The sequence below is a fragment of the Rhizobium anhuiense bv. trifolii genome, assembly GCF_024346605.1.
In the GTDB taxonomy this organism is placed as follows: Bacteria; Pseudomonadota; Alphaproteobacteria; order Rhizobiales; family Rhizobiaceae; genus Rhizobium; species Rhizobium anhuiense.
On record NZ_CP098803.1, the window covers coordinates 3,011,835 to 3,126,117 of the forward strand.

Consider the following 114,283-nt stretch of genomic DNA (forward strand, 5'->3'; position numbering starts at 1 on the left):
GGTTCCGTCGCCGGATTCTTATTTCAATCCGACGACGTGTTTCTTCCGCTCCCGCCTGCCCGGTGGTGATCACGTCCCCTGGCAGGATAAGTTGGGCTGCCGACAACGGCAGGATCGTCGCCCCCTTCAGCTTACCTTCTGATTTGAGAGCATTGGCGACGGACACCGCTCGGGCAAGTCCCAGCCCAGCATTGTCGGCGGGAACAACGCCCGCGATTGACTTCTTGCCGTCGAGCACGTCCATTACCGTTTGGTCGAGGTTAGAACCCCTCCGGGAGATCGGTTGCTCGTCGGTATGACCGACCACCTCAATCACATCCACCTGATACCTCTGCAAGGCGTCGGCGATCTGGTCCGAGACGGCCCCACGAAGTTTTGCGTCGAACGCTGCCTCAAGTTCTGCGCTCCCAGAACGGAAGTAATTGCCATCAGCCTCGCTCAGATTGATGATCGGCGGCCATTCATGGGGTTTAGAGGCTGCGAGCGACGTTTCGGCCGCCCTCAGTTCCTTAAGCCGCGCCGAAAGAGCGGCCGCATCTTCAGGAAGTTGGTTCTCCTTCAGCACCACCAAAGTTTTCTGGAACTCCTCGACCTTTTCGGCGGTGACCCCTGAGTCTTTCAATTTCTGCAGTTCTTGCTTGGCAAGTTGGAGATCACGCCATTCCTTCTCGAACTTCTCACGGTCAACCGAGGCAAGCGTCAGAGCCTGCAACTCCTCGTGAGCCTGCTTCAGCTTGTCTTCTGCGGTCTGCAGTTTCTGGCGAAGGTCCTCGCGCTCCAGCTTGGCGGCTGCAAGCTCTTGTTGAGCTGCGACGACCTGCTGTTGCAAGGATTTTTGGTCACTAAGAGCCTTCGTCCGCTCATTGTTGATGATGGCAGCCGCGACGAGAAGCAGACAAAATACAAGCAACAGCATGGACTCGGCCATCGTCAGGCCGAGAATGAGGCCTCGGTTGTAGCCTTTATGTTCAAGGTGGTTTGATGGCTCAGCGGTTACTGCCATCTCCGCCACCATTTTTGCTCAGTGTTTTGCGCATGCTCTTCCCCGACAGCCGCTGCGACAGGTTCGCTGAGAACTGGCTTCGAGAGCGAACTATCTGGGATCGCCAGGTCCGAAAGCACACTGCCGAGTTCGATCCTGTCCTCACCATTCGGCAGGATCATGTTCGGCAGTGTGGTTGTGTGAGTGGACATCTGCTGCTCCTCGGCAACGGGCTGCAATACTGCCGCGCCGTAGATCGGCAGCGCCCTCGCGCTCTCGTCGACCCGCCTGACGACTTCCTCAAGCGTCTCCGTGTTGTGGTCGAGCCTTCCGGCTGCCTTGGCGCTCTCATCGACTTGTCTGACCGCTACTTGGAGAGAGCCGACGCTTTGGTCGATCTTTTCAGCAGTTTTCGCCAGGGGCTTCAGAGCCTTTTCGATTGTGGAACCAAGGCTGTCTACCGCTTTCATGCTGGTATCAAAGCGGCTCGGGAGATCGTTCAGCGGTCGGAACGCGTGCTCAAGGTTTGCTGCCAAATTGTTCAGCGGTCGAAACGAACCTTCAATTCGATCCGGTATGTCAAGCAGCGGCGCAAGCGCTTCCTTCAAACGCTCTGCCTGGACAGCATTGTGACTGGCTGCCTCCTCTAATCGTCTCGCCTGTACTTGGACAAGGTCGGTGACAGCGGCCAATACGGGCTGCAATTCGAGCTTGATAACCTCTTCTGGAAGCCGCATTCCAGTCAACCGTTGGCCAGTGGTCTCTACCTGGCTGCCAAACGCCGTGACGATCTCTGCCAAGCGGTTTGCAGTCGCATCAAGTCTTGCAAGCGCGGCGTCCGCCATGTCGACATTTGCCTTGGCTCGCTCTTCGACCATCCGGTTGTTTGTTTCAACAATCGCGGACAGCCGCTCAGCCGCTTCCTGGATTGGGCGTATGGCGTCCTTCGTCATGGCCTCGATGGATTTGAGGACCGCCTCACCATTGCGCTCTGCCTGACGAGCAATTTCCTCGAACCCCTCGGTCAACATCTGATTGCTGATGCGCCGGTAACTCGAAAACTCGCGAGCCGACGAGTTCAGCTCGGTCTTGACCCGTCGGGTCATTTCGGTCAACTCATGGCGGACCGTTCGGTCGACGTCCAGCGGGTCCCGACGCATCTGGTTGAAAAAGATGCGCAAGGTGACGCCGACAATCGTGGAGCTGACGGCGACCCCGAAATTCTGAACAATATCATCGACAGAAGCACCGGCCGAAAAGCGGAAGAGCGAGGCACCAAGGCTCGTCAGGGTAAATAAAAACCCCATGTAATAGAGATTGTCGCCAGCTTGCTCGTTGTGAAGCCGCAATCCCTTCAGTATCCCGACGCAAGCCGCGAAGTAGGTTGCCATCAATATGATTGGCACCAGCGTGACGATCCAACTATTCCATTCCAGCGTCTTGGCCGTCATGATGAATATCATTCCGCCAATGGTAAGTGTGCCGTATAACCCTAACGGCAGCCTTTCCCGCCACTTCGTGCGCCATTCTGCCATTAGCGGATTCCTTCCAACCGTGTGAACCTGTCCAGCTTCCCATCATTCGACATGATCCACTTCGTCCAGAACTCGGCAAGTTGGAGGCTGTCGAACTTCATGCCGGGCCGCTGGAACTCCAGAAGGCGTACCGACGCACCATTTAGCGCTGTCCTGAACTGGTCAGGCGCACCGCTTTTCTGAAATTTCGAATAGTCGACGCCATCCGAGTACATCGAGTAGGTGGACGTGTGTTCGATCATGTCGGAGGCAACAACAAGATGCTTCGGGATATCCTTGTACTTGATTGCGGCGAACGCCTCGACATTGATCCTCTGGATGCCAGCCAGAATCGGCGACTGCTTGCCAGCGACCCCTTCACTCATGCGGCCCGCGATCTCATCCAGCGGCTTTTGAAAGCCCTTTTCCCAGCGTTCCTTCACAAGTCGAGGGTTGCCCGTCCAGTTGTCGACGGTCGAGGCATCGCCCGGGTTGCATCCGCTGAAGCTCAGTCCGAGCTGACTTGGATTTTCGGTGAGCGTGTAGACCTGGATCAATCCACCCGCCGGGACAGCAGCCACGACCTCCTGAAACTGGTTGCGCAAGTCGGTGGCGGTCAGGTCCGATATAGGATCGGTTACATCGAGCAGGACGGCGGTGATCTCCTTCGGCCCATCAAGCGGGCAAAGGGTCGCCTTGTCCAATATGGGCTTCGCCTGCGCCTGCTTGTTAAGGACCCACACACCAACGCCGATAGCCGCCGTTGCCAGAACCAGAGCTACACCCCCGATGATGGTCCCCAGGTTACTATCTGACTTACGCCGCCTGCGCCGGGACATGGCCGCCCTCCGAAATAATGGTATCGAGGTTACGGTAACGGGCCACCGCCTCTCCAAACGCAGCACCAATCCTGTCCATCTGATCGCTGAGGCTGGATTGGGCTTCCTTGATGCTGTTCGCGACCTCGTTGTCGTTGAACTCTACGGTGAACTGGTGAACCGCGTTCAGCCGTTCCATCTTGTAGGGCGTCAGAAAATACTTCGGTTCGGGCGTCGTTCGTGCCTTCCGATTTGCTTCCCGATAGACTGTGAGCAGCGAATTAGCGGTGCGTTCAAGCAGATTCTGGTGTTCGGCGAAGAGGGCTGCCAGTCGCGTCCGACCGGCTATAATCGCCTGCGCTTCTTGCCGCCGATCACTTAAATCGCGGACAATGTCCTCGACCTTCTTGTTGTGATCGTCGCGGGTATCCCTCAGGAGATCGATTAGTTCCTGCTTTCGCGCGATGTAGCGTTCCCGAGCGGTGTTGACCCGCCGCTGTAAGTTGGCGAAACCGTGGTAGGGGTCGCTCATGGAAGCAGCGTCGAGAAACGCCGCAAATGAGAACATCAGTCCAAGACCGAGCAGAACCCAGGATTTCATCTCGGTAAGGCCGAACGTATCGTTGATCATTCGCCGGACGACTTCCGTCTGCGCAGCGTCCCAGCTAACGGCCGCCGTCTCACGGAAATGGGCGAGACCAAGGTTGATGACCCCAGCGATGGCCCCATACGCGCCAAGCAAACAAACGCCGAATACTCTCGAAACCAAAAATCTGTGCACCAGAAAGCGCACCGTAATGAACGCCATCAGGACTGCCCATCCGATGTTCAACGCTGCGAAAATCAACGCTTCAAGAGTTCCGCCTACCCATCCCTGCTCACTTCCTTCCGCGAGAAAGTTGCCATTCAAGAGCATCTCGACCGCGATCAAGAAAACGAGGAACGCGATCCTAAAAAACCACGATGCTCCACTGGCTACTTTTGCGGTCCGGTCCAGCTTATGCTTTTTCTTGAACTGGGCCGCTTCATTTTCGAGCGCGACCAGATCGCGCCGAAGACCGTGCAGCTCGTCTTCCCCGGTCGAGACATCGGCGGTGAAGTCAGACAGGGTTACAGCGTTGGACTTCCGGATGAGCAAAAATTGCCCCGCAAAGTCGAGACCCTGTAGGCGCTCAGAATATCGTCCCATCTCGTCTTCGAGAATTTGATGTGACTTCTTCTTTTCTTCCTCGACTGTCGCAACGATCCGCTGTTCGACTTCATCGAGTGCTTTTGCAGTCGTCACTGGCAGATTGTCCGCGCCGTTCCTGGTGCCGCGCTCTGCCAACTCAAGGGTGCGACTGACACTTTCTGGATCAAGAATTGGAAAGACGTCAGCGGTTGCGCGAAAATCATGGTTCGATTGTCGAACCGTCTCCCACAAGCGATTTAACGCCTCAAATCGTCCAGCCATTTTCTCTCACCCGCGTAGATCGTCAATGCTGCCTAAACAACTTTAATTTGCTATCTCAACAACCTCGGACGGTCCAGATCGCTTTCAACTAAATTGAGAGTTAAGCTTAAGATGAGTGAGACTTTGGCTCAGCTCTTTCTACGGGCACCCGATTAGAATTCAGCCGCATTAATTCGACCTGGCCCCGGCTACCGACAACAAATTGTTGCGAGTTGGCTTTCGGATATTGAGCATGACGCACATGCCATTCCTGTAATAGTTAAAGCCTTGGCAGCTCTGCGTGATGACACATTGATCTTGACAGGCCGCGAGCGACGAACCGGAAAACTTAGCAAATGGCTTGCCCACTATTTCCACATCCTTGCTCGTGCGGAAATCGAGCGACGGGCCGAAGTCATGCCCGACGCGTGAGATGTCGGCCGCATCGCCCTTATAGCCAGACACGGCCCCACTGAACTGGAGCGCATCAGTCGCCATACCTTTCAGAAAGCACACATTGTGAGCCTCATTGAACGTGAACGCGTGGCACCGATCATTGCCATCGCACTCCATTTTGCAATCTTCGACAGTGAATAGCTTCAGTGGCATGTCTGGTAGGTCGTAGCCGGGGAGATCAGTGTGCTCGAATATTCGCCACGAGGGTGCTTGCGGCTGAGCGGGAGGCGTGACGGTGACAGTCGTGGGGGCATAACTGGCCGCTGCATCTCCTCCGAAAGGGACAGGTGCTGAAGCTTGTGCAGGTGCATCGCCCGCCAAAAGATCAATATCTAATCCGATCTGTTTCGCGTCAGCTGCAGTCAGCCACTGCATGGAGGCTGGCGCGGCATCGGTAACATAGACAATGACGTTTGCGCTAAGGCCGAGTTGCTGAAGATACGATCCGACGAGAGCATTCCCTGCGCTGCTGACGGTTTGTTGCCCTGACGTGTCACTGAAGACGGCGTGGAAACCGACTTTGGAGGTCGGCGTAATGAACCGGTGCTTCCCCGCCAGCCAAACCAGCCCGCACGAAGAGGCGCATATCGTGTTTTCGGCTACGGCGGTCGAGAAGCCCTTGATCGAAATTGTGCGGCCGATTTCCATTCCGACCCCTGCCAATCCACCGGGGCTGTCCAAGAAGACGACTGCCTTGTTGGTCGAAATGGCGAGGTTCTTAAAGCGATTGTCATCGCCCTCCTTGAACTCGCCTACCACAGAAATAATGTAGATATCATCCTTCAGCTGGTCGATCTGGACATCTGCGGCTCTGGCTTGAAACGCACAGATCAGAACCACAATAGCAGAAAGAAATACGCGCACACTCACAACCAAACCCCTTACCACCTCACCGCGAGTAAGCGACTTCTGACTAAGAAAGTCAAAGTAGAAGTTAGACGGAGGTTAACGGCCATAGTGCCGCCACAGAATTCCGCCCGATCAGGCCTAATAACTAGTGGATGGCGAAAGAATGAGATTGCTGGTTCTCCTTGCTGCGGCGCTCTTGCTGACGGTCTTTCAGGCCCAAGCCCAGGTTTACGCGCCGTATGATGGATACGATGAATACGACGGCTATGGCTATGATGACCCCTACAGCCCCTATCCCCCTCCTCCCTACTACGAGCCAGAACCTGGCTATGGGGAACCTTTGCCAGAACGTCGAGAACCGTCGACACGAAGCGCGAGAGGAACCATCATCATCGCTACGCGCGAACATACACTTATTTACACCACGTCGTGGGGTGAGCAGTTCGCTTATCCCATTGCAGTCGGCCGTGAAGGGAAACAATGGTACGGGACGACGCGGGTGGTGTCGAAACGATTGCATCCCGAGTGGCGGCCGACAGCCAGCATGCGCCAGAAGAACCCAAGGCTTCCGGAAGTTGTGAAACCCGGCCCCGCAAATCCGCTTGGAACCCGCGCACTCTACCTTGCCGACGGATTGCTCCGCATCCACGGCACCAACGACCCCTCCTCCATCGGCACCAATGCTTCGAGCGGATGCTTTCGGATGTACCGTCAAGACGTCGAGGAGCTTTACGAGATGGTCCAGCCGGGGACCCAGGTGATCGTCCAGCGGTAATCGAATATCGCTGGACAGAACTGTCGCCACAGCTTCGCTAGAGCGGAGATCGTGGAGCGTCGATTCGAATCGCTCGATTGCGCCGTCTGATGACAATGCTCTGTCAAAAGCTCTGGGACCAGACGGCGACCGGACCAAGGGTGGTGCAAAGTTGCGTTTCCCCGTGTCCTGGCTCACGTTGATCACCGGCGTACTAAATTGAAAGGCGAAAGTCTTGGATTATGTCGGTTAGTATTTTTGTCGGATCACCTTGTGCGGCCTTGGCTAACAGCATTCGCTCCAAATCATGGCTGGTCACGAAGATTACGAGCTTACCGTATATAAGCCATTGCTCCCGCGCGGTAATTGCCGCTCCTTTGTCCGGCCCATTGCGGCAGGCAATTACTCCAAACTTTCCGACCCCTGCCCCTTTCAAGTAATTCGCAAGTTGGCTGACGTGGTCTTTCTTTACTCTTTTGGAATGGTTTTTCGCGTCGACAACAATGTAGTCGGCCGAATACCGGTGCCGAAGAAATTGCCAAAATTTATCATCAGCGTAGTTTGGGAAGATAAAGTCTCGCCTATTTACCTTTGTGGCATCAGAGTGCTCAACAAGGGGCTCCATTAGGGGTGGGGAGAACAGATGCTTGAGGATAACACCAATTAAATTTTGATATTCTATCCAGTTATCAGCCCCCGCTGGGCAGTTCTCCAATCGCCTGATTAGACGCTGCTCAATTGAAACACGGTCACGGATTTCAAGAAATACTTTTTGAAATGTTGGATCAGATAAGTCAGCTATTTGGACTTCGAATGTATCGAAAATGCGTAACGCATCCCAAACCTCGATGTTGGCTTCTTTAAAAAGCGTGCTGGAACTGTCATCAAGCATTCCGGGGAAGGCCAAGACCAACTGCACGTCGTCGCCGACCGCTTCGAAGAGCCTAAGTTGATCGAGAGTAGTTCTCACTCTTGAGGGTGTGAATTCTGCAAAGCTCTTACATTTAATAATAAGTCTCTTTTGAGCCCGCTTCCTTCCTCTGAACGTCGCGATATCGGCTCGATACCGAACGTCGTCCCCAACTAGACCGTCGTTTTCGATATCGTGAAACTCCGGATGCCGTTCCATCAGGGCGGACAGGTATCTAATGAATTGAATGTCCCGAGGGACCAAACTGTTACACTCGGCGCATGCGAAGAGTAAATTTCCAGGTTCGGGTTCAGCGAAGGATCGCATACTTTCGGGAACAAGATGTTCAATGGCGGCGCTGCCAATATTGATGGGGCGGTTGCAATAGGCGCATACCGTCGGCTCGTCATTTTTAAGGCGGTTTTGCCGGTAATTCATCATACAACCTATGCGAAATTTATCTTGAAATCATTTCTCGCACGCGCACTATTTCGACTCGATTAAACTTGCCGCGTCTCACCGGCTTTTGGCTTAAAGCATATGGCCGAGACAAATTCCTACCCCGTGAGCTGCTAAAAGCCAGCTATGGACCTGCAATGTTCAAAATCTACTCACAGGCTTTCGACGGCAGCATTGTCGATGAGACCGGCAAGACGATCTTCTTTTCGTTCGAGAAATTTCAGGATGAAATTTGCAAGAAAGGTCATTGCTTTGTTTGTGGCGCGAAACCCGATAGGACCTTCAACGATGAGCATGTGATACCAAATTGGCTCCAAAGGCACTGTGGAATCCAGAGATTAACGCTCGATCTTCCGAATGGCCAAAAGGCGACGTACGGTACCTATAAAATTGCCTGCTGTAGCGGCTGCAATTCCTTACTCGGTGACATCTACGAAACGCCCATCAGCGAAGCCGTAAAGGGCGGCGAAAAAGCCCTTATCGAGTTCGTCCAGAACGGTGGGGCGTCGTTGTTAAGTGCATGGCTTACCTTGATTTTCCTTAAAGTACACCTGCGGGATTTCAGGAATCGCGTCTCCCCGGACAATCGAGCCCCCGCCGAAATGATTGGCGACAGCTACGAACTCCATCACCTGCATCATGTCCACGCCGTTGCACGCGCGATCACCGCCGGTGTGGAAATTGAACCGAATGTCTTCGGTACCTTGCACATACTTGGCATCGTTTCCACGGGCGATCTTTTCGACTATTGCGACAACCTAGAGGGAAGAACGCTACTTCTACAGGCCAACAACATCGCCTTCGTCTACGTGATAGATGACTGTGGAGCGACATCTGACATGCTGGTCAACCAATTGAGGATGCTTCCCCGCTCGCTCAACAGGGTTCAACTGCGTGAGGTTTATGCGCGGCACCTCGCCGCCAATTTGCATATCGTTGAAAGCCCGACGTTCGGCACGATAATCTCAAGGGAGACAGGGAGACCCGTGATCAAGGTCGAATTTCCGGAGTACAAAATCCACGACTACGACCCGAAGGTTTTCGGCGAAGTGTTTCGTAGCGCCTTGGGTAACCTGGCGTCGGATGTTGAAGTCGATGGCACGCGAGGAGCTTGCGGTTGAGATCATCGCAACCGGGCGAGTATCATCGCTTTTCGACGATCAGGGAAATCCGCGAAATTCGACCTGCCCGCCGCCGGTACTTCCTCGATCTCGATGACTTCAAGTCGCTGAGGTAGTTGGCCGTCGCTTGTATTGATCGCTTTGCCGATTGTCGACACACGCTTGTTACTGAATCGGTGACATATCTCTTCGCCGCTGCCCCGTTCGACAATGCATTCGATTCGAGCGTTTCCGCCGGGAATGATCCGCGTTCCCTTCCACGTCCGACCGAGATACTCGATCTTGCCGAGCACGCCGTTCACGCGCCAATCGCGCTTCTCACAAAATTCAGTTCCGCTTCAACCGTCTTGCGTTGATTGCGGTGTCGCTGGAGGCCTCTGACAGGTTGGGGCCATGTGCCTAAGGTTTCGATTGGCTGGGGTTTAATAGTACCGACAGTTTTGCGCCTGACGAAAGGTCAGCGTCGACGCTCGCATCTGCTCAGATGGGCAATACCCTGCGTACCGCGCTACCAAGATCGATTGCCCCAGGAGCCGATTTCCAGCTGTCCCAGCTGATGTGTGCCAGCCCGTTGGCCTGCTTGCGGGCCTGGTATAGCGGGAGGACGGCGGTTTTGGGCAGCATATAGGCCGCATGGAACTGGAAATCGCGGGTCCAGCGAATGCCGACGAAGCAATCTGCCTTTTCCAGATTATGCGTCTTCAGCGAGACACGCGGAAACGGTCCGTCGGTGCCCAGAATGCGGGATTTCACTTCGATCTTGCCGTGCTTGGCCGACAGCACATCGCTGCCTCGGTTGTTCCCGCCAACCACTTCGCCTTCTGTGGCGATAGCAACGAGCAGCTCGCTCAGAAGCTGATGGCTTATTTCCTGATAGCGTTTCAGGCATTCTGTCCGGCGTAGGACGTTGAACATCTCTGATGCATCGGCGACTGCGAATTCGTTCTTCAAAATGACCTCACTGTTGCGAATGAATGAGCTGGTGAGGCGTCTCCGAGCCCTCCTCGCCGTCTTCAATTACTGCGCAAGTATCTGATTTGTGGAGATAAATCACTGTATTTGAAACAGTTTCTCCGCATACCAGATGGGATAATGTCGGTGCTGCCATACCTGTTGCGGCCTACCGCTATTGCACATACCTTCACGCCATGACCCTTGGTCACGCAGTTGTCCTGCAAGGCCCGATTTATGACAGCGACGTCCTGGCTGCGCTGGTTGAGCGATGCCTGTCTGATGGTGTGGGCTCATCGCTATATCCGGTCGGAAGGCTTTCAAGCTGGAGGCCGAGGTCGACTGGCTGATAATCGGGGATGGAAGCGATCCGGCTCGATTCATCTGCACGTCGACACATTGCGATGACGACGATCAAATTGGGATCGAGGAAGCCCTATGTATCGCATCGTCTTTCGAACGACTAAAGGCGCAGTCAACCGCGCTTTCCTTCTTGGGAGGACGTGGATGAAGTGTCGGTCACCGCCATCATCGAGAGCTTATTGAGATCGATTGCAACCAGATACACTGGGCGGTTCCACCCCTAGTATCTTAAAGCAGCGAATATAATATCGCGTAAGTTTAACGACGCTGATTCGGATCACACTTGTTCACCGCCACGGCAGACACGATAGACGGCCTGCTGCGCCAGGTATTTCAGCAGCTTCTTTCGAACGACAGCCGAAACCGGCGAGTCGAGTCTCGCAAAGGTTTTAGTACAGAGACATTCGCAGCCTTACTTCAACTGACAAACCCCAGAGCACGCATCAGCCGTTCAATCGGCCGTTCCAAAATTACGAGCGCCCTGGGCGAGATGTCCTGGTATCTCATGGGCAGTGATGCCCTGCCCTTCATCAAACACTATCTCGACCGGTACGATGAATTCTCGGAGAACAAGGAAACGCTCAACGGAGCGTATGGGAAGCGAATCTTCGGCATCCGAAGAAAATACAAGGTCGGCGACAGAGTAAGGATCGGCACCGAGTGGCAGCGGATGATCGAGACGCTCAAGGAACGCCCCGGTTCGCGAAACGCCACGATCCAGCTGTTTTCGAATTCTGATGTGCGTCGCGATAGCCTCGATATTCCTTGCACCTGTAGCCTTCAGTTTGTGGTGCGGGACGGACTACTGGACTTGCAGGCTCACATGCGCTCCAACGACGCCTTCCTGGGTCTCCCCCACGATGTGTTCTCGTTCACGATGTTCCAGGAAATCGCAGCCCGGCAACTCGGCTACGAGGTCGGTCGCTACTTTCATTCGGTCGGCAGCCTCCACCTTTACGACGACACTGACGACCTGAAGCCCCGGAAAATGGCTCAGAGTTACATCGATGAGCACTATCTCGACGATGTCCCGATGACCGCCATGCCTACTGGTAATCCGTGGCCGAGCATCCGAGAGTTCCTCAAGGTAGAGGAAGCCTTGCGTCTCGGGCAGTTGGATGCGGAAATTCCCGGCTCGCTGGGGCCATATTGGCGAGAGCTTGCGGTGATGCTGAAAATCCACGCCAATTTGAAGGCTTCCGACGCAGCGGCCGTCATCAAGCACCATCTCGATGACCTCTCCCCCGCCTTCAAAACCCTTGCTATCGACAGATTGAAAAAGGTCCTGGGTGACGACCAGAGCGCCAAGCAGTATTTGAGAGGAAAATAGATTTTGATACGCGCGCACTACAATCGGCGGACACAGCTCGACGCGGCGATCACGGCGTACGAGCAAGCCCACGGCAAACTTGCAGGTCTCTCGACTGCGACACGAAAGAACACATGGCTTGATCAACTGATTTCCAGCCTCCGTCGTATCGAATACATGACAAGGCTGACGACAACCAAAATCGATCCGGCAAGGGAAAATCCGCACAATCCGCTATTCGACCCGATTAGGGCGGCGGCTCGGTTGGGAAAGCTCGGTAAACGCGATGAGGCCGTATGGATGGCTTTTGTCGCGACCCATTTCGGCAAGCACATTACCGACGAATGGAAGTTGGCAGCCAACGTGTTTGGCTCCTTTGGAGCTGGACCCGTCTGGGACGTCGCGACCTATGGAAAAAACAGGGCTGCTTTCGATAGCACGCTTGTTAAAAACCAGGCAGCTCTTGCCGACGCCAATCAATCTGGCCGCTTCTCGAACCACAGACAATATCAGTCAAAGAAGCCGAACATTATCACGTCGGTTTTCAGCAGCTACTACGATTGGCAGTTCAGCGCAGGCGGCTTCGCGCAGCTGATACAAAACACACACCAGCGCGTTGGCCAAAATCCAACCGAAGTGTTCGACGCACTGTACCGCTCTTTGAATGCGGTATTCGGCTTCGGACGCCTTGGAAAGTTCGATTTCCTGACCATGCTTTCGAAACTCGATCTCGCTCCGATTGATGCTGGAAGCGCCTACATCGTGGGAGCGACAGGACCGTTGTCCGGCGCGAAGCTGTTGTTCTACAACTCCACAGGCCATGCCGTCTCAGCGGGTCAGCTGTCGCCTCGCGTCGACGCGCTGGACAACTACCTCCAGACGGGCAAGCAAGTCATCGAGGACAGCCTCTGCAACTGGCAGAAGTCGCCGGACAAGTACGTGTACTTTAGGGGATAGGCGTCAGGCGGATTCTGGAACTAAAGCATCGTCAGCCCATCTATAGCGATGTTTCATGCGGGACAGCCGCCCCGGCGGAAGAGCCTGGGCTTTCTCCAGCTGGCCAACTATGATGCCTGCTGTCACGCCAAGATGGCGAGCCGCCGCCAATATCCTCTTGGGCACAGGGTTTCTCTTCAAGTCGTCCAGTGCCTCCGGCGATATCAGAAGCTGCTGAGCAAACTCATCAGCCTCGTCTTCTTTCACCGAACTCGTCTGAAGCGACGGATCGCCACCATCGACGTCAATGTGCTCTTCTCCATGCAGAACGACGTGGGCGGCTTCATGGAAGAATGTGAACCAGAAATGATCTTCAGAGAGATGGCGGAAGCTTAAGTGAATGACCGGGTGCCTGGAGCTTAGTAGCCAAGATGCTCCACTTGCCCGGCATCCTTCAGGAGCACGCGCCGTGGTGACGGCAACACCCACGGCCCGACACCCTTCGACCAATCGAGGGAGAAACGTCTTCGGATGCTTGAACGCAGATAGCCGTCGCAAACGGGGCAAAAGATCGGTGAACGCCTGCCTGTCGTAGTCCGGCAGATCGAATCGGTGAGCCTGGCGTTCCCCTGCCCTTAACCACACAAGGGTCGCCATCTCATTTGCCTCGAACGCAAATGAGGTCCGAAACGCGACTGCGCCAACACCCGATGAATACTTGGCATTCCAGGAAAGAAGGTCGTCACACCCGAAGAAGCTCAGCACGGACGACTTGATGGCCTCCTCACCACGGCTCGCGTCAACCCACCCGAACTTTCTCATTGAACGGATCGGCAGCGACTTGATCCAGTGGGATACGTCACCACTCTGGGGGGCCAGTCGGGACAATTCCTCGACATAGGTCTTGTCGCGGGCAAGCCAGAAGCGTGGCGTCGAGCCCAGATTTTCCGAGAGCGCGGAAGCGAGCTGTCCGTCGATCCGGCTTCGACCGTCGATCAGAGCCTGTAGCTGGTTCTCGGAAATGCCCAGACCAGACGCCATCTCATCGAAGGGTATCTCCTTCGCATCCATCAGGCGCACAATCGTTGCCCCAGGTGCAGAAGCCCAATTTGGCTCAAAGCTCATACGACGACCTCTTGATCGCGATTTATGTTCCGCAGCAAAACCCGATGAGCGCTTTGCCAGTCATTCCCTAACGGTTGAACCATCAAGGCAGTTCGATCCCCGATATCGAAGGAAACGAGAAGTCCCTCACTCGTATCGTGAACAATCGGCACGCCAGGCACCTCTCCGAGAAAGTCGGCTTCTCGAAGGTCGGCAATCAAGCCTTGAAAGCTGGTCGCACGTTGCGGGCCGAGTAGCCGCCGCGCGACCTCTCTGTCCAGTGTTACTTGCTGAATGCCTGGGGATAGATAAGAAAACTGCAAATCGATCTGGCCCGAATGTCACTGATCACACCCCCCAAGCGATTTTTTGCGACGACCATCGAGTTGAACAAAGGGAATCAGTTTTGTACCGGATCATGGTTACACTTCAGTTAACCATGATCAACCGTAAGTTCATTGGAATTCGCGCCGATCTAAATTGTTGTAGAGTGCAGGGAGTCGCGGAATCTCTGGGCTGGCGGTTACGGCGCTATTTAGTGACGAACCACGCGCTGCACATCACCCTGCCGCAAGATGAGCAATTCGGCTCTCGAAATCTGGCATCTGAAAGATTTCCCGTTAGGGAGATGCAAACCTCGGCTCGGTCCCTAATTCAGCTTTTTCAGCGCGAGGCAATCGAGCGCTTCATTTCTGCTCCAAACCGTTATTCCCTGTCCTTTAATATGAGGTACTCCGGCGGACACCAGTTTATCGTGCACCCGTTCGCCTGATTGGCCATGAAGCCTTTGCAGGCACTCAAGCTCAAAGCTGAACACGGAACTATTTCTGGCTTCCGAGAAGCTCGAAACCGTGAGCCGATTGCTCATGTGAAGTGATTTGATTCCCATGGTTGCAACGCCTCGCGACTTACCCATGAACATCGCCACGTCTAGAACGGTTAGCGAAACGCTTTCCAAACCTAGATTCCTCGCAGACCGACCAACAACAGCACACAGGCTCTCTAAGTTCTCGACGAAAATATCATACATAAATCCTCGGGTAGACGCAGGCCCCAGGGAAACGACAATTTCCTCGGCGAGAATGGCTTTGACTATGTCCGAAAACCTAGCAGATAGAGTTTGGTCGAAGGTGAAACGCGCGGTTGAAAGCCGCGTCCCACCGTGTGACCTGGCTTTGATACCAGCTAACAACCTTGCCAAATCGACCTTTCGCGAAGGACATCGCGGCACTATGCCAAGAGATTGAAGGTCCGGCGCGAGATCATCCAGAAATCCATCCAAATGCAAATCTATCACATCGGTCACAGACAAACCTAGCGTCTGCGCTCGTTGCCGGATTGATTTAATGGTTCTTGCGAGTTGTATGACGACCTCGGGGCTACACCCAAATTCACTCCTTGGTTCCGATATCGGTGTGGCCCCGAGTTCGGAAGCGTGGAACCGTTGTAGGTCATCTGTATTAAGACCAGATCGATGACCGGATGGTGAGAAAATTGCTGAGCGACGATCACGAACACGTAGGAAATCCTGTAGTCTTAGACGGGTGGCACGCGTTAGCTGAGCATCTTTGCAGAGATTTCGCAGAGCGTCGGATTGATCGTTTTGAAGACCATCCATCAAATCTGTAAAACCTGCGGGCCAGTTTAGAACGGCCCGTCCAGCGCTTTCCAAATGTTCATTCTCAACCGATGTTATCGCTCCCCGTTGCCCCTTCTGGAACCTCTGGCACTCCATCGCGAGCCTTACAATGAACTCAAAAATCTCGCCTCTGGTGCTCGCCGGGTAAATCGTCGGCCATTTTTGAGCAAACTCAGGTTCCGAGACCACCGGGTTGACGGTGTCGGTGAAGAATTTTAGCGCCTCTTCATCTTGTGTATTGACCTTTGATTGTGGAAAATCGCGTAGGTCAGCCTTGCAGTGCTCGCAACGTGACACCCCGAACGATATTGCCCAGCCAAGGGGACGTGTGCAGACCGGGCAATGGTCCAGAAGTGCTTCCATGGTTTCGGTGTCAAACGATATCCATCGGACGGCCCAGATTGCCCGCTGATACTCATTTATCCTTAATGCCAGAGGCGAAACGCGGCGACGGCGCGTAAAATAAGATCGACGGATGGTCTGTCCAAAGAATGACACATAAATCCGCGAGCCCGTCTGCGGTTGCGACAGCATGCGTTTCAAGTCTTCGGAATCTCTCCGTATTCCTAGCACGTCAACGAGGCTGTCGATCTCTTGTGATGCCGCGATTGACGTTAACGCCGACAGGCTTCGAAAGGATCGCGCTTTCGTTAGCTCGACGGCAACTTTAGTGTACGCGTGGCCGTTGATCGATATACCTCGGAGGGTAGCGTCCCTCAGATGTTCCCCAGGGTTCAACTCTATCGGAACGGCCAGAACGCTGCCAAGTTTTCGGATACGACGATTGTAATAATCGCTATCAACGGCCCAGCCTTCAGGCCACTCGCTCACTACGGGCCTCTTTTTTTCGCTTAAATGGATTAAAACCGATGAAATCATCTTCGGGTACGGAAGATAGGCGAGGCATCTTACTGATGTAATCGTCAACAGCCTGCGAAAGATGATCCGCCCCTACACGGGGTGACTTTGCTTTGGACGCGATGATTGCAGCGTCTCGAATTAAGTTAGACAACACGCCGTATCGGCCCCGACACGCCAGGAAGAGATGCTGACTGAAGTCAGTCAGATCGCATCGGTCGTCAAAGACGCCGTTTTCCGCCAGAAGAACATCAAGGGCTTCCAAATACTCTTGAAACTCTTCGATATCTTCGGGGTCTTCGAGCCGTGGGAACTCGATTTCATCACTCCGATGTGCAAGCTGTTCCTCGTTGAGAATAGAAGTACGCGCGGATGGGACGCCGACAAAAAGCATGGGCATGCCCCGCTCCAACATAAGTCGAATTGTCGCTTGCGTTCGACTTGCCTCTCGCGCGGCCTTGGCGTCCTCTCGTTTCGACAAATTGTCGAAACTATCCAGAACTAAAAGCTCGGTTTGCAGAGCATGCATTTGTTCCTCTGCTTTCTCGATGCGGTCATCGACACTGCCCCTTGCTGGCAGAGGATCGCCCGTTGCTTTCAGTAGAGCCGAGGCAAAAGCGCCAAGGTACTCTGACTTAATTTTCACGTATATGACCTTTTTCTGTAAGCGTATAATGGCCTCGTCGCTGACCTCTGGAGCGAACACGCTAGTTCTTCGAAACTCCGGTATTAAATAGCTGTGCAAGTAGTTGTGGTATACCGCATGTGTTTTCCCAGATTGGGAAGGAGCCAGCAGGTGACCGGCACGAGCTTCGAAGCCAAACCCTAAGATGCGTTTCTGTTCCCTAAGCTGTTCCATTGCCTTCATCGCCGTTTCCGCCCGTGAATGTGGTATGATCCACTTCTTGAACATAACGATGATTTGGGCTTGCGATCTTCTACCGGTCACGCCTTCCTCCTGTTCATGCTACCGATCTAGATTCAGCTTCTGACGCACTCTCGCTAGCAGAGCCGCTTTGTCTTTGACCTGAAAACGGTCAGGTGATCCGGAAAGATTCGCTACCACCTCGTTCTTATCAAACATCTCCGCTTCCGTGTTTTGGGGGTCGTTTAGTTTGTTACTTTGTCGCAAAAGCTTCTGAGCTTCTGCGTTTTTCGCCTTCGCCTTATTTGCCTTGCGTGCCGCAGAGCCGCGCTGAACGCCTTTTCGAGCGATCATCGGGGTTTTCGCAGAGTGAATGGCGAGGCGTTGGGGAGAATCCCGCCCTTCCCGCTCGATGGCGGCCACAAGCGGGTGCGGAGCGATTTTTTGAAGCAGCTTTCCACGGTTGATATCGACCTGGGCACTCGGGAAGAATTCTTCATTCGCGGCGTTGTTTTCGATCCGCCCCACATGTTCCTGTGCGAATGACCCGATCTTCGTTTCATCGAAGTTCGGGAGGGGGTCATAAGTTTTGCGAGCGTAATTATAAATCTGTATTTCGGTGACCGGGTCCCGTTCATCGACTGCCCGTATTCTGACGGGGATCGATACTGACTGGTTTTTCCTGTAGCCAGTGAGCGGCTTCTCGTTCAGGTAGTAGAGATCGCTGATCAGTCTGCTCGTAATCAGCGGATGATGAAATCTCTGGTTTCCGACGCGAATTCCGGAACGCGTCAGGCGACGCTCGACGGTTTTATTGAACGCCTCATCAATTTGCTGCATGTCGTCAATCAGCGGACGGCGGAAAAATTCGTACGCTTCCATCCACTTTCGAGCGGGAGCCATCTCGATACCATCGTGAACCTCTACGTGGTAGACATTCACGATATAGTCCCAGAGAATCTCCTGAGCCTCATCGAGTGTGAATCGCGCAAACTCGCGTGGGTCTTCGCTCCGCAGACGACCTGGTCGCCCTCGAACTCCACCGTGCGCTTGGTGCCAAACCTGAGTATTCAAGGTACCGAAGGCGCGTTCAACGATGGACTTGGTCTCTGGATTTTTGACAGCAGCAAAAGATACCGTCAAACCGACAGAAAACGCGGTCATTCTCATCGACTGCCCCACGTTGGCCAAGTCGTTATCGACGAGCATACGACGAAACTTGCCAAAACCGTCGCATGCGAATGCCAGTGACGGGTTTGTGGCCAAATGGCTGAGAAAACGTTTCGGTTTGACCGTTTGCTTGAGGCCCTCCATCAGCGTGTACAACGACGGACTTTCCCAAGTCAGATTTGCGGCCAAGATCATACGGCTATAGACGTCCACAACGAGAACAAGCCACGGCCGAAGCGTACTCTCGCTGACCTCACCATATTCGTCGAGAACAACGACATGGAGATCGATCTGCGTGTGGTCCATCACAACGCATTCGAGTGGCCTCTTCGCGCTCAGGTGGTGAACGACACCACCCGACTGGCGGTTTGCAACGGTGCGCCCTTCTTTGCGGGCAATACTTTCGGGCGTTGCCGCCATTCGCAGCCAACGCAAGATCGTAGAGCGAGGCGGTATTTCAAGCACCCCTTCATGTGAAGATTCCCGTCTCTTGCTCTCTTTGGCTATCTCCGCTCTGAACCAACCGATTGCAAAGGGCTCGGTCACGATGGGATCGCTAAAGCTGTAGTAAAGCTCAATCAGCTGAGCTTTCTTCTCCAGGATGAATTGATCCCAAAGGTTTGACCTGCGGTCACCACCAGCACCGTTCAAAAAAAGGTGCAACGGCCTATAACCGGAGAAACCGATTTCACGACAGAGCGCAATAAGAGTGCTCGCACCTGGAGCCTTTGAGAGCCCGAGTTTCCGGTGCTCTTCAGCATGCGCCTTTATGAATAAACGGATTTTATCAATTGACCGACTGATCCCAAGATCGTCAATGCACGTCACATAATACTTTTGAGTCACAGCCTTCAGATATTTGCGCTTCCGCGCCGCAACCGTTTTGCTGTCCCCCACGGCGGGCGGGTCGAAGGCGTCGGGCTCGATTGCGGGTCTATGAGCTTCCGCCGCTTTGAACCGCACCGCCTTTCCGTTACCGCGCATCAACAAAAAGTCAGCCCGGGAAACAACGTATCGCGAGGCCGTGTCCCGCCTTTTGAAAACGATGTTGCCGTCCGACTTCGATTTTACGAAAGTTGCCACGAACTTATCCCGCGCAACTGTGAAGGAATAACTCTCCCCCGGGTCAATATCGAGCTGGCTAAGAGCTAACATCAGGGCTCTAAGCCTCAACCCGGTCGACGATGTTTCGCTGTATCGTCCGATCCACGCGTTCCATGGAAGAAAACGCCGCGCGTTTTCCTGTGTAAAGTCCGTCGCCCGTCTCCACGGGCGAAAATTCACATGGGTGGATATCAAGCTGCGCAGCCATCTCTCACTCCTGTTGCGCGAACCGCGCCATTGCCTGACGTTGAGGTCCTAGCAGAGGAGGCATTGCGACTGTCGTCAGATGCTCACGCATCAGCGGGTCGCTTGAAAAATCGGCCCAGATGAGACCTTTGATATGGAGGTAGTTGGTAATTTCTCGACCTAAGGGCCCGCCCCCGACCGCCTCCATCATGGCCGCGTATGTGGTAAAGCCGCCGTTTTGTTCGAGATGCTGCAGGGCGAGACGGATAGCGCTGTGGTCAACAATAGCCGATTCATCCATCAAGATACTAGGCAGATGATCGCAGTTTATGTCCGCACTCAAGCAATCGTCTAATATGAAATAATAGTATCCATACCGATAATATAGATCACTCGCCTCTTCTAATTTCTCAATATATTCTTGCGACTCATTGCCTCGGCCGTTTTTGCATTCGAGCACGACGGTGATCAACGGATCGTCAACTGCCCGTCTAGCAGCCATTTTCAAAGCAGTCTTAACGAAGGGTACGCCGTCAAGAAGCTGTTCGACGAACCACAATGGAACCACCGCCTCGATATCCGGCGTGTATTCACGCTTTTTACCGTTCACCCTGAACTCTAAGAGATGGGGCTGAGCCATGTAAGTCAGCACCGAAATCGAGATGTCCAGTAAGAACATGGTCGCCAGCTCTGAATTCGACTCGGCTGGCAGGATCATATTTCCCGCCTTAGGTGCCGGATGCAGGTGCGTGGTATTGCTCTTTAATCCAGTAACCGGGAACCTGGTCGGACCTCCATCCGCAGCTCTGAACATTCGAACATCAGGACCAAGCTGAACGCAAACCGAGGAAATGCCTCTTTTAAGCCCCATTGCCGTTCCTCCGAAATGACATCAAGCGGACTTTCGTTTAAAATCGCCCAAAGGCTGATTTAACAGGTACGAATCGATCCCGTTAATCAGTAGCAGACATACCGATACGAGTCACGGCAAGCCGGTTAAGAATTTGGATAACCCATATGATGCAGACGGCCAGGTTCATCAACGCAGACGACAGCGCTCCGCGCTCTGAGCGAATTCGAGAGATAGAATTGGATACGTCCACCAGAGAGGCGCTACGAGAAGCGATACGGATTAATGCCGCAGAAATGGACCGCTTGCGACGGGCGTTGAAGGAGCGAGAAGTGCGAGCAGCTCACCTCCGACAGGCCGCAGAAGCCATGGAAGAGGCTATCGAGCGAGAAATTGCCGCTCCGGAACCGAAAGTGACTGTTCCTGCAGATTTTTGTCAACGCCAACGCGAAAGGCGTGGCAGCGTTGCTTGGGCTGCACGACGTGAGAGTTATTTGATCCTGAAGCGTGTGGGACGCCCAATGACGCGCAACGAGCTATTTAAAGAGTTAACGGATGTTGGCCTGAAATTTAATTCGAAGGACCCTCTTCAAACGATCACCAAAATTCTCTCAGGTGCTAAAGACGAATTTCTGTCGACAGGTGATGGCTACTGGCTGCAACGCGAACCACGCATAGACGTTGAGGCCTGACGATCCGGGTTCCTCAAGGCATTGTTTTGCATAAGTTGTTCGTCACATGATGCCGCTTCGTGAAGCGAGGGACGCAATCATAATGTTGACATACCATTAAACTCTATGGCTGTCCTCTTATGAACTTTCATTTCCTTTTAAATGCCCTTTGGAAGGCAGGTTCAGAAAGGAATCATCCCACTTAGAAGCTCCCTTTTCGAGAACATCTCCTTAAACGGGGTCAGTCGATAAGGACCGCCACAAGGTCCAGCCGCATCACATTTCCTTGCCTAGAACACCCATAAACTGCTCGCTTCTTGTCGAGAAATGCGGCCACACCTGAAGAGAGTTTCGTGAAAACCTTTGTTCCGACGTCGTGCGGGTCCAAGAATGTGCTCGAACTCACTCATACGGTATCTCACGGCCGCGCCTGCATTGCTTCAGAGACCCTCCACCAGCCGTGGTCAGCAAGCGGCCGAGCCGAGAATGATCTCTCACAAACAGGCTTTTGCTGCCCCAGACTGCTCTACAAAAAGCCGTCTGATGTTGCTGATCGATAGCTTAACCTCCCCCAATACGAAGAACATACCCCTGTTTATCCGGAGCCCGGGGTCGGCAGCTGGCGTCTAGAAAATGGCGTGGTTTGTACTAGCGGAAACTTCGATTCAGTCCGTGAATCCATGGCATCTTCAACCGTGGAAATGGGGTCATACAGCTTCGCACTGCCAAAATGCACACCAGATAGGGCGTCCAGAACCACGAGGTAACAATACCATTTCTTGATTCATTACAGTTAGTTGATCAAAGACAATGGATGTTTGTACTTAAATTTTCCCGTGTTTGTACCCAATTTGAATGGACTGGATAGATGTCGAGGCCAGCTTAAGGCCGCCGGGCACGCTCCGATCATTCAATATCTCTGATGTTATCCATAAGCCCTATTCGTTTGAATGATGAGTTGTCTGGGGCCATATTGGCATTACGGACATGGACGAACCTCCCATCGATCCCCATGTCCTTGACCTAAGAAAGGAACCGGAAAATGACCACGCTCACCTATCGGGGTGGTGGCAAGACCCTCACCTCCAGCGACAGCCGCTTCGATCTGGCACATTATGCCCGCAAGCTCGTGCTCGCCTGGACACGCTGGCAGACGGCCCGCGAAATCGAAGCTATGCCTTTCGACATCCGCAAGGACATCGGCTGGCCGAGCACGGACGACAGCAAACACCGGACCATTTAATGAATGCGACATTCTTCCCAAGATAGGGGCGGCGTCTGCTTCGCGCAACGCCGCCTTTTTCGTCTTCCGAATTCCCGAATCTGCTTGTCGATTGTCGTTCGCCTTGCCGGCATTGGATGGCCCCGCAACTGCATATCAGGCGCAAACGCGCTGAGGCAGCTGGGAGCCCGCATCATACTTTCCCAATTACTCCCACCGGCTAATTCTATCGGTTTTCCTTGTAAACGCGGAAGCGAATGACTTCGCGCGGAATTGGAGCAGTTTCAGGCGACCCTGGACACTGCGCGTGTAAACAAGTTCCGAATAACCGACGTAACGATTCCAGTGCTGGGCGAAATATATGGCATCCTCCCTTTTCCGACCGATGATCGACGGGACTGCATGATAATCCACCCGGTTCAGCCGCCAGAATTTTGACGACCTGACGAGAATGTAGCGGGGATTCTGTGGGGGAACGAGGACTTCCCGTAGAGCGTCGAGAAAGCGGGACCGCTCAATTGTCGTGGCGCCCTCAAGCCGGCAGTAAATTATGCCGTTTTGGTCGAGCGTCGCCTCGACACTCACATTTCCCAACTCTGTCGTTATGACGCCCATATGATGCAGCGTCTCCAGAACGGTTATTCCCACTTGCTTCATGCTCCCTTCCAGGGAGCCGTTCCGCAGCAACAACAGACTGGCTTTGAGTGCGCCCGGCAAGCAGAAGATGGCCAGTAATGCGAACATAACGAACAGGACCAACTCCAGTTGTTGGAGCGATCGGATGTGCGTGACGCGAAAGCTGTGCAAGAATCCGTTCAAGATCATGCCGGCGAGTGCGGCGCTGTGCGCAAACAGAAACTTTGTCGTATTCCAGTTAACTAGCCCCTTGGGGGCATAGTTGCTCTCCAATGTTTCTTGCATCCTCGCAACGGCGCGTTTGCTGTGCAGCGCACTATGCCAGCGGGATCTCAGTGATTTGCGGTCTGCAGCCCTCCGTTCCATCATTTTGTTGATGTCATCAACACCGCGCGCATTCCATTTGGCAGTACCCAGCATCAATCGTTGAAAACCGCTTTGGATCACCGGAGGCTCGCCAAAGGACAAAGCCTCAAACGCGTAAAATCGGCGTTTCAGCGCATCGACGTCGCTGCCCAAGTCTATTGTCATCGTGTCATAGGGATCGGGCGCTTTTCTATCGGTCGATTTCCTCCCGAAGCGCAGCGGTATTCTCTGCTCGAGCTTTTCAGGGTCGATGACCGCCAGATGCCAGACGTTCGCAGCCTTCTGAGGGCTTCGAGGATCAATGCGAATGGCACGACCGCGCATCTGATTGGAGAGTACGTATGATCCCACCGTACTTGCCAGGATCAAAGTGTTTACGGACGGTGCGTCCCATCCTTCACCCAGCAAAGCCTGGGTGCCGACCAGGGCCGTGATCCCGCCGCGACTGAACAGTTCGGTGATTATATGGACGATATTGCGGCTCGGCTCGCCGCAGAGTTCAACGCTCAGAAAGCCAGCATCGAATGCCGCCTGCTGATAACGGATGTGTTCGGCAGCGATGCCAAGACGGTCTGCGATCTCGTCAAGAATCCCTTTTGATTCCGCCGGAATGACAACCAGGCTCCCCGTCAGAATTCCTACCTTGAGATCAAGTTCTGACCGCCGCAGCGTCTCGAAGATTGGCACGACGCCCATTCTCTCGATGGGCTGAAGGTCCGTGGGGGCAGTGGGCAGCGCATCCTTCCTTATATAGTCGGAGAGGATAACCATACGGAGTTCGTCACGCATCGACGCGCTTTCGAGCCGGGCAATATCGACGATCGCGTTGAGCTTGCTCACGCTTGATACCAGCAGCTTCTGAACCGATCGTGGATCAGTCAGTCGCACTCTGGCGTGCTCCACTGCCCTAATTTCCCTCAGCCTGTCTTGCTGGCAGCGGATTGCCTGTTCAGCTTCTTCGAAATCACTGCGATAGGTGTAGATAGCGCCGTTCAGCAATACCTCTATCCATTCAAGCGTCAAATCCGGTACTTCACGCGCCTTGACGCCGAGAATGTCGAGAGTCGACTGCGGCATGTCGACATATTGTGATTTCAGGAAGATCAGCATGCTGGAGAAAAAGCGTGCATCGTCCAGTATATGCTCCACATTCTCGATCGGCTGCGTAATCCATGGATGGCGCAGAATTGCCTCCTTGAATTCTGCACTCTCAAGCAGCGTTTCGATGAAGTCTCCGATCTGCGCACGAAACTCGGCCAGCTTCTGTGCTTCCAGCGCACTCGGCAGGCTGAAGTGGACATAATCCTGATGCGGGCAAAGATCGCCTTGCAACACAAGTTCCGGCACGGAAATTTCACCGTCGATCGGCCCGCAAAGCGCCTGATAGCGGTCCCATTCCTGAGGATCTACATCATAAGGAGGCGTCGCTGTCAGCGCGACGACTGTGGGCTGACCTAGTGCTTCCTTGAGCATCGTCAGGGCCTTCCACCACTCGTTTCTAAGATGGTGCGCTTCATCGAGCACAAGGGTGCGAACCTTCTCCTCGCGCAGCTTCGCGATGATTTTCTTACTCGCCTTCTCCGTTTCCTGCTTGCCTGGTTCACCGACTTGCGCCCCGTCGCTGCCCTCCTCTTCACCGTCGGGAATTTCTTCTTCGGACGGATGGCCCGAGAACGCCGCATGCAGAGCTTGATAGGTGATGATCGTGACGGTTCCGGGCGCTCTCACATCGTGGGAAATCCATTCCGGTTCGGCAAGGTCGGCGGGCAGGAACATCGTGCGCAGCCGATGCGCCCATTGGTCCCGGATGGTCTTGCTCGGAGCCAGAATCAAAGTCGCCTCACCGAGCCTGCACATCACTTCAAGACCTAAAACCGTTTTACCGGAGCCGGGTGCCGCGACAATATGCAATCCGTCATCGCCTAAGAGATTTGCAAGATCATCAAGTATCTTCTGCTGATATGCTCGCCACGTGCCCTGAAAAGCGAGGTCCTTCATTTAATGCTGCCTTTTGGATTAAATGCGACGAGTCGTTGTGGAACCTGCGACTAAAATACTCTTCGGGAAACACAGCACCATCTTGGCGTGGGTCATGCAGCGCCAGTTATGCTTCCGCATGCCTTTTGGCTAAATTTCAACGACAGCGCAATGACATCAGCTGGCTGTAATGAATGCGACATTCTTCCCAAGATAGGGGCGGCGTCTGCTTTGCGCAACGCCGCCTTTTTCGCGGCCTGACTGTCCATTCCCAAGCCCTTTTCAGTCTTGAGTTTCAGTCTCCCGTGAATCTGTCATCTGCGCTGTCCCCGGCCATCCCGATAGTTTGACCGGCCCAAACGTGGGCTATGTCGCATATTTGCTCTTCCCGGCCGCATTTTTCCATGCCAGTGTCGCTTTCAGGACATCGGCGCGACGCATTCCGCGCAACGAATGTGTCATCGCCCCTCGAGCATGGATTTCGCTATGAATAGGATGCAGATCAAGAAGCGTTCACTGGTCTTCTTTATGGTACCGCAATTCACCATGCTGCCCTTTTCGGCGGCCGTGGACACGTTGCGCATCGCCAATCGCATGCTCGGCTATCAGGCCTATACCTGGCGGCTGACCTCTGTCGACGGGGAAAAGGTCTATTCTTCCTGCGGCATCGGCGTCGAGGCCAATTCCTCGCTTGCCGAGGAACGTCGCCATCTCGGCGGCGAAAACCGGCCGGGCATGGTGCTCGTCTGTTCCGGCATCGATGTCGAGCAGTTCAACAACAAGTCGGTCAATGCCTGGCTGCGTGAATGCTACAATCGCGGCGTTGCCGTCGGCAGCCTCTGTACGGGCGCGCATGTGCTTGCCCAGGCCGGTCTCCTGAACGGCAAGCGCTGTGCCATCCACTGGGAAAACCTGCCGGGCTTTTCGGAAGCCTTCCCGCAGGCGGAGGTCTATGCCGATCTCTACGAGATCGACGGCAATCTCTATACTTGCGCCGGCGGCACCGCCTCGCTCGACATGATGCTGAACCTTGTCGGCGAGGATTTCGGCGAAAGCCTCGTCAACCGCATCTGCGAGCAGCACCTGACCGACCGCGTGCGCAACCCGCACGATCGCCAGCGACTGCCGCTGCGCGCCCGCCTCGGCGTGCAGAACGCCAAGGTGCTGTCGATCATCGAGCTGATGGAAGGCAATCTCGCCGAGCCGCTGTCGCTGATCGAGATCGCCGATGGTGCCGGCCTCTCCCGCCGCCAGATCGAGCGGCTGTTCCGCCAGGAGATGGGCCGCTCGCCGGCCCGCTACTATCTGGAAATCCGCCTTGACCGCGCCCGCCACCTGCTGGTGCAGTCCTCGATGCCGGTCGTCGAGGTCGCCGTCGCCTGCGGCTTCGTCTCGGCCTCGCATTTCTCCAAGTGTTATCGCGAACTCTACCATCGCTCGCCGCAGCAGGAGCGCGCCGAGCGCAAGATGACCATGGCGACCGCACGGCAGGCAGTTGCCGCCTGAGGCTATAAGAAGGCCGTCGCCGCTTGAGACGTTGGGAAAAACCTGTCGCCGTCTGATGTGAAAGGCGGCGGCTTCACCCCCGCGCTGGGATGGCGTTATTGCGCCGCCTCTTCCGTCATTCTGGCGTCGGAATAGACCTGGTTTCGGCCGCGGTGTTTGGCCATGTAGAGGAACTGGTCGGCGGCGTTGAGGTAATTCTCGAAAGTCTCGTAACCGCCGATTTCGGCAATGCCGATCGAAATCGTAACACCGAGTTCCTCGTCGTCGGCCGTAACCTTCAGCCGCGAAATGTCCGAGCGGATCTCGTCGCAGAGCTTGGTCGCAGCAGCGGAATCCATCTGCGGAAAGAGGATGGCGAATTCCTCGCCCCCGAGGCGCGAGAGAAGATTTTCGCTGCCTTCGAAGATCGTAAACAGCCTGTTTGCGACAGCCTTCAGCACCTTGTCGCCGATCTCGTGGCCATAGGTATCGTTCAGCCGCTTGAAATGGTCGATATCGAGAATGGCCACGGAACTCGGCACCTTCAGCCGCAGGCACTCGTTCACCAGCTTCGGGCCGTTGTCGTAGAAATAGCGGCGGTTATAGAGGCCTGTGAGATAGTCGCAGGCCGCCGCCGCCCGCAGCTGCCGCATCTGCGCCAGCGTCTCGGCATTGTTGGCGATGCGGCATTGCAGTTCCTCGGCGACAAAGGGCCGGTAGACGAAATCGCTGGCGCCGGCCTTGAGGAAACTCGCCGAAAGCATGCGGTCGTTGGAGGCGGAAACGCCGATGACACGCAGCCTGTCCGAACCGAAGCGATGGCGGATGCGCCGCGTCAGCTCGTAGCCGCTCATATCGGGCATGTGGTGGTCGGTGACGACGAGTTCGATATCGCTGTAGGCCTCGAGCGCTGCCAGCGCCTCGAGCCCCGAACTTGCCTCGACGACGAGATATTGCTGCGCCTTCAGCAGGTCGACGAGCACCTGGCGCGCCGAGGCGACATCGTCGACGACGAGCACCCGCGTCTTGCGGTTGGAGATCGCCCGCCGGACGGTGGCGACCAGATTGTCGAGCGCGAATTCATTGTCCTTCAGCACGTAATCGATGACATTGCGCTCCATGATCTTGTTGCGCGTGTTGAGATCGAATGTCGCGGTAAAGACGATCGCCGGGATATCGTGCTCGATCGTGCAGTCGAGCGCCTCGCCATAGGGCGAATCCGGCAGGTTGAGATCGACGACGGCCATGGTGTAGCCGTGACCGTCCTCGGCAAGTTCTTTGCGAAGAGCCTTCAGTGACGGGCAGGATTTGACGGCAAGGCCGAGCTCGGTCTGGAACCGGTGACAGAGCACGGCAGAAAACATCCGGGAATCTTCAACCAGAAGTATTTTTAGCCCGCCGGAGCGGAGCCCAATGCCATCTCGCTGAAAATCCGCTTGAAACGCCACAGCCGCTATTCCCCCATACGTCCGACGGGCTCGACTCGGCCCTCTCCCCGGGGCGGACGATAGCCGAGAGGCTTATGCGCGTGAAGGGGACAAATGAAAGCGACATTACCTCTAATTGCAAAAATTCGACGACTGTCCCCGACAGTCGCCTCCGCCCCCCTGCCGATACCGATGCCGGAAGAGCCGTCAGGCAACCGCCCGCTCCTTGCGCATCGATTGAATTTGCAGCAGCGTATCGAGGTTCTGGTTGACGCGGCAGTAGAACTCCTCGTCGATGAAGGGGCGCAACATGAAATCATTGCCGCCGGCCTTCAGGAATCGTGCCGAAAGCAGCCGGTTCGACGAAGAGGAAACGCCGATGATGCGCAACTCATGCGAGCCGATATTGGAGCGGATGCGCCGCGTCAGCTCGAAGCCGTCGATGTCGGGCATGTTGTAATCGGTAATCATCAGGCCGATATCGCGATTGGCCTTCAGGATCTCCAGCGCCTTGCCGCCGTTCTCGGCGACGCTCACACGGAAATTGTAACGCTTCAGCCGGCTCGACAGCAGGGCGCGCGCCGTCGCACTATCGTCGACGATCAGCACATGGTGGCGATGATTGGTCAGGAACCGGCAGATCGATTCCGCCAGAAGGTCGACGGCGAAGATATTGTCCTTGAGGATATAATCGACGATGTCCTTGGCCATCAGCTTGTCGCGCATGCCTTCGTGGAAGGTGCCGGTAAAGACGATGGTCGGGATGGAAAGATCGACCAGATACTCGAGCGCTTCGCCGTTTTCGGCGCCGGGCAGGTTGATGTTCGAGATCGCCAGCGTGATCGGATCGGAAGACTTGTCGTAGGAAAACTGCAGATCCTCGAAGCTGCGGCAAATCTCGACATCAATGTCGAACAGCTCCTTGAGGCGTTTGCTGATCATCGAGGTGAATACGTTAGAATCTTCCGCGACAATAATGCGCGCGCCAGCAAACATTTCCCCGGAATATTGCATCCCCGAAATACCTAGAAACGCCATAGCAAACCTTTGATGTAAAATCTGTCCCCGGATCAAATCGATACATCAATTGATTTGAATAATTATTAATCAGCGCGCCGGGATATGAAGCGAAGAAGCGGCCCGATGGGATCGCCCCCGATTTCCTGCAGATATGCTTAAGAAATCAGCCGCGAAGCACCGCACTCTCGGCATCGAACGGGCTTTGCCGACAACGTCACATTACGAGGATCGCCATGCCGCAGCTTGTTCCCCTCATAATATAGCCTTAGAGGGGCTGGACGGACTTGCGACAGGATTTCCGCCTTGCTTTCCAAAGCGTCTTCGTTGCCTCGTGCAGATCTCAGCAATGGAGCCCAGGCTATTCAACACGACCTGACCGGGTGGACGCCTGATCTGGCAAGGGCCCTCCGGGGTCATCCCTGGATGCCCAGCGCTTAATCCATACCTGACGGCAAGCCAAGCGAGCGCAGGAAATGCGCCTCGATCGCGCGCAGCAATTGGGCGCGGGCAGCCGGCGTCTCGCCGATGCCGGGCTGATTGACCACACCGTGCAGGGCATTGAACAGGAACACCGCCGTGAAGCCGGGATCGTCGACCGACCAGGCATTCTCGCCAGCGCCAGCGGCAAGCAGTTCGTTCAGATGGTCGATCAGGATGTTGCGCGAAAGTCCTTCCTTCGTTGCGGGGGGTGCCGCCACGAAGGCGAGATGATGCAGCCCGGCCGCGTCGAGATAACCGGTGGCGCATGCCGTCGACCAGGCCGCCAGCTTGCCGTGCCAATCCTCCTGCCCTCGTCCTTCGATCGCCGCGACGATGCCATCCAGCACGCTTTGCACGAAACGGGCGCGCAGCGCCTGGAGAACATCGGCCTTCGAGGAGAAGTGCAGGTAGAACGTGCCCTTGGCGACCCCGGCCCCCGTCGTGATCTCCTCGATCGTCGTCTGCTCCAGGCCCTTTTCCAGAAAAAGCCGCTCGGCCGCGATCATCAACTCGTCGCGCCGCTCTTCGGCGGGCTTGGTTCTCGGTTTTGAAACAGGATCGGCCGGCATCGACGGGACTGCTCCACTCTCATTGACGGCGCGCGGGATCGGTCCTGTGCAGGTAGCCGGTAAACACGTCGCGCATTGCGGTGCTCTCGATATCAGGCAGCAGGCGACCGACTTCACCGCGATGATAACCGCCATGCGTCACCACATGGGCGAGCATCTCTTCGCGGGACATGCGCCCGCGTCCGCCATCGGTGAAGGTGAAGTCGACGACCTCCTCCATTTCCTGAAGGCTGATCCGCGAGGTGTAATCGATATACCAACGGTCGGTATCCCGGATATCGGCCGACAGCTGCGCCAAAGGCGGCGTTTCGCTGCTCCAGCTCGCCGCGTAGGTATGACCCAGCCCCTGAAGATTGGCAACGAAGATGCGATCGACGAGATGAGCGTGGTTGAGCACGCGAAGCGCCGACCGAAACGCGTCGGAAGGCGCGTCAGCTTCGAGCGCGTTCAAAGCATCGAGAAGCTCATCGTCGACGCTGGCTTTGTATTGGAACAGAGAGTTCAACAGGGTCTGCGCGCTCATTGCGATCTCCGGGCGTGAAATGGATGCCGCCTGTAGTAGCCGACAGTCTCGATTTATATGACTGACTGGTGGTCAGTCAATATTTTTTCAATTTCACTGCTACCTCTGCTCTGCCGCGATCTCATGAGTTTTACGCGCAGCAGCCGCTCTTTGCCGCGGCCGGACCGCAGCAGGCGGCTGCCCTGCTGCTTTCCTCCGCCAGCCAGCGGTCGCGCGGCTTGCAGCTTGCCGGCCGCGGCGATAGCTCGACATGCATGGCGCCGGCGCTGAGAATCGGTCTCGCGGCGCAATAGAGCTGCATCGGCCGCACGCCGTCACTGACCTCGAAGGTGAGCTTGGCCGAACCGTCGAGCTGCACATGCTCCGTCACCTTGCGGATGATGGAATGGAACTTGCCGGCCGGCATATGTGCGCGGTCGCCTTCCTCGATGTCCCAGAGCTGGATGAAGATCTCCGCCCATGCCTCGGGATTGGCGCCGCAGTCGAGGCCTGAGAATTGGCCCGCCTTGACCTCGGTGACATGATAGCCGGGCTTTACCGGCTTGCCGTCGTAATAAAAAATCAGCGGAGAATCCTTGGCGCCGCCAAGCATCTCGAGCAGCAGGCCGAGATCGATGTCGTTCTCTTGAATTTTGCTGTTGTCGATGATCTTCATATCAGTTAATCCTTGCTTCAACAGTTCAAGGATTATTGAAATATGGATCAACGTCAAGCCCTCATAGCGTTCGGCGCGCTGTCGCAGGAAACCCGCCTGCACATCGTCCGTATGCTCGTGGTTTCGGGTCCCGGCGGTATGGCGGCGGGCGCGATCGCGGAGAAGGCGGAGGTCTCGCCGTCCAATATCTCCTTCCATCTGAAGGAACTCGAACGGTCCGGGCTGATCGCGCAGCAGCGTGAATCCCGGTCGATCATTTATACCGCGAACTACGAGGCGCTAGGTGGCCTGGTTCGCTTCTTGATGGAAGATTGCTGCTCCGGGCATCCGGAAATCTGTGCCCCTGCCGCGGAGGTCGCGGCCTGCTGTGCGCCAAAAGGGAAGGAGAAACTGCAATGACCACTGATCGCGTTTACAATGTGCTCTTTCTCTGCACGGGCAATTCTGCCCGCTCGATCCTGGCGGAATCGATCCTGCAGACCGAAGGCAAGGGTCGATTCAAGGCCTATTCGGCCGGCAGCCAGCCGAAGGGTGAGGTCAATCCCCATGCGCTGAAGGAGCTTGCGGCGCAGGGTTACCCCACGACCGGCTTCCGCTCGAAGAGCTGGGACGAGTTCGCCGGGCCTGGCGCTCCGGAGATGGACTTCATCTTTACAGTCTGCGACAACGCCCACGGCGAAGCCTGCCCGGTTTGGATCGGCCACCCGATGACCGCCCATTGGGGCGTCGAGGATCCCGCTGCCGTCGAGGGCAGCGAAGTCGACAAGGGCCGCGCCTTCGTGCAGGCCGCCGGCTTCCTCAAAAACCGGATCAGCGCCTTTTTGAGCCTGCCTCTTTCCTCGATCGACAAGCTCGCGCTTCAATCGCACCTGCATCAGATCGGCGCCATGGAAGGCACGACAGCAAAACCGTCCAAGGCCGGCTGATGGGTTTCGATTTGAACCAGCAGGCCTTGGAAGGGCCCGATGACAAACTTCGTGCCGTCCTCGCAGCCGCCGGGCTTCCGGTCGATGACCTCACAGAGCCTGGCCGAAGCTTCTACCGGTTTTCGCGTGGCGGCCAGACGGTCGGCTTCGGCGGGCTGGAACTCTATGGCGAGGCCGCACTCCTGCGTTCCATTGTCGTGCTGCCCGATCAGCAAGGCTTTGGCTTCGGCCATGCTATTACCCTTGCCTTGCTCGATCAGGCCCATAAGAAAGGTGCGGCTGCTGCCTATGTGCTGACTGAAACGGCCGCCCCCTTCTTTCAATCGCTCGGTTTTCTTCCGATCGCCCGCGATGATGCGCCCGCCGCCATCCTGACGACGCGGCAGGCCGCAAGCCTGTGCCCGGCATCCGCCGCCTTGATGGTCCGGAGCCTGCCGGCATGAGCGCGCCAGTGTTTCCGCTGTCTCGACGACTTGCCGCCGAAGCCCTGGGCACGCTGTTGCTGGTGGCAACCGTCGTCGGATCGGGAATCATGGCGGACAGCCTGACGAACGATACGGCGCTTGCGCTGCTCGGCAACACGCTGGCAACAGGGGCGGTGCTTGTCGTCCTCGTCACCATCCTGGGCCCGATTTCCGGCGCACATTTCAATCCGGTGGTGTCGCTGGTTTTTGCGCTCCGGCGCGAGCTGCCCGCCTCTACCCTTCCGGCCTACATCGCCGCGCAGATCGTCGGCGGCATTGCCGGAACGATGCTCGCCCATGCCATGTTCGCTCTTCCCCTGCTGCAGGCCTCGGAAACCGTGCGCACCGGCGGCGCACAATGGCTCTCCGAATTGACGGCAACCTTCGGCCTCGTCTTCGTCATCTTCGCCGGTGTTCGCTTTCGCGCCGATGCCGTGGCATGGCTGGTTGGCCTTTATATCACCGCCGCCTACTGGTTTACCGCTTCCACGTCGTTTGCCAATCCCGCGGTCGCGATTGCCCGATCACTGACGCACACATTTTCCGGCATCCGCCCGATCGATCTACCGGGTTTTCTCGTTGCTGAAATCCTCGGCGCATTGCTGGCGCTGATGTTCGCGGGATGGCTGTTGATGGAATCCCGCAATCCTGAAACCCTGACCAAGACGGAATCTGCCTGATGACTATCGATGTGACGATCTATCACAACCCGGAATGCGGCACCTCGCGCAACACGCTGGCGATGATCCAGAACACCGGCATTGAGCCCAATGTGATCGAATATCTGAAAAACCCGCCGTCGCGCGAACAACTGATCAAGATGATTGCGGATGCAGGATTGAGTGTTCGCGAGGCGATCCGCGAAAAGGGCACGCCCTTTGCGGAGCTCGGCCTCGACAACCCCGACCTTACCGACGACCAGCTTCTCGACGCCATGCTGAAAGATCCGATCCTGATTAACCGCCCCTTCGTCGTCACGCCGCTCGGCACACGCCTGTCGCGGCCGTCGGAACTTGTCCTCGAAATCCTCCCGGAAACGCATAAGGGCGCCTTCACCAAAGAGGACGGCGAGAAGGTGCTCGATGCCGAAGGCAAGCGCATTGTCTGATCTGCCCGCAGCATCTCGGATGCATCTGCATCAGCCGAATATGGATGCACTCAGGCCGACGTTCTCGACGCACAAGCCTCGCATCCTGATCCTTTATGGCTCCCTGCGAACAGTGTCCTACAGCCGCCTCCTCGCACAGGAGGCCGCACGGCTGCTCGAATATTTCGGCTGCGAGGTACGGATCTTCAATCCCGAAGGTCTGCCGCTGCCTGACGAGGAACCGGCGAGCCACCCAAAAGTTCAGGAACTGCGCGAATTGTCGGCATGGTCGGAAGGCCAGGTCTGGGTCAGTCCTGAACGTCATGGCGCAATGAGCGGTATCATGAAAGCGCAGATCGACTGGATTCCGTTGTCGGTTGGCTCGGTGCGGCCGACACAAGGCAAGACGCTGGCGGTGATGCAGGTCTCCGGCGGTTCCCAGTCCTTCAACGCGGTCGGCCAACTGCGCATCCTTGGCCGCTGGATGCGGATGATCACGATCCCCAATCAGTCCTCCGTCGCCAAGGCTTTCCAGGAATTCGACGCGAACGGCCGTATGAAACCCTCATCCTATTACGACCGCGTCGTCGACGTCTGCGAGGAACTGGTGAAGTTCACACTGCTGACCCGTGATGCCTCGAACTATCTGACCGACCGCTACAGCGAACGGAAAGAGGAAGCCGAAAAGCTCGAACAGCGCGTCAGCCTCAGGTCCCTATGACAATCAGCGCCGAACGACCGCCGTTAGCCGCCATCGCCGCACTCGGGCTCACGCAGATCATCTGCTATGGCAGCCTCTATTACAGCTTCAGCATCCTCGCCCCTGACATGGCCCGTGATCTCAACTGGTCATCGGAATGGATCTTCGGCGCCCTCTCCGCGGCGCTTCTGATCGGCGGCCTGGCCGCACCGCTTATGGGCACATGGATCGATCGCTTCGGCGCGGGCAGGATCATGACATCAGGCTCGGCGATTGCCGCAGCCGCCCTTATCGCCTGCGCCTTCGCACCGGGAAAGATCGCTTTTATCGCAGCATTGATCGGCATCGAGGTCGCCTCGAACCTGGTGCAATATGGCGCCGCCTTCGCCTTGCTCGTGCAGATCAGGCCACGGGTTGCTCAGCGCAGCATCACCTACCTGACGCTGATCGCCGGCTTTGCCTCGACCATCTTCTGGCCGATCACCACGGCGCTGCACGCGCATCTGTCATGGCAGAATGTCTATCTGATCTTCGCCGCGCTTCATCTCGCCATCTGCCTTCCCCTTCACGCCTGGCTCTCCCGTGGCGTCAGCGAGACCAGGAAACGGACCGGAGAGGCGGCCGCAAAACACGTCGAGCCGAGCCTTCAGCCGTCGGTGCGCCGGCCGGCCTTTATCCTGATGGTGACGGGCTTTGCTTTGGAGAGCTTCGTGAACGCGGCACTTCTGGTTCACATGGTGCCTGTGATGTCGGCACTTGGCCTCGGCGCCATGGCAGTGGTGGTCGGAACGCTCTTCGGCCCGTCACAGGTGCTCAGTCGCCTCATCAACATGGTCTTTGGTGAGAGCTTGTCGCAAGTGATGCTGGCGATCATCTGCGCCGTCCTGCTGCCGGCAGCCCTTGTCATCCTCATCGCCACCGCACCCTCGGTGCCCGGCGCGCTGGTCTTTGCAGTCGTCTTCGGCCTCGGTTCGGGCCTTAACAGCATCGTCTACGGAACCTTGCCGCTCGCGCTCTTCGGAAGCGATGGCTACGGCCGGCGGCAAGGACAAATCATGTCGGTCCGTCTCGTCGTCGCCTCGATGGCGCCGTTCGCACTCGCCTTCCTGATGGGCAGTCTCGGCGTATCATGGTCACTGTCTATCGCAGCATTGCTCAGCACCGTCGCCGTCGCCGCATTCTTCGCCATTCTGCGGCTGACGCGCCCGATTGCCCGGTCGGAAGCGGTTCCCAATCCCGGAGAAGCTTGAGCGCAACAATCAGTGCAGCCGCTACTTGACGACGGCCGAGCCCTTGACGATGTCGATCGTCTCGCCGCCGTCGAGTCCGATGCGGTCGCCGTCGGGCGTCGTCATGAAGCAACCGGAGGGGCAGAGGCTTTCCGAAGCGCCGGCATCGACCACAACCTCGACGCGCTGGCCGCTCTCGGTGATGACGAGCACGACGGCCGCCGGATCGGTGTTGGTAACGGATGCCGCATAAGCCGCGGGCGCGGCAAGCAGCGGGACAAGCAGAACGGCGGCAAATCTTGCCATCATGTGCGGCGGCGCTGGCGCGCCCTCCCCTCGAACGATCGGTGCTGCCCCCGGCAGCGATCCCGATGGAAGGGATCATGCACGCACACCCGTGAATGATGGCTGAATGACCCGTTCAGCTCTTGAGATTGCCGTCCGCCGTCCGGCTGCGCAATTGCCGCACCGGCCGCTCTTCCTCCTCCATGGGCTTATCCCCCGGATTTTCTTGGTCGCCCTTCCGATCCCTGCCCGCATCGACAAGGACGGGAGGAGCCTCTCGATGGATGGTGAGATCGCTCTGCGGCAACGGGATCTCGATCCCCTCGGCCTTGAAGCGCTGGAGGATCTCGATCCTCAAATTGTTGCGCACCGTCATGCCGTCGCCCATGTCGGCGAGGAAGAAGCGCAGCTCGAAATCCAGCGAATAGGGACCGAAACGCAAAAATTCGACATGCGGCTCGGGATTGCGCATGACGAGCGGAATCTTGGCGGTCAGTTCCAGCAGGATATCCATCACCTTCTGCGGATCGGCGTTGTAGCTGACGGATACGGGGATTTCCGAACGGCCGATCTTGTTGCGATGCGTCCAGTTGCCGACGAGCCCGTTGATCAGCTCCGAATTCGGCACAATGATCGACTGCTTGCGGAAGGTCTCGATCTCGGTGGCGCGCACCGAGATACGCTTGACAATGCCTTCGGCCGTGCCTGATACAACATGGTCTCCGACCTTGAACGGCCGCTCGACGAGCAGGATCAAGCCGGAGACGAAGTTGGAAACGATGTTCTGCAAGCCGAAACCGATGCCGACCGAAAGTGCTGAGGCGACGAGCGCGAAGCTCGAAAGATCGATGCCGGCCGCCGAAACGCCGATGATCGCCGCGATGCCGACGCCGAGATAGCCGATGCCTGTTTTGACCGAATTGCGCACGCCGAGATCGACATGGCTTCTTGCCATCACATTGCCGTCGAGCCAGCGCTGCAGCCAGCGTGTCAGCAGGTAGACGCCGGCAAACAGCAGAATGCCGGTGCAGATGCCGAGCAGCGAGATGCTGATGCCGCCGAGCCTGACCTCGGTGAACAGCCGGTAGGCGATCAACTGCAGATCCTGCACATGGAAGCCCCAGAGCAGCAGGATCAGCGGGATGCCGACGAGAAGCGCCACGGCATAGATGGCAAGGCCGACGAGCAAGCCGGCCTGGTCGATCGCCACCGGCCCAAGCTTGAAGCGGCGCGTCAGGAAGCTTGCAAAGAAGGTGTCGCCGAAGCTTTCCTGCTTTGATATCGCCTTGCCGGAGAGCAGGCCGACATACATGGTGGCAACGACCGCGCCGGTGATGATGAGCTGCGTGGCGACGAAGCGCGCCAGCCCGACATAACCGGTCAGCGCGGTGAGGATGAGACCGGCGCCAACGACGCGCAGGATGATCCCCATGCCGCGCGGCCAATGCCGGCCCGGCGCATCGGGATCGCCGTTCTTCGCCAGCATCGGTTTGCCGAACGAGGCCGCGATCAGGATCAGCCCGATGATCAGCGCGGCAATCAGGCTCCTGACCACGGTCAGCACCAGCGGCGAGCCCATCGCCTCGCCGATCGTCCCGAACAGATAATCGAGCGCGTTGACGATCGCCATCGCCAGCAGGCAATAGCCGATCGAGCGTGCGCCGAGATTGGAAAGCCGGACGAGCCGCCAGCGAGGTTCGTCCGGTGCGAAGATGGCGTTGACGAAACGGCCGACGAAATAGACGAGCCCGATCGCCGCAAACAGGGCGCCGATGACAGGTGCGATGTCGGGCCGCAGAACATTGAAACTATTGAGGAAGAAGAACGAGGTGACGAGCAGTACCGAAAGCGCCAGGGTGCGGATCAGCGTCGACCAGAAGGCGATCGACAGCCGGCCGATATAGGACGGGCTCTCGATCGCCTCGTCCCGGCGCAGATACGAGCCAAACAGCCGATAGCTGCCGGATAGCAGAATGAGCGCCGAAGCAAGCGACAGGAAGATCGCGGCAAACAGCGGGAACCGCTTGAACTTCCAGACGAAAGAGGCCCAGCTCGACAAAGCCTGCGAGAATTCGCTGGCCTCGTGCACGAAGGCGCTCACGGCATCGTCGAGCACCGAGACGGAGATCTCGGTGCGCCTGAAAAGCGTGTCGGCGAAAAGCCGCCGCCGCATTTCGATGATTTCGTTGAGGAGCTTCGTCACCGCGATCGACAGGTTTTCGGCGTCACCGGTCACCGCGTTGATCTGCGCACGCTCGGCAGTCAGCGCATTGCGCTCGTCCGTGACAATCTTCGCCTCGGGCGGCTGCCCGTCCTTCGGCGGATCGCCGATCTCGGCAAGCCGGTTCTTGATCTGGTCGAAACGCGGCCGGAGATTGACCGATATGGTAATGACGGCGCGGCTGAGCTCGTCGGCCTTGGTGGCGAGCCCGACCAGGGCATCGTCATTGTCGGCATTCTGCTTGGCGCCGTCCTGCAGTGCCGTCAGCTGGACCTTCGCCTTTTCGATCTCCTTCGCCGCCTGGTCGAGTGGCGTATCGGTAAGCGGTGCCTCCTGCGCGGCAGCCGGTGCCTGCGGCTCCTGGGCGAAGGCCGCAGCACCCTTGAAATGCGCGCCCGCGACCGCCAGCGTCAGCAGAAGAATGGTGCGAAGCAGGATCGGTCTCAGCCGCAAAAGCGCCTCCGGAAGGGTTGTCGTCAGGATAGAATGCCTGCTTGTCATAGCAAAGAAAGGCGACAGAAAGGCGGAATATCCCAGGAAAGCCTCAGAAACCGGCATCGGGCCTGGAGAGATAGTCGCGCTCCGCCGCCGTCGACTCCCGCCCGAGCATGGCATTGCGGTGCGGAAAACGGCCATAGGCGGCGATCACGTCGCGGTGGCGGATCGCATAATCGCGATATTCCTCATCGCCAAGCGCGGTGAACAACGCCACCGAACGTTCCTGCTCGTCAAGGTCTTCGGCATGTTCGAAGGGCATGTAGAAAAAGGTGCGGCATGCCGCTTCAACCGCCTGGTCGGCGCCTGCTGCGAGCGCGAGCTTGGCTTCCCGAAGCGCCAGCCCGTCGGTCGCGACGGCAAGCGGGGTGCCGCGATAGATATTGCGGGGAAACTGGTCGAGCACGATGACGGCCGCCAGCCGGCTTTCCGGGTCGGCCCGCCATTCGTCCCGGACGCCCGCGGCAAGCGCCAGATGGGTATCGCGGAAGCCTTCGCGGATCTCGGCGTCAAGCTCCGGCGTCGCACGGAACCACAGCTCCCGGCCGCATCTGACGAACCAGAAATCATAGACTTCCCCAGGCCTGCGGATCGTCGTCATGCTTCCTTCCCTAGCGTGAATGGATTCAATTCAATCAATTAAATTATTGTAAATATTAGAAATTTTTATAAAATCAACCTCTTATTCGGCTTCCGGCACCTCTCCCCGTAAACGGGGTGAAGAGGATATGCCGCGACCTCTCCATCCCCGCCCCGTCTCGTTTGGCTCGTCCCTCGTCCCGTCAGAACACTAAGGGATTACACATCTCGCAAGGCCCAACCTGCGGCACATGCTTTGAAGTATTGTAGGCCATTGAAGAAGGTGATGGGGCCCGGCAGCTTGGAGGAGGCAGCCGCTCCAGCCTCAGAGCTTGGCGATGATCCAAGCTTCGCCCTATTGCACAGACAGGCCAGCGGCTTCAATTCCCGAAATAAAACGCTTTTGATCTTCGGTCCGCGCCAGCCGCCTGGCGACCTCCTGCCTGATGTTCGGGATCAATGCGGGTGACTCGCGCCTGATCCACTCAAGCTGTTCCTCTGCTTGCTGTTTTTTTCCAAGCGTGCCGAGAATGGAGAGCAATACGAGACGATGCATCGGATTGTAATTGAGGTCCGACATACGCGACCATAGTTCCGCAGCCTGCGTATCGCCCCGCATGAAGGCACAGAGCGCCATTCCGACCTCGTAATATCCGCGTGGTCCGGCATTCTTGCCGACTGCCTCCGAAATCAGCGTGCAGCCTCTATCCCATTCCCCCGACATCGACAGGCGCAGGCCGTATTCACCTGCCACCTCGGTATCGTTCGGATTGCTGGCATAGGCGGCAGCGCCGGCGCTGAGGGCTCCGGCCGGATCATTGCCGAAAAAGTTGGCAAGCATCAGTGCCTGAAGAGCGCGTGCATTCTTTGGGTCGAGCCGCACGGCCTGCTCGGCAAGTTCCTTCGCGAGGTCGAGCGTGGCAGCCGTCGATTTCGTGTGAAGTTGGTATGAAAAGCGGAACTCGTCGAGATGAATCAACGAAAGAAGGGCGAAGATATTGGAATCGGACGGCACTTTTTCCACGGCCTGCTGCAGGCAGGATTTTGCCAACTCGTGCGCCTGCACGGTCATTTCGCTGCGGTAGCTATAGTAGGATAGAACGCATGAAAAAACGTCCGTGCTTCCGGCGATGGTCGCGGTATCGGTCTGGAACATGACGCCGAACGGACGCGCGACCGCCGTCGCGATATCCCCGGCAAGGCTCGCTTGCGTTTGCGGGATGCCTTGCACCTTCATGTCGGCATCATAATTACTTGCCCAGATGACGGCGGCATCCGTCCGCCGCACGAGTCTGGCTGTCGAGCGCAGCTTGCTGCCTTCGAGCCGCACACTTCCTTGGAGGGCATAAAGCGGCTGCGACAAAACTTCGCCGGTTCTATTCCGCGGCATGGCGGTGACGACAACGATATCATTGAAGCGGACCAGCTTCTCGATGATGTCGTCGGTGATGCCGCGAGAGATGTCGGAGGCAAGGCTCCCGTCGGACGCGCTTTCGAAACGCTCGACGATAATGGTAGGGCGATTATCAGCTCCTGATATCGTTTCACGTTCCGTGCTCGGCGACCCGACCTGCCGAAGGAGAGCCGCCGCCGAGGCCAGGACAATCACCGCGCCCGCCGCAAGAAGCCAATATCGGCCCGGCGATAAGCGCCGGTCCGCCTGGTCCCGGCTGATCGTATCCGTGGCCGCAATGATCTGGCCGTTATCGCCGCCTGACGAGCTTGGCCGATCGGACCGCTCGAGCGGCGAGATATCATTGGGTTCAGCGCTGCTGACGACATCGAAGACCGGCGCGTAGCCGCCCTTGGGGATGGTGATGATGATCCGGTCCGCGTCGCCGGCCGTCAGGTAGTAGTGTTCCAGTTCCCGTCTCAGCCGACCGGCTTCGATGCGAACGCAGGGATCCTGTTGGGCATCGAAGTTCGCGTCTCTGCCAAAAACGGCCTGTGCGATGGTAAAGGCCTTCAGGTAGTCGCGACGGCCTGCAAGCGTTTCCGTGACCACGAATTCAAGGAAACGCCTTGCCCGTTCGGGAAGGCGGAATTCCCGGCTGGAAAGAATGCGCTCAAGTTGCTGCTGCACCTCCTCCTGTGAGGCGGTGACCCTGTTTATGCCTGCACTCGTCATCGGTTCCCCCAGACTCCGATTGCGAACAACCAGCAGCACGCAGTCCTAAACAATAGTCCCCGTCAGACGTGACGGCAATGCCGCCCAGCCGAATAACCTAACCAATGCTGACCGAATCCCATGAATAGCCAAATGACGGACGTAAGTCACAGTTTACGAAATGCCCGCGTAGGATACCGTATTCTACCGGCACCGACATGTATTTTACTGCCTTAGGCTCCAGGCGCGCTCTATCATCGCCATGTATTCTCTGGAGGAGCCTGCGATGACATCACCTGAGACCTCTACACCTCATCCCATGACAAGCGCAGAGGAACTGCGCAAACGCGCTCTGGAGCTTCAGCTTGTCGAGATGGAGCGCAGCGAAAAGATCAAGGCGCGTGAAGCAAAGAAACACGCGGAGTTCGTCGAGGATTTTTTCCGCAAGCAGATTGGCGAAGCGGAACGCGCCGTCATCAAGCGGCTGGTCATGAAAGCGGCCGCAGACGGCAAATATGAGGCGCTGATTTACAGCTTTCCGTCGACCTTCTGCACGGACAGCGGCCGGGCCATCAACAACAACCTGTCCGGATGGCAGAAGACGCTGCAGGGAAAGGCAAAGGAACTCCTCGAACTCTTCGAGGAAGTTGCCAGACCGCAGGGTTACGGGTTGAAGGCCATGGTCATCAACTTCCCGGACGGCATGCCGGGAGACGTCGGCTTCTTCCTCACTTGGGAGCCGCCCGTCGAGTGACCGGCAGCAGATAGAGGCGATCAACTTGAAAGCAATCGAGATCGAGCGCAAGTTCCTCGTGCGTAACGATAGCTGGCGCGATTGCGCCGGGATGTCGCATGTCCTGCAGCAGGCTTATCTGTCTCGAGACAAGAACTCGGTACGTGTTCGCTTGATCGACGGCCGTTCTGCTTGCCTGACAATCAAATTCCACACAGCAGGGCTCGCCAAGGACGAATATGAATACGAGATTCCTGTCGAGGAGGCACGAGACCTGCTTCTCCATGCGACCGGCCACGTCATTGAAAAGACTCGCTACCGGGTCCTGTACGAGGGCAGAAACTGGGATGTAGACGTCTTTGCCGGAGTCTATGAAGGATTGACGCTCGCCGAGATCGAGATAGCGAGCGAAGATGATCTTCCGGCCCTGCCGAAATGGCTTGGGCGGGAAGTCACGGGCAACAAACGCTATTCCAATCGCGCCATGGCGGTTGCATCATGCAGCCGCCCCCGGTTGCATGGGGCGGTTGACGACCGCGCCGCGCTGTAAGACCCTATTCGCTTACAATGGTCCAATTGGCGTCCGGATTGAATTCCTTGATCGCAGCGGCGCGCTGCTCCGTTTGCGGCCCCAAATCGCGTTGATAGATGACGCTCATCCCGTTGACGACAAAGGTCTGCACGCCGGTCACCCGATATGTGACCGGCCAGGCGACGAGCGCAAAGCCACCGGTCATATAACCATTGATGACGTAGCTTTGTTTGCCGCCCAGTACGTTGTCGCCCTGGGCGGTCAGGATGCGATAGCGGTATCCGAAATAACCTTCCCCTCGTTTGGCGGCGCCGAAAGCGGCCGTCTCGACCAGCGCGCTTGCCGGGCTTTCCTCCGCAGAGACGCTGGGGTCCCAGTAGAGGCCGTCCAGCTTGCCCGGGCTGCTGATCAATTTTTTGGCGAACTCGTAAATACCGTCACCGTCGCGATCATCGGACACATATTGATACTGCGCAGCCACATATTCATGCATCGTGTCGATCGTCGCGAGTTCGTTTTCGCCGATGCGCCGATTGATGATCTCCTCGAAGCCGCGCTGCGTGTCGAAGGACCACTTCCCGTCCTTGTCCTCAGTCAGCGGAAACGGCAGAGGCCAGAGTCGATTACCGATCACGACGATCTTGGCACCTTCGACGTCTTTCAAGCTCATCTGTCGCTCGGCGCCTTCCCGGATCAATCCATAAGCGATCATTGCCTCGTTGCTCGAGCGCAGCTTGTCTGCGTTCAGACCGAGCAGATCCCCAAGATCCCCGATATTGTTGGAGCCGAGCACCGATTTCAGCCGATCGAGTGCAAGAGAGGGGCTGTCGAATTTCGGTGAGGGCGTTGCCGCCTTGTATTCGGCGAGATCCGTCTGCCCCTGCGAAAACGCCGGCTTCGTCGGCATCGTGCAAAGCGCTGTCGCAAGCATGAGCGGGATTACCATCGATTGACGTCTCATGATGTAACTCCATGGGCTCGTAAGGGGTGTCATCGCCGCCCGCCGCCACCGCGGCCGCCACCGCCACCGCGGCCGCCGCCGCCGCGAGATGGCATCGGGCGCGAGTGATGCTGGGGACGGGCTGCCTGACGATGAGCGCCCATGCTTTGCGCGCCTCGTTTCGAGGCGACGGTCTGCTGGCGGCCGGACTGCACGTTGCCGAGTGCGCTCGACTGGCGCCCGCGATTATCGGGCCGGGCAGCCATCTGTGGTTTGTTGGGTTTCTTGACGGATTTCTGGGCGGGCTTGGAGGGGCGATTGGCCGATTTTTGAGGACGGGTTTCGGGCCGGGATACGTTCTGACGATTGGCGGCCGTCGGCCTGTTCGCCTGCGGTTTGGCCTTCAGTCCTTGCGCCGTGTTTTTTCGGATATCTTCCGCGCGAGCGGCCGTCCCGCGATTGCCCGGCCTCTGGCCTGCCTGGATATCTGCGGCTTTGTTTCGCAGTTGATTGCGATTGTCGGCCTGAAGTCCCGATTTGATCGACGACCGATCCAGCTTGGCAAGCTGGTCTTTGCCGATGCTCAGCTTGCTGCGGTCGACATTCGCCCAGTCGACGTCGTTCCACTTCATTTTTCCGTTGAAGTTGCGATTATTCAGACAATTGTTGCAATCGATGTCGATATCGCCGTCCCAGCGACCACCCCATACGCCCCAGTCGTCCCAATTGACGACGGCGGCCCAGGCAAGCCCGGTGACCGCTCCGGCAAAGAACGCGGCACCCGGATAGTAATAGCTGTCGTAATAATCGGGATAATAGGAGATCGGCGCCGCGGCATAGTCCGGTTCATAAAGCATTTCCGGCGGATACTGCGGGATATAGATCTTCTCGGGATCGGTCGGACGGATAATGATGTTGTCGTTTTCAGTGACGACCGTCACCTTGTCATCCGTCTTAATGATGTTCTTTGCCACCGCCTCGTCGCGAAGCTGCTGGATGGCAATCAGCACGTCCTTCTGCTGATTGGCAAGCGCATCGGCGAGTGATTGAGTCCAATCGAGATCCTCGCTCATCATCTTGATAATGTCAGGGTAGTTGAGCAGCGAAACGACGCTGCCGTCCCAATCGCTTTTGGGCTTGAGATCGGCATTTTTCTTTTTCGCTTCCAGGAAACGCTGCGCTTCGATGATCTGTAGGGGAAAGAGGGAGGCGGCCGAAATCGCCGCGACCAGTTCGTCCGGATAAAGCGCGATCCGCGCCACCAGCACCTCGAGTTCATCCTCCGAAAGAAGGGCAGCCGCGGGTTGTTCTGCGCTCGACTGGGTGGGCGCCGTAGCCGGCGCAGGGGCCTGTGCTCGCACGGGGAAGGCTGGCTGCAGTGCAATGATCGCCAGAGCTGACAACCCACCAAGCAGTTTGCGGGAAATTGCTTTCATCGCACATTGACCTCCCTAGATTCAGTTGAATGACGGATGCGTTCACGGAGATTTCGGGCCGATGGCGGGTGACCGCCGGAGCACTACAATTTTCGACTGTGAAATCGCCTCCCTCATCTCTTTCAACAAGGCATCGACCAAGCCTGCATATTCCAGCCGCCGCGCTTCTCTCAACGTGTCGGGCAACTGTTCGACATGCGCCAAAGCCTGCGCCGCGGCAGCGAGATCCTCGCACATGCTATGAAAAGCCTCATCGACGTAGAAAAGCCGCTGCACCAGCCTTGCCTGGTCGGGAAAATAAGCCTCTGCCGTTTCCAGAGCGGACAGATATGTCGAACCACTTTCTCCCGACGCCATCTCCGCCCCCGCCGACGAAACTGCGCTAAGCAGTGTGGAAACTATATAACAGGCGGACCCGTCTGGAGACGTAAAATACGCGATCCTACGGTGGCTGGCTTCAGAAGGACGCATCCCATGCCCGATACGAGACGGCGAACGGGATTCGTCTCGCCGATCTCGCTCCTTTCCTTCGAGCGCAGGCAATTCCCTCAGACGGGTCGCCCGCGAACGCCCCGATAGAGATTACGCGATGCTACGGGCCTTTGCGCCGAAACGGGCCTACAATTCCACCTTCGCTTGCGATCGACGGCTCGGGTAGACCAAGCCGGAAGGGAGGGGTCGTGTTTCTCGACTATTTTGCCTTGGGCGTATTGGCCTTTGTCGTGGTCACCCTTTTCTATGCCGTGATTGCCATTCACGACATTCCGCATCTGATCGCCAAGGCGCGCAATCACCCCCATCAGGATGCCATCCATGTCGCTGGATGGGTCAGCCTCTTCACGCTTCATGCGATCTGGCCGTTCCTGTTCATCTGGGCGACGCTTTACCGTGAAGACCGCGGCTGGGGCATCCGGCAGGACGGCAAACTATCGGCGGAAGCCGAAGCGAATGCGGAAATTGCTCGTCTCCATGCCCGGATCGCCGAGCTTGAGGCACAAGCGCCGGAGAAGGAGACCGCCTGATGGATCTGCTCCTGATACTGACCTATGCCGCGATTTGCTGGACGATCTTCAAAGTATTCAGGATTCCGGTAAACCAGTGGACGCTCGCGACGGCCGTTCTCGGCGGGATCTTCCTCATCTCCACCCTGCTGCTTTTGATGAGCTACAATCATCCCTATTCGAGCGACGGGCGCATCTATTTCACTTCGGCTCCCGTTATTCCCGTCGTGGGGGGGCAGGTCGTCGAGGTGCCGGTGACACCGAATGCACCTCTAAAGAAGGGCGACATCCTTTTTCGCATCGATCCCCGACCCTATCAGTTCACGGTTGATCAGAAGAAAGCCGCGCTCGCCGAAGCCGAGCAGTCCGTTCTGCAATTGAAAGCGGCCGTGGATGCAGCCAATGCAGCGGTCACGGGCGCCGAGGCCTCAAGGGACCGGTCCCGGCAGGCTTTCGAGAAATTCCAGCAGTCGAACGAGAATGCAAAGTCGAGCGGCAGGGGCGCCGTCTTTTCCGAACTCGAGGTCGAAAACCGGCGAGGCATCTATCTGACGTCGGAAGCTACGGTCGACACTGCCCGCGCACAAGCCGCGCAGGCAAGGCTCGCCTACGAGTCTGACATCAACGGAACGAACCCGACGGTTGCAAGGCTGCAGGCGGAGCTGAACAATGCCGAATACGAGCTTGATCAGACGGTGGTGCGGGCGCCGAGCGACGGCTACGTCACGCAGGTCTTCCTCCGCCCCGGAATGATGGCTAATCCCCTTCCGCTGCGGCCGGTCATGGTCTTCATCGACAGTCAGGACCGCATGCTGGGGGCAGCCTTCATCCAGAATTCGCTGCAGCGCGTCCACGTCGGCGACGAGGCCGAGGTTGCCTTCAAAGCCGTACCCGGCAAGATATTCAAGGCGCGGGTGCAAGAGGTCATCGATGTGATGGCTCAGGGCCAGCTGCAGCCGAGCGGCGCGCTGATCGACCCGCAATCGCCCGAGCGCCTATCGCCCGGACAAACGCTGGCTCGGATCGAGTTGCTCGAAAACACCGATGATTATCAACTGCCGGGCGGCGTGGTCGCGGAGGTCGCGGTCTACACCCACCATTGGCACCATGTCGCCGTTCTGCGCAAGGTGCTGCTGCGCATGAGCAGCTGGATGAACTACGTGTTCCTCGAACATTGATACATCATGCCAGCGGCAAAGAATAAGGAGCCAGCGGGTGATAGGAAGTCTTCCGATGTTGCGGGGCTTGGCTGGCTTCAACAGAGACTGGCTCCGCAGTGACATTCCGGCCGGGCTGTCGATTGCCGCAGTCGGCTTGCCGAGCGCCATCGCCTATCCCGCCATCGCCGGCCTGCCGCCGGAAACCGGCATCTATGCCAGCATCGTTGCTCCGATCGCCTATGCGATCTTTGGTCCTTCCCGGCTTTTGGTCGTCGGGCCTGACGCCGCGACCATGACCGTACTGGCCGCCGCCATGGGCGCCATCATCGCAGCCGAACCCACGACGGCAGGTATCGACAGGGTCGCCATCGCGTCGGCCCTTGCGCTTGGTGTCGGCGTCTTCTGCATCGCGGCGAAACTGCTGAGGCTCGGCGTTCTCGCGAGCTTTCTCTCCCGTCCCATTCTGGTGGGTTTCTTCGCCGGCGTATCGCTCTCGATCCTTGTCGGACAAATCGGTCGTTTCACGGGGGTAAAGATCTCATCGGATGGACTGATCCCGCCGCTCGTCGAAATGCTCGCCAAGAGCAGCCTGATCCACTGGCCTTCGCTCATTCTCGGCCTGATCATGTTCGCCCTGTTATGGATCGTCCGGGCCTTTCGGTTCCGAGTTCCAGGCCCTGTTCTGGTGGTTGTCCTCTCGGTCGTCCTTTCGGCGATCTTCGACTTCCAAGGCCGGGGCATTGCAGTTGTCGGCGATATCCCAAGCGGAATGCCGAGCCTATCTCTGCCTGCATTGCATCAGATGCCTCTCGATAAGATCGTGCTCGGTTCGGCCGCGATCTTTCTCGTCAGCTTCGGCGCAGGCATCGTCGCGGCAAGAAGCTTCGGCTCACGAACCGGAGAGGAGGTCGACGCCAATCAGGAATTGATCGGACTTGGCGCCGCCAACATCGCGCCCGGCTTGTTCGGCTCGTTTCCCGTCAGCGTCTCGGATTCCCGAACCGCGATAAACCTGTCGACAGGCGGCGTCTCTCAGGTCGCTGGACTGGTATCGGCCGCGACGCTGATCGCCGCGCTTGTTTTCCTTCACAGTGCGCTGCGGATACTCCCCATTCCCGCGCTCGCCGCAATCCTCGCAACGGCGGCAATCAGCCTCATCGATATTCACGAATTGAAAAAGATCTGGCGCATCAGCCGCATGGAATTCATTTTTGCGCTGATCGCCATGTGGGGCGCAATCAGCTTCGGTGTTCTCAACGGCGTCATCGTCGCGGTTGCGGCAACGCTCGTCTATCTCTTGCGTCAGACGATGTTTCCCCGCGACGGTCTTCTTGGACGTATCGAGGGACGGCACGGCTTTTTCGATCTTGCCCGCTTTCCGGAAGCGCGCCCTGTCGAGGGGGCCGCCGTCTTCGCCATCCAAGGCAGCATTCTGTTTTACAACGCCGATTACGTGCGCCTGCGGCTGGCGTCCGTAGCGAAGGAACTCCCTGCCGAAACCAGATGCCTCGTGCTCGATGCCAGCGCCGTCACGCATATCGACAGCACCGGCGCAGCCGCGCTCGATGCCGTGGCCGAGATCCTGGCAAAGCGGAATATCGTTTTCGCAATGACCGACCTCAGCGAGGAAAGCCGCGGCATCCTCGAGCGCGCGGGGGTCGTCGAAGCGATCGGTGTTCACAATCTTTTCAACGGCAGGGAAGAGGCGTTGCGAGCGCTGATAGGAAGTGTCGGCGAGACCGGCAGCACCGCGTCGGCAGGCTAAAGCATGTCGCGCAAAAGTGTGCAGCGGTTTTGCGGCAACGACATGCGTAAAAACAAAGAGCTAAAGCGCAAGGAGCGAATCTGAAAGATCGCGACGCGCTTTAGAATATGTTCGCACAAGGGAGGTAGAGAAATGGACGAGAATTACGAGCCCGCAAAGACGGATGGAGGGGCAGGCCGCGTCGGAAAGGATAAAAAGAAAAAGAAATCATGGGACTATGACAAGGAAATCGAGCGACTGCAGGTGGAGTTGGCCCATTTGCAAGCCTGGATCAAGAAATCCGGTGCGAGAGTCGTCATCGTCTTCGAGGGACGGGATGCCGCCGGCAAAGGCGGCATGATCAAGCGTATAACAGAAAAGGTCAGTCCGCGGGTCTTTCGCGTCGTGGCACTGCCGGCGCCCACCGACCGCGAGAAATCTCAGATCTACATGCAGCGCTATATCGCTCATATGCCGGCCGCCGGCGAAATCGTCATATTCGACCGCAGTTGGTACAACCGCGCCGGCGTCGATCGGGTCATGGGATTTTGCAGCGAAAAAAAAGCGCAGCGCTTTCTTGAATTGGCGCCTCGCTTCGAGGCCGCGATCGTCGAAAGCGGCGTCGTTCTACTGAAATACTTCTTGACGGTCAGCGAGGAAGAGCAGGAACGCCGTTTCAGACGCCGGATCGACGATCCTCTGCGACAGTGGAAACTCAGTCCGATGGATGTTGAATCCTATCAGCGCTGGTGGGACTACACGCGTGTCTATGACGAGATGCTGCGGATGACCGACAGCAACCATGCACCGTGGTGGGTGGTGCCCTCGGATGACAAGAAGCGTGCCCGGGTCAACTGCATCTCGCACATCCTGCAATCCATCCCTTATGAGCGGGTGAAGTTCGAAGCACCCGATCTCGGCAAACGTCAGAAGCGGCCGTCGGATTTCATGGAGGACCACAGCATCCGCCATGTCGTGCCGGACGCGACGTCATAAGACGACCTCAGCCTGAAGCAATTCCAGGCAAAGCGCGAAGCGCTTTTGCCGGGAATCGCGTCAGAACAAAAGGTTAGAGCAGTTCTGCGTTTCCGCGAAAAGCTGAACCGCTCTAGAACATGGCGGACGGGACGCAACGATGGAGACCACAGGCGATACGGCGGCGCAGGGAGCCGGGTCAGGGCAGATTTCGATAGAGGCGAGAATAAGCGATCTTGTCCGATTGGGCATCATCGGGCTTTTTGCCTATTGGACCATCGTTCTGATTGCTCCCTTTGCGCTGATCGTCATCTGGTCGGCCATCCTTGCGGTCGCCCTTTTCCCGATATTCGAGGCACTTTCGAGGCTGATCGGAAACAGGCCCGTCATCGCGGCCGCCATCATCGTCGTCTTTTGCCTCGTCCTGATCATTGCGCCCCTGGCCCTCGTTGCGGTCAATTTTGCCGACACCACGCAGGCGTTGATCGGCAAACTGCGGACGGGGAACTTCACGCTCCCCTCGGCACCGGTCGCTATTCGGGAATGGCCCGTCGTCGGCGAGCGGATTCACGACGCCTGGAATCGGATTGCAAGCGATCTGGCCGCTACCATCATCAAGTTTCAAGCGCCCATTCGTGAAGTCACGGCCGTTATCGTCACGAAGCTCGCCTCGATCGGCGGCGGCGTTTTGAGCTTTGTCGTTTCGATCATGCTTTCGGGCCTATTGCTGACGCGATCAGCACGCCTGGCTGCAGCCATACAGGTGCTGGCAAGCCGGATCGCCGGTGAAAAGGGTGTCGGCTTTGCCCGGCTGGCGGGAGCTACGGTGCGCAATGTATCGCGGGGCGTCATTGGCGTTGCCTTCCTGCAAGCGCTGTTGTGCGGACTGTGTTTTGCCCTTTTTGACGTTCCGGGGAGCGGCCCCTTGACCTTTCTTGTGCTCGTCCTGTGCCTGATGCAGCTCGGGCCTGCGCTCATTCTTTTGCCGGTCATCATTTGGGCGTGGTTCTCCTGGCCCATGTCGATCGCCTTGGCTTTCACCGTCGTGACGATCCCCATCATGATCATCGATAACATACTGAAACCGATCTTGATGGCGCGCGGCCTCTCCACTCCAATGCCGGTGATACTGATCGGCGTCATCGGCGGCACCTTGTCACAAGGCCTGCTGGGGCTGTTTTTGGGGCCGGTCGTTCTCGGTGTCTTCTACGAACTGCTGAAAGCCTGGGCCTGGCCTTCGGTTTCGACCGGATCGGAAAATAGCCGCTCCGCGAGATTCGATGCTCAACCGGAACGCATCGAACACCCGCAATGACGATCGTCGAGGCGCCAGCGGCGGCCTGGCGGGACTCACCTGTTCTTGCAGTAGACGACAACCTCCTGCTCGATTTCGCGGCAGAGCTGTTCATACTCGATGATGAGCTTCTCTTGCCTCGGGCTCTTGCTTCGGAACCGCTCCAGCGCATCGACAGCAAGATCGTAGGATTCAAACATCTCCGCGAGCGCTTCACTGGTCATGCTCTCCAGGAGATGCCGGATATCGGGGAGCCGCAACATCAGTTTTCTGCGGCCACGCTCTTTGCTCATGGATCAGCTCCGCATTCAACGTATCCCTGCAATGGATACGAAGGCACCAAGGTATCGGATCGTTCCCCGAGATCACGAATAAAATGTACGGCGGCGCAATCTCATCAAACCTAGCTGCCGTCTCGGTCCGTCACGCTCAAGGCTTTTACTGTGATGGCTGCAATGACGCCCGTCAGCACGATCCCTGCAAACCCGATGACCAAAGCGAGTATCCGTGCCGAAACATGTTTGGGCGTAAAGTCGCCGTAGCCGATGGTAAGTCCCGTCACGAAGGTAAAATAAAGCGCTTCATCGATCCGCCAATTTTCGATCCGCCAAATTGCCAGTCCGGATGCGACCATGATCGACACGATGCCGGAAAGGATCGGCCAGATGACACGCAGCTGCTGTGCGAGTGCGATGAAGAACAGCCTTCTCACCTGCCGGGTATGCGGTCCGCCGCCCGATCGCTCCTGTTTGGGAACGCGGGACCTCATCGCACTGCCGGCGGCAGGACGTACAGCGTTATGGCGAAAATCATGTACACCATCAGCACCAGGACGCCGACAAACCATGCCGATCGCCCGCTGTTGGTGACGAACATCGCAGTCACCGTCGCAAGGAACATCATCGTCACGGCACCCGGCCAGAATTGCAGATCCATCGGCGACGGACCGATGAAATAACTCATCAAGACCAGAACGGGCGCAACGAACAAGGCAATCTGGGAAGCGCTCCCGAGCGCGATGCCCACGCTCAGATCCAGCCGGTTCTTGCGAGCGCCGGAAAATGCCGAGGCCATTTCGGCCGCACCGCCGACCAATGCGACGACGATGAAACCGACAAAGGCGGGGGTCATTCCGAAGGCCTCGGCCGCTTCCTGCACGGACTCGACGAAAATCTCGCTCACCAGGGCCACGATTACGGTGACGCCGGCAAGCGTGCCCAGAGCAAGGCCGATCGGCCACGGCGCTTCGCCGGCCTCGGCATGTTCCGTTGAAGAAAAAAATTCCCGATGCGTCCGAAGCGTGAACAACAGCCCAAGCCCGTACCCGACGATCAGCAAGGCAGCCAGGCTGAGACTGAGCGTTTGAGTGACTGGTGCGACCGATGCCGAGTCCAATCCACCAAGCGCCGAAGGCATCAGCAGGGCGATTGTGGCCAGGAAAAGCAGGCCGGCTTGAAGTCGCGCGCTGGCTCGGTTGAACTCCTGAATGTGGTATTTGAGCCCGCCGAGAAGAAACGAAGCGCCCAGCATGAACAGCGTGTTGGTGACGATCGCTCCGGCGATGGATGCCTTGACCAGCGTATATTCGCCTGCCTGCAGGGCAGCCAGCGCGATGACCAGTTCGGTGAGATTGCCGAGGGTCGCATTCAGCAGCCCGCCCGCGGCGTCACCCGTCTTGGCGGCAACGGATTCGGTCGCATGGCTGAGCAGTCCGGCCAACGGGACGATTGCCAGCACCGACAGGACGAAAAGCGCCGTGTGGGCCTCGGGGAAGAGCGCCGCAGCTGCGAACACCACCGGCACGGCGGCCAGCAGCCAGAGCATGGGGCTATCGCGAATCTCTTTGAAAAGAAGGCTCAACCTTCACTCCCCTCTGATCACCTAGCCCCTGATTACCTGGCCCCCGATAACCTGGCCCCCGATTACCTGGATCGCGATGATCTGTTGCCGCTAGCTCCCGGCCGACGCCAATGATCCCTGTCTTGCTCGTCTTCCCTGATCTGCTCGCGGCCTCATTCCGGAAGAGCCGTCTGCTGGAAGAAGGTCACGACTGCGTCGTCAGGCTGGCCAAACCATGTTGTAAAAAACACCCGGAAATTCTGCGCCGCATAGGCCTGGCTCAGGGCGCGATCGACGGCCAAGCGAAAATCCTCGTCCCCGCGCGCCAGCTCGAGGCCGAGCGGTTCGTAGGTGAAATGACGCTCGAGGATGATGAGCTTGCCGGAGCTGTCGCTGCGGGCGGCGGCATCCATCAGAAGCGGCATGTCGCCGAAGAGCACCGCCGAACTGCCGTCCAGGACACGCTCGATCCCCTGTTGATAGCTGTTCACGGGCGTCGCCGTTGCCGCGAGCTGAAAGGTCTTGATCCTGTCGGACAGCCAGCCTTCGCTTGTCGTGCCGGCTATCGAGGAGAATGTCTTGTGCTCGAGGATCGTGCGGGCCGGCGCGCCGCGCCAGACGGGCCGACTCGATGGCTCGCCATATTGCAGAACCTCGCGCAGCGCCAGCGGAGCACTCGCATTGAGCAGCGCCCCGGTACCGCTCGGGAAGATCGGGAGTGAGAATGAGACCTGCTGCCTGCGGCTGAGCGTCACCGGCTCCGCCCCGCAGACAAGGTCCACCGTGCCATCCTGTATGGCACGCAGCTTGGCGTCGCCTGCAAGGGAAACCCATTCCACGTCGAGCTTCGGCAGGTTCAGCTGAGCCCTCAGGCTGTCGGCTATCCTGTTGCAGAGGGCAACCGCATAGCCATCGGGTTTGCCCTGCTGGGCATCGAATGAAAAAGGTCTCGCGTCGGGGTCGTAGCCGAATTTCAGCGCGCTGGACGTCCTGACGCGGTCGAGCGTCTGGGCGGGCGCGGGCGGTGCGACGGCCATCACGGCGAGGACAGAGGCGGCAATTGCCGCCCAGCGACCATTTCTACCTGACATGTTTGGTCCTCCCTGTGTTACTCGGCCGGCGCCCGGTTCACGCCGCTGGCGAAACGCGGGGCGATAAGCCCGTAAATGATGAAAGCGATCCCTGTAACGATCATGCCGCCGAGTACCGCATCCTTGCCGGAGGCATAGATGGCGAAAACGCTGTAAGCCATGCCGACCAAGGCGATCGTGGCATTCAGCCGGTATTTCGCCGGCGGCACGCGAGCGGCCTTCATCATGACGAACAGGGCAGACAGCGCTATGATGTAAGGCAGCACATTGGTGACGACAGCGAGGTTGACGAGCGCGGAGAACTGCTCGCTCAAAGTCGGCGATATGGTCATCAGGGCAAGACCTGTCTGCACGATGCCTAGAATGATCATGCCGCTGACCGGCGCGCCCATCTCGTTCACCCGGGAAAATATGGACGGGAACATCCGCTCATCGGCAGCGGTTTTCGCCGTCTGGGCGATCGTGAACTGCCAGCCCAGCAAAGAGCCGAGGCAGGCAAGGACCGCCAGCGCCATGATGATCGAACCGATCGTCGGATTGAACATCGTGGCATAGGCCAGTGCGAACGGACCTGTTGAAGTGGCGAGCTCGGCATTCGGCACGATGCCCTGAATGACTGTCGTCGACAGGATATAGATGACGGCTGCCCCGAGCGTGCCGAACATGCAGGCGAGCGGTACGTCACGCTTTGGGTTTTCGACGGCATCCGAATTCTGCGCCGCCGACTCCATGCCGAGGAAGGCCCAGAGCGTCAGCGAAATGCTCGATCCCATGCCCTGGGCCAGTGTCAGCCCTTTCGGATTCCAGGCAGCGCCGAATGTGCTTGAACTGAACCAGAGCCAGCCGATGATCGACAGCAGCCCGACCGGAAGGATGACGCCCCAGACTGTGATCGAACCGATACGCCCGGTAATACGCGGACCGCCGAAATTGGCGGCCGTCGTCAGCCACAGAAGCACGATCAGCGCCAGGCAGGTCATGATGGGCGTGGATGTCAGCACCGGAAAGAAGCCGGCGAGATAACCAACGGCCGAAATACCAATCGCCACATTGCCGATGGCGAGCGACAGGAAGTACAGGAAGAACACCAGGAAATAGCCGTCTTTTCCGTAGGCATCTTCCGCATAGGCGGACATGCCCCCGGGGCGCTGATTGAACAATCCGGCCTGAGCAAAGCCATAGGCGATCGCCATCGAGCCGACGGCGGTCACCAGCCAGGAAAGGAGCGAGATTGCACCGACCTGCGCCATGTTGGCGGGAAGCATAATGATGCCCGACCCCATCATGTTCACGGCGACGATGAAGGTGAGCTGCACCAGATTCATCTTTTTCTTCGCGGTGGTCTCGGCCGCGAGATGCATCGTGTTGTCGGTCATGATGAAATCCTCCTGCCGCTACTCGCGCACGACATATGTGTGGAATTTGATCCGCCCCTCGACCCGCTCCTGGAACACGCCCTGGACCTCGTAGTTGAAACCCGGAAACCGGTTGAAGGATTCCTCGAAGGCGAGGAAATAGTCGCGCATGGGTCGTGCTCGGTCGTCCCAGCGCTCTCCCGGCACGATCACGCCGATGCCGGGCGGATAGATCAGCGCCAGCGTTGCCGAAATGCGGCCGGCGGCTTCCGTCAACGACACATAGTCGACATTGTTGGCGACCAGCGCTTCATAGGCCTGCTTGGGAGCGATGGCCGGCTCCGGGAAGCTCTCCGAGCGGAAGCAGAGACGCTGCAATTCCTTGACGCCGGCATCGCGATAAAAGGTATGCATTTCGCGGCAGACCTGGCGGACCGTATAGCCGGCATAACGCTCGCGATTGGCCGCAAAGACCGTCGGCAGCACCTCCTGCAGCGGCGCGTCGCGATCCCAGAGATTCTTGAACTTGACGAGTTTGGCGACGAGCGTGTTCAGCTTGCTCTCGTCTTCGGCTGGAGTGAGCAGGAAAAGCAGGCTGTTGAGGTCGCATTTTTCGGCGACGACCCGCTGCTCGCGCAGGTAGTTGGCGACGACGGTCGCCGGGATACCGAACTCGCGATATTCACCGGTCTTGCGGTCGATGCCGGGCGTCAGCAGCGTAAGCTTGTTCGGATCGACCATCGTGTAATCAGGCGCATATCCGGCATAACCGTGCCACTTTGCCTGTGGATCGAAACGCCAGCATTGCTGCTCGCGCTTGAGCACATCCGTGGACACATCTTCCCACCGTACGGCTTCGAGGTCGGTGGTATGTTTTGAGCCCGAAATGGTGACCTTGTCCGGCACGAAGGGATCGAAGAACCATTGCTCTTCCGTGCCTGCGGCTTTGGACTCGTAGTGCTCGACGAAACCGCGCAGCTTCTTGCGCACCTCGATCCCCAGTTCGATGCAGCGGTCCCAGAGCATCTCGCCCGCCTTGCCCTCATGCACCTTGGCGTTGACGTCAAGCGAGGCGAAGAGCGGATAGAAGGGAGAGGTCGAAACATGCATCAGCAGCGATTCGTTGAAACGCTTGTGTTCGACGAACCGGCGCTGGCCGCTGATATGTTCGTCCCGCTTGTGGATCTGCGATGCCTGCGAGAAGCCGGCGCCCTGCTTGTGCACGGATTGGGTGGAGAACAGGCCAGGCATGTCCGCCCGCAGGTCTTTCAGGCGCATCGGGCTGTGGCCCTCGAAGAGCGGATGAAAGGCGTTGTAGCCGATCCAAGCCTCGTCCCAGAGCACGTAGTCGCAGAGATGACCGATCTTCTCCATGACCTGCCGGACATTGTAAATCGTGCCGTCATAAGTCGCGAGCTGGATGCAGGCCAGGCGGAAAGGCCTCTCCGCCTGCGCGCGGCTCTTGTCGGTGACAAGCGGATGTTCCTCGATCTTTCGCCGCAGCCAGCTCTCGTCCCAGGCCGCCCAGTCGACCGCGCCGATCATGCCGAAGGAATTGCGGGCGGTCGGCAGATAGATCGGGATGGCGCCCGCCTGAACCAGCGCGCCCTGATGCAGGGATTTGTGATTGTTGCGGTCGAAGAGCACGAGATCGCCGCTGCGCAGCACCGCGTTGGCGACCACCTTGTTGGAGGTGCTTGTTCCGTTCAGGATGAAGTAGGTGCGGTCCGCGCCGAAGATGCGCGCAGCCTGCTTCTGTGCTTCGACGGCGGGGCCTTCATGGATCAGGAGGTCGCCGAGATCGACGTCCGCATTGCAGAGATCGTTGCGGAAAATGCTCTCGCCGAAATATTTGAAGAAGAGCTGGCCGGCCGGTGATTTTCGATAGAACTGGCCGCCCTGATGTCCAGGGCAATCGAAGGCGATATTGGCCTCGCCGTCATAGGCCATCATGCCGCCGAAAAACGGCGGCAGCAGCGACTTGCCGTAATTGACCGCGCTGGAAACGATCTGCTTGGCATAGAAGGTCGGCGTCTGCTGGCCGAGATAGACGAAGCCATCCACCTCGCCGGCCATCTCGACGACATCCATATCCGCAATCGTCAGCGTATCCGCCATTGCCCAGATCGGCGTGCGAAAACCGATATCCCTGACCGAGCGAAGAAAGTTACGTGCCGCCGGCAGCTTGCCGCCCTCGACCGAGCCGATATAGGCGCCGACGTCAGCATCCTCAGATACATCAGCGGAATAGTCGTGGCGCAGCTCCACCTGGAAACCCTGGGCGGTGATCTGTGCCACCAGTTCCTGGGCCTGAGAATTGTCGCGGTCGATGACGGCCACGATCTTCAGCATCTTGTGAAACGGTATGGCGACCGTCGGAGACTTCACATCGCGCGGGATCATTCCTGCCCCTCCTCTGCAATGCAATCGACAAGATAGCGGCGACCGCCGTCACCGGGCAAGAATCGAAGGCCGTGGATATCCGTCTCGAAACCGGGGAACTTCCGGTCGAAATCACGGGCGTAAAGCAGATAGTCCTGAATGGATTTTATCGACTGGGTGATCCGCTCGCCCGGCATGATCAGCGGGATACCCGGCGGATAGGGTACGATCATCACGGCGAGGATGCGGTTCATGAGATTGTCGATCTCGACGCTCTCGATCCGCCCCTTGACCAGCCGGTCATAGGCGTCGGCGGGACGCAACGCCATTTCGGGCAAGACGGTGTACATCTCGCGCTGCGCCTTCGGCACATCGTCCTTGCGGTAGATCGCATGGATCTGTTCGCAGAGGTCTTTGAGCCCCATGCCGCCATAGGCTTCAGGATGGGATGCAGCGAGTGCCGGCAGCGCGCGGGTCAATGGCGCATTGACGTCATAGAGATCCTTGAAATTCAGGAGCTCGGTAACGAGCGTGCTCCACTTGCCGCGGGTGATGCCCATCGAGAAAAGCACCAGGAAGGAATAGAGGCCGGTCTTTTCGATTTCTATGCGTCGGGAGGACAGGAACTTGGTGATGACGGCCGCCGGTATCCCATGCTCGTCCATCGCTCCGCTTGCCGACAGGCCCGGCGACAGAATGGTGACTTTGATCGGGTCGACCATGACGTGGTTTTCGGCAAGGCCGGTAAACCCATGCCAGGCATCATCCGGCTTCAGAACCCAGTCGGCGTGGATATCAGTCGGCGTCTGCTCGGCGACCGTCGGCTCCCAGACGTCGAACCACCAGCTGCCTTCCGTCTGTTGCCTCACCGCGTTCATCGCCCGGCGGAAGCTGATCGCCTCGTCGATCGTCTCCTGCACCAGTGCACGCCCGGCCGGCTGTTCCATCATCGCGGCGGCGACATCGCAGGAAGCGATGATGCCATATTGCGGCGAGGTCGAGGTGTGCATCATGAAGGCTTCGTTGAAGCGGGTGACGTCGAGACGTTTGTTCTCGGCATGCTGGATATGGATCATCGATGCCTGCGAAAGGGCCGCCAGCAGCTTGTGCGTCGAGTGCGTGGCAAAGGTGATGGCGTTCTGCGATCGGGTGGGCTGGTTCGACGAGATGCCGTGGAAGCCATCGTAGAATTCGTGGAAATTGGCATAGGCGTACCAGGCCTCGTCGAAATGCAGCACTTCGACTGCGTCGCCGAGCGATGCCTTGATCGCATCGACATTGTAGCAAAGCCCGTCATAGGTCGAGTTGGTGATAACCATCAACCGGACCTTGCCGCTCGTCTGCCCGGCAAAGGGGCTTGCGGCAATCTTGCGAGCAATCGATTCCGGGGTGAACTGATCCTTCGAGATCGGGCCGATGATGCCGAGCCCGTTGCGCGACGGCGTGAGATATATCGGAGTTGCGCCCGTCATGATCAGCGAGTGCAGGATCGACTTGTGGCAGTTGCGGTCGCACAGCACCAGATCGCCGCGCCCCACCATGCCATGCCATACGATCTTGTTTGCCGTCGACGTGCCGCCGACCACAAATAGCGTCTCGTCGGTGCCGAAGATGCGTGCGGCATTGCGCTCGCCCTCGGCGATCGGCCCGACATGATCCAGGAGCGAACCGACGCTGCCGACCGATACGGAGATATCGGATCGCAGCGTGTTTTCACCGAAGAAAGTATAGAAGAGCTGGCCGACGGGGCTCTTGCGGAAAGCGACACCACCCCCATGGCCGGGCGTATGCCAGGAATAGGCGCCCTCGAGCGTATAGTCCATCAGCGCCTTGAACATCGGCGGCGGCAGCCGGTCGAGATAGTTGCGCGCAGCCTGCGCGATGGCGCGCGCCATGAATTCCGCCGTATCCTCGAACAGCCGGAAGAAGGCGTTGGCGTGGCGAAGCACCCCGGCCGGGACGTCTTCCGCGGTCGTTTCGTCGCCGAAGAGGAAAATCGGCAGGCGGTCGTTCCTCTGCCGCTTGGCGGCCAATACCTCTCCCAACAGCTGCCAGCGCGTGGTCTTGTCCTCGCTCCCGTCGACGGATACCAGCCAGCAGGATTCGGTGTTGAAGATATGCACGAGGCGCCGCGCATCCTCGTAGGAAACGCCGGAGACGATCCGGAAGCCTTCCTTTTCGATTGCGGCCGCCAGATCGCGCATGCCGCGTCCTGCGGCGCTCTTGCCATCAAAGTCTTCGTCGATAACGGCTATCGGAAATGCCATCTGGAATTCCATGCGTTCCTCCGGAAACCGAGAGTCAAAGGCCGTGGCCGCTCTGCAGCGAAGCGTATCTCAGCTGGAGGGATCGTACATGACGGGTGATGCACCGTCGTTGATTGCAATCAACCTGAGGCAAAGGATTTCGATATCGATGGGAACGCTGACGTCGCCTATTCCGCCTATTCCGCCTATTCCGCCCATTCCGCGTCGGCCGTGAAGGCGATCGTCAGCCAGCGATTGGCGCTCTCGTCTCCGATCGAGGCCCCTATCTCGTCGCGGAGTGCGTCCCATTCCTCTACCGTCTTTGCCGGAAGCCCTTCCGGTACGATGAAGTAGAGTTCGATCTGCATTGCGCGGCCGACCCGGGCGACATAGGCGCGGTGCGAAAGGAAGCCGAGGCGGCGAACCGTTTCCGAGGCGACGCGGTCGACATGCTCCTGGAGATCGACAGGGGCGATCAGCAGGATCTCGCTCAACGCCTTCCGGACAGTGCCGATCGGAAGCGGGATCATGACCAGGCAGACCAGCGCCAGAACCGCGGGATCCATATAGCTGGCGACCCATGCGACGGGCGTCGCCTGCACAGCCATGCCGATCAGAAATGCAATCAGCAGCGCTAACGCGATGCCGCCGGACATGATCCACGCCTTGATGTCGAGCGAGATGAAATCGGATTTGATGCCGGCATTCAGCCTGACGCCAAGGAAAGCCATGGCGGCGCAGACAAGCAGGGTCGCCGCGGAATAGGCGACCGCCATGCCGAATTGCAGTTCGTGGCCGCCGTTCAGGATGCTGATGATCGCGCTGATCAGTGCATAGACGGCGACCGTCATCAGCAGGCAGCCATTGAGCATCAGCACGATGGGCTCCAGATGCCAGAAGCCCATGGTAAAGCGGTTTCGGATTCTGCCCGACTGCGCGTCGCTCTGGGTCGATTGTATGATGAGGCTGGAAACCCAGAGCGCAAGCCCGGTCATCGCCGCATCGGCCAGCGAATAAACGCCGTCGAAGGCGATGGAGAACGATCCGGAAAGGATGCCGAAAACCACGCCGAGCGTAGCGACCACAACCGTCGCCGCGATCGAGATCCTGAGAAATCCCTGCTCGCCTAACATCATTGTCCCCGCCTCCGACACCTTTCGTTCCAATCGTTTTATGCTGGTCGTGAAGGTGAGACGAAGTGTGAGACGGAGTAGGCCCGCTTTTTCCATTGCCGGCCGCAGCCGCGCCATGGCAACCAGCCAATCATGCGGTGGGCGCGCAGGGAAGGCCGCGCGGCCGCCCCAGCCTGAAATTTACCCGGCACAAATGCCGCTCATTTTGTATAGAAGGTCATATTGCCGTTGCGTGCCCGCGAGACCCATTCGATGTCGTTCGCGGTAAGCTTCTTGGCCTTGAGCTGGGCCGCAAGCCATTTGTTCGCGCGAATTGCGTCTCTGATGGCTTTGACATGTTCTTCACTTCCCTGCTTAGGGTGTGAGCCTGTCTCCGAAAAATCCGCCATCCTGTAGCTAACGATCGTGAATCGTCTGTCGTGATAGGTTCTCACCGCCTCGGGCAGATTTTCGCTCCAGTTCATTCTCCGATATTCGCGTCGATTCTGCTGGGCCTCGACCGGAGCAATTCCGGCGGCGGCAGTGAATACGGCAAGTCCAATGATCATGGCCATCTTCATCGCTCTTACTCCCGAGAACTAAATGACGTTCGGTGTCGAAGATAGCTCATGCACCGACGCCAAGCATTGAGTACGATCAATGCTGTTCAAGCAGGTACATTGCCGATGGCCCGCATATTTTCTGATGCTTTCAGACCGTCGCCCACTACGCATTGAACCGGATTGCGGCATCTGTTCTTTGGGAGGAAGATTGCGTCCGGGAACAGATGTCCGAGGCGATATCGGCGTCGGAAAGGATGTTTATCGGGAGGGGACCATGACAACGTCGCCAAATGGCAAGAGCCTCGGACTTGCTGCCTGCACCGCCATCGTGGTGGGAAACATGGTGGGGTCGGGCTTTTATCTTTCGCCGGCCGCAGTCGCGCCCTATGGCAACCTTGCGATTATCGTCTGGATCGTCATGGGCGCCGGCGCGATCTGCCTCGGCCTCACCTTTGCGCGCCTGGCGCGCCTCGTGCCCGCTGTCGGCGGCCCCTATGCATATACGAGGCTCGCCTATGGCGATTTCGCCGGCTTCCTGATTGCCTGGGGCTACTGGATTTCCATCTGGACGTCGCTGCCGGTCATCGCCATTGCCTTTGCCGGCGTCATGGTCGATCTCTTCCCTGCTCTCGGCAACCGCTTCGCCGCGACCGTGCTGACGCTTGGCGTGATCTGGGCGATCGTGCTCGTCAATCTTCGCGGCGTCCATGCGGCGGGTGTCTTCGCGCAGGTCACCACCTATGCCAAGCTGCTTCCCTTCGGCGCCGTCGCCATCATCGGCCTTCTCTTCATCGACACCTCGCATTTCTCCGAATTCAATCCGAGCGGACAATCGCTGCTGCAGTCGGTCGCAACGCTGGCGCCGCTGACGATGTTTGCCTATCTGGGGCTGGAATCGGCGACCGTGCCTGCAGGCGATGTCGAGAATGCCGAGCGCACCATCCCCCGTTCGACCGTGCTTGGGATCTCGATCGCCGCCGCCCTCTATGTCCTGGGCACCATTGTCGTGATGGGCCTCCTGCCGCGCGAACAGCTCGTTCGCTCGGTTGCGCCATTCTCCCAGGCCGCGGGGATCATGTGGGGACGGCCCGGCGAGCTGGCGATCTCGATTGCCGTGCTGCTCTCCTCGATCGGCGCTCTCAACGGCTGGACTCTGCTGATGGGGCAAGTCCCGATGGCTGCTGCCCGGGACGGGCTGTTTCCGCCGCTTTTTGCGCGGCTCTCCGCGCGCGGCGTGCCGGCATGGGGCATGATCATCTCAGCCTCGTTCGCAACGCTTTTGGTTCTTGTCCAGGCGATCGGCTCCGAAGGTTTCGCGGCGGCCTACCGGCTCATGGTCGGTCTGAGCACCATGGCCGCCGTCATTCCCTATGCCTTCTGCTCGCTTGCCGGAACCCTCGTTGCTGGTGCCGCCCATGGGCGAATGCCACGGGTGAGCGCAATCGAGATCATCGCCTTCGTCTTTGCAATCTTCACCCTCTACGGCTCCGGCGCCGAACCGGTGCTATACGGCCTCGTGCTGTTGATGCTCGGCATCCCGGTCTATGTCTGGCAAAAACGAAATGCGACTGGCGCCACAGACAAGGAGACGGCAGCAGGGGGCGCGGTATCGCGCCCCCTGCCCTCTCAGGATAAGTTTGCTTGAAAGATCGGGCGGTCAGCTGTGCCAGCTCAGGCCGGCAAAATTTTCATTGATGATCGTTCCGCGTTCGCCGCGCACCATTCCCGCAATGTCGGCAAGCGATCCGATGGCCGCGGTCTTGCCACCGGCCCGCGCAAAATGGCAGGCGGCATCGATCTTCGGGCCCATCGACCCGGCCGGGAAGGAAAACTGCTTGAAATCGTCGGGACGGGCCTGATGGATCGCCTTCTGGGACGGCTTGCCCCAATCGGTGTAGACGGCCTCGGCATCCGTCGCCATGATCAGGAGATCGGCTCGGAGCTCGCGCGCCAGCAGCTCCGAGCACAGATCCTTGTCGATCACCGCTTCGACACCGATCAGCTTCCGGTCGTGGCCCTTTTCGTACATTGTCGGAATGCCGCCGCCACCCGCACAGATGACGATGGTGCGCTGTTCCAGCAGCCATCGGACCGGGCGGATCTCGAAGATGCGTTTGGGCGCCGGCGAGGCGACGACACGCCGCCATTTTTCGCCATCCTGCTTGAAAACCCAGCCCTTTTCCTTGGCGATCCGGTCAGCCTCGGCTTTCTCATAGACGGGGCCGACGAACTTCGTGGGGTTCTGGAAGCCCGGATCGGCGGCATCGACCTCCACCATGGTCAGCAGCGTGGCCAAAGGTTGCTCGAACGGCAAGAGATTGCCGAGTTCCTGTTCCAGCATGTAACCGATCATGCCCTCGGTCTCGGCGCCGAGAACATCGAGCGGATAGGCTTCCTCGGGTTTGTAGGCCGCCCCCTGCAGCGCAAGCAGCCCCACCTGCGGCCCGTTGCCGTGGGTGACGACGATCTCATGTTCGGCCGCCAATGGCGCGATCGCCTCAGCCGCGACGCGCGCGTTCCGTCTCTGGGTATCGGCGGTCATGGCTTCCCCGCGCCGCAGAAGCGCATTGCCGCCAAGCGCAATCACCACACGCATGTCAATCTCCCAGGGTCGCGACAAGCAGGGCCTTGATCGTGTGCAGACGGTTCTCCGCCTGCTCGAAGGCGACATTGGCCTCGGACTCGAAGACGTCGTTGGTGACTTCAAGTCCATTGTCCATGCCGTAATCTTCGGCGATCTGTTTGCCGAGCGTGGTTTCGGTGTCGTGGAATGCCGGCAGGCAGTGCATGAACTTGGTCTGCGGATTGCCGGTCGCCTTCATCAGTTCCTGATTGACCTGATAGGGCGTGAGCAGCTTGATGCGTTCGCGCCAGACCTCCTTCGGCTCGCCCATCGAGACCCAGACGTCCGTATGGATGAAATCGACGTCTTTGACCGCCTCCTTCGGATCTTCGGTGACCAGCAGGCGAGCGCCCGAGGCCTGCTGAAGATCCCTGGCGATCTTCATATATTCTTCCGAAGGCCACAGCGATCTCGGGCCGCAGATACGCACGTCCATGCCGAGCAGGCAGCCGACGATCAACAGCGAATGCCCCATGTTCGAGCGGGTGTCGCCGACATAGGCATATTTGATCTGGGCGACCGGTTTGTCGCTATGTTCGCGCATGGTCATGACGTCGGCAATCATCTGTGTCGGATGATATTCGTCCGTCAGGCCGTTATAGACCGGCACCCCGGCATAACGTGCCAGCGTCTCAACGCCCTTCTGCGCCGAGCCGCGATATTCGATGGCATCATACATGCGGCCGAGCACTCGCGCCGTATCCTTGAAGGATTCCTTATGCCCGATCTGCGAGCCGGACGGATCGAGATAGGTGACGTTGGCGCCCTGATCCGAGCAGGCGACTTCGAAGGCGCACCTCGTTCGCGTCGAGGTTTTCTCGAAAATCAGGCAGATCTCCTTGCCTTTCAGGTGTTCCTGCTCGGTGCGGGCATATTTGGCCCGCTTCAGATCGCGGGCGAGATCGAGGAGGTAACGGAATTCCCGCGGTGTATAGTCCTGCACGGTCAGAAGCGATCGATTGCGCAGATTGAAACTCATGGTCTTGCTCCGTCAGCCTGTTTCGTGGATGGAAACGTCAGTAAGCAGGGTCGCGCCAGATGGGACATGTCATGCAGTGCCCGCCACCGCGGCCACGGCCGAGTTCGGCGCCGCGAATGGTGACGACCTCGATCCCCGCCTTCCGCAGAAGCGTATTCGTGTAGGTGTTGCGGTCGTAGGCGACGACGACGCCGGGCTCGAGCGCGACGACATTGTTGCCGTCATCCCATTGTTCGCGCTCGGCCTGGTAGGAATTGCCGCCGGTTTCGACGGTGCGCAATCGCGGCAAGTCGAGCGCCTCGCTGACGACATCGAGCATTGGTCGAGTTTCAGGATGAATCTCGAACGTGCCGTCGTCGTCTTTCGGATACATGCTGTAGCAGCGGACCTGGTCGACGACCTCGGCAAACAGCGTGACGACATCGCGATCGCAAAAGCTGAAAACGGTATCCAGGTGCATTGCCGCGCGGCTCTTCGGCATCAGGCAGCCGATCACCCTCTTCGCGGCCTTGCTCCTGAACAGCGCCTGCGCCACCTGACCGACGGCCTGATAGGTCGTACGCTCGCCCATGCCGATCAGGACGGTGCCGTTGCCGATCGGCATGACGTCGCCTCCCTCCATCGAGGCGTTGGCGAACTGATTGTCTGAATCGCCCCACCAGATCTGGAAATCACCGCCGAGGAAGATCGGATGAAACTTGTAGATCGCACGCTGGATCAGCGTTTCGGCGCGTCTTGCCGGCCAGAACATCGGGTTGCAGGTCACGCCGCCGTAGATCCAGCAAGAGGGGTCGCGCTGGAACAGGGTGTTCGGAATCGGCGGGATGACGAAATCCGTCTCCGGCAAGGCGCTGAGCATCAGCGACTTCGCCTTGACCTCAGGCAGGTCGGAGATTGCGATGCCGCCGATCATGAATGCGGCAAGCTGCGTGGGGGGCATTTCGTCAAGCCACGGTCGCATCGCCTCGGCGATCTGCGAGCCGAGCACATTCGGAGTAATGCGCCGGTCCAATACGAAATCGCGCGCCTGTTTGTTGGCAAGCGCCTGGCCGAGCAAGTCGTGGAGCTCGAGAACTTCAACGCCCCGTTCCTGCATCTTCAGCACAAAATCAAAATGATCTTTCTGAGCCTCATGTACCCATAGGACATCGTCAAAAAGCAGATCATGGCAGTTAGCAGGTGTCAGTCGCTGATGAGCCAACGACGGTCTGCAAACCATGACGGTTCTCAATTTCCCGACCTCCGAGTGAACCCCGAAACCACGCATATGGTCCTCCTTCCGGCTTTCCAGATCGCGGCCGCGTCGGCCGTCCTTCGAAAAGCAGACTATTTCGGCCCGATCGGTCGTGTCATTGATCGCAGACAATCCACGGCACAGTATGTTGCGGTCCTTCCGCCGCTTTGGGGCGAGAGGTCATTGAAGACCCGGAACATCGCAGCGATGGATTTGCCATAGGCGCCAATGGGTGGGATGAATGTCGAGCGCGTCGCCGGTCACCGCATTGATCCAGCCGTCGGGGAGACGCTGGCAGGGGAAAACCAGGGCATGCACGCCTTCGTCGTCGATGACGGCGAGCTCTATATCCTGTTCGAATGGAGCTTCGACTGGCAATCGCCACATTACCAAACCCTCCCGACGATCCACCGGGTCAACCGGACACGAGGTTGTCATTCCGGCACACCAATCATCCAACCGGCAGGTTTTGGCCTGACCGGCAATCAGCCGGCAAGTGTGGGTCTTGTCTGCGGAAATAGATCCGACGAGCTTTGGCCATCTCTCGATCGCCGATATTCCTTGCGGCTCGCCCGCCCACGGGCGGCCCGGCCACTTGCCCGCTGTTTCTCACCATAGTGGAACAATGAGACGGAGGCATTGAGCCGGATCAATGGCGACGAAGTCGGACGACGCGCTATGGGTTTGCGCCGAAGGTTCGCGGAGCAAGACCAATAGAGGCTACGCGATACTACACGGATTACCCGCCCAATGGTGGTATTGTGACCTCATTCTGGAGGAAAGACGGTCCATGGGCCAAGACTTCTCAATGGACGGAGGAGACCATCATGTCCATCAAGATGGCGCCGCCGCGCGTCGTCGCCGAAGCCAGTTCCACCGTCGCAGTCGTCGCAGGACAAGTCCGATCCGGGACGTCGCAGGTGGTGTCTCACGAGCCGGTGCGCGCCTTGCGCGAAGGAAACGACGGGCTGCGGATGGACTGGATCCGGCAACTCCACGAACACATGCCGGACGCCGTGTTTTTTATCGATGGCCGCCATAGAATTTCCGGCTGCAACAAGGCTGCGATTGCCATGTTCGGTTATGAAGAGCGTGAATTGATGGGCCGAAAGATCGGCCTCGTCTGGCATCCGACGCCGAATGTTCGATTGAATGGGCGCTGGGCAGACCACGGGGCGGTGCGTGCCGGTCTAGCGATCACCAAGAGCGGAGTTCAATTTCCGACCGCACTTACCATTATCAGGAAGGATGATGAAAAAGGCGTCTTCACTGCGGCGATTTTTGAGGACTTTCGAACCGAACGCGAGACCTTGCAGCAAGTTCAGGAGCTGCAGCAAGAGATTGCCCGGCTTGCAAGAATGACTGAGCTGGGGGAGATGGCGTCCACTCTTGCCCATGAGCTTTCCCAGCCGCTGTCGTCTATCGCGGCCTATTCAGAGGGGTGCGGGCGCCTTGTCATGGGCAAGCGTCGCCGGCGCGGTGAAGAGCTTCACGAAGCGCTGCTGGAAATTACGCAGCAAGCGCTCTGGGCAGGAAGTATCGTCCAGAACGTGAGAGAATTCGTCGAGCGTGGCGCTTCCGAGAGGAAACCGGAGGCGATGCACGAACTGATCCATAGGGCGACAAGGCTCGCACTCATTGGGTCGCGGCGAAAAGACCTTCACACCGACTTTCGGCTCGAAGCAGTGAAGAACACCATCCTTGGAAACCGCGTTCAGATCGTGCAAGTGCTCACGAACCTCGTTCGCAACGCCTTGGAGGCGACCGAGTGTGTCGAGCAGCCCTTGATTACGATCCGGACAAAAGACAATTCCTCGTATGTCATTGTCGACGTGTCCGACAATGGCTGCGGGATTGCAGCCGAAATGGAAGAGTCGTTGTTTCGTCCTTTCGTGACCGGCAAGCCGCATGGCCTTGGCATGGGCTTGGCATTGTCCAAGCGCATTGTCGAGGCGCATGGAGGCCGAATAGGCGCGCGTAGAAGAACAGAGAATGGTTCAGTCTTCTCGTTCTCGCTTCCGCTGGTGGAGACAGAAATCGATGACGAACGACCTTACGATCCATCTCGTCGATGACGAGGAGGTATTGAGACGATCTTTGACATTCTTGCTGGTATCGGCAGGGTTTGCCGTGCGAGCACATAGTTGCGCAAAAGCATTTCTGGATATTCTGCCGCTTTCGGGCCGAAACTGCCTTGTGACGGATCTGCGCATGCCTGATGTCAACGGCATCGAATTGCTCCAACGTCTGCGCCGGTTCGGCGTAGACGTTCCGGCGATCGTCATTACCGGCCAGGGCGATATCGCTGCAGCCGTTCAGGCGATGAAGGCGGGAGCGTCGGATTTCCTCGAAAAGCCTCTCAGGGAGGAAGCACTGATCGCGGCGATCAATCTGGCAATGGGACAAAGGCGTCCAGGCAGCGCAATCGCCGATTCCGAAAGCGTCGCGGCACGAGTTCGTCAGCTCACGGACCGCGAACATCAGGTTCTGATCGGCGTGCTCGATGGTCTGCAGAACAAGATGATCGCCTATCATCTCGGCATCAGCTCGCGCACGGTGGAGGTCCACCGCGCCAATGTCATGGCCAAGATGGGAGCTCGCAATCTTGCAGAGCTCATGCGCATGGCCATCGCCATCGACGCGGTCGAGCGGTCGACCGAATCCGGACGGATCTCACCGGCCAACACCTGGCCAGCCTGCGCGCGATAATTCGAAAAGCGGTGCTTGCAACTGGACGCTCCTCAGATATGATGCTTTAGAAGACGCTTATATAATTGCGTGATCTTGTCGTAGGGGCGATCATGAGAAACGCAACAAAGATCGATGTATTCAGCAGTCTTGGACCGACGGCTGAGGAAATCTGCCGGCAAGTCGAGCGAATTCTCGCAAGTGAAGAATTTCACGCGCCGAAGCGCGGGCGAAATTTTTTGGAATTTGTTGTCAGCGAGACGCTCGCTGGTCGATCAGGTTTCCTGAAGGCATTTACCATCGCAAATATGGTTTTTGGTCGGGAAGCGTCATTCGACCCGCAGAATGATCCAGTCGTCAGGATCGAGGCGGGCCGAATACGAAAGGCCCTGGAACGTTATTATCTCGTCGCAGGCCAGGCGGATGACGTCATTATTACGGTGCCGAAAGGCGGATACGTGCCGCATTTCGAATATACCCGCGACGCGCCAATGCCGGCTCGGCCCGAAAAAGACCCGGAAAATCCGCGGATCGGAGAATTTGCTGATCAAGATCATTCACCTCATGAGGCGCGCCGTCCGCCGCCGATTGCTCGTGGTCTCGGAACCGGTCTGCTGGCCATTCTTCTTCTTCTCGCCCTTGCATCGGCATTTCTTGTGGCGGGAAGTGCCCCGATCAGACCATTGCCGACGCATAAACATACCTCCCCGCCGACGGTAGCTGTCGAGGTTTTTGCAGAGAGCAACTCCGTCGATTCCAATTCGGATATCGCCCGCGGCCTGAGAGACGATGTTATCGGCCAGCTTGCCCAGCTCGAAGACATCGTCGTGGTCGCCGATCCGCCGCCGGGTGATCATGCCGCTGCTGCCGACTACGCGCTTCAGGGCAACGTCCAGACGGATGGAAGCCGGTTGCGCTCCGTTGCCAGGCTGGTGCGTCGGGCAGACGGGGCCGTCATCTGGGCCAATAATTTCGATGCCGATCTTCGCGCTCAGAACAAGCTCTGGATTCAAACAAATGTTGCCCGGCAAATCGCCGGTGCGATAGCGCAGCCCCACGGCGCCATCTTTCAGGCCGAAACAGCCATGATCGCGCAGGCGGCGCAGAAGGCAGACCAGGATGCCCGTGCCTGTATCCCGGCCTACTATAGCTATCTCCAGGCGATGACTTCGCAAAGTCATGGCGCGGTGCGCGAGTGCCTGCAACAGGCTATCCGGCGCACCCCCGATAATGCGACGTCATGGGCGCTCTTGTCCCTGGTCTATCTTGACGAAATCAGATTTCGCTACAGGCTCGGCACACCATCTTCGGCCAAGCCCCTCGAATTGGCAACGGCTTCGGCGCAGCGGGCGGAATCGCTGGCGCCGGATAATCCCCGCGTGCTTCGCGCCGTTATGCTGGTGAACTTCTTCCGTGGAGATATCGACAAGGCGCTGGCGGCCGGGACGGCGGCCTATGGCGCAGATCCCGACGATGTGGAAGTTGCGGGCGAGTACGGCTTGCGATTGGCGATGTCGGGCAAATGGCAATCGGGTTGCGAGTTGATATCGATCGCGCTTGACAAAAATGCCGGCCCCAGTGGCTATTACGAGGCGGGTATGGCGATGTGCGCATTTATGAGAGGCGATATCGAAGCGGCAGAACAATGGTCGCGAATATCGGATCTCGACGGCAACCCCATGCGCCGCCTTGCCTTGCTGTCCATTCTCGGAGCCGCGGGGAAGATGGAGGACGCCAAGTTGGAGCAGGATTGGCTCCAGTCCCACGCGCCGGCATTGATGACGAACATCCGCCAGGAGGTTTCGCTGCGCTTGCAGCGCCCGGCGGATCAGGAAAGGTTCTTTGCCGGCCTGCGCGCCGCAGGGGTGGCCGTCGACCTGCCATCGGGAGGATAATGGCACGAACGATCCGGATGGACGGTCCCGCCGGCGATGGGAAGGCGGTCGCTTGCTATGCGGCTATGGAATCGGATCTGCGCCGCTCAGTTTCTGGTTGCTTGAAATTTCCATAACGATTTGAGCGGCAATTTCGTCCTCGACATCGAGAATGGTTTGATCGCGCAACTCGCGATCATATTGATTTGCCCAGACGACCGTGCCGTCGGCGCCGTTGATCAGGCGGACATGCAGATGCAGGACTGTGCCCTCGACAAGGATGCTTCCCTGCAGATTGAACAGCGAGCCGGTCGTCTCCATCCCGGATCGATCGGGAGCAAGCACGACGAGGTTGTCCACTTTCATGAGCTTGGCGATCAGCTGATCGGCCAGCCCCTTGGCAAAATCCGCGCCGCGCGCAGTACCGCCGAGGGCTGCGAAGGGTTCGACAACAATCCTGGTTTTGCTTTTCAACGTCGAGACGGCAGCCGGCGGCGTTTTCGGCGGCGACAGGTAGGATTCGAGCGGGCGGATGAGGGCGAGTACCGCCATTGCGCCGAAGAGCGCGGGAATGCCGATCGGCAGGAGAAGATCGCGATATCGCATCGATCGCTGATGCCCGGGATGGCGGTGCCTGTTCTCCCGATTTGGCGCATCGGCGGCCTCGACGTTCGAGGTGTCTTCATCGCTTGAAAAATGTGGAGCATAGCCCCCTTTGGGAATGGTGATTTGTATCGGGTCGCTGCTTCCGCAGACGAGATAGTATCGTTCAAGGGCGCGACGGATCCGCCCGGCTTCGATACGGACAACCGGATCGTTCTGTGCATCGAAGGAGGCATCGCGGCCGAACACGGCCTGTGCAATCGTAAAAGCCTTGAGCTGTCCGGCGTGGCCTTCAAGCGTCTCTTCCACAATATATTGCAGGAAGCGGCGCCCGCGTTCAGGCGCAAGAAATTCCGGGCTTGCGAGTATACGATCAAGCTGCGCGCGAACGCTTTCGGTATCTTGACGTGCCTGGCTGCCCCCTCCCTCTTCCGGTGCCATCTAGACCTCCCGCGATACCGCCGTATCACTCTCAAGGGGTGGAAGCATTATACACCCATCGGCGGTCGCGTGCTTCCGTAGCAATACGTAAGGGGTATCTCGAATACCGAGGCACGCAGCGATTGCTTATGCTGAACGCGGATGGGGGACGACGCACATGTTCCAGGGTCACGCGATCGGAAAATACACAACGGTTCCCGGCCACCACCATGGAACGGTTTCCGCAACAGCCAAAGATCAGTCGATCAAACTCAGCGCCGACGAAACGATCTACAGCGAAGGCGAATATGCCCTTGCCATCTACCAGGTCGAAGCAGGCGCCGTGCGGATTTACCGCCTGACGTCGAGCGGCCAGCGGCATATCCTATCCTTCTGCGGCAAGGGCGAATGGTTCGGGCTCGAAAACGGGAATGTCCGGACCGATTTTGCAGAGGCCATTTGCGAAACGCGCGTAAGGCCGTTTCGCACCAATCAGGACGCGGTCGTCCCCATCGATCTTTTGCACATTGCCCTGACGAACCTGGCAAAGGCGCAATGCAAACAACTCATCATCAGCGAGCAAAGCGCCTTGAAGCGCCTTGCAGCCTTCGTTCAGGAGATGGCCGACCGCCATCCCGAGGATCCGGAATTCGATATGATGATGTCTCGCAGCGATATTGCCGACTATCTCGGGCTGACGGTCGAAACGGTTGCCCGCTCTTTTACGAAGCTCCGGGAGAAACGCATCCTTCGTCTTGCCGGCAAATCACAACGGATTGTACGGCTTCTCGATCGCGATGCGCTCGTCGCCTTGACGATTTAGCAATGCAGAGTGTGACAGCGGTCTTTGCGAATCTGACGATACGCGCGGCGCTGCAGGCTACGATAGAGGATTGAACCATGACACATGCGTCCCGCCGAAAATCGATCGCATTGGCCAGAAGAGCTCTTGCGGGCCTGGTCGCCGCGCCGACTCTGGTCGCAGCTTTTCCACTGCACGCCGTCCATGCCGAGGATGATCCCTTCTCTCAGTTTCCGTTGGTCATCCATTGCAAGTACAACGAAACCTACCATGCCTTTTACATATCGCGTGTCTCGCAAGACGGCGTGGCGACCTATGTCGCATCCGACCGGATCGCCGGCACGATCACGCTCGATGGACAGGCAAAGGCGATCGGCGGCGCCGGCGGCGGCAGCTGCGTCGGCAAGACGCTGGTGGAGCTTCGTGCGTCTCAGCAGGCCTATGATCTGAAACCTTAGCGCATCGGCCCGAAAATCGGAATCGATTTTCGGAAAGCACAATGCGACGATTGAACGTGTTGGAGTATCCTTTCATCTGCCGTGGCCGGCGAGGTCACTTCGCCGGCGTCGCCGATTTTGCCGCCTGCTGCGCAAGGATCGCTTGAGCGGCCGCCGCGCCGCCACCCTTGTCGTCGCCTCCGACTTGCACCGTTGGCTGCGCGAATGCGATGCCGTTGGCCAGGAACAACTCGCGAATCTTGGCATAGGCTTTGCGACGGATATAAGTCTGCATGCCCGGAACCGTGGTCATGGCGAAGCTCAACACGATGCCGTAGTCGCCGAACTGCTCGACGCCCTTCATTTTCAGCGGCTCGATGAAGTGCTGGCCGAGTTCCGGATCTTCCATCAGATCGGCTCCGACCTTCTTGGTCAGCTTGCGCGCCTTGTCTATGTCGGTATCGAATCCGACGGTGATCCTGAACTTGTCGATCACCCAGTCCCGGCTCATGTTCTCGACGGCACCCAATTCGCTGAACGGCACCGTGAACACCGGGCCGCGATGATGGCGCAAACGCACCGAGCGCAGGCTGAAGCTCTCCACCGTCCCCTTGTAGTCCTTGGCCTGGATGTATTCACCCACACGGAAGGCGTCGTCGAGCATGTAGAAGACACCGTTGATCACGTCTTTGACCAAAGTCTGCGAGCCGAAACCGATGGCGACCCCGAAGATGCCCGCTCCGGCGATCAGCGGTCCGATCTGCACACCCAATTGCGCCAGCACGATCAGCCCCGCCATGACCGCGACAGCAACGGCCAATGCATTGCGAAGGATCGGGAGAAGTGTCCGAAACCGCGCGCGTCGGGCTGCGTCGGCCGGCGCAAGCGATGTCGTGCTGGTCGATACACGCAGCGTTCGATCGATCCAACCCCGCGCCACTTGCCAAAGAAGGTCGGCGACCACGAGGATCAGGACGCTCTTCAAGCCGCCGTAAAACAGAGCCGCGATCATCGGGTCGCGCCGACCCAGCGTGTCTGGATTGAGACGCCAGACAAGCGCCAGCCATCCCACGGCGACCGCGATAACTGCGGCGCGCGCACCGCGGGCGACCAGGATACCGCGCAGGCTGCCGGGATCGCTGGTGAAGGACAGCGCCATGCGGCCGACGGCATTCAGGACCGCCGGCAATATCAGCGCGTAGATGCCGATCCAGAACAGGCCCTTCATATTGAGGCACCAGACGAGCCACAGGACGACGAGGAAAGCCGTTAGCGCCGCCTTCCAGGCGCGGCTTCCTTCCCAGATCGACCACACGGCTTCGATGGCAAAAAGCAGCCCAATCACGGAGAAGCAGTAGCTGATTGCATCGCTGGCTTCAGGGGAAACGCCGAGCGGCTCGCCGACGGCTGCTGTCGCGCTCGCAAAGCTGATGAGCCCGAACAGGATCAATAGCCTCATCCGCAGCGACGAGCCCATCGCTACCGCGGACAGGAGTGCAGCCGCCAATCGAAACAGGATGAAAGCTGAGAGATAGGCAAGGAGCGTCACTCGCGCGAGCGGCGGCCATTCGACCGCGAAAAAGACGATGCCCATCGCGCCGGCGAATATGCCGACTGGGATAAGCCGGCCAAACAATGCCTCGCGACGTGCGGCAAACCTGCGATACACCGCCTCGGCGGCGAGACCAAAGGCGACCAGACCGCCGAATATGACGAATACCGGCGCATAGCCTCTGTCGGCAGCTTCGCGCCTTGCTCTCCTTGCCGCCGCCGTCACCTCTGCCGGAATCGCCGGGATCGCCGCCAGAATCGCGTTCACACGCCCCCGCACGCCGGCCTCCCACCTGGCCAAGGCCGAATGGCCGGCCGTTGAAACGGATGGCGCGGATCCGCTCTCCTGCTTGCGGCTATCGAGCCAGACTTTCACCTCGGGATCCTGCAGCAGGCGCACGAGTTCGTCGATCTTCTGCTGAGGGCTTACCGGCGGCGTTTGTGCCAAAGCGCTCAATGCGAGGAAAAAGGCGGCGGTGAAGGAAAGCAGCCATTTCAACCTGAGACTCCTCATTGCGTCAGCGTCTGTTGTTTCAGGTCGCCGTCGAGCGTCTCGTTGGCGGATCGTGGCGGCCTCCTCCGCGTGACGGGCTGCTCGATGATCGCAACCGGCGCCGCGACGGCGGTGGCCGCTACAGTGCCGATATTTGCCACCGTGCCGCCGACGACAGCTGTAATGCCCTGGCCCAGCGTGACCTTGGAATCGGTAAGGGTCTGGCCGGTCATAAGGCGCTGGCCGATGAGTTGGACAATCTCGGGACTTTCCGCAAATTTGCCGTGATTGAGCTTGTCGTTGGTCTTCACCTTCGTCAGGTCGATGGCGGTGATGCCGGCCTTTTCCAGTTTCGAGCGGTAGGGCTCTTCAGCAGGGTTGATCGCACCGAGACGGGATACACGTCCGGTGAGAAAGCTGGAGACTGCAAGAGCCTTGTCATCCTGGGAGACGAAGATCGTGAATTTCGGGCGCGGTTCGCCCATCTCCACATATTGTTTGGCGAAGACCTGAATGTCGATGTCGGGCGAGGCCAGGATGACATTGTGGATTTTCGAATTAACGTGACCGTCGCGTATCCCCATCTGCCGCAGGGATTCCATGGCAAGCCAGGTCCCCATAGAGTGGGCCATGACGGTGATGTCCTTGACGTTGGGATCGGCCGCCAGCGTGCGAAGCGCCTGCTCCAGCGCCGTGCGCGAATAGTTCGTACTTTCCTTGTCGTACTGGTAGGCAGTGATTTCCGCTCGTGACGGCCAGGTGAACAGGACGGGCGTCGCCTGCATCTTGCTGTCGTGCACGATCTGCGCCAGCCGGAAGACGGAATCCTCATAGGTGTTGTTGAAGCCATGAATGAAGACGAGTGCATGCCCGCCGTTCACGTGCTGTCGGAACCAGACGCGGCCTTGCGCGACGGTGTCGATCTGCTGAACGTTCGTCACGGCAAAGTCGGTGGCGGGATCGGGGGGAAGGCGTTTAGGCCACTGAACCGTGCCGGCTTCACGCTTTGCCGGGATTGAAATGGAGATCTGGGTCAGATGTGGCTTGGAACTGCGCTCGCCGTTGAAGAGTGTGGCCGGGCTTCCGGAAGGCTCGCGCGTGGTCGCAACCAGCATGTCGACCCTTGATGTTGGCGGCGTCGATGAAATTGAAACGGGTGTCATCACGCCGCCCGGATGCCCGCAACTCGTTAGAAGAAGAAAAAGAGCCACGCTACGCTTTGCCATTCACGCATCCAGCAATCGCCCAGGAGGAGGCTTCGGAGCCGGAATACTAGCAGCTGGGTCGCAGCGGCGCCTGTAGCATCACGTAATATCTGTATGCTTTGAAAGCGATCGTTGCGCAGGCATGGATAGGAGTCACGTCCCGCACAGGCCGTCCGAGCGCAGCGAAAGAAAGCAGGCTTTGGCGACAGGTGTCGGATATAGCATAGCTTACGGCTATCCGACCGCGAGATCGTATCCGGCAGGATCTGGCTGCTGCGGGGCAGACTTCTTCCCGAGCCCGCCGCGGGTCGACCGTAAACAGATCATCGCGCTCTGGAGCTGCTTCAGGGCGCACAACATTTCAAGAAAAGATCGGCCGGCAAGCCTTTAGGCTGCACAAACCCTACTTCCCCTCATGCAACGAAAACACCAATGTCGCCTTGGTGCCGTCATGCCCGGGATCATAAGCGAAATCCGATTTCAAACTCGCGGCCATGGCCGTCAGAATGCGCGTGCCGAGGCCGGTTCCTCTGGCCGGGCTCGACGGGTCGAAACCGGCGCCGTCATCCTCGACGATGACGCGCAATGTCTCGTCCGTTTGGTCGACGAGGACGCGGATCTCGCCCGGCACGCTATCCGGATAGGCATATTTGAAGGCATTGGTGACAAGCTCGCTGACGATCAGCCCGAGCGTGATCACCTTGTCGGTCGCCAGATTGACCGGCTCAGCAGTGAGCACGATGCGGTGTGGCCGCTTGTCGTCGCGCATCGAGGCTTCGAGTTCGGTGAGCAGGCTGTTCAGATATTCGTCGACCTGCACCGAGCCGACCTGCCGGTTGGTGTAGAGCCGGCGGTGCACGCTGGCGATGGCGTTGATGCGCATCTGCGTTTCATGCAGCGCATCGATCGCCACCTGGTCCTTGGTCATCGAAGACTGCATGCGGATTAGCGCGCCGACCAGGCCGAGGCTGTTGGCGATCCGGTGGTTGACTTCGGTAAGCAGCATCTCGGCAAGGTCGCGCTGCTGGCGGATCACCTCCTGAGCCTGCGCTGTTTCGCGGCGAAAACGCGCCCGCTCCAGCGCCTGTTCGAGGGCAGCGGCCAGCAGGTCGAAATAATCGGCTGAGATCTCCTTGAGCATGTAGTCATCGGCGCCGGCCTTCAGCGCCGCAACCGCGATGCTGGTATCGTCCGAACCCGTCGCATAGATGACCGGCGGATGATCCGGCATCGCCGTAATGCAGGGCAAAATGTCGAGGCCGGTCTCGTCAGCCAGGACATGATCGAGCACGACGGCATCGATACCGCCTTCGCCGAGTCTCGCAAGGCCGGCAGCGCCATTCTCAGCCCACTCCACCGAAAAGCCGCGCCGGAGCAGGTTCTTCTGCATCAGCAGGGCAAGCTCCTCGTCGTCGTCGATATAGAGGATGTGGATCAGGGCATCCGCATCGCCGCTAGAATTGCTCATTCCGTCTCCCGGCGTTCTCTCTGAGCGACGAACGCCCGCAAGCGTCCGAGTCGTCCGCATGGCAATGTCGTATTGCATTGACCGCCTGGGGTAAACAGCGGTTATCCCTCGCTCTTGTCGCAGGCGGCGCGGAAGAGGATGTCGGGCAGCCGGCATTTTCAGAACATGACCCTGGCCTGGGGAGGATCCCATGGAAACCGTTGAAAGAGGCTGGGAAACGAGAACCCTGAAGTAAGTTCCATAAACGCCGAGTGGCCCGATTGGTTCCGCAGGCCAAGCTAATTTTTCTGGAATTTCCGATGGCCGGATACTTCCGCCCCCGCCTCCACCGGCAATTGCAGGAAGCGTAGCGACGAGACGATGCCGATCGCGCCGACCACGACGAAAGCCCAGCGAAAATCGGCAAGAACGGGATTGTCGGCGCCCCTGAGAGCCGAGGCGATATTGAGCACGGCCGCCGCCACCGCCACGCCGAGCAGCATCGACACCTGCTGCAGCATGCTCGACAGCGTCGAGGCCGAGCTTCGCTGCGCCGGGCCGATATCGGCAAAAGCCAGCGTGTTCAGCGCGGTGAATTCCATCGACCGCGACAGGCCGGCGAGAAAAAGCAGCGCATGGATGAAAAACGGCGGCGTCGCCGGCGAAAGGAAGCCGCAGCCGACAATCGAAAGCGCCGCGATCAACCCATTGACCCCGAGCACGGTGCGGAAGCCGAAGAACCGCAGCAGCGGCGTCGTCACCGCCTTCATGCTGAAATTGCCGAGGAAATAGACGAGCAGATAGGTGCCGGCGGCAATCGAGCTCAGTCCGAAGCCGAGCTGGAACAGCAGAGGCAGTAGGAACGGCGTCGCGTTGATGGCCATCCGGCAGGCCGTGCCCGCCGACAGCGTCGACATCGAAAAGGTCTGGATGCGGAAGGCCGAAAGGTCGAGCAGTGGATTGTCGACGGCGAGAAAATGCCGAGTCGCCATGACCGAAAGCACGATGCCCGCCGCCAGCATTGAAATGATCGGCAAGAGACCGCCGTCCCATTTGACCGAAAGCTCCAACGCGGCAAGCAGGAAGGTCAATCCCGCAGCGCTGAGGACGAAGCCCACCAGATCCAGCCGGCCGGGATTGCTCTCGCGCTGCTCCGGCACGAAGCGCAGCACCAGCACCATGCCGAGAATGCCGATCGGGATGTTGATGAGGAAGTTCCAGTGCCAGCTGGCATAGGTGGTGATGAAGCCGCCGAGCACCGGGCCGATCACCGGCGCCGTCAGCGCCGGCCAGGTGATCAGCGCGATCGCCTGCACCAGTTCCGACTTGCGGGCATTCTTGAGCACGATGATGCGCCCGACCGGCGTCATCAGCGCACTGCCCGCCCCCTGGACGGCGCGCCACAGCACGAATTCCGCAAGGCTGCCAGAGAGCCCGCAGAACAGCGAGGCCCCGGTAAAAACGGCAATCGACATCAGGAAGATACGGCGCGCGCCGAACCGATCGCCGAGCCAGCCCGACAGCGGAATGAAAGCGGCCATCGTCAGCATGTAGACGGTGATGCCGATGCTCATCGACACCGGCTGCACGCCGAAGCTTGCCGCCATCTGCGGCAGCGAGGTGGTGACGATCGTGCCGTCGAGGATCTGCATGAAGAAGGAAACGGCAACGACCAGCGCCACGATTTTCGCCTGGCGGCCGCTCGCCGCCTCTTGCCCGTTCTCGCTCGTCTCTGCCGTGGTCATCGATCTGCCAATGAAAATTCCGGATGACGCGGCAGGGAAACGGGAAGGAAGCCGATCGGAGATCTGCCGCGCGGAGGCGCGCGGACATGGAAAGCCGCGCACTGGCTGAATACGCCCGTTGCAGCCGGCCGGAAAGGCTAAATCTCGCACTGCGCAGGAATATTCGCGATAGGGCCGGACGGCGGCCGACATCGATCCCCAGAAAGGATTCAAGAAAAAGGCCCCGCCGAAGCGAGGCCAAGCCTGATCCGCCCCGGGGAAAAACAGGAGCGGCGCACAATCCATATCGGGCGATCGATGTCGCAGCGAGGCCAGATGTCGCTGCTTTGGTACGCTTGCGGAGAAATTTCCCGATTTCGCGGAAAAGATTGCGCCCAGAAAGTCGCTGCCGGATGGGCGCGACATCTGTGCACTGCAGCAACGATTGCGACTTGCAATGTTTATAAAAATAGTTTTCACTAAACATATTGCTAAACATGATGATTGAGGAGTTCATGTGAGCATTTTCTGAAGTGGGTGAACATGCGACGCCGGCGGGGAGCCGGCCCTTGGTTCTGGGAGGAACTTATGCAGAAAACATCGAAAGCCCTTTTGGGGCTGGCCACGGCATTCGTCATGTCGTCGGCATTGCCCAATCTCGCCAAAGCCGATGAACTGACGCTGTGCTGGGCCGCCTGGGACCCCGCCAATGCGCTCGTCGAGCTGTCGAAGGATTTCACCGCCAAAACCGGCACGCAGATGAAGTTCGAATTCGTTCCGTGGACGAGTTATGCCGACCGCTTCCTCAACGAACTGAACTCCCACGGCAAGCTCTGCGATCTCATCATCGGTGACAGCCAGTGGATCGGCGGATCGGCCGAGAACGGCCACTACGTCAAGCTCAACGACTTCTTCGATAAGGAAGGCATCAAGATGGATGACTTCGTGCCGGCGACGGTCGTCGGCTACTCGGAATGGCCGAAGAACACCCCGAACTACTGGGCACTGCCCGCCATGGGCGACGTCGTCGGCTGGACCTACCGCAAGGACTGGTTCGAGAAGCCGGAACTGCAGAAGGAATTCAAGGCAAAATACGGCTGGGATCTCGCAGCGCCGAAGACCTACGATCAGTTGAAGCAGATCGCCGAATTCTTCCAGAAGCGGGAGATCGACGGCAAGACCGTCTATGGCGCCTCGATCTATACCGAACGCGGCTCCGAAGGCATAACCATGGGCGTGACCAACGTCCTCTATGACTGGGGCTTCCAGTACGACAATCCGAAGAAACCCTATGACATGGAAGGTTTCGTCAACTCGGACGATGCGGTCAAGGGCCTCGAATTCTACAAATCCCTCTATGATTGCTGCACCCCGCCCGGCAGCTCGAACGTCTACATGGTCGAATCCGCCGATGCCTTCAAATCCGGCCAGGTCGCCATGCAGATGAACTTCGCCTTCACCTGGCCCGGCCTCTATAAGGACGAAAAGGTCGGCGGCGACAGGATCGGCTTCTTCCCCAATCCGGCTGAAAAGGCGCATTTCGCCCAGCTCGGCGGCCAGGGCATCTCGGTGGTCTCCTACTCCGACAAGCGCGACGCCGCCCTGCAATATATCAAGTGGTTCGCCCAGCCTGATGTGCAGGCCAAATGGTGGGAACTCGGCGGCTTTTCCTGCCTGAACTCCGTCGTCAACGCGCCAAGCTTTGCCAAGAGCCAGCCCTATGCCCAAGCCTTCCTGGACTCGATGGCGATCGTCAAGGACTTCTGGGCTGAGCCGAGCTACGCCTCACTGCTGCAGGCCATGCAGAAACGCGTCCACAACTACGTGGTCGCCGGCAACGGCACCGCCAAGGAAGCGCTGGACGGTCTGGTGAAGGATTGGGGCGACGTCTTCAAGGACGACGGCAAGATCTAGCGCGTGGCATCACTGTTGCGTGTCATCCTCGCCAGGATGGCGGCCCGGATCGGCAGACGAGCCGGGCCGCCAGATCTGCCATATGCCAAAAGACCCCGTACCCCAATAAGACCAGGTGAAAACTTGACTATGTCCCATTCCTCCATCGTCGAGAAGGCAGCCGACGCAACAGCAAGGGCAACGCCGGTCTCGGTCGCCCGGCGCGTCCGCGGGCTCTCCGACAGGGCGATCGCCTGGCTGTTCATTGCACCGGCCATCACCTTGCTGCTGGCGATCAACATCTTCCCGCTGCTTTGGGCGGTCTATCTCTCCTTCACCAATTACCGCGCCAACCGGCCGAATGCGCCGGTCCAGGGCGTCGGCCTTGGAAATTACCAGCGCGTCCTCAACGATCCCGACATCTGGTTGGCGATGCAGACCACCGCGCATTTCGTCTTCTGGACGATCGTGCTGCAGACGGTGATCGGTTTCACGCTGGCCTATCTGATCGACCGCAAGTTTCGCGGCCATGCCTTCTGGACGACGATCATCCTGATTCCGATGATGCTGTCGCCTGCCGTGGTCGGCAATTTCTGGCGCTTTCTCTACGAGCCGCAGATCGGCCTCTTTGCCTATGCCGTGTCGCTGATATCAGGCATTCCGACATCGGAGATCCAGATGCTCGGCAACGTCACTCTGGCGCCCTGGGCGATCATCATCGTCGATACCTGGATGTGGACGCCCTATGTGATGCTGATCTGCCTCGCCGGCCTGCGCTCCATCCCCGATTATATCTATGAGGCGGCCGAGGTCGACCGCGCTTCGCCCTGGCGCCAGTTCTGGTCGATCACCGTGCCGATGGCCCTGCCCTTCATCATGCTCGCCGTGCTCTTCCGCGGCATCGAGAATTTCAAGATGTTCGACATGGTGACGCTGCTCACCGGCGGCGGGCCCGGCTCGGTCACCGAAGTCGCTTCGATCACGCTGAAACGCGCGGCCTTCGAAAGCTGGGCGACCGGCCGGGCCTCGGCCTTCGCCATCATCCTCTTCGTCGCGGTGTTTGGCCTCGCCAACATCTACGTCAAGGCATTGAACAAGGTGAAGCAACGATGAGCGCCGCCAACTCCGCCCATTCGGTCGTCGAACCGAGCCTTTCCAGCAAGCGCATCGCCGGCACCATCGTCGTCCTATACGCGCTGATCACCCTCATCCCACTCGTCTGGATCTTCCTGACCAGCATCAAGTCGCCGCCGGATTCGATCAGCTATCCCCCGAAGATCGTCTTCACGCCGTCGCTCGAAGGCTATTGCAACCTGTTCACGACGCGCACCCGGCAAACGCCTGATTATATCGCCTCGCTGCCGGCGCCGGTCGGAGCCTGCGATGAGGTGACGCGCAAGCGCAACATGGTGATCGCCGGCCCGTCGAACTTCCTGCCGCGCTTCGTCAATTCGCTGGTGATCGCCTTCGGCTCCACTTTCCTGGCAGTCTTCCTCGGCACGCTTGCCGCCTATGGCTTCTCGCGCTTCAAGGTGCCGCTCGCCGACGACCTGCTGTTCTTCATCCTGTCGACACGCATGATGCCGCCGATCGCCGTCGCCATCCCGATCTACCTGATGTACCGCGAACTCGGCCTGTCGGACACGGCGCTCGGCATGATCCTGCTCTACACCGCCGTCAACGTCTCGCTTGCCGTCTGGCTGCTCAAGGGCTTCATCGACGAGATCCCGCGCGAATACGAGGAAGCGGCGATGATCGACGGCTATACGAGGCTGCAGGCCTTCCGAAAGGTCGTGCTGCCGCAGGCGACCACCGGCATTGCTGCGACGGCGATCTTCTGCCTGATCTTCGCCTGGAACGAATATGCCTTCGCCGCCCTTCTGACCTCGGGCGAGGCCCAGACCGCGCCGCCCTTCATCCCGACGATCATCGGCGAAGGCGGACAGGACTGGCCGGCGGTCGCCGCGGGCACGACGATCTTCCTGATCCCCATCCTCGTCTTCACCATTCTTCTGCGCAAGCAGTTGCTGCGCGGCATCACCTTCGGAGCCGTCCGCAAATGAGCCATCTGATCGAGACACGCACTCCCGCCCGTCCGAAGCGACCGTTCTTCCTGCGTCGTGGCCCGATGGAGACCATCGCCACCGTGCTGATCGGGCTCGGTTTCCTGATGCTGTTCCAGCCCTTCCTGCTGGTGCTCTACACCTATTCGCTGGTGACCCTGCTCATGGGCACCGTCATGTTCATCATCGTTTCGAAATTCCCGGAGTGAACCATGGCGGATATCCGGATCGAAAATCTCCGCAAGGAATTCGGCAGTTTCGTCGCCGTTCAGGATTCGAGCTTCACCGTCCATGACGGCGAGTTCCTGGCGCTTCTCGGACCTTCCGGCTGCGGCAAGACGACGACGCTGCGCATGATCGCCGGCCTCGAGCTGCCGTCGAGCGGCAAGATCTATCTCGACGGCGAGGACGTCACTGTCAACCGCGCCAGCGCCCGCGACATCGCCTTCGTCTTCCAGCTCTTCGCGCTCTACCCGCATATGAACGTGCGTAAGAATATCGGCTTCCCGCTGCTGTCGCAGGGCATGGCCAAGGCCGAAATCCGAGCCCGCGTCGAGGAGACGGCGCGCCTGCTGCAGATCGACCATATTCTCGACCGCTCGGTGTCCGGCCTTGCCGGCGGCGACCGCCAGCGCGTGGCGCTCGGCCGCGCCATCGTCCGGCGCCCGAAATGCTTCTTGATGGACGAGCCGCTCGGCACGCTCGATGCCGAATTCCGCGAGGTCATGGTTCATGAGCTGCGCGAACTGCACAACCGCATCCACGCGACCACCGTCTACGTCACCCATGACCAGCACGAAGCAATGGCGATGGCCGACAAGATCGCCGTCATGAACCATGGCGTCATCGAGCAGTTCGGCACGCCGCAAGAGATCTATGCCAAGCCGGCGACCATGTACGTCGCCGATTTCATCGGCTCGCCGCCGATGAACTTCATGCGCTTCACCTCGGGCCTGAAAAGCGGCGACCGCTCCATCCTGCTCGACGGCATCGATGTCGCCGTTCCCGAAATCCACCAGGACATGGCCGAGAGCGAACTGGCGCTCGGCGTCCGGCCGGAGCATATCCGCTTCAGCGATGCCTCGGCGCTCCGCGGCGCCGTCTATGGCAGCGAATATCTCGGCACCAACCAGGTCGTCGCCGTGGAAACCCCGGGCGGCCTGATCAGGGCCCGCGTTCCAGCCAATCGCAGCTTCCGGATCGGCGAGAGGGTCGGCCTGGAATTCAATCCGGCAAAACTCGCACTCTTCGACTGCAGGTCGGGCCGCGCGGTGCCGTCCTCACTCTATCAGGAGACCCGGCATGGCTGATGTCGTCCTCAGGAATCTCGCCAAGCGCTTCGGCGATACCCAGGCTCTGGCCGATCTCGATCTTTCGATCCGTGACGGCGAGTTCGTCGTGCTGCTCGGTCCCACGGGTGCCGGCAAGACCACGACGCTGCGGCTGATCGCCGGCTTGGAAAGACCAGATAGCGGCCGCATCGAGATCGGCGGCCGCAATGTCGCCACTGAGGCCCCCGCCGAACGCGACGTCGCCTTCGTCTTCCAGCAATATTCGCTCTATCCGCATATGACGGTTTACGAGAATCTCGCCTTCCCGCTGAAGGCGCCGGTCCGCAAGCTGAGCGCCGAGGAGATCGATCGGCGCGTGCGCGAGGTCGCGCGCATGGTCCGGATCGACCATAAACTCGAGAACCGCTCGACCAGGCTTTCCGGGGGCGAAATGCAGCGTGTCGCGATCGGCCGGGCGCTGGTGCGCCGGCCGGCCATCTATCTGATGGACGAGCCACTGTCCTCGCTCGACGCCAAGCTGCGCGCCGAACTGCGCCTGGAACTGAAGCGTATCCAGAAGGAACTGGGCTCGACGCTGCTCTACGTCACCCATGACCAGGTGGAAGCCATGACCATGGCCGACCGCATCGGCATCGTCGCCGAGGGAAGGCTGATGCAGGTGGGAACGCCGCGCGAGATCTACGGCAATCCCGCCAACCTGCACGTCGCCGCCCGCCTCGGCCAGCCGCACATCAACCTTCTACCGGCCGACCTGCTGCCGGGCGGCCAGCCGCCGGCCGGTACGAAGACCGTCGGCGCCCGCACCGAACATCTCGATATCATCGTCGGCAAGGACGCCAATGCGGAGATCGACTGGATCGAGCATCTCGGCGACCAGAACCATCTGCACATCAGGGTTGCCGATCCCAAGCAGCCGGCGCGGGATCACAAGCTCGTCACACTTGCGGATCCTTATCTGGCGATCGCACCGGGTGACCGGATCAGCTTGACGCTGCGCGATCCGCTTTATTTCGATGCGGCTGGACAGCGCCTGTCCTGACCGGCAAACAGACACGATGATGGCATGAAAAACAAACAGACGGGTCTCAATCGATGAAACATTTCTTCAATCGCAGGGAAAACATCGTCACCGAAGCCTTGGACGGTCTGCTTCTGACGAGCAGCAATGGTCGTCTCGCCCGCCTCGACAGCTTTCCCGACATCAAGGTGATCCTGCGCGCCGACTGGGACAAATCGAAGGTGGCGATCATCTCCGGCGGCGGCGCCGGCCACGAACCCTCCCATGCCGGCTTCGTCGGCAAGGGCATGCTGACGGCAGCCGTCTCCGGCGAAATCTTCGCCTCGCCGAGCGTCGATGCCGTGCTGACGGCAATCCGTGCCGTGACCGGCCCGAAGGGCTCCCTGCTGATCGTCAAGAACTATACCGGCGACCGCCTGAATTTCGGCCTCGCCGCCGAAAAGGCGCGCGCCGAAGGCTTCGACGTCGAGATGGTCATCGTCGCCGATGATATCGCCATCCCCGGCATCAACCAGCCGCGCGGCGTCGCCGGCACGCTGTTCGTCCACAAGATCGCAGGTTATCACGCCGAAAGGGGCGACGATCTGCAAACGGTCGCGGCCCATGCCGCCGCCGCCGCCGGCGACATTGTCTCGCTCGGCATGTCGCTGTCCACCTGCAGCGTGCCCGGTCAGGCGCATGAGGACCGTCTCGGTGCTGATGAAGGTGAACTCGGCCTCGGCATCCATGGCGAGCCCGGCGTCGAGCGCATCACCCTGCAGCCGGTCGCCGATATCGTCGCCACCATGGTGGCGCGCCTGTCGCCTGCGCTGCGCGAAGGCGCAAGCCATGCCCTCCTCATCAACAATCTCGGCGCCGTGCCGCCGCTCGAAATGACCGTCATTGCCAAAGCAGTACTGTCCTCCAGCCTCGCCGCTCGCATACAACTGATCATCGGCCCGGCGCCGATGATGACCGCGCTCAACATGAACGGCTTCTCGCTGTCGCTGATCCGGCTGGACGCTGTTCGCGAGACGGCGCTGACGGCGGCGGTCGAACCGCATGCTTGGGTGCCGGCCGTCGAACGCCACGAGATCAGCATCATCGCCGCACCGAGAACGGCGGCCGGCTTGAACGGCGCGGCCGTGGCCGGGGAAAACACCCGCAACCGGCGCTTGATCACGGCGCTCTGCGAGCATCTGATCTCGCAGGAAAGCGAGCTCAACCGGCTGGACGGCCGCGTCGGCGACGGCGATACCGGCTCGACGGTCGCCGCAGGCGCCCGCAGCGTGCTTGCCCGCTTGGACATGCTGCCGCTCGACCGACCGGCGGCAACGCTTGCCTGCCTCGGCGACATTCTCGGCACCAGCATGGGCGGGTCGAGCGGCGTGCTGCTGTCGATCTTCTTCACCGCGGCGGCAAAGGCGATGGCCGATAAAGCCGATATATCAGCCGCCCTGCTTGCCGGGCTCGACAGGATGACGTTCTATGGCGGAGCCGGAGTCGGCGACCGGACGATGGTCGATGCGCTGTCGCCAGCGCTGCAGGCGCTCGAATCCGGCGATATCACCGCGGCGGCAAGGGCAGCGGCAGCGGGTGCGGAGTCGACAAAGACGATGTTGAAGGCGAGAGCCGGACGCGCCTCCTATGTCGGCGAAAGAGATCTGGCGGGCGTCGCCGATCCCGGCGCCGTCGCGGTTGCCGGCGCGTTCGGCGTGGCGGCAAGCCTCGCCTGACCAAAGAGACGTTTGAAAGCCCGCGGGAGGCGCGGCGACAGGGAGGATGGCAGTGCAGGCGGAACCGGTGCTTGTGGCGGGATTGATCGAGGTGTGCCGCGCGACGATCGCTGATAATACAGATCACCTCTGCGCGCTCGACCGCGCCATCGGCGATGGCGATCACGGAACCAATATGCGGCGCGGCTGCGAGGCGGTGAGCGCCGAAGGCGAAAGCCTGTCCAGCCTGCCCTTTCCCGAAGCCGTGGAAAAAATCGGACTGACGCTGGTAATGAATGTCGGGGGCGCGGCCGGGCCGCTCTACGGCACGCTGCTGATGGAGATCGGCCGCGAGCTTCGCAAAAGCGAGGAAAAGGCCGATTTTTCGCAGGTGCTGAAACAGGCGATCGACGCCGTCGCCAGACGCGGGCGGGCGCATGCCGGCGACAAGACCCTGCTCGACGTGCTCTATCCCGTGCATGCCGCGCTGGCGAAGCGGTCCCCGCTCGGTGACATCGCCCGCAAAGCCGAGCGCTCCGCCGACAGGACGGCCGCGATGAAGGCGATGCGCGGGCGCGCCGCCTATCTCGGCGACCGTTCGATCGGCCATGTCGACCCCGGCGCGTCGAGCTGCGCGCTGCTGACCACGGCGATCTGCCGCTATCTCGGGGAGCACCGTCAGCAATGAATGGAAAGACCACAAACGTAGGCATCGTGATCGTCTCCCACTCGCCGCTGGTGGCAAGGGGCATCGCCGACATGGTGCGGCAGATGGTCGGCGACTGCTTGCCGCTCGCCTGGTCGGGCGGCAACGTCCACGGCGAGCTCGGCACCGATGCCGGCGGCATCCTCAAGGCGATCGAGGCGGCCTGGTCCGATGCCGGCGTCGCCGTCTTCGTCGATCTCGGCGGCGCCGAGACCAACAGCGAGATGGCGATCGAAATGCTGGGGCTTCCCCGCGCGGCGCTCGTCTCCATCTGCAACGCGCCTTTGGTCGAGGGCGCCGTCATCGCCGCCGCCGAGGCGTCGGGGGGCGCATCGCTGGCCAAGGTCGTCGCCACAGCCGAGGAACTGTCCCCTTGATGACGAGCGGATTGCGTAGTGAAAAGCAGGAGCCCGAGCCATTGCACCTGAACTGCCAGACGGAAGTGGAAGTCAAGCACGGCGTCGGGCTGCATGCCCGTCCCTCCGTCACCTTCACGCGGCTTGCCAAGTCCTTCCCCTGCTCGATCGAGGTCGCCGTCAACGGCAGCGATGTCTGGCTGAACGGCAAGAGCATCATCAAGATCATGGGCGCGAGAATTCGCAAAGGGTCGATCCTCCGGATCCGCGCCGACGGTATCCTCGCCGAAGAGGCGATCCGCGCCCTCAAGGAACTCATCGAGCGCAACTTCGATGAGGAAAAGAAACATGGCCGAACCGCTTAGACTGAAAGCGAAGAGCGCATCCCCGGGCATCGCATCCGGCCCGGCCTTTCTCGCGGAAGAGCCGAAGTCTCCTTCCGCGGAGCGGCCGGACGTCCCCCCTGTGCCCAACGCGGCCGGCGGATACGGCGCGCTGGAGAAGGCGATCGACATCTCGATCGGCGAACTCGAGCGCCTTGCCGAGGGCACTGACGCCGAAAGCCGCGATATCATCGATTTCCAGATCGAGGTGCTGCGCGATCCGACGATTGCGGAAGCGACCGGCGCGCGCATGCAAGCCGATGAGAACGTCGTCTTTGCCTGGGTCACCACGCTCGACGCCTATATCGACGAACTCGAAGCGGCCGACGAGGAGCAGATGCGCGCGCGCGCCGTCGACATTCTCGACATCAAGAATCGTGTGCTCGGCGCGCTCGCCGGCAACCCGATCGCCGATTTCCCGACCGGCTCGGTCTTCGTCGGCAAGGACATGGAGCCCAGCCGCTTCCTCGCCCATGACTGGTCGAAGGGCGGCGGCATTGCGCTGTTTGCCGGCAGCGCGGCCGGCCACGTCGCCTTGCTCGCCCGGGCGAAATCGGTGCCGATGGTGGTCGGCACGGGTCGCTTTTCGGCCGCCGACGGAGATCCCGTCAGCGTGGATGGCGACGTCGGTGCGGTGATCCTGCAGGCTGGCGGCATGCTGATCCCGCCCCTGGCACCTGCACAAATGCCCGCCGCCGACACGCAGATCGCAAGCGGCGAGCTGCGCACCGCCGACGGTGTGCCGATCCAGCTGTCCATCAACATCAACGATCCCGCCGAGATCGATGCACTCGATCCGGCAACGGCAGGCGTCGGCCTGATGCGCTCGGAATTTTCAGTTGCCTCGGTCGCCGATGCCGCCAATGAGGAACGCCAGCTGGCGATCTACCGCCGGGTGCTGGAGCGGGCGGGCGATAAGCCGGTGATCATAAGAATGCTCGATATCGGCGGCGACAAGCCGCTCGCCGGCCTCGAAGACCTGCCGGCTCTCGCCTCGGGCTTGCGTGGCATTCGGCTGTTGCTCGCTCAGCCGGAAATCGCTCGCGTGCAGGCCCGCGCCCTGCTGCGCGCCGCCGTCTTCGGCAGGCTATCGGTGATGCTGCCGATGGTGACTTTTCCCGACGAAATCGACAGGATGCGGGACATATTTCGCGAAGAAGCCGAAAGACTCGGCCGCCGTGCCTTGCCCCACCGGATGCCGCCGATCGGCATGATGGTGGAGGTGCCAGCAGCCGCATTGATGCTCGACACCTTCGGCTCGGCAGCATTCTTCTCGTTCGGCACCAACGATCTCACCCAATATCTCGCCGCCTCGACCCGCGACAGCAGCGAAGCCGATACCGGCAAGGCCGCACCCGCCGTGCTCCGGCTGATTGCCCAAGCGGTCAAGCTTGCCGCCGGCAAGCCCGTCAGCATCTGCGGCGACATGGCCGGCAATCCGCACTATCTGCCCGGGCTGCTCGCCGCCGGCCTCCGGCATTTTTCCGTGGCGCCGGCCCGGCGTCCCGCGATAAGATCGGCGATCATCGGCCTCAACGCCGATGGCACAAGGGCAGCCGGAGAATAGGATGGCGCGCGAAGACACCGAAGACGCCATTATCGCCTACAAGTCCATTCTGGCGCAGATCATCGACAACAGGCCATCGGGCACACGCCAGCGCCTGGCGACGGCGCTTGGAAAACATCGAAGCTTCGTCACCCAGATCACCAGCCCGACCTATGCGACGCCGCTGCCGGCGCGCCATCTCGCGACCATCGTTCGCGTCTGCCATTTCAGCGGTGCCGAACAGGAGCGTTTTCTCGAAGCCTATCAGGCCGCCCATCCCGGCAAGCTGCCGGATCTCGGCCATTCCGAGAAGTTGCGGCACCTGTCGCTGATGGTGCCAGATTTCGGTGACGACAGGAAAAACCGCCTGCTGGAAGAGGCGATCTCGGATCTGGTGCAGAAAATCGTCGCGATATCGGGTGCGGAATGACGAGTGAGCTGATTGACGTAACGTAATGTCTTTAGCCTTGGGAGAGGCTTGATGAAGAAGTTCATGAACACTGCGGAAACCATGGTCGCCGAAAGCGTCGAAGGCTTCGTGCGCGCCCATGAGGCTTTCGTGGTGTTCGGGGCTGAGCGCAAATGCATCCGCCGCCGCCATCTCACGTCAGGCAAGGTGGCGCTGATTTCAGGCGGCGGCGCCGGCCATGAACCGATGCATATCGGCTTCGTCGGCCAGGGCATGCTGGATGCCGCCTGCGTCGGCCATATCTTCACCTCGCCGACGCCAAGCCAGATCATCGCCGCCATCGAAGAGACCGATACCGGCGCCGGCTGCCTGCTCGTGGTCAAGAATTACGACGGCGACCTGATGAATTTCGAAATGGCGATCGAGATGGCCGGCGACCGCCACAGCCTCGACATGGTCGTCGTCAGCGACGATATCGAAACGTCGAGAACAGGCGAAGGCCGCGGCCGGCGCGGCGTCGCCGGCACGCTGATCGTCGAAAAGATCCTCGGTGCCGCGGCCGAACGCGGCATGCCGCTTGCCGGGCTGAAACAACTTGGCGAGGGACTGAACTCGCGGATCCGCTCGATGGGTGTGGCGCTCAACGGCGTGACGGTGCCGCAGACCGAACGCAGCACGTTTTCGCTCGGACCCGGCGAGATGGAAATGGGCGTCGGCATCCATGGCGAGCCCGGCCATGCCAGGCTGCCCTTCTCCGCCGCCGACGCCATCATCGGCCAGCTCTGCGAGACCATCGCCGACGATATCACGGTGGCGCGGGGCGCCAGCGCCCTGCTTTTCGTCAACGGCCTCGGCGGCACGCCGCCGGCCGAACTCTACCTCGCCTATAACAGTGCTCGCCGTTTCATCGAGGAAAAAGCCATGCCGATCGAGCGCTCGCTTGTTGGAACCTACGTCACCTCGCTCGACATGCAGGGATTGTCCGTCACCCTCGCCTTGCTGACCGACGAGGAACTCGCGCTCTGGGACGCGCCGGTGGCAACGGCGGCGCTGCATTGGCCGTGACCGCATCCTGCCGTGCGTCTCTCCAGGAGATAACTTTATTCTTAAATCGATGCCGAATTGCGGTTCATGGCACTCCGAAGAATTGACCGACCCTGTCGCGGAGAGCGGCCTCTTGCTCAGCGCTGCCAGGATAGTCGAAATGCCCCGCATCCAGGATGAAGATCTCATTTGGTTTCGGTATCGCATTGGCGACAGCGAACTGGCAGGGCGGTGCCACCGCAGGATCGAAAAGGGCGACGGCCGTCAGCATCGGCACCCTGATCCGTCTGGCGGCGGTCGCCGCATCGTAGAGGCGCAGCGTCTCGAGCGCATTTCCATGTTCTGCCTGATATTCCTGCACCGACTGGGCGCTGCCGACAGTTGGAAGCTTCAGCCGTAGCTGCTGGTGCCCGAAGCTCGGCAGTGCCAGATGGCCGCGATCGATGCGCTCATCATAGGCGATCGCCATCGCCCCGACCCCGCCACCGAAGCTGATGCCGCTATAGCCGATATGGCCGGAGAGCCAGGGGTAGAGTGCGACAATCGTGGAAACGGCAAGCCAGATATCCTCGACACAGCCGCCGATAATATAGGAGTCCGGCTTTTCGATATCGTGCAGCACATGCCAGGACGGATTCTGGGAGATTGGCGGATGGGCGCTGAGCGACAGCCCGCGGCAACAGGGAAAGAGGATCGCCGTTTCCTTGATCGGCAGCTCGAAATCAGGACGATCCCGCCCGCCGTAACCATGGCCGACGACCAGACCGCGCCGGACCTCCCCTTCACGCGGCAGGATGAGCCAGCCGCCGATCCGGAATGCGTCTGTGGAGAGATAGACGAGATCGAGCACATGCCAGTCGGGATGGGTGATCCGACTGCGCGAAAGCACCGGCTGCGGATCGACCGCCAGCGCCCTGCGATACCGCGCCTCCCAGAAATCGTCGAAACCCTCGGGCGCCTCCGGCGGTTGAACCGCGAGAAGCTCTTCGAGCCGCATGCCGTAGGTGGGATCGAAATCAAAGGGGTGTGTCTTCGGAATGCTCATCCGGGCTTTGTCCCGTGAAACGGCGGGCTGCGCAAGCCTGGGATCCACGCCCACCTCCACCAGCCGCGGGCCTGGCTCAGTCCGTATTCTGCCCCGCCGCCTCGAGGATCAGTCGGGTGATCTCGTCGGGATGGGAGATCAGTGAAAGGTGGCTGGCCTTCAGCTCGATCGTCTTCGCGCCCATGCGCTTGGCCATGAAGCGTTCAAGATCGGGATTGATCGTCCGGTCCTCGGTCGAGACGGCATACCAACTCGGCTTGGAATGCCAGGCGGCCTGCGTTGTCTTGCCGGTCAGCAGCTCTTTCTGGAACGGTTGTTGCACGGCATAGAGCACTTTCGCCTTCGCCTCCGGCAGGTCGCCGGCGAAATCACGCAGGAAGGCCTCCTCGCTGAGCCGGCCCTCGTCACCGTCGAAGACGATGCCGGCCGAAGCCGGTGGAGTCGGGAAGGTCTTGGCGAGAGCGGTATAATCCTCGCCCGCATCCGGCGCCCGGGCTGCGACATAAACGAGCGCCGAAACATCAGGGTGAACGCCGGCCTCGGTCACGAGCATGCCGGAAAACGAATGCCCGACCAGAACTGTCGGGCCGTCCTGCCGGTCGAGCACTCGCTTCACGGCAGCGACGGCCTCGGGCAGCGTCGTCAGCGGATTCTGCACAGCGGTGGCATTGAGCCCGGCCGCCTGCAGGCGCGCGATCACCTCGGTCCAGCACGAGCCGTCGGCAAACAGCCCGTGCGCCAGCACGACGTTGCGCGCCTTCACCGGAGCGGATGTCGCGGCCATGCCGCGGGTGGCGAGCAGAGAAGCGGCGGCGCCGGCAACAAGGGCGGCCGAGAAAGTCCGTCTGTTCATCATCATGATCTGGTTCCTTGTGGGTCAAGAAATTGAAAGATCGAAAGCATGTCGGCTCAAGCCTGAAGAACCGAAGCCCAGTCGAAATCGGCTGATCTACAATGCGATGTCGGGATGGTTCGCCTTGCCCGGCGCAAGGCGTCAACCTTCGCCCCGTTGCGCTCCCGCATATTCAAACTCGGCATTTGAAGCGGCTTCATCTATGCAGAAGCCTGCTTGCTGGAGACTTATGTATTCCCATCCGGTCCATGAAGCCATCCATCCCACCGCGCACAATGGCGTCCTTGCCGGCAGGCGTCGCCATGCGCAACCGCATGCCCCTTCCGGCGCACACACTGCGCCAGGGCGAACGGCTGCGCCGATCTCAGGACAAACATGAAGCTATCATGCAGGCGATCGCCGACGGCGAGATGGCATCACGGCGCATGCGCGCCCACATGCTGAACGCCGCCACCTCGCTCAGCCGGTTTATCGAGGCCGGCAAGCTGATATGAGCTTGACGTCCTACGGCACGGGGCAACGGTATTTATAGGCCATCAAGGTCGTCATCAGTTCGTCGCCGGTGGCCTCGCGTATGCCGGGGTTCTCATCCAGGAATCTACACAACGTATTGCCGATCGCCTCAGCGGTGGTTCCAACCGGGACGCACAGGTTTACGCCGACGGAATTGGCAAAATAAGCCGAGTTCACCATCGCCTTCGGTGCAGGAACGGCTTCGGTGAAAATACGGCGGGCCAGATACTCGTCCCGGCTCCACTTGTCCAACCAACCCGCGACATATCCGACGACAAACTGCCGTGAGCCGCCGCAATCAGAATAAAGGAGATCACCGCTGGCAAATCCGGCGGGAATCTTTGCTGAAACCGTTGCCAAAAGGGTGGCGATAAGAATGCCCGACATCGTATCTCCAAAGCTCGCAATAGCGCAGAGCTTCGATCGGGAAAGTGTCGGAAATTAGCTTCAAACGTGTCATCTTTTATGCTGCACTCAAAAGTAGCAACCAGGGCAGATGGCGCTTGGGAGGTTATCGTGGCTGGGCGCCAAATCCCTCCTCCATCGGACGGAATTCCTGCCCGCTGATCGACCGATCATTGCCCGGCCCGGAACGGCACCGGAAAGTTAAACTTTGGCAATCATCGCCGTTGTCGGCTCCCTTGCGGTTGCACATGCCGCCGTCGTCGGCTACATCATGCCGTCAATGGTCGGGTCACCCGGCCACGTAAGCGTTAACGTCACTCAACGCGTATGATCGAACGGCTTTGCGGCTTCGATCTGCGCGACTGTGTCCTGCGGATCGAGCTCAAGAAAGCTTCTGAGGACACATGGACAACAATCAACTCAAAGATCAGGCTTCACCTGCCCCCGGCATCGAACGGGTCCGCCACGACACGCGGCGGCGCACCCTCGCCGTCGAAAGCGTCGTCGATGTCACCCCCGGTATGTGTCGCATCACATTGACCGGCAATGATCTTGCCGATTTCATCAGTCTTGCTCCCGACGACCACATCAAGATTTTCGTACCGGCCGCCGATGGCGGCGAAGAACGCCGGGACTACACGCCGCGCCGTTACGACAATGCTGAGCGGACACTGACCATCGACTTCGCCTTGCACGAGGCAGGCCCGGTGACCCGATGGGCAATCGACGCGCGCGCCGGCGACAGGCTCGAGATCGGCGGACCAAGGGGCTCCGCCGTGGTCTCCAAGATGGTAAAACGATGGCTGTTGATCGGCGACGAAACGGCACTGCCGGCGATCGGTCGCCGGATCGAGGAGAGCGGCGCCGGAACCGTTATCACCGCGGTCGCAGCCGTCACCGGCCCGCTGGAAGAACAGGCCTTCGAGACATCAGCCGAACTGCATGTCCGCTGGGCGCATCGGCCTCTCTCACAGGCAACCGACGCCACCGCCCTGCTGAAGCTCCTGAGCACGGTCGACATCCAGCCGGAGACCTTCATCTGGGTCGCAGCGGAAGCCTCGGTAACACGCGATATCCGCGCCTACCTGCTGGAGCGGGGTTGCCCGCTCGGCTGGATCAAGGCATCCGGCTACTGGGTGTTCGGCAAGGCCGATACGACCGAGAAATTCGGCTAGGACCAACCCCGCATTCCGGATTCCATTTGGTGATGAGTTCTCACTCCCTTCGTTCCCGATTTTATGATCCGGAACGATCCGATGGATGTGAAGAGCTATGAATTGAGCGAAGTCTCGGCAGCCTCTGCCCGAACGCACCGGGTGCCAGCCACCGACTTATTGAAAGAGATCAACCACGCGGCGGGCAGAACCTAATGCAAGCGTCCATCCCAACATGCCGTGACCGGCATTGATGTAAAGACCTTTGATGCGTCGGGAGGCGGCGATAATGGGCTTGGAGGTCGGAGTCATAGGCCGCTCGCCCGACCATCTCATCAGTTCATCCGATCGCTCGAAAAGGTCGGGCAGCACCGCCGACGCGGCCAGCTTGAGCGTGTCGAAACGTCTGGCATCAAAACCGGCCCCGGGACGCTCGATGTCTGCCAGTCCGGCGACACGAAAACGGTCGCCGATGGCAGCAAAGGCAAGCTTTCGCTTGACGTCTGTCAGGCTGATACTGGGTGCAAGGCCAGTTCTTGGAATGGTGAGCGAGTAGCCTCTGACGGGGCGTATGTCCCGGGCCTCAGGCAAATCGGATATGAGGGAACCGATCTGCGGTCCTGCCGCAACGATGGCGGCATCGACGCGAAGCTCGTCGCGGTCCTCGAACCTCAAGCCTGTCAGCACGCCTCCCGTTTGGACGAAGCTCGAGACCCTCCTGCCGAAAAGCGCCGACACCTGCCCGCGCTCGATCATCCAGATGGTGAGCTGGCGGCAAAATCCAGCCGCATCGCCGAGGGCATCACCGGGAGTGTAAACGGCGCCGGCAATCTCTCCCTGATACGCGGCGAGTGCAGGTTCGATGTTTTCCGCCTCCACCCGCGTCAGCAGGCACTGTTCGAAGCCAAGGGCATTCTTGCGCGCCACACTGGAGTCGGCGGCAGCAAAACTTTGCCGATCGGCATAGAGATGCAGCTTTCCGGCGACACGGTAATCGAATTCGACATCGGTTTCGTTAAGCAGGATGGCGAGTTCGTGACGGGATTGCTCGGCAAGGCGCAGGATGTCCTGCGTATTGTTCCACCAACGCCTGAGCGATGTATTGGCAAGAAATTTCAAACCCCAGCACAGAAAGTCCCGATCGAGTTGCCACTGGATCCGAAAGGCCGGATCGCGGCTCATTGCAATGGCTGGCAGATGCTTCAGCAAGGCTGGCGACGCCATTGCGTCACCATAGGCCCAGGACAGCTGCGCGGCGTTGCCGGCACTCGCCCCCATGCCCGGCTCGCTTGCCGCATCGATAAGTGTCACATCATGCCCCGCCCGGGCCATCAGATAGGCCGACGATACGCCGATGACGCCGGCGCCGATCACCGCAACGCGCGCCATCTCAAGCCTCATCGCCGACGACGGCTGTCAGCTCGACTTCAACAGGAACCCCGCGCGGCAGGGATGTTACGCCGATCGCGATGCGGGCATGCGCCCATCGATCCGGGAAAAGCGCTCGGAGCAGTTCCGAAGCCCCATCGACGACGGCGCCGTGGCGCTCGAAAGCAGCATCTGCCGCGACATAGCCCGCCAGCCGGACGAAGCCCAGGATGTTGCCGAAGCCGCCAGCAGCCGCCTCCAGCTGCGCAAGCGCATTGAGAAGCGCCCAGCGCGCGCATTCCCGCCCCTCTTCGATGGAGACGTCCGCTCCGAGATGTCCCGTCTGCAGCACGGCGCCATCCTTCAGCGGCACCTGACCGGAAACGGTGATGATATTGCCGGTCCGCACAGCCCCGGAAAACGCGCCTGGCGGCAAGGATGCTTCCGGCAGAGCAAGCTCGAGCTGTGCCAGCCGTTCGCGCACGCGATTGCTTCCAACCGATGAAACATTGCGCGCCTTGCGGGCTGCCGCTTCTGCGCTGCGGCCGACGAAGGCTCTCATAATATTCCTGTCGAGTTCAGTCAGCCGGTATTCTGGGTGCCATTGAATGCCCAGACAAAAGCCGTCCGTTTCTCCTTCGAACGCTTCGATGGTGCCGTCCGGCGCCCGCGCAGCGACACGGAAGCGTCCGTCGCCGGCCAAAGCATGGCGGTGCAGGCTATTGACGCGCGCTGGACCTTTCCCGACCCAATTGGTGAGCACGCTGTCCGGCTCGACCGTGATCTCGTGCGCCAACACATCGGGAATCCCTTGCGGGATGTGGGATATCGCGGCGGCCGGCAGCTCGGTGCGAAATTTGCCTCCAAGGCATTCCCCGATCAGTTGCATGCCGTGGCAGATGCCGAGAAGCGGCTTGCCCGTTTTCAAGGCTTGCTCGACCAGCTGAATTTCGAACTGTCTGCGCGCGCCTGTCACCTCAGTCCCCGGCCGCGCACCGGTAAGGACGATTCCATCCGCAAGAGCCAACGCCGATGCCAGGTTCTCGAAGTTATAAGGCAGGATCAACGGAATTCCCCCCGCCTCGGCTATGGCGTCCGCATAGTTGGCGCGCACCACATACTCCGTCTCGGTCGGAACACCAGGCGCCTCGCTGACATCGGGCGTCATGAGGATCAACGGCCAACGAGGTTCATGCGATTGCGTTGCATGCCGACGGGCGTTGCCAGTGGCAACGGTCGTTTCAATGGTCATGGTCTTGGCCTTGTGATGACGAGTTAGCGGGCGGCCGGAAGGGCTAGCCGGCGCGAGAGGACCGAGAAAGGCCAGGCTATCGCGAAATAGCAGAGGCCGACGGCAATGTAGATCTGCAAGGGCAGGAAATACTCCGTCGCCATCGACCGCCCGGTGAGGACCAGTTCGTTGACGGTAATCAGCGAAGCGAGCGAAGAATCCTTGAGCAGCGAGACGAAGGTGATGATCATCGGCGCCAGAATGACACGCGCGACCTGCGGCAGGATGATCAGGACGAAGCTCTGGGCCGGGGTGAAGCCAGCAGCCAGCGCTGCCTCGCTCTGCCCGGCCGGTATAGCCTTCAGGCCGGCGCGGAAAAGCTCTGCGACCTGGGCCGCGAAACACAATGCCAGGCCCGCAATCGCCGCGCCGAAAGCATCGAAGACGATCCCGATACCCGGCAAACCGAAATAAAGCAGAAACAAAACCGCCAGCAGCGGCACGCCACGCACGATCGTCACATAAAGGGCCGCGAAATACCTCAGCGCTGCAAAACTGGATTTCTGGCAGAGCGACAGCAGCAAACCAAAAACGAATGCCAGGGCAAAGGCACAAACGGAAAGCAAGGCCGTATTCACCATCGCCCGCAACAGCAGAGGCAGCCATTCGACACCATAATCACCATAGGGCGCGAAGAAGACGCTCATCCTTTCAATCTCCCGTAACGTCTTTCGAGGAACCGCGTTGCCTGCATCAGTGGCAAGCTCAGCAACAGGTAGAGTGCCGCCGCCGTCGCGTAGATCATTGTTGTCTGGAAGGACGACGTCACCATGGAACGGGCAAAGAACATGATTTCCGGCGCCGCGATGGCCGAGACGACGGACGTATCCTTGAGAAGCTGCACCGCGTAGTTCCCGAGCGCTGGAAGCGCTATCCGCATGGCCTGCGGCGTCAGGATCTCAAAGATCGTCTGGAGCGGGGTCAACCCTGCGGCAAGCGCCGCCTCCGCCTGCCCGCCCGGCAACGCAGCGAAACCGGCGCGAAAGATTGCGCAGGTAATCGCCGCTCCGATGAGCCCGAGGCCCAGGACGGCCGCCGTGATCGACGTCAATTTCACGCCGATGCTGGCAAGCCCGAAAAAGAGGATGAACAGATGCGTCAAGGCCGGCACATTGCAGAGGATCTCGCAGCAGGCATCGATCGCCAGATTGATAAGCTTGATCCCGGCAAATTGCCTGAGCAGGGCGAGAAAAAACCCGAAGGCGGTTGCGAGCGCCAGTGAGGCGATCGTGACGAAAGCGGTTACGCCAAGCCCGGCAACGAGCCCTTCGACGACCGAGAAGAATATGGAAAATCCGGTCATGGCGCGCCTAATGCCGGATCTTGTTGAGAAACGCTTGCGTGCGCGCTTCGCGGGGAGCGGTGATGACCTGGCGGGCCGGCCCGGCTTCGACGATGGTGCCGCCGTCAAGAAACAGGACGCGATCGGCAATGTCGCGCGCAAACGCGATCTCGTGCGTGACGATCAGCATCGTGCGCCCCTCGGCCGCCAGTTCCTCCATTACTTTCAGAACCTCCTGGACCAGTTCGGGATCGAGTGCGGATGTCGGCTCGTCGAACAGCATCAGCTTCGGCTTCTGAGCAAGCGCCCGCGCGATCGCGACACGCTGCTGCTGGCCGCCGGACAGTTCGAGCGGTGAGGCGTCGGCGCGGTGTGTCATATGGACTTTGGCCAACATCTCCAAAGCCAGTTCGCGTGCCTCGGCAGCAGGCAGACCGCGCACCTTGCGCGCTGCGATCGCCACGTTTTCAATCACCGACAGATGCGGCCAGAGATTGAAGAGCTGGAAGACCATGCCCATCTCGGCGCGCTGCGGTGCCAGTTGCCGATCACTCATGACATGGCCGTTGCGCACACCGATCCGCTCGCCATCGAGGCGGATCTCGCCGGCACTGGGCTTTTCCAGAAAATTCATGCAGCGCAGACAGGTGGATTTTCCGGAACCGGACGGACCGATCAGGGCAATCTTCTCACCTGGCGCGACATCGAAATCGATGCCTTTGAGAACTTCGATAGGACCATAGCTCTTGCGCAGGCCTGCAACGCTGAGAAGCGCATTCATCGCCGTTTCCTTATGCGATCATATCGACAGCGCCGCGCGTCTTTTCAGACACGCCAAGGACGCTGTAGCACTTTGAATTGCTGCATAATTTTCTCCTGAAATCGATTCCGATTTCAGGAATTATTCAGTAGGCGGAGAGGGACGAAAGCCGCCGATTGCAGCTTCCGTCCGCACGGCCGTTCAGCCGCCAGCTGCGCAGGATGGCAGCTTGTAATCTGCGGGGCGATCGACGCCGGCGCGGAAGTTTTGGCCCACAGGCTTGAACCAGACATCCGACGACAATCCGTAGCGGGCGCCGATTTCCTTCATCTCGCAGGTCTTCCACATGTCGGCGATGATGGCGTCCATCTTCTGGCGCAGATCGTCGTTCTTCTGATTGAGGCCATAGACGACCTGACCGAGACCGGTCAGCAGCGGGAAATCCGGACTGTTATCGGTGAAGGCAAGGAAGTGCATATTCCAATCAGGGTTCTGCTTGATGGCGTAGGAGATCACCGGCGGATCGCCGATGACAGCGTCGATGCGCCCGGCGATAAGATCGCGGACGGCCGCATCGGAAGTGTCGTAGAGCGAGAGCTGGAGATCTTTGATGCTCTTCAATTCCGGAATGAACGAAAAGCCGGTGATCGTGCCGATCTTCTTGCCTTCCAGATCGGAAAGCTTGTCCCAGCTGGTCTTCGTCGATTGCATGATGCCGTTCTTGAAGTAGTGGATCGGTTCGGACAGGGTCATGATCTTCGTACGCTTTTCAGTCCAGCCCATGGTGCCGAGCATGACGTCGACCCGGCCTGACTGAACCGACGCGATCGTACCCGACCATTCCATGAGCGCAGGCTGGATCTTGAGGCCGAGCTTGTCGGCAATGCGTTGCATGATTTCACCGTCATAGCCGACCAGCTTCCCGTCCTGCCAGCCGGAGCCGGGCATGTCGCCGGTAAAGGCAACCGTCAGCTTACCCTGCTCGGCAAGCTCGAAAGCACTGGCGATAGATGAAAGGGACATGAAGCTCCCTGCCAGCAGAGCGCACGTCACCATCCTTCTCGAAAGAGAAAGTGCCATTGTTCTGATCCTTGATTTGTTGGTTCCCCTGTCCGGTGGTTTCCGTTCCCCGGATGTCGCGTTCGACGAGAGCAAACTTGACACCGAAGGTCGCCCTTGAATTTTACAAATCGGACATTTTCTTTGAAAAAAGGACATGACTTCTCTATCATTGCCATGCGCCATGATCACATCCGAGAAACCTTCCGAAGTATCAGCCAACGAGCCGGACTATGTGCGCTGGCTCGACGATCTTTGGGCCGAGCGGCTTCTGGCCGCACGCGACCGAAAGGCCGATCTTTCCATCGGCATTCTCCTCTGGCCGACCTTCCCGATGATGTCGCTGACGGGTATCGTCGAGCCTCTGAGGCATGCGGCGGACTTTGCCGACAATTCCCGTCCATTACATTGTCGCTGGTCGATCATGGGGGCTCCGGGCCATGCAGCGGTGGCCAGCTGCGGCATCCGGGTTCACGCCGACGCGCCCTACATCAACCCGACCGACTTCGACTACGTCGTGGTCATCGGCGGCCTGCTGCCACATCTGCGCGCCGCACCCGGCAAGCATCGCGACTATCTCAGGGTGGCGGCATCGGCGGGTGTGCCGGTAATTGGTGTTTGCACGGGCGCCTTCGTATTGGCTCAGGAGGGACTGCTTACCGGACGCAAGGCGTGCGTCCACCCCTTTCACGCAGAGGATTTCCGGATTGCCTTCCCGCGTCTTGCCTTCTCCACGCGCGACGACTTCCTGATCGAAAACGGCCGCATTACCGTGCCTGGCGGCGTATCGATCCTGTCGCTGATGACGGAGCTGATCCGAACGCATTGCGGACCGGATCGGGCGGCCAAGGCCGTGCACCAGCTTTCGCTCACCGAGCAGAAGCACATGAGCGCCTTCGATCACGGCCGCGCCTCAACATTTCGCCGCACAGAAGATTCGCGCATACAGCGAGCCGTCGTTCTCATCGAGAGTCGGAAAGGCCGCGACGTCTCACCGGAACAGGTGGCCTCTCTCGTCGGTCTGTCACCACGCCAATTCGCGCGTCTCTTCCAGGACAATATCGGCATGGCCCCGAAGCGCTTTATCGTCGAGACGAGATTGCGCTATGGCCGTTTTCTGGTCGAAAATAGCACGCTTCCGATGACTGCCATCGCCTTTGAAATCGGATTCTCCGACTCCGCCCATTTCGCGACCGCTTTTCGCAAGAAGTATGGGAAGCCTCCCAGGAGTTTCCGCTGATCTTTGTCGAGTGACCACAAGCGGCAGGATTGAAAACCGACTTCAACACCATTGCGATTTAATCGGATACGATTTATATAGGTCTCATCGTTAGAAAGCCTGGACAGGATGAACCGATGCCGACGTCTAAAGCAGCTAAGGGGCCGGATATGCTTGCGCCCACCTCGCCTCAGGCAGGCGCAGATGGCAGGAAACTTTCGAATTTCCTGTGTTTCGCGGTCTATTCGGCAAATCTCGCCTTCGGCCGCGCCTATAAGCCGATCCTGGATGAGCTTGGCCTGACCTACACCCAATATATCGCCATGGTGGCTCTCTCCGAACAGGACGACCAAACCGTCGGCGTGTTGGGGGAAAAGATGTTCCTCGAATCCAACACGTTGACGCCCATCCTCAAGAAGCTGGAATCGAATGGTTATATCACCCGTCACCGCGATCCCGCCGACGAACGGCAGGTGCGGGTCAGCCTGACGCCGGCGGGACGCCAACTCGTCGAATCTGATCCCGCCAACGCGCTGCTTGGCGCCACCGGCCTCGGCGACGACTTTCCCGTCGTTCAGAAATCGGTGACGACGCTGCGCGACAACCTGCTGCGATCAATGCAGGGCGAACCGGGGAAATCTTGAATCAGTCGCCTGATTCCGCCTGGGTCTACTGCCGCAGCGGCCGGAACGCAGTCCTGAGCTCGGCAGTGAAAGCCGTCGGCTGCTCCCAGGCGGCGAAGTGGCCGCCCTTTTCCAGCCTGTTGTAGTGGATCAGCTTCGGGTAGGCCCGCTCTGCCCAGCTCCGCGGCGCGGCATAGATCTCGTCGGGAAACACACTCACGGCAACCGGGATCTTGATACCCCTGGGGTCGAAGAATCCTCCTGTGGGATGGTGCGCGTTTTCCCAATAGAGGCGTGCCGAGGAGATTGCGGTATTCGTCAGCCAGTAGAGCGTGACGTTGTCGAGAATATCGTCCTTCGTCAGCCCCTCGGGCTCTCCGTCGAAAACGCGCGCGATCATCCGGTAACTGCGGATGTCGTGGTCGAGCATCCACGCCGCGAGGCCGACCGGCGAGTCGACGATCGCGTAGAGCGTCTGCGGCCGGTTGTTCATCTCGATGGCATAGCCCAGCCCATTCTTGTAGAAATCGTCGAGCTGCCCCCAGGCCTGTCTTTCCTCCGGCTGCAGGTCGGCGGGTGGCGGACCGCCGGCAGCCAGAGCCTTAGCGATGTCAGCCGGAACCGTGGCGGCCATGTTGGTGTGGATGCCGAGCAATCCCGGCGGTTCCTGTATCGCCATCAGTTCGGTGACCGCATTGCCCCAGTCTCCGCCCTGCGCCACGAACTTGGTGTAGCCGAGACGCTGCATCAGCGCCGCCCAGGCGTGCGCGATGCGCGGCGGGTTCCAGCTCCCCGACCCCGTCGGTTTCCCGGAAAAGCCGTAACCCGGCAAAGACGGGATCACCACATCAAATGCGTCCTCTGCGCTCCCGCCATGCGCTGTCGGATCGGTGAGCGGTTCGATAATCTTCAACTGCTCAATGATGGAGCCAGGCCATCCATGTGTGACGATCAACGGCAACGCATTTTTATGCTGGGAGCGGACATGAATGAAGTGGATATCCAACCCGTCGATCTCGGTGATGAACTGCGGCAAAGCATTGAGCCGCGCCTCCATCTTGCGCCAGTCGTAATCCGTCGCCCAATGGTTCGCGAGTTTCTGGATCGTCGCGAGCCGCACGCCCTGCGTATCGCCCGTGACGGTCTCCTTATCAGGCCAGCGGGTCGCTGCCACGCGCCGGCGCAGATCATCCAGCGCCTCCTCGGGGAAGTTGACGTTGAAGGGGCTAAGCCCGTCGCCGTCCGCCTCAGCGCTGCGCGTCCCGGCAAGCATGCTCATGGCTCCGGCGGCGGCCGTGGCGGCAAGCAGCTCGCGCCGCGTGGGCGTTGATAGAGATGTGGGTGGCATGACGCTTTCCTCTCCGTTTGGTCTGTCAGGAAACGGACGAAGATCGACTGACCGACCTCGTTCGCAGCAGCAGGTCATTCGCGTCTGTCCGGGGACTATGCTCCCGGGCAATAGAGGGGTCAACTTACCCTGTCAGGCTATGTCTCGACTGTCTCGATGAACGACCGGTCATTGCAAGAAGCCGTAGCTGCGGGCAGCATGTGCGAGATCGATTGGGGAGAGGAGAATGCATGCCCGACATCGCGATGGGCGTTTTGAGCCGGAACGGAACCGTTCTTCTGGCAAGACGCAGTTCAAAGCGCAAGGTGCACCCGGATCGCTGGAGCCTTCCGGGCGGCCATATCGAAGAGGGCGAAGACGCCGAGACGGCAATGTGCCGGGAATTGATCGAAGAAATAGGCGTGGCGCCGGAGCGCTGGCGGTTTGCAGGACGGTTCGCATCGGAAGGCCCGCCCGAAGCATTCACCACTTTCCATGTCTATCACGTCGATAAATGGCACGGCCAGCCGCGACTGATCGGTGATGAACATACCGAACTCAGATGGTTCACCGCCGCCGCGATAGAAACAGAAGCCGAATTGGCGTTGCCTCAGCTCACTGAAATGCTGGCGAACCTGGCTGGCCGGGAAACACGCCCGCCCGCTTAGGTTTCTTGGCGGTCACGACGTCTCGCCGGCTGAACCGGTCTTCAGCGAGCATGATGCTGAGCGTCGCCAAGCGCTCCTTGCTCCATCATCTCGGCCGCCCTGGCATAACCGCCGCCCATTCCGTCGAGGAAATGTAGATGGGAATCCGGCCTGTCCGATGGCACGAGACAGGTCATCAGCGCATGCGACTGCCGATGCAGTCCGAAGTTGATCTCGCCGCGCGTCCTCGCCGCAACGAGTATGGCTTCGACCCTGTCGATCTGTTCGGGCGTACAATCCAACGTCAGGCGCAAACCGTCGTCGAACTTGCGGAAATCCGAATTGGCGGCGACCTCAGACCAGCCTTTCGCATCGACCTGTCGCCCACTGTCCTTGGGAATAGCCATATCCTCCGACAGCGGATGAGACCGGCGCCGCGCGGTATCGAAAACCGCAAGCACCCGTTTTGCCAGCGCTGCAAAGGCCTCGGGACTGGTATGGTCATTCGGCTCGACCAGTAGCGACAGGATCTCGCCCTGCCGACTCGGAAACGGGGTCCAGTCACAGCTGAGGCCGGTCAGATCAGGCTTCGTCGCATAGCGTCCCGGCTTGACCAGATACCGGCCGTTCTTGATCTGCTGCTCCGCCCATTTGAGGCCGCCCCCTGCAAACATCGCATAGGTCGCACTTTCCGAAGCCGCGTAGCGCGCAACGCGCACGTCGCGCCCACTGGTACGGATTTCCCGCACGGTGACGAGCCCGATACGCAGGGTAAGACCGAGATCGGTTGCGGCAAAGCCTGCCACCTGCCGCAATGCCGATGTCGCGGCCATAATGCCCTGCGGCGGCAGAGCGAAAGCCGCCCCGTCTCCGCGAAATACGAAGGGAAAATCGAACGATCCCCAGGCATTGCCGAGCGCAGCGATCACAGATGCGCCCGCGAAGTTTACGTCTTCATAGCGCCCCGAGCGGATCGCCGAGGTCGAGTTGACGACGTCGGTGATGCCGATCAGCCAATCATCGGGCAACGGCTCGTAGACATCAGGATCGAGCACGCGTGAAAACTCGTCATAGGCCTTGTGCGGCCGGGCGCGGCTATTGATCATGGCATGTTCTCCAGATCGGTAAGATTTCCGGTGCTGCTACATCAGGAAGGGGTCTGCCGGCCGATCGGCGGGCCCTTCGCATCAAATCCTCTGACAGTGAGGTCCTCCCTTCCCCCGCTCAGAGAAGCGTGGTCTCGACGTCGATATTGCCGTGTGTCGCCTTGGAATAAGGGCAGATGCCATGGGCTGCCTCGATCAATTCCTGCGCAACCTCGCGATCGATCCCGGGCAGGCTGACATTGAGGCGCGCCCTGAGGAAGAAGGAGCCGTTATCGCCGTTCAGATCGATCTCCGCATCGACCTCGGGACCGGCCGGCAGGGTGATCCTCCGCTGTGATGCGGCAAGCTCGATGGCGCCGATATAGCAGGCCGACCAGGCGATGCCGAACAGGTTTTCGGCAGCTGGATGCGGTTGCGGCAGCTTGATGTCGATCGTGCCGTCGCTACTGCGCGCAGAGCCGTTGCGGCCGCCGGAGATGTGGGTCTTGCCGGTAAAGAGAAGCTTCTCGGTCATGATGATATCCTTTCGGTTTGGGTTTTGTACGTATCCGATTAAATCGGATGCGTTCTAATACGCTTCACCAAAATCGATGTCAACACCATTACGATTTAATCGGATACGATTATTTTGATAATCAAACTCGCCGTACCCGGACAATCCTCAACAGCGATATGCGAGAGGCCCGACCTGCAAGTCATGTCTTGTCGGGCGACCGAGCCCTCTATACGCTCTGCTCACAAGCTCGAGGCGATGCCCCCGTGAAGAGCCAGAGAGATGGGATGTCCTCCATAACAGAAGACAATGCAGGCCAATACGGCGACAGCCGGAAGCTCGCCGCGCGGGCTCGACTGCATAGCCAATACACCATCGCCGAGACGGCATGGTTTCCATGGGTTGCGGCGCAGCTGCCGGTGAAGCCGGGCGATCGTATCCTCGACATCGGCTGCGGGCCGGCCTGGTTCTGGGCGGCAACGGCAGGTCTGCTGCCGGAGAATCTTGACCTGACGCTCGCCGACCTTTCGCCTGGCATGGTCGACGAGGCGGTGGCGCGCTGCAGCGCATTGCCATTTGGCTCCGTTCGAGGCCGCCAAGCCGATGCCGCCGCGCTTCCCTTCGAAGACGGCGTCTTCGATGCCGTGGTCGCGATGCATATGCTCTATCACCTGCCCGACCCGGACGCCGGCATCGCCGACATGTCAAGAGTGCTGAGGCCGGGCGGGTCTCTTGCGGTCACAACCAACGGCGCCGGCAATATGGGCGAGATCTACGCGCTGACGACCATCTTCGGCAGCGCGCCATCCGATCCGGCTGCCGAAGCCTTCGGATATGACACTGCCGAGCAATCGATGCGGTCACAGTTTGGAAACGTCTCCATGTCGCAGCATCCGGCAAAGCTGCGGATCACCGAGCCCGAGGATGTATTCCTGGCGCTGACCTCCTACCCGCCCGGCGACAGCGCCGGCGAACTCGAGCTCACCAAGCTCCGTCAAGCCATTGCCGATGCGTTCAGGCAATCCGACGGCGTCCTTGAGGTTCGTAAAGAGACCGCGCTGTTCCTGAGCAGGAAGACGGCCTGATCAGGATCGCGGGCTGCTGGCCCTACGACCGCGGCGGCCGGCCGTCATCGAACAGCGTGGCCAGCCACTGGTAGTATCGCGGCTGTTTCTCCCGCAGCTGGCTGCGTGAATAAGGCGGCCGGTCGATGTCGCCGAACAGGTAGACGCTGGCCGTGACCGCGAAAAATTCGTGATCATTGCTCATCATATAGGAATCGCCCGGCCAGACCCGCCGGCCGATATCAAAGAATTGCTTGACATCGGCATTGCCGAATCCGCCCGGAAGCATCCGGTCGTGATAGGCATGCAGAAGTTCATGCAGGATGATCGGCTTGTCGGACGCAAGACTCTTGACGCGCAGGTCGATGCCGGTCTTGCTGCTGTAGTGGCCGGGCCCGGCCTTTGCGGCGGCCGGATTGGCCCAGATCCTGATCGACCGCATAAAGGTGAGGACATCGGGTTTTAGATCGACATGCTCGACAATATCGAGCTGCCGTTTGACGGCCGCGACCATCTCCCGGTCGGGCTCCGCGTCCCTGGCATTGGTGAGATCCACCTGCCATCCGCGATAGGTGAAAACCAGCGGATCGGCGGCCGCCGTTCCCGTTGCCGCGATCATGATGGCGATGGCGGCGCAGAGCCCCAGGATTTTCGAAATCAGCCTCATGGCGCACCCTCAAACCTGCCCCTCGCGGACTGTCGCACAGGCAAACTAGACCAGAGGCACAAGCGCGTCATAACGGTGTTGATGTCCCGCGCACGAAGTCAGGAAAATGCTGGTGTCGCCGGGGTGCTCAGACCTTCTCTTTCTTCTTGATCTTTTCCTTCGGTTCCACCGGCGCATCCGGTGTCGGCGCCAGAAGCTTGCGCAGCGATGCGATCTTGTCCTTGACCAGCGGCCGGAAGCGCGTTGCGCGGTAAGGCATGTCGGCCGCACCGTAACCTTCCGGCCCGTCATCATTGCCGCGATGGATTTCCGCGAGCTTCACCCCGATGAACGTGCCGTCGACATAGTGGGTATATTCACCCACCCAGCGGATCGTATAAATCTCGCCCTTGCGGATAAGTTGGTCGATGCTGACATGCTTGAAAGTATCGTTGATGCAGACGACCTTCTGGCCGACATGGAAATCATAGCTCATGGATCAAACTCTCGAAAGGCAATCCGCCTGACCGATCTATAGCGCGCGCCGCGGCGGGGATGAACCATTTTCTGCCAGCCGGGCCGATTGCTACGATATCAATTGCACCCGCGCCGCACGCCTTACGGCGACATACATCAATCGCAATAGGCCTTGCCGCTCTTGCGGGAGCGCAGGTCGAAGTGGAAGTGGTTCCAGTGTTCCGGGTTGCTGCCCGGCCCGAGCACGGTGTTGAAATAGCGGCAGCTATCGGTGCGCACCGCCTTCAGCAGCCGGCCCTCGCGCAACGAAAACAGGCCCTTCTTGCGCACGTCGATCTCGTGGCCGTTCTTCAGCACGAACTTGCCGACGTCGATGGCATTGCCGCGGGCGTGTTCCGACATCGGATTGTATCTCTGCCGGCTGTTGTTCATGCGGCGGCAGGAATAGCCGCCGAGCGGTTGGATCGTCTTGATGCCGGTCCAGTAGCGGAAGCGCGCCGACGGCGCCAGCTCGTTCTTAACCCATTTGGCGAAGGCGAGCGTCACCTGGCAGTTCAACGTCACGGCCGGCTTCACGCCGATATTGCCGGAAAGCCCCTTCAGCGATACCGGATAAGGCACCTGACAGGCCGGCCCGTTCGAGATTGGCGGCTTTTCATCGAAGAGCACGCCCATGCGCTTCAGCTCGCGCCGGCAGGCAAGCTCAGAGGACGGCATGACGCTGGGATCGACGGGTGCCGCCGGTTCGCTCATCATCGGATTGTTCGGCCGCAGCATCGCGACCTCTTCGCTCTCGTCCTCTTCGGGAACGCGGGTCGGCGCCACGACAGGGCTGCCGTCGCTCCAAGCGGGCGCCCGGCTCATCTGTGCCTCGGCCGCCGGCTGCGGCATTGGCTGCTGCGGGGGCTGGCGCATGGGCTGGTTGAGCTGCGTAGGATTGTCGGTGCCGATGCCGTCGACAACCGGCTCGGTAGCATTGCCTTCGGCGATCTGCTGCTGTTGTTCCTGCGCCAGCCCGACGACCGGCTGGGCGCCGAGCTCATCATCCATGTTGACGCCGCCGGAAGGGATCGCAAGGTTCTGCGTGCCGCCCCAATTGCCGCTCGGCTGGCCCGCCGCCAGCGCCTCGTCGCTGTCGATCATTGGCAGCCGCCGGGACCCCGGTGCGGTCTGCGCCGGTGCGGCTCGTGCCGCTTGGCCGGTGCCGGCGAGGTTTGGCGTATCAAGATAATCGAGGGAGCCTTGCGTATTGCCGACGGCCGCGCTGGAAACCGGATAGGAGGACTGGCTCTCCACCGGCGCCATGCGCACGGCAGGCGCCATGCGCGCTGCCCCTCTCGACGGCGAGATTGAGCTGACCCTGGTGCCGTTGTCGACATTGGCCGGCGGCACTAGCCCGTCACTGATCGAACAGGTCGTCAGCGCCGCCGAGAGGATAACGGGCAAAAGGGTTCGCCGAGGAAAGGAAACAAACGCCATACTCTTATCGCTTCCGCAGGCTGGCTGGGCAGTGACCGAAAAAACTCACTTCAATTTTAGTTAAAAACGGTGAATGAAAACTTACCGGCACAATCTGAACGCGACGCAATTGAAAAAGGCCGGTTTCCCGGCCTTTAATCTCTCCGCTTCCTCACGCTGCCCGTGTGTATCGGGCCACCGCCGATGGCTCCGCACGCAGGCGGAAATTCGCGAGCAGCGTCTTCAACTGGGTGCTCTCGTCAGCGAGCGTACGGCTTGCTGCCGTCGTCTCCTCGACCATCGCGGCATTCTGCTGGGTCATCTGGTCCATATGGTTGACGGAACCGTTGATCTCGTTCAGCCCGGTCGACTGCTCGCGCGCCGCCGTCGCGATCGAGGCGACATGATCGTTGACCTGGTTGACCAGCGCCTCGATCTCCAGCAGCGCCTCGCCCGTCGAGCGCACCAGCGCCACACCGCCCTCGACTTCCGTTGCCGACCGGCTGATCAGTTCCTTGATTTCCTTGGCTGCATTGGCAGAACGCTGGGCGAGCTCGCGCACTTCCTGCGCGACGACGGCAAAGCCGCGACCCGCCTCGCCTGCCCGCGCGGCTTCCACACCGGCATTCAATGCCAGAAGGTTCGTCTGGAAGGCGATTTCGTCGATGACCGAGATGATCTGGTTGATACGGCTCGACGATTCCTCGATCCGGCCCATCGCCGTCACTGCATTGCGAACGATATCGCCGGAGCGTCCGGCGCTTGCCTTGGTCTCGGCCACCATCTCGCGCGCCTCGTTCGCGCGCTCGGATGCCGTCTTCACGGTCGCGGTGATCTCGTCGAGCGCTGCCGCCGTCTCTTCGAGCGCGGCTGCCTGCTGTTCGGTACGCTTCGACAGGTTGCCGGTCGCCTCGCTGATGTCGGAGGCGCTGTCGTTGACGACGCGGCTCGATTCGGCGATCGCATGGATGACGCCGTTCAGCGCATCGACGGCAGCGTTGAAATCGCTCCTGAGCTTGGCGTAATCCTCGCCGATGTCACCGATCGAAACCGTCAGGTCGCCGCCGGCGAGCTTCTCCAGGCCAACGCCGAGCGCCTGCATCGCTTGGGTCTGTCGTTCGGAGGCCGAACGCAGGCTTGCCTCGTTGCCGCGGCGCTCTTCCTCGATCTGCCGCTGCCTTTCGTCTTCCCGGCCGCGCAGCGCGCTACGCTCGTCAACGGAATCACGCAGCACCAGCAGCACCTTGGCCATCTGACCGATCTCGTCGCGGCGGTCGCTGCCGGCAATCTCCACCGATGCCTCTTCGGCTGCGATCGCGTTCATCGCCGCCTTCAGCCGGGCGATCGGCACTGTCACGCTGCGCACGATGGCATAGGCGATGGCCATCGTGGCGGCAGCCCCGAGCAGGCAGAGCACCGCCGCCCAGATCGCGTTCTGGCGATAAAGCGCGGCAAGGTCATCCGCATAAACACCAGTGCCGACGATCCAGCCCCAGGGCTCGAAACCGGCGACATAGGAATATTTCAGCACCGGCTCTTCGGCGCCCGGCTTCGGCCAGTAATAATCGACGAAGCCCTTGCCGTCCTTCTTCACCTTGTTGACGAATTCAACGAAGAGGAACTTGCCCGTGGGATCCTTCATCTGCGAGATATCGGTACCGTCAAGCTGCGGCTTGATCGGGTGCATCACCATGGCGGGACGCATGTCGTTGATCCAGAAATAACCGTCGGCGCCGTAGCGCATCGCGCCGATCACCTCCTTGGCCGCCGCTTGCGCCTGTTCGCGGGTCATCGTGCCCGCCTGTTCCATCTTGTAATATTTGTCGAAGATACCGAGCGCCGTCGCCTCCATCTTCTCCAGCCCCGCCTTCCGCTCCGCTTGCAGCTCGGAATAGGAGTAGTTCAGAAAGAAGATCATCGCCGCTGCAAGCACGGCAAGCGTGAAGCCGACGAGGCAGTAAAGGCGGGTGGAAATCTTGACGTTGCGCATGAGGTTCCCGGCGATTCTTTTAGGTGAGATCGATCGCATTCTGAATTGCCGGAATTACTGGAGCGTAAAGCTTAATTAGAAGATGATTAAATAACGTAAGGTCAGGCCGAAACGCCCGAAATCAACCATTTGAAATCGAATGAGATTTCGATCTGCGAAGGCTGCAACATTTTTCCCGTCGGCTGCCTTCAGCGCCCGGCCGTGCCGTCTTTTACAGCCCACGGCCTTTGCACTAGGGTGATCCGCAGTGAATCGCCGGCCCATGGCCCATACCAGATGGAGAAGACGTGATGACCGATGCCGCCAAGCCGAGAGGCGAACTGACGCTCAGGACGCTTGCCATGCCCGGCGATGCCAATCCGGCCGGCGATATCTTCGGCGGCTGGGTCATGGCGCAGATGGACCTTGCATCCGGCATCCGTGCGGCCGAGCGCGCCAAAGGCCGCGTCGTTACCGCCGCGGTCAAGGAGATGGCCTTCGAACTGCCGGTCAAGATCGGCGACACGCTGTCGGTCTATACCGATATCGAGCGTGTCGGGCGTACCTCGATCACACTGATCGTCGAAGCCTGGGCGCATCGTTCGCGTTACAACCAGCAGGAAAAGGTCACGGCCGGCACCTTCATCATGGTCGCGCTCGACGAAGAGGGCAAACCGAAGCAAGTCCCTGTGGAGTGACAGGCCGGGATCGAAAGCATGGAAACGGTCAGCTCGCCGGAGGTCTTCCTTCACATCAAGGTGGTGATGGGCATGGTCATCAGCCTGTCGCTCGCCAGGGTGCTGACCGGCGTTGCCGGCATCGTCCAGCATCCTGGTAAGGCCAAAGTCTATCCCATCCATCTCGGCTGGGCGCTGTCGATGTT

At 59.4% G+C, this 114,283-nt stretch carries 109 protein-coding genes and 1 pseudogene (2 of these 110 only partly in view); 49 read left to right on the forward strand and 61 right to left on the reverse strand.

Annotated elements, in window-relative coordinates; genetic code table 11:
• From NE851_RS23610 to NE851_RS23630, 5 genes are all read right to left on the reverse strand, one after another.
• Positions 1–1,003, reverse strand: the 5' portion of a protein-coding gene (locus NE851_RS23610) for an OmpA family protein (RefSeq protein WP_130785845.1). It extends 23 nt beyond the left edge of the window; the window shows 1,003 of its 1,026 coding nt (coding positions 1–1,003); its start codon is at positions 1,001–1,003; the stop codon falls past the left edge of the window.
• A complete protein-coding gene (locus NE851_RS23615; protein ID WP_183907321.1) occupies positions 994–2,517 on the reverse strand; it encodes a hypothetical protein in 1,524 nt (507 codons plus the stop codon). Before NE851_RS23615 ends, NE851_RS23610 begins: the two co-directional genes overlap by 10 nt.
• A complete protein-coding gene (locus NE851_RS23620; RefSeq protein ID WP_183907323.1) occupies positions 2,517–3,335 on the reverse strand; it encodes a hypothetical protein in 819 nt (272 codons plus the stop codon). Before NE851_RS23620 ends, NE851_RS23615 begins: the two co-directional genes overlap by 1 nt.
• On the reverse strand, positions 3,313–4,767 hold the full coding sequence (locus NE851_RS23625) for a hypothetical protein (RefSeq protein ID WP_183907325.1): 1,455 nt from the start codon (positions 4,765–4,767) through the stop codon (positions 3,313–3,315). Before NE851_RS23625 ends, NE851_RS23620 begins: the two co-directional genes overlap by 23 nt.
• Positions 4,768–4,935: 168 nt before the next feature.
• Positions 4,936–6,072, reverse strand: a complete 1,137-nt coding sequence (locus tag NE851_RS23630) for a PAN domain-containing protein (RefSeq protein ID WP_183907327.1) — start codon at positions 6,070–6,072, stop codon at positions 4,936–4,938.
• 142 nt (positions 6,073–6,214) lie between these two features.
• Between NE851_RS23630 and NE851_RS23635 the strand changes: the two genes are divergently transcribed.
• Complete coding sequence (locus NE851_RS23635; protein WP_183907329.1) at positions 6,215–6,826, forward strand: L,D-transpeptidase; 612 nt, start codon at positions 6,215–6,217, stop codon at positions 6,824–6,826.
• Positions 6,827–7,019: 193 nt separating this feature from the next.
• On the opposite strand, the gene NE851_RS23640 is transcribed toward NE851_RS23635, so the two are convergent.
• On the reverse strand, positions 7,020–8,153 hold the full coding sequence (locus NE851_RS23640; protein ID WP_183907331.1) for an HNH endonuclease: 1,134 nt from the start codon (positions 8,151–8,153) through the stop codon (positions 7,020–7,022).
• 158 nt (positions 8,154–8,311) lie between these two features.
• Between NE851_RS23640 and NE851_RS23645 the strand changes: the two genes are divergently transcribed.
• Positions 8,312–9,295 (forward strand): hypothetical protein, encoded by a 984-nt coding sequence (locus tag NE851_RS23645; RefSeq protein WP_254958142.1) that lies wholly within the window; start codon positions 8,312–8,314, stop codon positions 9,293–9,295.
• Positions 9,296–9,297: 2 nt separating this feature from the next.
• On the opposite strand, the gene NE851_RS23650 is transcribed toward NE851_RS23645, so the two are convergent.
• Together NE851_RS23650 and NE851_RS23655 are read right to left on the reverse strand one after the other, a co-directional pair.
• Entirely contained in the window at positions 9,298–9,597 is a 300-nt protein-coding gene (locus NE851_RS23650; RefSeq protein WP_254958144.1) for a hypothetical protein, read from the reverse strand.
• 178 nt (positions 9,598–9,775) lie between these two features.
• Entirely contained in the window at positions 9,776–10,246 is a 471-nt protein-coding gene (locus NE851_RS23655; protein WP_183907335.1) for a hypothetical protein, read from the reverse strand.
• Positions 10,247–10,892: 646 nt separating this feature from the next.
• On the opposite strand from NE851_RS23655, the gene NE851_RS23660 reads away from it, so the two are divergent.
• Together NE851_RS23660 and NE851_RS23665 are read left to right on the forward strand one after the other, a co-directional pair.
• The gene (locus NE851_RS23660) at positions 10,893–11,939 is read left to right on the forward strand and encodes a thymidylate synthase (RefSeq protein WP_183907337.1); all 1,047 of its coding nucleotides are present in this window, start codon (positions 10,893–10,895) and stop codon (positions 11,937–11,939) included.
• A 3-nt stretch (positions 11,940–11,942) separates the two neighbouring features.
• A complete protein-coding gene (locus tag NE851_RS23665; protein ID WP_183907339.1) occupies positions 11,943–12,875 on the forward strand; it encodes an alpha-glutamyl/putrescinyl thymine pyrophosphorylase clade 3 protein in 933 nt (310 codons plus the stop codon).
• A 3-nt stretch (positions 12,876–12,878) separates the two neighbouring features.
• Here NE851_RS23665 and NE851_RS23670 read toward each other — a convergent pair whose 3' ends face one another.
• The 6 genes from NE851_RS23670 to NE851_RS23695 all read right to left on the reverse strand — a co-directional run bounded on the left by NE851_RS23670 (position 12,879) and on the right by NE851_RS23695 (position 20,498).
• Positions 12,879–13,979: an ImmA/IrrE family metallo-endopeptidase gene (locus tag NE851_RS23670; protein ID WP_183907348.1), complete on the reverse strand. Its 1,101-nt coding sequence runs from the start codon at positions 13,977–13,979 to the stop codon at positions 12,879–12,881.
• Positions 13,980–14,607: 628 nt separating this feature from the next.
• On the reverse strand, positions 14,608–16,428 hold the full coding sequence (locus tag NE851_RS23675; protein WP_254958147.1) for a hypothetical protein: 1,821 nt from the start codon (positions 16,426–16,428) through the stop codon (positions 14,608–14,610).
• Complete coding sequence (locus NE851_RS23680; RefSeq protein WP_183907352.1) at positions 16,412–17,404, reverse strand: TniB family NTP-binding protein; 993 nt, start codon at positions 17,402–17,404, stop codon at positions 16,412–16,414. Before NE851_RS23680 ends, NE851_RS23675 begins: the two co-directional genes overlap by 17 nt.
• Positions 17,405–17,422: 18 nt before the next feature.
• Positions 17,423–19,645: a TnsB C-terminal domain-containing protein gene (locus NE851_RS23685; RefSeq protein ID WP_254958150.1), complete on the reverse strand. Its 2,223-nt coding sequence runs from the start codon at positions 19,643–19,645 to the stop codon at positions 17,423–17,425.
• Between the two features lie 7 nt (positions 19,646–19,652).
• The gene (locus tag NE851_RS23690; RefSeq protein WP_183844932.1) at positions 19,653–19,802 is read right to left on the reverse strand and encodes a hypothetical protein; all 150 of its coding nucleotides are present in this window, start codon (positions 19,800–19,802) and stop codon (positions 19,653–19,655) included.
• A 3-nt stretch (positions 19,803–19,805) separates the two neighbouring features.
• Entirely contained in the window at positions 19,806–20,498 is a 693-nt protein-coding gene (locus NE851_RS23695; RefSeq protein WP_183844931.1) for a hypothetical protein, read from the reverse strand.
• 299 nt (positions 20,499–20,797) lie between these two features.
• On the opposite strand from NE851_RS23695, the gene NE851_RS23700 reads away from it, so the two are divergent.
• Positions 20,798–21,322, forward strand: coding sequence for a hypothetical protein (locus tag NE851_RS23700; RefSeq protein ID WP_183844930.1), 525 nt, complete (start codon positions 20,798–20,800; stop codon positions 21,320–21,322).
• Between the two features lie 1,021 nt (positions 21,323–22,343).
• The gene (locus NE851_RS23705) at positions 22,344–22,544 is read left to right on the forward strand and encodes a hypothetical protein (protein WP_132572089.1); all 201 of its coding nucleotides are present in this window, start codon (positions 22,344–22,346) and stop codon (positions 22,542–22,544) included.
• Between the two features lie 186 nt (positions 22,545–22,730).
• Here NE851_RS23705 and NE851_RS23710 read toward each other — a convergent pair whose 3' ends face one another.
• Positions 22,731–25,523: a DEAD/DEAH box helicase family protein gene (locus NE851_RS23710; protein ID WP_132572092.1), complete on the reverse strand. Its 2,793-nt coding sequence runs from the start codon at positions 25,521–25,523 to the stop codon at positions 22,731–22,733.
• Positions 25,524–25,988: 465 nt separating this feature from the next.
• Between NE851_RS23710 and NE851_RS23715 the strand changes: the two genes are divergently transcribed.
• A complete protein-coding gene (locus NE851_RS23715; RefSeq protein ID WP_018242426.1) occupies positions 25,989–27,008 on the forward strand; it encodes a GlxA family transcriptional regulator in 1,020 nt (339 codons plus the stop codon).
• A 95-nt stretch (positions 27,009–27,103) separates the two neighbouring features.
• Here NE851_RS23715 and NE851_RS23720 read toward each other — a convergent pair whose 3' ends face one another.
• The 5 genes from NE851_RS23720 to NE851_RS23740 form a co-directional block, all read right to left on the reverse strand.
• Positions 27,104–28,435, reverse strand: coding sequence for a diguanylate cyclase (locus NE851_RS23720; protein WP_047610311.1), 1,332 nt, complete (start codon positions 28,433–28,435; stop codon positions 27,104–27,106).
• A gap of 186 nt (positions 28,436–28,621) precedes the next feature.
• Positions 28,622–29,452, reverse strand: coding sequence for a response regulator (locus NE851_RS23725; protein WP_047610313.1), 831 nt, complete (start codon positions 29,450–29,452; stop codon positions 28,622–28,624).
• Positions 29,453–29,868: 416 nt separating this feature from the next.
• On the reverse strand, positions 29,869–30,483 hold the full coding sequence (locus NE851_RS23730) for a TetR/AcrR family transcriptional regulator (RefSeq protein ID WP_063475083.1): 615 nt from the start codon (positions 30,481–30,483) through the stop codon (positions 29,869–29,871).
• Positions 30,484–30,502: 19 nt separating this feature from the next.
• The gene (locus NE851_RS23735; RefSeq protein ID WP_063475084.1) at positions 30,503–31,006 is read right to left on the reverse strand and encodes a DinB family protein; all 504 of its coding nucleotides are present in this window, start codon (positions 31,004–31,006) and stop codon (positions 30,503–30,505) included.
• 130 nt (positions 31,007–31,136) lie between these two features.
• Positions 31,137–31,661, reverse strand: a complete 525-nt coding sequence (locus NE851_RS23740) for a DUF6428 family protein (protein ID WP_097542351.1) — start codon at positions 31,659–31,661, stop codon at positions 31,137–31,139.
• 42 nt (positions 31,662–31,703) lie between these two features.
• On the opposite strand from NE851_RS23740, the gene NE851_RS23745 reads away from it, so the two are divergent.
• Genes NE851_RS23745 through arsK form a run of 7 tightly spaced genes read left to right on the forward strand, consistent with a single transcriptional unit; the run spans position 31,704 to position 36,088 of the window.
• Positions 31,704–32,060 carry an ArsR/SmtB family transcription factor gene (locus NE851_RS23745; protein ID WP_063475086.1) on the forward strand — a complete coding sequence of 119 codons (357 nt, stop codon included), beginning with the start codon at positions 31,704–31,706 and terminating at the stop codon, positions 32,058–32,060.
• Positions 32,057–32,587 carry an arsenate reductase ArsC gene (locus NE851_RS23750; protein WP_097630404.1) on the forward strand — a complete coding sequence of 177 codons (531 nt, stop codon included), beginning with the start codon at positions 32,057–32,059 and terminating at the stop codon, positions 32,585–32,587. The genes NE851_RS23745 and NE851_RS23750 overlap by 4 nt, the downstream gene beginning before the upstream one ends.
• A complete protein-coding gene (gene arsN2, locus NE851_RS23755; RefSeq protein WP_097542349.1) occupies positions 32,587–33,030 on the forward strand; it encodes an arsenic resistance N-acetyltransferase ArsN2 in 444 nt (147 codons plus the stop codon). Before NE851_RS23750 ends, arsN2 begins: the two co-directional genes overlap by 1 nt.
• Positions 33,027–33,731, forward strand: a complete 705-nt coding sequence (locus NE851_RS23760; protein WP_063475089.1) for an aquaporin — start codon at positions 33,027–33,029, stop codon at positions 33,729–33,731. The genes arsN2 and NE851_RS23760 overlap by 4 nt, the downstream gene beginning before the upstream one ends.
• Entirely contained in the window at positions 33,731–34,159 is a 429-nt protein-coding gene (arsC, locus tag NE851_RS23765) for an arsenate reductase (glutaredoxin) (protein ID WP_028758636.1), read from the forward strand. Before NE851_RS23760 ends, arsC begins: the two co-directional genes overlap by 1 nt.
• Complete coding sequence (gene arsH / locus NE851_RS23770) at positions 34,134–34,859, forward strand: arsenical resistance protein ArsH (RefSeq protein WP_165932201.1); 726 nt, start codon at positions 34,134–34,136, stop codon at positions 34,857–34,859. Before arsC ends, arsH begins: the two co-directional genes overlap by 26 nt.
• Positions 34,856–36,088 carry an arsenite efflux MFS transporter ArsK gene (arsK, locus tag NE851_RS23775; RefSeq protein ID WP_254958180.1) on the forward strand — a complete coding sequence of 411 codons (1,233 nt, stop codon included), beginning with the start codon at positions 34,856–34,858 and terminating at the stop codon, positions 36,086–36,088. Before arsH ends, arsK begins: the two co-directional genes overlap by 4 nt.
• 21 nt (positions 36,089–36,109) lie before the next feature.
• On the opposite strand, the gene NE851_RS23780 is transcribed toward arsK, so the two are convergent.
• The 4 genes from NE851_RS23780 to NE851_RS23795 form a co-directional block, all read right to left on the reverse strand.
• Entirely contained in the window at positions 36,110–36,376 is a 267-nt protein-coding gene (locus NE851_RS23780) for a hypothetical protein (RefSeq protein ID WP_028758639.1), read from the reverse strand.
• Between the two features lie 112 nt (positions 36,377–36,488).
• Positions 36,489–39,026 carry a mechanosensitive ion channel family protein gene (locus NE851_RS23785; protein WP_254958182.1) on the reverse strand — a complete coding sequence of 846 codons (2,538 nt, stop codon included), beginning with the start codon at positions 39,024–39,026 and terminating at the stop codon, positions 36,489–36,491.
• A gap of 91 nt (positions 39,027–39,117) precedes the next feature.
• The gene (locus tag NE851_RS23790; RefSeq protein WP_028757186.1) at positions 39,118–39,669 is read right to left on the reverse strand and encodes a DUF924 family protein; all 552 of its coding nucleotides are present in this window, start codon (positions 39,667–39,669) and stop codon (positions 39,118–39,120) included.
• A 333-nt stretch (positions 39,670–40,002) separates the two neighbouring features.
• The gene (locus tag NE851_RS23795; RefSeq protein WP_028757187.1) at positions 40,003–41,775 is read right to left on the reverse strand and encodes a membrane protein; all 1,773 of its coding nucleotides are present in this window, start codon (positions 41,773–41,775) and stop codon (positions 40,003–40,005) included.
• Positions 41,776–42,040: 265 nt separating this feature from the next.
• On the opposite strand from NE851_RS23795, the gene NE851_RS23800 reads away from it, so the two are divergent.
• Positions 42,041–42,508, forward strand: a complete 468-nt coding sequence (locus NE851_RS23800) for a hypothetical protein (RefSeq protein WP_028757188.1) — start codon at positions 42,041–42,043, stop codon at positions 42,506–42,508.
• A 25-nt stretch (positions 42,509–42,533) separates the two neighbouring features.
• The gene (locus tag NE851_RS23805; protein WP_049813451.1) at positions 42,534–43,037 is read left to right on the forward strand and encodes a CYTH domain-containing protein; all 504 of its coding nucleotides are present in this window, start codon (positions 42,534–42,536) and stop codon (positions 43,035–43,037) included.
• Positions 43,038–43,041: 4 nt separating this feature from the next.
• Here NE851_RS23805 and NE851_RS23810 read toward each other — a convergent pair whose 3' ends face one another.
• Genes NE851_RS23810 through NE851_RS23820 form a run of 3 tightly spaced genes read right to left on the reverse strand, consistent with a single transcriptional unit; the run spans position 43,042 to position 45,752 of the window.
• Positions 43,042–43,980 carry a DUF2950 family protein gene (locus NE851_RS23810; protein ID WP_028757189.1) on the reverse strand — a complete coding sequence of 313 codons (939 nt, stop codon included), beginning with the start codon at positions 43,978–43,980 and terminating at the stop codon, positions 43,042–43,044.
• A 29-nt stretch (positions 43,981–44,009) separates the two neighbouring features.
• Positions 44,010–45,395 (reverse strand): DUF3300 domain-containing protein, encoded by a 1,386-nt coding sequence (locus NE851_RS23815; protein ID WP_028757190.1) that lies wholly within the window; start codon positions 45,393–45,395, stop codon positions 44,010–44,012.
• Positions 45,396–45,437: 42 nt separating this feature from the next.
• On the reverse strand, positions 45,438–45,752 hold the full coding sequence (locus tag NE851_RS23820; RefSeq protein ID WP_028756257.1) for a hypothetical protein: 315 nt from the start codon (positions 45,750–45,752) through the stop codon (positions 45,438–45,440).
• A gap of 323 nt (positions 45,753–46,075) precedes the next feature.
• Between NE851_RS23820 and NE851_RS23825 the strand changes: the two genes are divergently transcribed.
• The 5 genes from NE851_RS23825 (at position 46,076) to NE851_RS23845 (ending at position 51,590) form a co-directional block, all read left to right on the forward strand.
• Positions 46,076–46,417 (forward strand): DUF3302 domain-containing protein, encoded by a 342-nt coding sequence (locus NE851_RS23825; protein ID WP_028756256.1) that lies wholly within the window; start codon positions 46,076–46,078, stop codon positions 46,415–46,417.
• The gene (locus tag NE851_RS23830) at positions 46,417–47,574 is read left to right on the forward strand and encodes an HlyD family secretion protein (protein ID WP_028756255.1); all 1,158 of its coding nucleotides are present in this window, start codon (positions 46,417–46,419) and stop codon (positions 47,572–47,574) included. Before NE851_RS23825 ends, NE851_RS23830 begins: the two co-directional genes overlap by 1 nt.
• Before the next feature lie 55 nt (positions 47,575–47,629).
• Positions 47,630–49,321: a SulP family inorganic anion transporter gene (locus NE851_RS23835; RefSeq protein WP_206114806.1), complete on the forward strand. Its 1,692-nt coding sequence runs from the start codon at positions 47,630–47,632 to the stop codon at positions 49,319–49,321.
• Between the two features lie 132 nt (positions 49,322–49,453).
• Positions 49,454–50,296: a polyphosphate kinase 2 gene (ppk2, locus tag NE851_RS23840; RefSeq protein WP_028757192.1), complete on the forward strand. Its 843-nt coding sequence runs from the start codon at positions 49,454–49,456 to the stop codon at positions 50,294–50,296.
• A gap of 139 nt (positions 50,297–50,435) precedes the next feature.
• Positions 50,436–51,590, forward strand: a complete 1,155-nt coding sequence (locus tag NE851_RS23845) for an AI-2E family transporter (RefSeq protein ID WP_028756252.1) — start codon at positions 50,436–50,438, stop codon at positions 51,588–51,590.
• A gap of 35 nt (positions 51,591–51,625) precedes the next feature.
• On the opposite strand, the gene NE851_RS23850 is transcribed toward NE851_RS23845, so the two are convergent.
• The 9 genes from NE851_RS23850 to NE851_RS23890 all read right to left on the reverse strand — a co-directional run bounded on the left by NE851_RS23850 (position 51,626) and on the right by NE851_RS23890 (position 62,175).
• Entirely contained in the window at positions 51,626–51,862 is a 237-nt protein-coding gene (locus tag NE851_RS23850; RefSeq protein ID WP_254958195.1) for a hypothetical protein, read from the reverse strand.
• 110 nt (positions 51,863–51,972) lie between these two features.
• Complete coding sequence (locus tag NE851_RS23855) at positions 51,973–52,338, reverse strand: potassium channel family protein (RefSeq protein ID WP_028757850.1); 366 nt, start codon at positions 52,336–52,338, stop codon at positions 51,973–51,975.
• Positions 52,335–53,429, reverse strand: coding sequence for a calcium/proton exchanger (gene cax, locus NE851_RS23860; protein WP_132572104.1), 1,095 nt, complete (start codon positions 53,427–53,429; stop codon positions 52,335–52,337). The genes NE851_RS23855 and cax overlap by 4 nt, the downstream gene beginning before the upstream one ends.
• A gap of 152 nt (positions 53,430–53,581) precedes the next feature.
• Positions 53,582–54,499 (reverse strand): amino acid ABC transporter substrate-binding protein, encoded by a 918-nt coding sequence (locus NE851_RS23865; protein WP_438270076.1) that lies wholly within the window; start codon positions 54,497–54,499, stop codon positions 53,582–53,584.
• Positions 54,500–54,516: 17 nt separating this feature from the next.
• On the reverse strand, positions 54,517–55,875 hold the full coding sequence (potE, locus tag NE851_RS23870; RefSeq protein ID WP_028757847.1) for a putrescine-ornithine antiporter: 1,359 nt from the start codon (positions 55,873–55,875) through the stop codon (positions 54,517–54,519).
• An 18-nt stretch (positions 55,876–55,893) separates the two neighbouring features.
• The gene (speC, locus tag NE851_RS23875) at positions 55,894–58,257 is read right to left on the reverse strand and encodes an ornithine decarboxylase (RefSeq protein ID WP_028755958.1); all 2,364 of its coding nucleotides are present in this window, start codon (positions 58,255–58,257) and stop codon (positions 55,894–55,896) included.
• Entirely contained in the window at positions 58,254–60,515 is a 2,262-nt protein-coding gene (locus tag NE851_RS23880; protein WP_183907364.1) for an Orn/Lys/Arg family decarboxylase, read from the reverse strand. Before NE851_RS23880 ends, speC begins: the two co-directional genes overlap by 4 nt.
• Positions 60,516–60,688: 173 nt before the next feature.
• Positions 60,689–61,615: a cation diffusion facilitator family transporter gene (locus NE851_RS23885; protein ID WP_254962444.1), complete on the reverse strand. Its 927-nt coding sequence runs from the start codon at positions 61,613–61,615 to the stop codon at positions 60,689–60,691.
• A gap of 200 nt (positions 61,616–61,815) precedes the next feature.
• A complete protein-coding gene (locus tag NE851_RS23890) occupies positions 61,816–62,175 on the reverse strand; it encodes a hypothetical protein (protein WP_244604781.1) in 360 nt (119 codons plus the stop codon).
• Between the two features lie 256 nt (positions 62,176–62,431).
• On the opposite strand from NE851_RS23890, the gene NE851_RS23895 reads away from it, so the two are divergent.
• Positions 62,432–63,802: an amino acid permease gene (locus NE851_RS23895; RefSeq protein ID WP_028755962.1), complete on the forward strand. Its 1,371-nt coding sequence runs from the start codon at positions 62,432–62,434 to the stop codon at positions 63,800–63,802.
• Between the two features lie 12 nt (positions 63,803–63,814).
• Here NE851_RS23895 and arcC read toward each other — a convergent pair whose 3' ends face one another.
• From arcC to NE851_RS23915, 4 genes are all read right to left on the reverse strand, one after another.
• Positions 63,815–64,753 (reverse strand): carbamate kinase, encoded by a 939-nt coding sequence (arcC, locus tag NE851_RS23900; protein ID WP_028755963.1) that lies wholly within the window; start codon positions 64,751–64,753, stop codon positions 63,815–63,817.
• A 1-nt stretch (position 64,754) separates the two neighbouring features.
• Positions 64,755–65,759 carry an ornithine carbamoyltransferase gene (locus NE851_RS23905; RefSeq protein WP_028755964.1) on the reverse strand — a complete coding sequence of 335 codons (1,005 nt, stop codon included), beginning with the start codon at positions 65,757–65,759 and terminating at the stop codon, positions 64,755–64,757.
• A 37-nt stretch (positions 65,760–65,796) separates the two neighbouring features.
• Complete coding sequence (gene arcA / locus NE851_RS23910) at positions 65,797–67,026, reverse strand: arginine deiminase (RefSeq protein WP_063475211.1); 1,230 nt, start codon at positions 67,024–67,026, stop codon at positions 65,797–65,799.
• Positions 67,027–67,173: 147 nt separating this feature from the next.
• Positions 67,174–67,380, reverse strand: a complete 207-nt coding sequence (locus NE851_RS23915) for a hypothetical protein (protein ID WP_028755968.1) — start codon at positions 67,378–67,380, stop codon at positions 67,174–67,176.
• A 440-nt stretch (positions 67,381–67,820) separates the two neighbouring features.
• Here NE851_RS23915 and NE851_RS23920 point away from each other — a divergent pair, with 440 nt between their 5' ends.
• From NE851_RS23920 to NE851_RS23930, 3 genes are all read left to right on the forward strand, one after another.
• Complete coding sequence (locus tag NE851_RS23920) at positions 67,821–69,068, forward strand: sensor histidine kinase (RefSeq protein WP_254958204.1); 1,248 nt, start codon at positions 67,821–67,823, stop codon at positions 69,066–69,068.
• Complete coding sequence (locus NE851_RS23925) at positions 69,034–69,702, forward strand: response regulator transcription factor (protein WP_183907371.1); 669 nt, start codon at positions 69,034–69,036, stop codon at positions 69,700–69,702. Before NE851_RS23920 ends, NE851_RS23925 begins: the two co-directional genes overlap by 35 nt.
• Before the next feature lie 92 nt (positions 69,703–69,794).
• The gene (locus NE851_RS23930; protein ID WP_183907443.1) at positions 69,795–71,576 is read left to right on the forward strand and encodes a hypothetical protein; all 1,782 of its coding nucleotides are present in this window, start codon (positions 69,795–69,797) and stop codon (positions 71,574–71,576) included.
• Between the two features lie 63 nt (positions 71,577–71,639).
• Here NE851_RS23930 and NE851_RS23935 read toward each other — a convergent pair whose 3' ends face one another.
• Positions 71,640–72,599, reverse strand: a complete 960-nt coding sequence (locus NE851_RS23935; RefSeq protein ID WP_028755965.1) for a membrane protein — start codon at positions 72,597–72,599, stop codon at positions 71,640–71,642.
• 157 nt (positions 72,600–72,756) lie between these two features.
• Here NE851_RS23935 and NE851_RS23940 point away from each other — a divergent pair, with 157 nt between their 5' ends.
• Together NE851_RS23940 and NE851_RS23945 are read left to right on the forward strand one after the other, a co-directional pair.
• A complete protein-coding gene (locus tag NE851_RS23940; protein WP_028757836.1) occupies positions 72,757–73,401 on the forward strand; it encodes a helix-turn-helix domain-containing protein in 645 nt (214 codons plus the stop codon).
• Between the two features lie 77 nt (positions 73,402–73,478).
• Positions 73,479–73,838: a hypothetical protein gene (locus NE851_RS23945; protein WP_028757835.1), complete on the forward strand. Its 360-nt coding sequence runs from the start codon at positions 73,479–73,481 to the stop codon at positions 73,836–73,838.
• A 94-nt stretch (positions 73,839–73,932) separates the two neighbouring features.
• On the opposite strand, the gene NE851_RS23950 is transcribed toward NE851_RS23945, so the two are convergent.
• The 4 genes from NE851_RS23950 to NE851_RS23965 form a co-directional block, all read right to left on the reverse strand.
• Positions 73,933–75,867, reverse strand: coding sequence for a mechanosensitive ion channel family protein (locus NE851_RS23950; RefSeq protein WP_254958209.1), 1,935 nt, complete (start codon positions 75,865–75,867; stop codon positions 73,933–73,935).
• A gap of 11 nt (positions 75,868–75,878) precedes the next feature.
• Positions 75,879–77,087, reverse strand: coding sequence for an alpha/beta hydrolase (locus NE851_RS23955; protein WP_028757833.1), 1,209 nt, complete (start codon positions 77,085–77,087; stop codon positions 75,879–75,881).
• 382 nt (positions 77,088–77,469) lie between these two features.
• A complete protein-coding gene (locus NE851_RS23960; protein ID WP_132572137.1) occupies positions 77,470–78,534 on the reverse strand; it encodes a sensor histidine kinase in 1,065 nt (354 codons plus the stop codon).
• Between the two features lie 278 nt (positions 78,535–78,812).
• A complete protein-coding gene (locus tag NE851_RS23965; RefSeq protein WP_047611666.1) occupies positions 78,813–80,258 on the reverse strand; it encodes an MFS transporter in 1,446 nt (481 codons plus the stop codon).
• A 567-nt stretch (positions 80,259–80,825) separates the two neighbouring features.
• On the opposite strand from NE851_RS23965, the gene NE851_RS23970 reads away from it, so the two are divergent.
• From NE851_RS23970 to NE851_RS24030, 13 genes are all read left to right on the forward strand, one after another.
• Entirely contained in the window at positions 80,826–82,151 is a 1,326-nt protein-coding gene (locus NE851_RS23970) for an ABC transporter substrate-binding protein (RefSeq protein WP_028757830.1), read from the forward strand.
• A gap of 123 nt (positions 82,152–82,274) precedes the next feature.
• Positions 82,275–83,243, forward strand: a complete 969-nt coding sequence (locus tag NE851_RS23975) for a carbohydrate ABC transporter permease (protein ID WP_047610372.1) — start codon at positions 82,275–82,277, stop codon at positions 83,241–83,243.
• Positions 83,240–84,193, forward strand: a complete 954-nt coding sequence (locus tag NE851_RS23980; RefSeq protein WP_028757828.1) for a carbohydrate ABC transporter permease — start codon at positions 83,240–83,242, stop codon at positions 84,191–84,193. Before NE851_RS23975 ends, NE851_RS23980 begins: the two co-directional genes overlap by 4 nt.
• Positions 84,190–84,402, forward strand: coding sequence for a hypothetical protein (locus NE851_RS23985; RefSeq protein ID WP_183907375.1), 213 nt, complete (start codon positions 84,190–84,192; stop codon positions 84,400–84,402). The genes NE851_RS23980 and NE851_RS23985 overlap by 4 nt, the downstream gene beginning before the upstream one ends.
• Before the next feature lie 3 nt (positions 84,403–84,405).
• Positions 84,406–85,503 carry an ABC transporter ATP-binding protein gene (locus NE851_RS23990; protein WP_183907377.1) on the forward strand — a complete coding sequence of 366 codons (1,098 nt, stop codon included), beginning with the start codon at positions 84,406–84,408 and terminating at the stop codon, positions 85,501–85,503.
• Positions 85,496–86,524 (forward strand): ABC transporter ATP-binding protein, encoded by a 1,029-nt coding sequence (locus NE851_RS23995; protein ID WP_183907379.1) that lies wholly within the window; start codon positions 85,496–85,498, stop codon positions 86,522–86,524. Before NE851_RS23990 ends, NE851_RS23995 begins: the two co-directional genes overlap by 8 nt.
• Positions 86,525–86,577: 53 nt before the next feature.
• Complete coding sequence (locus tag NE851_RS24000; protein WP_183907381.1) at positions 86,578–88,218, forward strand: dihydroxyacetone kinase subunit DhaK; 1,641 nt, start codon at positions 86,578–86,580, stop codon at positions 88,216–88,218.
• Positions 88,219–88,264: 46 nt separating this feature from the next.
• On the forward strand, positions 88,265–88,885 hold the full coding sequence (dhaL, locus tag NE851_RS24005; RefSeq protein ID WP_097542336.1) for a dihydroxyacetone kinase subunit DhaL: 621 nt from the start codon (positions 88,265–88,267) through the stop codon (positions 88,883–88,885).
• Entirely contained in the window at positions 88,882–89,280 is a 399-nt protein-coding gene (gene dhaM / locus NE851_RS24010) for a dihydroxyacetone kinase phosphoryl donor subunit DhaM (RefSeq protein WP_028757823.1), read from the forward strand. The genes dhaL and dhaM overlap by 4 nt, the downstream gene beginning before the upstream one ends.
• Positions 89,280–89,624 (forward strand): HPr family phosphocarrier protein, encoded by a 345-nt coding sequence (locus NE851_RS24015; protein ID WP_028757822.1) that lies wholly within the window; start codon positions 89,280–89,282, stop codon positions 89,622–89,624. Before dhaM ends, NE851_RS24015 begins: the two co-directional genes overlap by 1 nt.
• On the forward strand, positions 89,608–91,209 hold the full coding sequence (locus NE851_RS24020; protein WP_183907383.1) for a putative PEP-binding protein: 1,602 nt from the start codon (positions 89,608–89,610) through the stop codon (positions 91,207–91,209). Before NE851_RS24015 ends, NE851_RS24020 begins: the two co-directional genes overlap by 17 nt.
• Position 91,210: 1 nt before the next feature.
• The gene (locus NE851_RS24025; protein ID WP_028757820.1) at positions 91,211–91,618 is read left to right on the forward strand and encodes a hypothetical protein; all 408 of its coding nucleotides are present in this window, start codon (positions 91,211–91,213) and stop codon (positions 91,616–91,618) included.
• 51 nt (positions 91,619–91,669) lie between these two features.
• Positions 91,670–92,662: a dihydroxyacetone kinase subunit DhaK gene (locus tag NE851_RS24030; RefSeq protein WP_183907385.1), complete on the forward strand. Its 993-nt coding sequence runs from the start codon at positions 91,670–91,672 to the stop codon at positions 92,660–92,662.
• A gap of 64 nt (positions 92,663–92,726) precedes the next feature.
• Here the strand turns inward: NE851_RS24030 and NE851_RS24035 are convergent, their stop codons facing one another.
• Entirely contained in the window at positions 92,727–93,686 is a 960-nt protein-coding gene (locus tag NE851_RS24035) for an acetylxylan esterase (RefSeq protein ID WP_183907387.1), read from the reverse strand.
• Between the two features lie 76 nt (positions 93,687–93,762).
• The gene (locus NE851_RS24040; protein WP_183907389.1) at positions 93,763–94,545 is read right to left on the reverse strand and encodes an alpha/beta fold hydrolase; all 783 of its coding nucleotides are present in this window, start codon (positions 94,543–94,545) and stop codon (positions 93,763–93,765) included.
• A 226-nt stretch (positions 94,546–94,771) separates the two neighbouring features.
• Here NE851_RS24040 and NE851_RS24045 point away from each other — a divergent pair.
• A pseudogene (locus NE851_RS24045) lies at positions 94,772–95,033 on the forward strand (FCD domain-containing protein); the annotation flags it as partial.
• A gap of 10 nt (positions 95,034–95,043) precedes the next feature.
• On the opposite strand, the gene NE851_RS24050 reads toward NE851_RS24045, so the two are convergent.
• The gene (locus NE851_RS24050) at positions 95,044–95,439 is read right to left on the reverse strand and encodes a hypothetical protein (protein ID WP_028757815.1); all 396 of its coding nucleotides are present in this window, start codon (positions 95,437–95,439) and stop codon (positions 95,044–95,046) included.
• 422 nt (positions 95,440–95,861) lie between these two features.
• Here NE851_RS24050 and NE851_RS24055 point away from each other — a divergent pair, with 422 nt between their 5' ends.
• Complete coding sequence (locus tag NE851_RS24055) at positions 95,862–96,632, forward strand: siderophore-interacting protein (protein WP_254958221.1); 771 nt, start codon at positions 95,862–95,864, stop codon at positions 96,630–96,632.
• A 156-nt stretch (positions 96,633–96,788) separates the two neighbouring features.
• On the opposite strand, the gene NE851_RS24060 is transcribed toward NE851_RS24055, so the two are convergent.
• The 6 genes from NE851_RS24060 to NE851_RS24085 all read right to left on the reverse strand — a co-directional run bounded on the left by NE851_RS24060 (position 96,789) and on the right by NE851_RS24085 (position 102,392).
• A complete protein-coding gene (locus NE851_RS24060; protein WP_183907394.1) occupies positions 96,789–98,000 on the reverse strand; it encodes an FAD-dependent oxidoreductase in 1,212 nt (403 codons plus the stop codon).
• Between the two features lies 1 nt (position 98,001).
• Positions 98,002–99,231: an Atu1372/SO_1960 family protein gene (locus tag NE851_RS24065; RefSeq protein WP_183907396.1), complete on the reverse strand. Its 1,230-nt coding sequence runs from the start codon at positions 99,229–99,231 to the stop codon at positions 98,002–98,004.
• Between the two features lie 23 nt (positions 99,232–99,254).
• A complete protein-coding gene (locus tag NE851_RS24070; protein ID WP_183907398.1) occupies positions 99,255–99,917 on the reverse strand; it encodes an amino acid ABC transporter permease in 663 nt (220 codons plus the stop codon).
• Positions 99,914–100,573, reverse strand: a complete 660-nt coding sequence (locus tag NE851_RS24075) for an amino acid ABC transporter permease (protein WP_183907400.1) — start codon at positions 100,571–100,573, stop codon at positions 99,914–99,916. Before NE851_RS24075 ends, NE851_RS24070 begins: the two co-directional genes overlap by 4 nt.
• A 7-nt stretch (positions 100,574–100,580) precedes the next feature.
• The gene (locus tag NE851_RS24080) at positions 100,581–101,333 is read right to left on the reverse strand and encodes an amino acid ABC transporter ATP-binding protein (RefSeq protein ID WP_063475116.1); all 753 of its coding nucleotides are present in this window, start codon (positions 101,331–101,333) and stop codon (positions 100,581–100,583) included.
• Between the two features lie 180 nt (positions 101,334–101,513).
• Positions 101,514–102,392, reverse strand: coding sequence for an ABC transporter substrate-binding protein (locus tag NE851_RS24085; protein WP_028757808.1), 879 nt, complete (start codon positions 102,390–102,392; stop codon positions 101,514–101,516).
• On the opposite strand from NE851_RS24085, the gene NE851_RS24090 reads away from it, so the two are divergent.
• The 3 genes from NE851_RS24090 (at position 102,334) to NE851_RS24100 (ending at position 104,234) form a co-directional block, all read left to right on the forward strand.
• Entirely contained in the window at positions 102,334–102,492 is a 159-nt protein-coding gene (locus NE851_RS24090) for a hypothetical protein (protein ID WP_164735909.1), read from the forward strand. The genes NE851_RS24085 and NE851_RS24090 overlap by 59 nt on opposite strands.
• A gap of 63 nt (positions 102,493–102,555) precedes the next feature.
• Positions 102,556–103,611, forward strand: coding sequence for a GlxA family transcriptional regulator (locus NE851_RS24095; protein ID WP_028757216.1), 1,056 nt, complete (start codon positions 102,556–102,558; stop codon positions 103,609–103,611).
• A 149-nt stretch (positions 103,612–103,760) separates the two neighbouring features.
• The gene (locus NE851_RS24100; protein WP_082849719.1) at positions 103,761–104,234 is read left to right on the forward strand and encodes a MarR family winged helix-turn-helix transcriptional regulator; all 474 of its coding nucleotides are present in this window, start codon (positions 103,761–103,763) and stop codon (positions 104,232–104,234) included.
• Between the two features lie 25 nt (positions 104,235–104,259).
• Here NE851_RS24100 and NE851_RS24105 read toward each other — a convergent pair whose 3' ends face one another.
• On the reverse strand, positions 104,260–105,561 hold the full coding sequence (locus NE851_RS24105) for an epoxide hydrolase family protein (RefSeq protein ID WP_028757218.1): 1,302 nt from the start codon (positions 105,559–105,561) through the stop codon (positions 104,260–104,262).
• Between the two features lie 230 nt (positions 105,562–105,791).
• On the opposite strand from NE851_RS24105, the gene NE851_RS24110 reads away from it, so the two are divergent.
• Positions 105,792–106,208 carry an NUDIX hydrolase gene (locus tag NE851_RS24110; protein WP_028757219.1) on the forward strand — a complete coding sequence of 139 codons (417 nt, stop codon included), beginning with the start codon at positions 105,792–105,794 and terminating at the stop codon, positions 106,206–106,208.
• A gap of 41 nt (positions 106,209–106,249) precedes the next feature.
• Here the strand turns inward: NE851_RS24110 and NE851_RS24115 are convergent, their stop codons facing one another.
• Both NE851_RS24115 and NE851_RS24120 read right to left on the reverse strand, forming a co-directional pair.
• Complete coding sequence (locus NE851_RS24115; RefSeq protein ID WP_028757220.1) at positions 106,250–107,293, reverse strand: DUF3095 family protein; 1,044 nt, start codon at positions 107,291–107,293, stop codon at positions 106,250–106,252.
• Between the two features lie 118 nt (positions 107,294–107,411).
• Positions 107,412–107,807: an Ohr family peroxiredoxin gene (locus tag NE851_RS24120; RefSeq protein WP_028757221.1), complete on the reverse strand. Its 396-nt coding sequence runs from the start codon at positions 107,805–107,807 to the stop codon at positions 107,412–107,414.
• 266 nt (positions 107,808–108,073) lie between these two features.
• Here NE851_RS24120 and NE851_RS24125 point away from each other — a divergent pair, with 266 nt between their 5' ends.
• Entirely contained in the window at positions 108,074–108,871 is a 798-nt protein-coding gene (locus NE851_RS24125) for a class I SAM-dependent methyltransferase (protein ID WP_254958223.1), read from the forward strand.
• Between the two features lie 22 nt (positions 108,872–108,893).
• On the opposite strand, the gene NE851_RS24130 is transcribed toward NE851_RS24125, so the two are convergent.
• The 4 genes from NE851_RS24130 to NE851_RS24145 form a co-directional block, all read right to left on the reverse strand.
• The gene (locus tag NE851_RS24130) at positions 108,894–109,517 is read right to left on the reverse strand and encodes a hypothetical protein (RefSeq protein ID WP_028757223.1); all 624 of its coding nucleotides are present in this window, start codon (positions 109,515–109,517) and stop codon (positions 108,894–108,896) included.
• A 127-nt stretch (positions 109,518–109,644) separates the two neighbouring features.
• The gene (locus tag NE851_RS24135) at positions 109,645–109,992 is read right to left on the reverse strand and encodes a CAP-Gly domain-containing protein (protein ID WP_028757224.1); all 348 of its coding nucleotides are present in this window, start codon (positions 109,990–109,992) and stop codon (positions 109,645–109,647) included.
• Between the two features lie 137 nt (positions 109,993–110,129).
• Positions 110,130–111,452, reverse strand: coding sequence for an extensin-like domain-containing protein (locus tag NE851_RS24140; protein WP_028757225.1), 1,323 nt, complete (start codon positions 111,450–111,452; stop codon positions 110,130–110,132).
• Between the two features lie 151 nt (positions 111,453–111,603).
• Positions 111,604–113,421, reverse strand: a complete 1,818-nt coding sequence (locus NE851_RS24145; RefSeq protein ID WP_028757226.1) for a methyl-accepting chemotaxis protein — start codon at positions 113,419–113,421, stop codon at positions 111,604–111,606.
• Positions 113,422–113,711: 290 nt separating this feature from the next.
• On the opposite strand from NE851_RS24145, the gene NE851_RS24150 reads away from it, so the two are divergent.
• On the forward strand, positions 113,712–114,098 hold the full coding sequence (locus tag NE851_RS24150) for an acyl-CoA thioesterase (RefSeq protein WP_049813453.1): 387 nt from the start codon (positions 113,712–113,714) through the stop codon (positions 114,096–114,098).
• A gap of 18 nt (positions 114,099–114,116) precedes the next feature.
• Positions 114,117–114,283, forward strand: partial view of a hypothetical protein gene (locus tag NE851_RS24155; protein ID WP_047610421.1) — the beginning only. The gene runs 421 nt beyond the window's last position; 167 of the gene's 588 nt are visible here — the first part of the coding sequence; it begins with the start codon at positions 114,117–114,119; the stop codon falls past the right edge of the window.

Excerpts from the sequence above, each read along its gene's own strand:
- NE851_RS24125 (WP_254958223.1), top strand. The coding sequence starts at position 108,074 with ATGTCCTCCATAACAGAAGACAATGCAGGCCAATACGGCGACAGCCGG.
- NE851_RS24135 (WP_028757224.1), bottom strand. The coding sequence starts at position 109,992 with ATGAGCTATGATTTCCATGTCGGCCAGAAGGTCGTCTGCATCAACGAT.
- NE851_RS23960 (WP_132572137.1), bottom strand. The coding sequence starts at position 78,534 with ATGAGCAATTCTAGCGGCGATGCGGATGCCCTGATCCACATCCTCTAT.
- NE851_RS24080 (WP_063475116.1), bottom strand. The coding sequence starts at position 101,333 with ATGAATGCGCTTCTCAGCGTTGCAGGCCTGCGCAAGAGCTATGGTCCT.
- arsN2 (WP_097542349.1), top strand. The coding sequence starts at position 32,587 with ATGGGTTTCGATTTGAACCAGCAGGCCTTGGAAGGGCCCGATGACAAA.
- NE851_RS23985 (WP_183907375.1), top strand. The coding sequence starts at position 84,190 with ATGAGCCATCTGATCGAGACACGCACTCCCGCCCGTCCGAAGCGACCG.
- potE (WP_028757847.1), bottom strand. The coding sequence starts at position 55,875 with ATGACCGACAACACGATGCATCTCGCGGCCGAGACCACCGCGAAGAAA.
- NE851_RS23810 (WP_028757189.1), bottom strand. The coding sequence starts at position 43,980 with ATGAGACGTCAATCGATGGTAATCCCGCTCATGCTTGCGACAGCGCTT.
- NE851_RS23700 (WP_183844930.1), top strand. The coding sequence starts at position 20,798 with ATGATGCAGACGGCCAGGTTCATCAACGCAGACGACAGCGCTCCGCGC.
- speC (WP_028755958.1), bottom strand. The coding sequence starts at position 58,257 with ATGATCCCGCGCGATGTGAAGTCTCCGACGGTCGCCATACCGTTTCAC.
- NE851_RS24120 (WP_028757221.1), bottom strand. The coding sequence starts at position 107,807 with ATGACCGAGAAGCTTCTCTTTACCGGCAAGACCCACATCTCCGGCGGC.
- NE851_RS23925 (WP_183907371.1), top strand. The coding sequence starts at position 69,034 with ATGACGAACGACCTTACGATCCATCTCGTCGATGACGAGGAGGTATTG.
- NE851_RS23710 (WP_132572092.1), bottom strand. The coding sequence starts at position 25,523 with ATGAAGGACCTCGCTTTTCAGGGCACGTGGCGAGCATATCAGCAGAAG.
- NE851_RS24150 (WP_049813453.1), top strand. The coding sequence starts at position 113,712 with ATGACCGATGCCGCCAAGCCGAGAGGCGAACTGACGCTCAGGACGCTT.
- NE851_RS23880 (WP_183907364.1), bottom strand. The coding sequence starts at position 60,515 with ATGGAATTCCAGATGGCATTTCCGATAGCCGTTATCGACGAAGACTTT.
- NE851_RS24070 (WP_183907398.1), bottom strand. The coding sequence starts at position 99,917 with ATGAGCGTCTTCTTCGCGCCCTATGGTGATTATGGTGTCGAATGGCTG.
- NE851_RS24115 (WP_028757220.1), bottom strand. The coding sequence starts at position 107,293 with ATGATCAATAGCCGCGCCCGGCCGCACAAGGCCTATGACGAGTTTTCA.
- NE851_RS23990 (WP_183907377.1), top strand. The coding sequence starts at position 84,406 with ATGGCGGATATCCGGATCGAAAATCTCCGCAAGGAATTCGGCAGTTTC.
- ppk2 (WP_028757192.1), top strand. The coding sequence starts at position 49,454 with ATGGACGAGAATTACGAGCCCGCAAAGACGGATGGAGGGGCAGGCCGC.
- arsH (WP_165932201.1), top strand. The coding sequence starts at position 34,134 with ATGCCGAAGGCAAGCGCATTGTCTGATCTGCCCGCAGCATCTCGGATG.
- arcA (WP_063475211.1), bottom strand. The coding sequence starts at position 67,026 with ATGCGTGGTTTCGGGGTTCACTCGGAGGTCGGGAAATTGAGAACCGTC.
- NE851_RS23930 (WP_183907443.1), top strand. The coding sequence starts at position 69,795 with ATGAGAAACGCAACAAAGATCGATGTATTCAGCAGTCTTGGACCGACG.
- NE851_RS24105 (WP_028757218.1), bottom strand. The coding sequence starts at position 105,561 with ATGCCACCCACATCTCTATCAACGCCCACGCGGCGCGAGCTGCTTGCC.
- dhaL (WP_097542336.1), top strand. The coding sequence starts at position 88,265 with ATGGCAGTGCAGGCGGAACCGGTGCTTGTGGCGGGATTGATCGAGGTG.
- NE851_RS24095 (WP_028757216.1), top strand. The coding sequence starts at position 102,556 with ATGATCACATCCGAGAAACCTTCCGAAGTATCAGCCAACGAGCCGGAC.
- NE851_RS23995 (WP_183907379.1), top strand. The coding sequence starts at position 85,496 with ATGGCTGATGTCGTCCTCAGGAATCTCGCCAAGCGCTTCGGCGATACC.
- NE851_RS23670 (WP_183907348.1), bottom strand. The coding sequence starts at position 13,979 with ATGAGCTTTGAGCCAAATTGGGCTTCTGCACCTGGGGCAACGATTGTG.
- NE851_RS23945 (WP_028757835.1), top strand. The coding sequence starts at position 73,479 with ATGACACATGCGTCCCGCCGAAAATCGATCGCATTGGCCAGAAGAGCT.
- arsC (WP_028758636.1), top strand. The coding sequence starts at position 33,731 with ATGACTATCGATGTGACGATCTATCACAACCCGGAATGCGGCACCTCG.
- NE851_RS23940 (WP_028757836.1), top strand. The coding sequence starts at position 72,757 with ATGTTCCAGGGTCACGCGATCGGAAAATACACAACGGTTCCCGGCCAC.
- NE851_RS23795 (WP_028757187.1), bottom strand. The coding sequence starts at position 41,775 with ATGACGAGTGCAGGCATAAACAGGGTCACCGCCTCACAGGAGGAGGTG.
- NE851_RS23800 (WP_028757188.1), top strand. The coding sequence starts at position 42,041 with ATGACATCACCTGAGACCTCTACACCTCATCCCATGACAAGCGCAGAG.
- NE851_RS23885 (WP_254962444.1), bottom strand. The coding sequence starts at position 61,615 with ATGTTAGGCGAGCAGGGATTTCTCAGGATCTCGATCGCGGCGACGGTT.
- NE851_RS23970 (WP_028757830.1), top strand. The coding sequence starts at position 80,826 with ATGCAGAAAACATCGAAAGCCCTTTTGGGGCTGGCCACGGCATTCGTC.
- NE851_RS24090 (WP_164735909.1), top strand. The coding sequence starts at position 102,334 with ATGAAGCTCCCTGCCAGCAGAGCGCACGTCACCATCCTTCTCGAAAGA.
- NE851_RS23690 (WP_183844932.1), bottom strand. The coding sequence starts at position 19,802 with ATGGCTGCGCAGCTTGATATCCACCCATGTGAATTTTCGCCCGTGGAG.
- NE851_RS24020 (WP_183907383.1), top strand. The coding sequence starts at position 89,608 with ATGGCCGAACCGCTTAGACTGAAAGCGAAGAGCGCATCCCCGGGCATC.
- NE851_RS23830 (WP_028756255.1), top strand. The coding sequence starts at position 46,417 with ATGGATCTGCTCCTGATACTGACCTATGCCGCGATTTGCTGGACGATC.
- NE851_RS23850 (WP_254958195.1), bottom strand. The coding sequence starts at position 51,862 with ATGAGCAAAGAGCGTGGCCGCAGAAAACTGATGTTGCGGCTCCCCGAT.
- NE851_RS24035 (WP_183907387.1), bottom strand. The coding sequence starts at position 93,686 with ATGAGCATTCCGAAGACACACCCCTTTGATTTCGATCCCACCTACGGC.
- NE851_RS23845 (WP_028756252.1), top strand. The coding sequence starts at position 50,436 with ATGGAGACCACAGGCGATACGGCGGCGCAGGGAGCCGGGTCAGGGCAG.
- NE851_RS23750 (WP_097630404.1), top strand. The coding sequence starts at position 32,057 with ATGACCACTGATCGCGTTTACAATGTGCTCTTTCTCTGCACGGGCAAT.
- NE851_RS23685 (WP_254958150.1), bottom strand. The coding sequence starts at position 19,645 with ATGTTAGCTCTTAGCCAGCTCGATATTGACCCGGGGGAGAGTTATTCC.
- NE851_RS24050 (WP_028757815.1), bottom strand. The coding sequence starts at position 95,439 with ATGTCGGGCATTCTTATCGCCACCCTTTTGGCAACGGTTTCAGCAAAG.
- NE851_RS23695 (WP_183844931.1), bottom strand. The coding sequence starts at position 20,498 with ATGATCCTGCCAGCCGAGTCGAATTCAGAGCTGGCGACCATGTTCTTA.
- NE851_RS23820 (WP_028756257.1), bottom strand. The coding sequence starts at position 45,752 with ATGGCGTCGGGAGAAAGTGGTTCGACATATCTGTCCGCTCTGGAAACG.
- NE851_RS23865 (WP_438270076.1), bottom strand. The coding sequence starts at position 54,499 with ATGTCAGGTAGAAATGGTCGCTGGGCGGCAATTGCCGCCTCTGTCCTC.
- NE851_RS24145 (WP_028757226.1), bottom strand. The coding sequence starts at position 113,421 with ATGCGCAACGTCAAGATTTCCACCCGCCTTTACTGCCTCGTCGGCTTC.
- NE851_RS24075 (WP_183907400.1), bottom strand. The coding sequence starts at position 100,573 with ATGACCGGATTTTCCATATTCTTCTCGGTCGTCGAAGGGCTCGTTGCC.
- NE851_RS24130 (WP_028757223.1), bottom strand. The coding sequence starts at position 109,517 with ATGAGGCTGATTTCGAAAATCCTGGGGCTCTGCGCCGCCATCGCCATC.
- NE851_RS23715 (WP_018242426.1), top strand. The coding sequence starts at position 25,989 with ATGAATAGGATGCAGATCAAGAAGCGTTCACTGGTCTTCTTTATGGTA.
- NE851_RS23625 (WP_183907325.1), bottom strand. The coding sequence starts at position 4,767 with ATGGCTGGACGATTTGAGGCGTTAAATCGCTTGTGGGAGACGGTTCGA.
- NE851_RS24065 (WP_183907396.1), bottom strand. The coding sequence starts at position 99,231 with ATGACCATTGAAACGACCGTTGCCACTGGCAACGCCCGTCGGCATGCA.
- NE851_RS23705 (WP_132572089.1), top strand. The coding sequence starts at position 22,344 with ATGACCACGCTCACCTATCGGGGTGGTGGCAAGACCCTCACCTCCAGC.
- NE851_RS24060 (WP_183907394.1), bottom strand. The coding sequence starts at position 98,000 with ATGGCGCGCGTTGCGGTGATCGGCGCCGGCGTCATCGGCGTATCGTCG.
- NE851_RS23745 (WP_063475086.1), top strand. The coding sequence starts at position 31,704 with ATGGATCAACGTCAAGCCCTCATAGCGTTCGGCGCGCTGTCGCAGGAA.
- NE851_RS24030 (WP_183907385.1), top strand. The coding sequence starts at position 91,670 with ATGAAGAAGTTCATGAACACTGCGGAAACCATGGTCGCCGAAAGCGTC.
- NE851_RS23815 (WP_028757190.1), bottom strand. The coding sequence starts at position 45,395 with ATGAAAGCAATTTCCCGCAAACTGCTTGGTGGGTTGTCAGCTCTGGCG.
- NE851_RS23760 (WP_063475089.1), top strand. The coding sequence starts at position 33,027 with ATGAGCGCGCCAGTGTTTCCGCTGTCTCGACGACTTGCCGCCGAAGCC.
- NE851_RS23835 (WP_206114806.1), top strand. The coding sequence starts at position 47,630 with ATGTTGCGGGGCTTGGCTGGCTTCAACAGAGACTGGCTCCGCAGTGAC.
- NE851_RS23965 (WP_047611666.1), bottom strand. The coding sequence starts at position 80,258 with ATGACCACGGCAGAGACGAGCGAGAACGGGCAAGAGGCGGCGAGCGGC.
- NE851_RS23740 (WP_097542351.1), bottom strand. The coding sequence starts at position 31,661 with ATGAAGATCATCGACAACAGCAAAATTCAAGAGAACGACATCGATCTC.
- NE851_RS24055 (WP_254958221.1), top strand. The coding sequence starts at position 95,862 with ATGGACAACAATCAACTCAAAGATCAGGCTTCACCTGCCCCCGGCATC.
- NE851_RS23920 (WP_254958204.1), top strand. The coding sequence starts at position 67,821 with ATGTCCATCAAGATGGCGCCGCCGCGCGTCGTCGCCGAAGCCAGTTCC.
- arcC (WP_028755963.1), bottom strand. The coding sequence starts at position 64,753 with ATGCGTGTGGTGATTGCGCTTGGCGGCAATGCGCTTCTGCGGCGCGGG.
- NE851_RS23915 (WP_028755968.1), bottom strand. The coding sequence starts at position 67,380 with ATGTGGCGATTGCCAGTCGAAGCTCCATTCGAACAGGATATAGAGCTC.
- NE851_RS23855 (WP_028757850.1), bottom strand. The coding sequence starts at position 52,338 with ATGAGGTCCCGCGTTCCCAAACAGGAGCGATCGGGCGGCGGACCGCAT.
- NE851_RS23620 (WP_183907323.1), bottom strand. The coding sequence starts at position 3,335 with ATGTCCCGGCGCAGGCGGCGTAAGTCAGATAGTAACCTGGGGACCATC.
- NE851_RS23895 (WP_028755962.1), top strand. The coding sequence starts at position 62,432 with ATGACAACGTCGCCAAATGGCAAGAGCCTCGGACTTGCTGCCTGCACC.
- dhaM (WP_028757823.1), top strand. The coding sequence starts at position 88,882 with ATGAATGGAAAGACCACAAACGTAGGCATCGTGATCGTCTCCCACTCG.
- NE851_RS24000 (WP_183907381.1), top strand. The coding sequence starts at position 86,578 with ATGAAACATTTCTTCAATCGCAGGGAAAACATCGTCACCGAAGCCTTG.
- NE851_RS23615 (WP_183907321.1), bottom strand. The coding sequence starts at position 2,517 with ATGGCAGAATGGCGCACGAAGTGGCGGGAAAGGCTGCCGTTAGGGTTA.
- NE851_RS23955 (WP_028757833.1), bottom strand. The coding sequence starts at position 77,087 with ATGGCAAAGCGTAGCGTGGCTCTTTTTCTTCTTCTAACGAGTTGCGGG.
- NE851_RS23640 (WP_183907331.1), bottom strand. The coding sequence starts at position 8,153 with ATGAATTACCGGCAAAACCGCCTTAAAAATGACGAGCCGACGGTATGC.
- NE851_RS23980 (WP_028757828.1), top strand. The coding sequence starts at position 83,240 with ATGAGCGCCGCCAACTCCGCCCATTCGGTCGTCGAACCGAGCCTTTCC.
- NE851_RS23735 (WP_063475084.1), bottom strand. The coding sequence starts at position 31,006 with ATGAGCGCGCAGACCCTGTTGAACTCTCTGTTCCAATACAAAGCCAGC.
- NE851_RS23890 (WP_244604781.1), bottom strand. The coding sequence starts at position 62,175 with ATGAAGATGGCCATGATCATTGGACTTGCCGTATTCACTGCCGCCGCC.
- NE851_RS24100 (WP_082849719.1), top strand. The coding sequence starts at position 103,761 with ATGCTTGCGCCCACCTCGCCTCAGGCAGGCGCAGATGGCAGGAAACTT.
- NE851_RS24040 (WP_183907389.1), bottom strand. The coding sequence starts at position 94,545 with ATGATGATGAACAGACGGACTTTCTCGGCCGCCCTTGTTGCCGGCGCC.
- NE851_RS24110 (WP_028757219.1), top strand. The coding sequence starts at position 105,792 with ATGCCCGACATCGCGATGGGCGTTTTGAGCCGGAACGGAACCGTTCTT.
- NE851_RS23730 (WP_063475083.1), bottom strand. The coding sequence starts at position 30,483 with ATGCCGGCCGATCCTGTTTCAAAACCGAGAACCAAGCCCGCCGAAGAG.
- NE851_RS23725 (WP_047610313.1), bottom strand. The coding sequence starts at position 29,452 with ATGGCGTTTCTAGGTATTTCGGGGATGCAATATTCCGGGGAAATGTTT.
- NE851_RS23635 (WP_183907329.1), top strand. The coding sequence starts at position 6,215 with ATGAGATTGCTGGTTCTCCTTGCTGCGGCGCTCTTGCTGACGGTCTTT.
- NE851_RS24025 (WP_028757820.1), top strand. The coding sequence starts at position 91,211 with ATGGCGCGCGAAGACACCGAAGACGCCATTATCGCCTACAAGTCCATT.
- NE851_RS23645 (WP_254958142.1), top strand. The coding sequence starts at position 8,312 with ATGTTCAAAATCTACTCACAGGCTTTCGACGGCAGCATTGTCGATGAG.
- NE851_RS23905 (WP_028755964.1), bottom strand. The coding sequence starts at position 65,759 with ATGAGTTTCAATCTGCGCAATCGATCGCTTCTGACCGTGCAGGACTAT.
- NE851_RS24085 (WP_028757808.1), bottom strand. The coding sequence starts at position 102,392 with ATGGCACTTTCTCTTTCGAGAAGGATGGTGACGTGCGCTCTGCTGGCA.
- NE851_RS23790 (WP_028757186.1), bottom strand. The coding sequence starts at position 39,669 with ATGACGACGATCCGCAGGCCTGGGGAAGTCTATGATTTCTGGTTCGTC.
- arsK (WP_254958180.1), top strand. The coding sequence starts at position 34,856 with ATGACAATCAGCGCCGAACGACCGCCGTTAGCCGCCATCGCCGCACTC.
- NE851_RS23935 (WP_028755965.1), bottom strand. The coding sequence starts at position 72,599 with ATGGCACCGGAAGAGGGAGGGGGCAGCCAGGCACGTCAAGATACCGAA.
- NE851_RS23780 (WP_028758639.1), bottom strand. The coding sequence starts at position 36,376 with ATGATGGCAAGATTTGCCGCCGTTCTGCTTGTCCCGCTGCTTGCCGCG.
- NE851_RS24140 (WP_028757225.1), bottom strand. The coding sequence starts at position 111,452 with ATGGCGTTTGTTTCCTTTCCTCGGCGAACCCTTTTGCCCGTTATCCTC.
- NE851_RS24015 (WP_028757822.1), top strand. The coding sequence starts at position 89,280 with ATGACGAGCGGATTGCGTAGTGAAAAGCAGGAGCCCGAGCCATTGCAC.